General features: G+C 70.6%; 108 protein-coding genes, 2 tRNA genes and 3 pseudogenes (2 of these 113 running past the window's edge). 62 read left to right on the top strand and 51 right to left on the bottom strand.

The genetic code is table 11. The annotated features are described in order from the left end of the window. Positions 1-803, bottom strand: the 5' portion of a protein-coding gene (locus tag ACQ0O7_RS07190; RefSeq protein WP_430781001.1) for an SIS domain-containing protein. Its footprint begins 232 nt before the window's first position; only the first 803 of its 1,035 coding nucleotides appear in the window; its start codon is at positions 801-803; its stop codon lies off the left edge, out of view. A gap of 162 nt (positions 804-965) precedes the next feature. Between ACQ0O7_RS07190 and ACQ0O7_RS07185 the strand changes: the two genes are divergently transcribed. Further along, positions 966-2,504, top strand: coding sequence for a tetratricopeptide repeat protein (locus ACQ0O7_RS07185; RefSeq protein ID WP_430780954.1), 1,539 nt, complete (start codon positions 966-968; stop codon positions 2,502-2,504). 3 nt (positions 2,505-2,507) lie between these two features. Here the strand turns inward: ACQ0O7_RS07185 and ACQ0O7_RS07180 are convergent, their stop codons facing one another. After that, positions 2,508-2,726 (bottom strand): biotin/lipoyl-binding carrier protein, encoded by a 219-nt coding sequence (locus ACQ0O7_RS07180; protein WP_430780953.1) that lies wholly within the window; start codon positions 2,724-2,726, stop codon positions 2,508-2,510. A gap of 134 nt (positions 2,727-2,860) precedes the next feature. Here ACQ0O7_RS07180 and ACQ0O7_RS07175 point away from each other — a divergent pair, with 134 nt between their 5' ends. Then, entirely contained in the window at positions 2,861-2,935 is a 75-nt protein-coding gene (locus ACQ0O7_RS07175; protein WP_369700219.1) for a 50S ribosomal protein bL37, read from the top strand. Positions 2,936-2,974: 39 nt separating this feature from the next. Here the strand turns inward: ACQ0O7_RS07175 and rsrA are convergent, their stop codons facing one another. From rsrA to ACQ0O7_RS07150, 5 genes are all read right to left on the bottom strand, one after another. After that, complete coding sequence (rsrA, locus tag ACQ0O7_RS07170) at positions 2,975-3,229, bottom strand: mycothiol system anti-sigma-R factor (RefSeq protein WP_430780952.1); 255 nt, start codon at positions 3,227-3,229, stop codon at positions 2,975-2,977. Positions 3,230-3,233: 4 nt separating this feature from the next. Beyond that, positions 3,234-4,037, bottom strand: a complete 804-nt coding sequence (locus ACQ0O7_RS07165) for a sigma-70 family RNA polymerase sigma factor (protein ID WP_430780951.1) — start codon at positions 4,035-4,037, stop codon at positions 3,234-3,236. Between the two features lie 85 nt (positions 4,038-4,122). Continuing rightward, entirely contained in the window at positions 4,123-4,731 is a 609-nt protein-coding gene (locus ACQ0O7_RS07160) for an alpha/beta hydrolase family protein (RefSeq protein ID WP_430780950.1), read from the bottom strand. A 31-nt stretch (positions 4,732-4,762) separates the two neighbouring features. After that, the gene (locus tag ACQ0O7_RS07155; protein ID WP_430780949.1) at positions 4,763-5,158 is read right to left on the bottom strand and encodes a WhiB family transcriptional regulator; all 396 of its coding nucleotides are present in this window, start codon (positions 5,156-5,158) and stop codon (positions 4,763-4,765) included. A 192-nt stretch (positions 5,159-5,350) separates the two neighbouring features. After that, entirely contained in the window at positions 5,351-6,028 is a 678-nt protein-coding gene (locus tag ACQ0O7_RS07150; RefSeq protein WP_430780948.1) for an SOS response-associated peptidase, read from the bottom strand. Positions 6,029-6,458: 430 nt separating this feature from the next. Here ACQ0O7_RS07150 and aroA point away from each other — a divergent pair, with 430 nt between their 5' ends. The 6 genes from aroA (at position 6,459) to ACQ0O7_RS07120 (ending at position 11,852) form a co-directional block, all read left to right on the top strand. Further along, positions 6,459-7,745: a 3-phosphoshikimate 1-carboxyvinyltransferase gene (gene aroA, locus ACQ0O7_RS07145; RefSeq protein ID WP_430780947.1), complete on the top strand. Its 1,287-nt coding sequence runs from the start codon at positions 6,459-6,461 to the stop codon at positions 7,743-7,745. Between the two features lie 2 nt (positions 7,746-7,747). Next, complete coding sequence (rsgA, locus tag ACQ0O7_RS07140; protein WP_430781000.1) at positions 7,748-8,818, top strand: ribosome small subunit-dependent GTPase A; 1,071 nt, start codon at positions 7,748-7,750, stop codon at positions 8,816-8,818. 73 nt (positions 8,819-8,891) lie between these two features. Then, positions 8,892-9,692 (top strand): histidinol-phosphatase, encoded by an 801-nt coding sequence (gene hisN, locus ACQ0O7_RS07135; protein ID WP_430780946.1) that lies wholly within the window; start codon positions 8,892-8,894, stop codon positions 9,690-9,692. A gap of 80 nt (positions 9,693-9,772) precedes the next feature. Further along, the gene (locus ACQ0O7_RS07130) at positions 9,773-10,492 is read left to right on the top strand and encodes an ATP-binding protein (RefSeq protein ID WP_430780945.1); all 720 of its coding nucleotides are present in this window, start codon (positions 9,773-9,775) and stop codon (positions 10,490-10,492) included. Between the two features lie 28 nt (positions 10,493-10,520). After that, positions 10,521-11,075 carry a DUF5709 domain-containing protein gene (locus ACQ0O7_RS07125; RefSeq protein ID WP_430780944.1) on the top strand — a complete coding sequence of 185 codons (555 nt, stop codon included), beginning with the start codon at positions 10,521-10,523 and terminating at the stop codon, positions 11,073-11,075. Positions 11,076-11,144: 69 nt separating this feature from the next. Further along, positions 11,145-11,852 (top strand): family 16 glycosylhydrolase, encoded by a 708-nt coding sequence (locus ACQ0O7_RS07120; RefSeq protein WP_430780943.1) that lies wholly within the window; start codon positions 11,145-11,147, stop codon positions 11,850-11,852. Here the strand turns inward: ACQ0O7_RS07120 and ACQ0O7_RS07115 are convergent. Next, positions 11,849-13,075 carry a chitosanase gene (locus ACQ0O7_RS07115; protein WP_430780942.1) on the bottom strand — a complete coding sequence of 409 codons (1,227 nt, stop codon included), beginning with the start codon at positions 13,073-13,075 and terminating at the stop codon, positions 11,849-11,851. The genes ACQ0O7_RS07120 and ACQ0O7_RS07115 overlap by 4 nt on opposite strands. A 10-nt stretch (positions 13,076-13,085) precedes the next feature. Further along, complete coding sequence (locus ACQ0O7_RS07110) at positions 13,086-13,319, bottom strand: hypothetical protein (RefSeq protein WP_430780941.1); 234 nt, start codon at positions 13,317-13,319, stop codon at positions 13,086-13,088. 64 nt (positions 13,320-13,383) lie between these two features. Here ACQ0O7_RS07110 and malQ point away from each other — a divergent pair, with 64 nt between their 5' ends. Then, positions 13,384-15,345, top strand: a complete 1,962-nt coding sequence (malQ, locus tag ACQ0O7_RS07105; protein WP_430780940.1) for a 4-alpha-glucanotransferase — start codon at positions 13,384-13,386, stop codon at positions 15,343-15,345. On the opposite strand, the gene ACQ0O7_RS07100 is transcribed toward malQ, so the two are convergent. From ACQ0O7_RS07100 to ACQ0O7_RS07090, 3 genes are all read right to left on the bottom strand, one after another. Then, positions 15,300-15,638 (bottom strand): hypothetical protein, encoded by a 339-nt coding sequence (locus ACQ0O7_RS07100; protein WP_430780939.1) that lies wholly within the window; start codon positions 15,636-15,638, stop codon positions 15,300-15,302. The genes malQ and ACQ0O7_RS07100 overlap by 46 nt on opposite strands. Positions 15,639-15,699: 61 nt before the next feature. Next, positions 15,700-16,953, bottom strand: coding sequence for a DUF1501 domain-containing protein (locus tag ACQ0O7_RS07095; RefSeq protein WP_430780938.1), 1,254 nt, complete (start codon positions 16,951-16,953; stop codon positions 15,700-15,702). Between the two features lie 3 nt (positions 16,954-16,956). Next, positions 16,957-18,480 carry a DUF1800 domain-containing protein gene (locus ACQ0O7_RS07090; protein WP_430780937.1) on the bottom strand — a complete coding sequence of 508 codons (1,524 nt, stop codon included), beginning with the start codon at positions 18,478-18,480 and terminating at the stop codon, positions 16,957-16,959. Positions 18,481-18,571: 91 nt separating this feature from the next. Between ACQ0O7_RS07090 and ACQ0O7_RS07085 the strand changes: the two genes are divergently transcribed. Further along, positions 18,572-19,423 carry a spermidine synthase gene (locus tag ACQ0O7_RS07085; protein ID WP_430780936.1) on the top strand — a complete coding sequence of 284 codons (852 nt, stop codon included), beginning with the start codon at positions 18,572-18,574 and terminating at the stop codon, positions 19,421-19,423. Between the two features lie 159 nt (positions 19,424-19,582). Then, positions 19,583-20,401 carry a translation initiation factor 2 gene (locus ACQ0O7_RS07080; protein ID WP_430780935.1) on the top strand — a complete coding sequence of 273 codons (819 nt, stop codon included), beginning with the start codon at positions 19,583-19,585 and terminating at the stop codon, positions 20,399-20,401. A gap of 230 nt (positions 20,402-20,631) precedes the next feature. Here the strand turns inward: ACQ0O7_RS07080 and ACQ0O7_RS07075 are convergent. Continuing rightward, positions 20,632-21,615: pseudogene (locus ACQ0O7_RS07075) on the bottom strand (TerC family protein); the annotation flags it as partial. An 18-nt stretch (positions 21,616-21,633) separates the two neighbouring features. Next, positions 21,634-22,389, bottom strand: coding sequence for a pentapeptide repeat-containing protein (locus tag ACQ0O7_RS07070; RefSeq protein ID WP_430780934.1), 756 nt, complete (start codon positions 22,387-22,389; stop codon positions 21,634-21,636). 260 nt (positions 22,390-22,649) lie between these two features. On the opposite strand from ACQ0O7_RS07070, the gene ACQ0O7_RS07065 reads away from it, so the two are divergent. Together ACQ0O7_RS07065 and ACQ0O7_RS07060 are read left to right on the top strand one after the other, a co-directional pair. Then, entirely contained in the window at positions 22,650-23,945 is a 1,296-nt protein-coding gene (locus ACQ0O7_RS07065) for a lamin tail domain-containing protein (protein ID WP_430780933.1), read from the top strand. A 239-nt stretch (positions 23,946-24,184) separates the two neighbouring features. Then, a tRNA-Met gene (locus tag ACQ0O7_RS07060) sits at positions 24,185-24,258 on the top strand. A gap of 1,450 nt (positions 24,259-25,708) precedes the next feature. On the opposite strand, the gene ACQ0O7_RS07055 is transcribed toward ACQ0O7_RS07060, so the two are convergent. The 3 genes from ACQ0O7_RS07055 to ACQ0O7_RS07045 all read right to left on the bottom strand — a co-directional run bounded on the left by ACQ0O7_RS07055 (position 25,709) and on the right by ACQ0O7_RS07045 (position 29,968). Then, positions 25,709-25,782: transfer RNA gene (locus ACQ0O7_RS07055), tRNA-Met, on the bottom strand. 64 nt (positions 25,783-25,846) lie between these two features. After that, on the bottom strand, positions 25,847-28,810 hold the full coding sequence (locus ACQ0O7_RS07050; protein ID WP_430780932.1) for a UPF0182 family protein: 2,964 nt from the start codon (positions 28,808-28,810) through the stop codon (positions 25,847-25,849). Between the two features lie 129 nt (positions 28,811-28,939). Next, positions 28,940-29,968: a YlbL family protein gene (locus ACQ0O7_RS07045; RefSeq protein WP_430780931.1), complete on the bottom strand. Its 1,029-nt coding sequence runs from the start codon at positions 29,966-29,968 to the stop codon at positions 28,940-28,942. Positions 29,969-30,057: 89 nt separating this feature from the next. Here ACQ0O7_RS07045 and ACQ0O7_RS07040 point away from each other — a divergent pair, with 89 nt between their 5' ends. Then, the gene (locus ACQ0O7_RS07040) at positions 30,058-31,293 is read left to right on the top strand and encodes a zinc-dependent metalloprotease (protein ID WP_430780930.1); all 1,236 of its coding nucleotides are present in this window, start codon (positions 30,058-30,060) and stop codon (positions 31,291-31,293) included. A gap of 197 nt (positions 31,294-31,490) precedes the next feature. Here ACQ0O7_RS07040 and ACQ0O7_RS07035 read toward each other — a convergent pair whose 3' ends face one another. Further along, a complete protein-coding gene (locus tag ACQ0O7_RS07035; protein WP_430780999.1) occupies positions 31,491-32,063 on the bottom strand; it encodes a hypothetical protein in 573 nt (190 codons plus the stop codon). 168 nt (positions 32,064-32,231) lie between these two features. Next, positions 32,232-32,762: a M48 metallopeptidase family protein gene (locus tag ACQ0O7_RS07030; protein ID WP_430780929.1), complete on the bottom strand. Its 531-nt coding sequence runs from the start codon at positions 32,760-32,762 to the stop codon at positions 32,232-32,234. A gap of 446 nt (positions 32,763-33,208) precedes the next feature. Between ACQ0O7_RS07030 and ACQ0O7_RS07025 the strand changes: the two genes are divergently transcribed. From ACQ0O7_RS07025 to ACQ0O7_RS07000, 6 genes are all read left to right on the top strand, one after another. Further along, positions 33,209-33,370 carry a DUF5679 domain-containing protein gene (locus ACQ0O7_RS07025; RefSeq protein WP_170153756.1) on the top strand — a complete coding sequence of 54 codons (162 nt, stop codon included), beginning with the start codon at positions 33,209-33,211 and terminating at the stop codon, positions 33,368-33,370. Between the two features lie 194 nt (positions 33,371-33,564). Beyond that, complete coding sequence (locus ACQ0O7_RS07020) at positions 33,565-34,671, top strand: hypothetical protein (RefSeq protein WP_430780928.1); 1,107 nt, start codon at positions 33,565-33,567, stop codon at positions 34,669-34,671. Positions 34,672-34,698: 27 nt separating this feature from the next. Further along, positions 34,699-36,045, top strand: a complete 1,347-nt coding sequence (locus tag ACQ0O7_RS07015) for an ABC1 kinase family protein (protein WP_430780927.1) — start codon at positions 34,699-34,701, stop codon at positions 36,043-36,045. 79 nt (positions 36,046-36,124) lie between these two features. Continuing rightward, positions 36,125-36,529, top strand: a complete 405-nt coding sequence (locus ACQ0O7_RS07010; protein ID WP_430780926.1) for a hypothetical protein — start codon at positions 36,125-36,127, stop codon at positions 36,527-36,529. Next, positions 36,526-37,488 (top strand): hypothetical protein, encoded by a 963-nt coding sequence (locus tag ACQ0O7_RS07005; protein ID WP_430780925.1) that lies wholly within the window; start codon positions 36,526-36,528, stop codon positions 37,486-37,488. Before ACQ0O7_RS07010 ends, ACQ0O7_RS07005 begins: the two co-directional genes overlap by 4 nt. Before the next feature lie 26 nt (positions 37,489-37,514). Further along, positions 37,515-38,339, top strand: a complete 825-nt coding sequence (locus ACQ0O7_RS07000; protein ID WP_430780924.1) for a hypothetical protein — start codon at positions 37,515-37,517, stop codon at positions 38,337-38,339. A gap of 295 nt (positions 38,340-38,634) precedes the next feature. Here the strand turns inward: ACQ0O7_RS07000 and ACQ0O7_RS06995 are convergent, their stop codons facing one another. The 3 genes from ACQ0O7_RS06995 to ACQ0O7_RS06985 form a co-directional block, all read right to left on the bottom strand. Next, complete coding sequence (locus tag ACQ0O7_RS06995) at positions 38,635-38,997, bottom strand: WhiB family transcriptional regulator (protein WP_430780923.1); 363 nt, start codon at positions 38,995-38,997, stop codon at positions 38,635-38,637. Positions 38,998-39,140: 143 nt separating this feature from the next. Next, positions 39,141-39,419, bottom strand: coding sequence for a hypothetical protein (locus tag ACQ0O7_RS06990; RefSeq protein ID WP_430780922.1), 279 nt, complete (start codon positions 39,417-39,419; stop codon positions 39,141-39,143). A gap of 121 nt (positions 39,420-39,540) precedes the next feature. Then, complete coding sequence (locus tag ACQ0O7_RS06985; RefSeq protein WP_430780921.1) at positions 39,541-41,685, bottom strand: ATP-dependent DNA helicase UvrD2; 2,145 nt, start codon at positions 41,683-41,685, stop codon at positions 39,541-39,543. A gap of 83 nt (positions 41,686-41,768) precedes the next feature. Here ACQ0O7_RS06985 and ACQ0O7_RS06980 point away from each other — a divergent pair, with 83 nt between their 5' ends. Beyond that, positions 41,769-42,011 carry a mycoredoxin gene (locus tag ACQ0O7_RS06980; protein WP_430780920.1) on the top strand — a complete coding sequence of 81 codons (243 nt, stop codon included), beginning with the start codon at positions 41,769-41,771 and terminating at the stop codon, positions 42,009-42,011. A gap of 44 nt (positions 42,012-42,055) precedes the next feature. On the opposite strand, the gene ACQ0O7_RS06975 is transcribed toward ACQ0O7_RS06980, so the two are convergent. The 4 genes from ACQ0O7_RS06975 to ACQ0O7_RS06960 are packed head-to-tail and all read right to left on the bottom strand — an operon-like array spanning position 42,056 to position 46,541. Then, entirely contained in the window at positions 42,056-42,937 is an 882-nt protein-coding gene (locus tag ACQ0O7_RS06975) for a phytanoyl-CoA dioxygenase family protein (protein WP_430780919.1), read from the bottom strand. Positions 42,938-42,994: 57 nt separating this feature from the next. Then, positions 42,995-43,921, bottom strand: a complete 927-nt coding sequence (gene nudC / locus ACQ0O7_RS06970; RefSeq protein WP_430780918.1) for an NAD(+) diphosphatase — start codon at positions 43,919-43,921, stop codon at positions 42,995-42,997. Next, a complete protein-coding gene (locus ACQ0O7_RS06965) occupies positions 43,918-45,237 on the bottom strand; it encodes a M16 family metallopeptidase (RefSeq protein ID WP_430780917.1) in 1,320 nt (439 codons plus the stop codon). The genes nudC and ACQ0O7_RS06965 overlap by 4 nt, the downstream gene beginning before the upstream one ends. Beyond that, positions 45,234-46,541: a M16 family metallopeptidase gene (locus ACQ0O7_RS06960; protein WP_430780916.1), complete on the bottom strand. Its 1,308-nt coding sequence runs from the start codon at positions 46,539-46,541 to the stop codon at positions 45,234-45,236. Before ACQ0O7_RS06960 ends, ACQ0O7_RS06965 begins: the two co-directional genes overlap by 4 nt. A gap of 244 nt (positions 46,542-46,785) precedes the next feature. Here ACQ0O7_RS06960 and ACQ0O7_RS06955 point away from each other — a divergent pair. The 4 genes and pseudogenes from ACQ0O7_RS06955 to ACQ0O7_RS06940 all read left to right on the top strand — a co-directional run. Further along, positions 46,786-47,196, top strand: a pseudogene (locus ACQ0O7_RS06955) (RrF2 family transcriptional regulator); the annotation flags it as partial. Positions 47,197-47,209: 13 nt separating this feature from the next. Beyond that, the gene (locus ACQ0O7_RS06950) at positions 47,210-48,286 is read left to right on the top strand and encodes an ABC transporter substrate-binding protein (RefSeq protein ID WP_430780915.1); all 1,077 of its coding nucleotides are present in this window, start codon (positions 47,210-47,212) and stop codon (positions 48,284-48,286) included. Between the two features lie 27 nt (positions 48,287-48,313). Beyond that, positions 48,314-49,063 carry an ABC transporter ATP-binding protein gene (locus tag ACQ0O7_RS06945; RefSeq protein WP_430780914.1) on the top strand — a complete coding sequence of 250 codons (750 nt, stop codon included), beginning with the start codon at positions 48,314-48,316 and terminating at the stop codon, positions 49,061-49,063. Continuing rightward, positions 49,053-49,925 (top strand): ABC transporter permease, encoded by an 873-nt coding sequence (locus ACQ0O7_RS06940; protein ID WP_430780912.1) that lies wholly within the window; start codon positions 49,053-49,055, stop codon positions 49,923-49,925. The genes ACQ0O7_RS06945 and ACQ0O7_RS06940 overlap by 11 nt, the downstream gene beginning before the upstream one ends. 1 nt (position 49,926) lies before the next feature. On the opposite strand, the gene ACQ0O7_RS06935 is transcribed toward ACQ0O7_RS06940, so the two are convergent. Continuing rightward, positions 49,927-50,814 carry a hypothetical protein gene (locus ACQ0O7_RS06935; RefSeq protein WP_430780911.1) on the bottom strand — a complete coding sequence of 296 codons (888 nt, stop codon included), beginning with the start codon at positions 50,812-50,814 and terminating at the stop codon, positions 49,927-49,929. Between the two features lie 96 nt (positions 50,815-50,910). Here ACQ0O7_RS06935 and ACQ0O7_RS06930 point away from each other — a divergent pair, with 96 nt between their 5' ends. Beyond that, positions 50,911-51,633, top strand: coding sequence for a lysophospholipid acyltransferase family protein (locus tag ACQ0O7_RS06930; protein ID WP_430780910.1), 723 nt, complete (start codon positions 50,911-50,913; stop codon positions 51,631-51,633). Positions 51,634-51,759: 126 nt separating this feature from the next. Here ACQ0O7_RS06930 and cspE read toward each other — a convergent pair whose 3' ends face one another. Further along, positions 51,760-51,963 (bottom strand): transcription antiterminator/RNA stability regulator CspE, encoded by a 204-nt coding sequence (gene cspE / locus ACQ0O7_RS06925; protein WP_043533476.1) that lies wholly within the window; start codon positions 51,961-51,963, stop codon positions 51,760-51,762. 224 nt (positions 51,964-52,187) lie between these two features. Here cspE and ACQ0O7_RS06920 point away from each other — a divergent pair, with 224 nt between their 5' ends. Beyond that, entirely contained in the window at positions 52,188-52,592 is a 405-nt protein-coding gene (locus ACQ0O7_RS06920; protein WP_430780909.1) for a pilus assembly protein CpaE, read from the top strand. Positions 52,593-52,670: 78 nt separating this feature from the next. On the opposite strand, the gene ACQ0O7_RS06915 is transcribed toward ACQ0O7_RS06920, so the two are convergent. The 4 genes from ACQ0O7_RS06915 to ACQ0O7_RS06900 form a co-directional block, all read right to left on the bottom strand. Then, a complete protein-coding gene (locus tag ACQ0O7_RS06915; protein WP_430780908.1) occupies positions 52,671-56,198 on the bottom strand; it encodes an ATP-dependent helicase in 3,528 nt (1,175 codons plus the stop codon). Beyond that, complete coding sequence (locus ACQ0O7_RS06910) at positions 56,195-60,715, bottom strand: PD-(D/E)XK nuclease family protein (RefSeq protein WP_430780998.1); 4,521 nt, start codon at positions 60,713-60,715, stop codon at positions 56,195-56,197. Before ACQ0O7_RS06910 ends, ACQ0O7_RS06915 begins: the two co-directional genes overlap by 4 nt. Positions 60,716-61,103: 388 nt before the next feature. Continuing rightward, the gene (locus tag ACQ0O7_RS06905; RefSeq protein ID WP_430780907.1) at positions 61,104-61,706 is read right to left on the bottom strand and encodes a TIGR00730 family Rossman fold protein; all 603 of its coding nucleotides are present in this window, start codon (positions 61,704-61,706) and stop codon (positions 61,104-61,106) included. Position 61,707: 1 nt separating this feature from the next. Further along, complete coding sequence (locus ACQ0O7_RS06900) at positions 61,708-62,466, bottom strand: TIGR00730 family Rossman fold protein (RefSeq protein ID WP_430780906.1); 759 nt, start codon at positions 62,464-62,466, stop codon at positions 61,708-61,710. Between the two features lie 173 nt (positions 62,467-62,639). On the opposite strand from ACQ0O7_RS06900, the gene ACQ0O7_RS06895 reads away from it, so the two are divergent. After that, positions 62,640-62,810 (top strand): hypothetical protein, encoded by a 171-nt coding sequence (locus ACQ0O7_RS06895; RefSeq protein ID WP_430780905.1) that lies wholly within the window; start codon positions 62,640-62,642, stop codon positions 62,808-62,810. Between the two features lie 5 nt (positions 62,811-62,815). On the opposite strand, the gene dapE is transcribed toward ACQ0O7_RS06895, so the two are convergent. Further along, positions 62,816-63,886: a succinyl-diaminopimelate desuccinylase gene (gene dapE, locus ACQ0O7_RS06890; RefSeq protein ID WP_430780904.1), complete on the bottom strand. Its 1,071-nt coding sequence runs from the start codon at positions 63,884-63,886 to the stop codon at positions 62,816-62,818. 67 nt (positions 63,887-63,953) lie between these two features. Between dapE and dapD the strand changes: the two genes are divergently transcribed. Then, positions 63,954-64,901: a 2,3,4,5-tetrahydropyridine-2,6-dicarboxylate N-succinyltransferase gene (dapD, locus tag ACQ0O7_RS06885; protein ID WP_430780903.1), complete on the top strand. Its 948-nt coding sequence runs from the start codon at positions 63,954-63,956 to the stop codon at positions 64,899-64,901. On the opposite strand, the gene ACQ0O7_RS06880 is transcribed toward dapD, so the two are convergent. Continuing rightward, entirely contained in the window at positions 64,898-65,710 is an 813-nt protein-coding gene (locus ACQ0O7_RS06880; RefSeq protein ID WP_430780902.1) for a LysR family transcriptional regulator ArgP, read from the bottom strand. The genes dapD and ACQ0O7_RS06880 overlap by 4 nt on opposite strands. Before the next feature lie 70 nt (positions 65,711-65,780). Between ACQ0O7_RS06880 and ACQ0O7_RS06875 the strand changes: the two genes are divergently transcribed. The 7 genes from ACQ0O7_RS06875 (at position 65,781) to ACQ0O7_RS06845 (ending at position 71,477) form a co-directional block, all read left to right on the top strand. Then, positions 65,781-66,380: a LysE/ArgO family amino acid transporter gene (locus ACQ0O7_RS06875; RefSeq protein WP_430780901.1), complete on the top strand. Its 600-nt coding sequence runs from the start codon at positions 65,781-65,783 to the stop codon at positions 66,378-66,380. A gap of 47 nt (positions 66,381-66,427) precedes the next feature. Then, positions 66,428-67,453 (top strand): MerR family transcriptional regulator, encoded by a 1,026-nt coding sequence (locus tag ACQ0O7_RS06870; protein WP_430780997.1) that lies wholly within the window; start codon positions 66,428-66,430, stop codon positions 67,451-67,453. Between the two features lie 94 nt (positions 67,454-67,547). Next, positions 67,548-68,303 (top strand): class I SAM-dependent methyltransferase, encoded by a 756-nt coding sequence (locus ACQ0O7_RS06865; RefSeq protein ID WP_430780900.1) that lies wholly within the window; start codon positions 67,548-67,550, stop codon positions 68,301-68,303. A 494-nt stretch (positions 68,304-68,797) separates the two neighbouring features. Continuing rightward, complete coding sequence (locus tag ACQ0O7_RS06860) at positions 68,798-69,277, top strand: hypothetical protein (protein WP_430780898.1); 480 nt, start codon at positions 68,798-68,800, stop codon at positions 69,275-69,277. Positions 69,278-69,344: 67 nt separating this feature from the next. Next, on the top strand, positions 69,345-69,824 hold the full coding sequence (locus ACQ0O7_RS06855) for a hypothetical protein (RefSeq protein WP_430780897.1): 480 nt from the start codon (positions 69,345-69,347) through the stop codon (positions 69,822-69,824). Beyond that, positions 69,821-70,510, top strand: a complete 690-nt coding sequence (locus ACQ0O7_RS06850; RefSeq protein ID WP_430780896.1) for a hypothetical protein — start codon at positions 69,821-69,823, stop codon at positions 70,508-70,510. The genes ACQ0O7_RS06855 and ACQ0O7_RS06850 overlap by 4 nt, the downstream gene beginning before the upstream one ends. A gap of 388 nt (positions 70,511-70,898) precedes the next feature. After that, positions 70,899-71,477 (top strand): hypothetical protein, encoded by a 579-nt coding sequence (locus ACQ0O7_RS06845; protein WP_430780895.1) that lies wholly within the window; start codon positions 70,899-70,901, stop codon positions 71,475-71,477. Positions 71,478-71,482: 5 nt separating this feature from the next. On the opposite strand, the gene ACQ0O7_RS06840 is transcribed toward ACQ0O7_RS06845, so the two are convergent. From ACQ0O7_RS06840 to fdxA, 4 genes are read right to left on the bottom strand one after another with little or no spacing between them, the layout of a single operon-like run. Beyond that, entirely contained in the window at positions 71,483-72,730 is a 1,248-nt protein-coding gene (locus ACQ0O7_RS06840; protein ID WP_430780894.1) for a DUF4407 domain-containing protein, read from the bottom strand. A 48-nt stretch (positions 72,731-72,778) separates the two neighbouring features. Then, positions 72,779-73,438 (bottom strand): SIMPL domain-containing protein, encoded by a 660-nt coding sequence (locus tag ACQ0O7_RS06835; RefSeq protein WP_430780893.1) that lies wholly within the window; start codon positions 73,436-73,438, stop codon positions 72,779-72,781. 13 nt (positions 73,439-73,451) lie between these two features. After that, positions 73,452-74,549 (bottom strand): succinyldiaminopimelate transaminase, encoded by a 1,098-nt coding sequence (gene dapC, locus ACQ0O7_RS06830; protein ID WP_430780996.1) that lies wholly within the window; start codon positions 74,547-74,549, stop codon positions 73,452-73,454. Next, entirely contained in the window at positions 74,546-74,872 is a 327-nt protein-coding gene (fdxA, locus tag ACQ0O7_RS06825) for a ferredoxin (RefSeq protein ID WP_092552691.1), read from the bottom strand. The genes dapC and fdxA overlap by 4 nt, the downstream gene beginning before the upstream one ends. 83 nt (positions 74,873-74,955) lie before the next feature. Here fdxA and ACQ0O7_RS06820 point away from each other — a divergent pair, with 83 nt between their 5' ends. Then, positions 74,956-75,915, top strand: coding sequence for a GNAT family N-acetyltransferase (locus ACQ0O7_RS06820; RefSeq protein WP_430780892.1), 960 nt, complete (start codon positions 74,956-74,958; stop codon positions 75,913-75,915). Between the two features lie 169 nt (positions 75,916-76,084). Here the strand turns inward: ACQ0O7_RS06820 and ACQ0O7_RS06815 are convergent, their stop codons facing one another. The 3 genes from ACQ0O7_RS06815 to mshB all read right to left on the bottom strand — a co-directional run bounded on the left by ACQ0O7_RS06815 (position 76,085) and on the right by mshB (position 78,048). Continuing rightward, positions 76,085-76,558, bottom strand: a complete 474-nt coding sequence (locus ACQ0O7_RS06815) for a hypothetical protein (protein ID WP_430780891.1) — start codon at positions 76,556-76,558, stop codon at positions 76,085-76,087. 111 nt (positions 76,559-76,669) lie between these two features. Next, positions 76,670-77,173 (bottom strand): hypothetical protein, encoded by a 504-nt coding sequence (locus ACQ0O7_RS06810; protein ID WP_430780890.1) that lies wholly within the window; start codon positions 77,171-77,173, stop codon positions 76,670-76,672. Further along, a complete protein-coding gene (mshB, locus tag ACQ0O7_RS06805; protein WP_430780889.1) occupies positions 77,170-78,048 on the bottom strand; it encodes an N-acetyl-1-D-myo-inositol-2-amino-2-deoxy-alpha-D-glucopyranoside deacetylase in 879 nt (292 codons plus the stop codon). The genes ACQ0O7_RS06810 and mshB overlap by 4 nt, the downstream gene beginning before the upstream one ends. 92 nt (positions 78,049-78,140) lie before the next feature. Here mshB and ACQ0O7_RS06800 point away from each other — a divergent pair, with 92 nt between their 5' ends. The 8 genes and pseudogenes from ACQ0O7_RS06800 to ACQ0O7_RS06765 all read left to right on the top strand — a co-directional run bounded on the left by ACQ0O7_RS06800 (position 78,141) and on the right by ACQ0O7_RS06765 (position 88,480). After that, positions 78,141-79,898, top strand: coding sequence for a prolyl oligopeptidase family serine peptidase (locus ACQ0O7_RS06800; RefSeq protein ID WP_430780888.1), 1,758 nt, complete (start codon positions 78,141-78,143; stop codon positions 79,896-79,898). Between the two features lie 75 nt (positions 79,899-79,973). Beyond that, complete coding sequence (locus ACQ0O7_RS06795; RefSeq protein WP_430780887.1) at positions 79,974-80,528, top strand: Uma2 family endonuclease; 555 nt, start codon at positions 79,974-79,976, stop codon at positions 80,526-80,528. A gap of 30 nt (positions 80,529-80,558) precedes the next feature. Continuing rightward, positions 80,559-81,995 (top strand): TldD/PmbA family protein, encoded by a 1,437-nt coding sequence (locus tag ACQ0O7_RS06790; protein ID WP_430780886.1) that lies wholly within the window; start codon positions 80,559-80,561, stop codon positions 81,993-81,995. Then, positions 81,992-83,440 carry a TldD/PmbA family protein gene (locus ACQ0O7_RS06785; protein WP_430780885.1) on the top strand — a complete coding sequence of 483 codons (1,449 nt, stop codon included), beginning with the start codon at positions 81,992-81,994 and terminating at the stop codon, positions 83,438-83,440. Before ACQ0O7_RS06790 ends, ACQ0O7_RS06785 begins: the two co-directional genes overlap by 4 nt. A gap of 177 nt (positions 83,441-83,617) precedes the next feature. Then, positions 83,618-84,409, top strand: a complete 792-nt coding sequence (locus ACQ0O7_RS06780) for a hypothetical protein (RefSeq protein WP_430780884.1) — start codon at positions 83,618-83,620, stop codon at positions 84,407-84,409. A gap of 11 nt (positions 84,410-84,420) precedes the next feature. Next, positions 84,421-86,316 (top strand): fumarate reductase/succinate dehydrogenase flavoprotein subunit, encoded by a 1,896-nt coding sequence (locus ACQ0O7_RS06775; RefSeq protein ID WP_430780883.1) that lies wholly within the window; start codon positions 84,421-84,423, stop codon positions 86,314-86,316. After that, positions 86,313-87,128: pseudogene (locus ACQ0O7_RS06770) on the top strand (succinate dehydrogenase/fumarate reductase iron-sulfur subunit); the annotation flags it as partial. The gene ACQ0O7_RS06775 and the pseudogene ACQ0O7_RS06770, both read left to right, overlap by 4 nt. A gap of 782 nt (positions 87,129-87,910) precedes the next feature. Beyond that, positions 87,911-88,480, top strand: coding sequence for a GNAT family N-acetyltransferase (locus ACQ0O7_RS06765; protein ID WP_430780882.1), 570 nt, complete (start codon positions 87,911-87,913; stop codon positions 88,478-88,480). A 141-nt stretch (positions 88,481-88,621) separates the two neighbouring features. Here ACQ0O7_RS06765 and ACQ0O7_RS06760 read toward each other — a convergent pair whose 3' ends face one another. Then, positions 88,622-89,365, bottom strand: coding sequence for a TetR/AcrR family transcriptional regulator (locus ACQ0O7_RS06760; RefSeq protein ID WP_430780881.1), 744 nt, complete (start codon positions 89,363-89,365; stop codon positions 88,622-88,624). An 89-nt stretch (positions 89,366-89,454) separates the two neighbouring features. Between ACQ0O7_RS06760 and ACQ0O7_RS06755 the strand changes: the two genes are divergently transcribed. From ACQ0O7_RS06755 to ACQ0O7_RS06700, 12 genes are all read left to right on the top strand, one after another. Beyond that, positions 89,455-91,020 (top strand): MFS transporter, encoded by a 1,566-nt coding sequence (locus ACQ0O7_RS06755; RefSeq protein WP_430780880.1) that lies wholly within the window; start codon positions 89,455-89,457, stop codon positions 91,018-91,020. Between the two features lie 9 nt (positions 91,021-91,029). Beyond that, the gene (locus tag ACQ0O7_RS06750; RefSeq protein WP_430780879.1) at positions 91,030-91,737 is read left to right on the top strand and encodes an alpha-ketoglutarate-dependent dioxygenase AlkB; all 708 of its coding nucleotides are present in this window, start codon (positions 91,030-91,032) and stop codon (positions 91,735-91,737) included. A 126-nt stretch (positions 91,738-91,863) separates the two neighbouring features. Beyond that, the gene (locus ACQ0O7_RS06745) at positions 91,864-92,571 is read left to right on the top strand and encodes an ABC transporter ATP-binding protein (RefSeq protein WP_430780878.1); all 708 of its coding nucleotides are present in this window, start codon (positions 91,864-91,866) and stop codon (positions 92,569-92,571) included. A 543-nt stretch (positions 92,572-93,114) separates the two neighbouring features. Beyond that, positions 93,115-93,834: an ABC transporter ATP-binding protein gene (locus ACQ0O7_RS06740; protein ID WP_430780877.1), complete on the top strand. Its 720-nt coding sequence runs from the start codon at positions 93,115-93,117 to the stop codon at positions 93,832-93,834. Then, entirely contained in the window at positions 93,834-94,712 is an 879-nt protein-coding gene (locus ACQ0O7_RS06735; protein ID WP_430780876.1) for a branched-chain amino acid ABC transporter permease, read from the top strand. Before ACQ0O7_RS06740 ends, ACQ0O7_RS06735 begins: the two co-directional genes overlap by 1 nt. After that, positions 94,709-95,734, top strand: coding sequence for a branched-chain amino acid ABC transporter permease (locus ACQ0O7_RS06730; protein WP_430780875.1), 1,026 nt, complete (start codon positions 94,709-94,711; stop codon positions 95,732-95,734). The genes ACQ0O7_RS06735 and ACQ0O7_RS06730 overlap by 4 nt, the downstream gene beginning before the upstream one ends. After that, complete coding sequence (locus tag ACQ0O7_RS06725; protein WP_430780874.1) at positions 95,731-96,993, top strand: ABC transporter substrate-binding protein; 1,263 nt, start codon at positions 95,731-95,733, stop codon at positions 96,991-96,993. Before ACQ0O7_RS06730 ends, ACQ0O7_RS06725 begins: the two co-directional genes overlap by 4 nt. 45 nt (positions 96,994-97,038) lie before the next feature. Continuing rightward, complete coding sequence (locus tag ACQ0O7_RS06720) at positions 97,039-97,785, top strand: SDR family oxidoreductase (protein ID WP_430780873.1); 747 nt, start codon at positions 97,039-97,041, stop codon at positions 97,783-97,785. A gap of 106 nt (positions 97,786-97,891) precedes the next feature. Then, on the top strand, positions 97,892-98,662 hold the full coding sequence (locus ACQ0O7_RS06715; RefSeq protein WP_430780872.1) for an SDR family oxidoreductase: 771 nt from the start codon (positions 97,892-97,894) through the stop codon (positions 98,660-98,662). Next, entirely contained in the window at positions 98,659-99,639 is a 981-nt protein-coding gene (locus ACQ0O7_RS06710) for a phosphotransferase family protein (RefSeq protein WP_430780871.1), read from the top strand. Before ACQ0O7_RS06715 ends, ACQ0O7_RS06710 begins: the two co-directional genes overlap by 4 nt. Next, positions 99,639-100,844 (top strand): acyl-CoA dehydrogenase family protein, encoded by a 1,206-nt coding sequence (locus ACQ0O7_RS06705; protein WP_430780870.1) that lies wholly within the window; start codon positions 99,639-99,641, stop codon positions 100,842-100,844. Before ACQ0O7_RS06710 ends, ACQ0O7_RS06705 begins: the two co-directional genes overlap by 1 nt. Beyond that, complete coding sequence (locus ACQ0O7_RS06700) at positions 100,841-101,449, top strand: TetR/AcrR family transcriptional regulator (protein WP_430780869.1); 609 nt, start codon at positions 100,841-100,843, stop codon at positions 101,447-101,449. The genes ACQ0O7_RS06705 and ACQ0O7_RS06700 overlap by 4 nt, the downstream gene beginning before the upstream one ends. On the opposite strand, the gene ACQ0O7_RS06695 is transcribed toward ACQ0O7_RS06700, so the two are convergent. Then, on the bottom strand, positions 101,397-101,957 hold the full coding sequence (locus tag ACQ0O7_RS06695) for a DUF6886 family protein (RefSeq protein WP_430780868.1): 561 nt from the start codon (positions 101,955-101,957) through the stop codon (positions 101,397-101,399). The genes ACQ0O7_RS06700 and ACQ0O7_RS06695 overlap by 53 nt on opposite strands. Before the next feature lie 36 nt (positions 101,958-101,993). On the opposite strand from ACQ0O7_RS06695, the gene ACQ0O7_RS06690 reads away from it, so the two are divergent. Beyond that, positions 101,994-103,166 carry an FxsB family cyclophane-forming radical SAM/SPASM peptide maturase gene (locus tag ACQ0O7_RS06690; RefSeq protein WP_430780867.1) on the top strand — a complete coding sequence of 391 codons (1,173 nt, stop codon included), beginning with the start codon at positions 101,994-101,996 and terminating at the stop codon, positions 103,164-103,166. Between the two features lie 37 nt (positions 103,167-103,203). On the opposite strand, the gene ACQ0O7_RS06685 is transcribed toward ACQ0O7_RS06690, so the two are convergent. Next, positions 103,204-103,368 (bottom strand): hypothetical protein, encoded by a 165-nt coding sequence (locus ACQ0O7_RS06685; protein ID WP_430780866.1) that lies wholly within the window; start codon positions 103,366-103,368, stop codon positions 103,204-103,206. A gap of 57 nt (positions 103,369-103,425) precedes the next feature. Between ACQ0O7_RS06685 and ACQ0O7_RS06680 the strand changes: the two genes are divergently transcribed. Beyond that, positions 103,426-103,767 (top strand): helix-turn-helix domain-containing protein, encoded by a 342-nt coding sequence (locus ACQ0O7_RS06680; RefSeq protein ID WP_430780865.1) that lies wholly within the window; start codon positions 103,426-103,428, stop codon positions 103,765-103,767. 42 nt (positions 103,768-103,809) lie between these two features. On the opposite strand, the gene ACQ0O7_RS06675 is transcribed toward ACQ0O7_RS06680, so the two are convergent. The 3 genes from ACQ0O7_RS06675 to ACQ0O7_RS06665 are packed head-to-tail and all read right to left on the bottom strand — an operon-like array spanning position 103,810 to position 106,930. Further along, complete coding sequence (locus ACQ0O7_RS06675; protein ID WP_430780864.1) at positions 103,810-104,898, bottom strand: alcohol dehydrogenase catalytic domain-containing protein; 1,089 nt, start codon at positions 104,896-104,898, stop codon at positions 103,810-103,812. Continuing rightward, positions 104,895-106,304, bottom strand: coding sequence for an aldehyde dehydrogenase family protein (locus ACQ0O7_RS06670; RefSeq protein ID WP_430780863.1), 1,410 nt, complete (start codon positions 106,302-106,304; stop codon positions 104,895-104,897). The genes ACQ0O7_RS06675 and ACQ0O7_RS06670 overlap by 4 nt, the downstream gene beginning before the upstream one ends. Beyond that, positions 106,301-106,930: a TetR/AcrR family transcriptional regulator gene (locus ACQ0O7_RS06665; protein WP_430780862.1), complete on the bottom strand. Its 630-nt coding sequence runs from the start codon at positions 106,928-106,930 to the stop codon at positions 106,301-106,303. The genes ACQ0O7_RS06670 and ACQ0O7_RS06665 overlap by 4 nt, the downstream gene beginning before the upstream one ends. A gap of 101 nt (positions 106,931-107,031) precedes the next feature. Between ACQ0O7_RS06665 and ACQ0O7_RS06660 the strand changes: the two genes are divergently transcribed. Next, the gene (locus ACQ0O7_RS06660; protein WP_430780861.1) at positions 107,032-108,567 is read left to right on the top strand and encodes a long-chain-fatty-acid--CoA ligase; all 1,536 of its coding nucleotides are present in this window, start codon (positions 107,032-107,034) and stop codon (positions 108,565-108,567) included. On the opposite strand, the gene ACQ0O7_RS06655 is transcribed toward ACQ0O7_RS06660, so the two are convergent. Next, positions 108,564-108,983 carry a (deoxy)nucleoside triphosphate pyrophosphohydrolase gene (locus ACQ0O7_RS06655; RefSeq protein WP_430780860.1) on the bottom strand — a complete coding sequence of 140 codons (420 nt, stop codon included), beginning with the start codon at positions 108,981-108,983 and terminating at the stop codon, positions 108,564-108,566. The two genes, ACQ0O7_RS06660 and ACQ0O7_RS06655, sit on opposite strands and share 4 nt — an antisense overlap. A 183-nt stretch (positions 108,984-109,166) precedes the next feature. On the opposite strand from ACQ0O7_RS06655, the gene ACQ0O7_RS06650 reads away from it, so the two are divergent. Both ACQ0O7_RS06650 and ACQ0O7_RS06645 read left to right on the top strand, forming a co-directional pair. After that, positions 109,167-109,478 carry a 4a-hydroxytetrahydrobiopterin dehydratase gene (locus ACQ0O7_RS06650; protein WP_430780859.1) on the top strand — a complete coding sequence of 104 codons (312 nt, stop codon included), beginning with the start codon at positions 109,167-109,169 and terminating at the stop codon, positions 109,476-109,478. Between the two features lie 25 nt (positions 109,479-109,503). Then, the gene (locus ACQ0O7_RS06645; RefSeq protein ID WP_430780858.1) at positions 109,504-109,866 is read left to right on the top strand and encodes a PH domain-containing protein; all 363 of its coding nucleotides are present in this window, start codon (positions 109,504-109,506) and stop codon (positions 109,864-109,866) included. Positions 109,867-109,870: 4 nt separating this feature from the next. Here ACQ0O7_RS06645 and ACQ0O7_RS06640 read toward each other — a convergent pair whose 3' ends face one another. The 3 genes in view from ACQ0O7_RS06640 to ACQ0O7_RS06630 are tightly spaced (at most 37 nt apart) and all read right to left on the bottom strand, a layout consistent with a single transcriptional unit that may run on beyond the window. Then, complete coding sequence (locus ACQ0O7_RS06640) at positions 109,871-110,608, bottom strand: Type 1 glutamine amidotransferase-like domain-containing protein (RefSeq protein WP_430780857.1); 738 nt, start codon at positions 110,606-110,608, stop codon at positions 109,871-109,873. Continuing rightward, positions 110,605-111,438, bottom strand: a complete 834-nt coding sequence (locus tag ACQ0O7_RS06635; RefSeq protein WP_430780856.1) for a nucleotidyltransferase domain-containing protein — start codon at positions 111,436-111,438, stop codon at positions 110,605-110,607. Before ACQ0O7_RS06635 ends, ACQ0O7_RS06640 begins: the two co-directional genes overlap by 4 nt. 37 nt (positions 111,439-111,475) lie before the next feature. After that, on the bottom strand, positions 111,476-111,622 hold the final stretch of the coding sequence (locus ACQ0O7_RS06630) for a G5 domain-containing protein (RefSeq protein WP_430780855.1). Its footprint extends 876 nt past the window's final position; 147 of the gene's 1,023 nt are visible here — the last part of the coding sequence; its start codon lies off the right edge, out of view; its stop codon occupies positions 111,476-111,478.

The raw sequence follows: 111,622 nt of genomic DNA, 5'->3' as shown, positions 1-111,622 counted from the left end.
GCGTTGCCGCCGGGGCCCTCGCCGACCACGGCGAGCACCGGGATGTCCGGGTCGGCCATGGCGAGCGGGCCGTGCAGCAGGTCGGCGCCGGAGAAGGCGAGCGCCGGCAGGTAGGACGTCTCCATCAGTTTGAGCGCGGTCTCCCGGGCGGTCGGGTACGCGTATCCCCGCCCGGTGGCGACCAGGCTGGAGGCGAAGCGGTAGCGCTGGGCCAGCTCGGTGGCGGCGGTGCCGGCCAGGGTCTGCTCGGCGAGCCGGGGCAGCCGCTCCAGCGCGGCGCGCTCCTCGGCGGGCAGCCGGCCGTCACCGGCCCGGACGCCCTCGATCAGCATCAGCAGGGCGAGCAGCTCGGCGGTGTAGGTCTTGGTGGCGGCGACCGCCCGCTCGTGCCCGGCGACCACGTCGATGGACAGCTCGGCGGCCTTGGCCAGCGTCGAGTCGGGGTTGTTGGTGACGGCCAGGGTGGTGGCCCCGGTCTCCCGGGCGACCTCGAGCACGCCGGTGAGGTCGGGTGAGCCGCCACTCTGGCTGACCCCGATCACCAGCGTGCCGGTGAGGTCGGGGCGGGCGCCGTAGAGCGTGATCGCGCTCGGCGAGGCGCTGGCCACCGGCAGCCCGAGACGGATCTCGGCCAGGTAGGCGCCGTAGAGCGCGGCGTGATCGGAGGTGCCGCGGCCGACGAAGAGGATGCTGCGCGGCGCGCGGCGGGCCACCTCGGCGGCCACCTCGGCGATCGCGCCGGACGGCTCCTCCTCCAGCAGCCGCGCGAAACCGGCGGGTTGTTCCGCGATGTCCGCCGCCATCCCCAGGCCTCGCTGTGTCACGTGATCCTCCCCATCTGGCGCGATCCTTGCGCTGTCCATGCTCAGTCTTGCAAGAAGCTGCTCATTGAGTCAAGGTTTCGTGCACTAATGAGCAAACGTGAGGACTGACAACTGGCGGCTGTTCCCCTAGGGTCTTCACTCGTGGATTCCCCCTCGGCCCGCCGTGATGTCGCGCGCGCTCGCGACGCCCTCGAACGCGGCGAAACCACGCCCCTCGCCACCCATCTCGCCGCGGCTCTGGCCCATTCCCCGGCCCTGCCCGAGATCCACGAACTGCTCGGCCGCCTGGCCGCCCGCGCCGGTGGCGGCCTGGACCTCTTCCCGCTGGAGGCGCACGCCCCGGCCGGCCGGCTCGCCGCCCGCGCCCACCTGCTCGCCGCCGCCGGCCGCCCCGAGGAGGGCCTGCCGCTGCTCGCCGCGGCCAGCGGGCTCGCACCGGCGCACGACTGGGCCGGCGTGCCGTGGGTCGCCGACCCGGCCCTCGGCACCCGGATCGCCCCGGGGCTGCTGGCCCGGACGGTGATGCGGCTCTGCACCGCGGTCGGCGACCCCGCGCCGCCCACGACCGTGACACCGCTGCGGCCCTACCTGAGTGTGGTCCGGTTCGCGGTGGCCGCGCACGGCGAGCACGCGATGCTGCTCGGTGCCGGCTCGGCGCTGGCGCGCCGGCTCGGCGAGGTCCGTCTGGCGGTGGAATGGGCCGGCCGCGGCGCTCGCGCTCAGCCGTCCAAGCTGGCCGAGATCTGGCTGGGGTACGCGTACCGCAGCGCCGGACGGATGCCCGAAGCCCTGGCCGCACTGCGCCGGGCCGTCGCCTACGACCCGGACGACCTCTCGGTCTACGCCGACGTGGCCGCCACCCTGGCCGACCTGGGCCGGCTGGACGAGGCGCTGCGCTGGACCGAGCTGGCCCTGGAGCGCGACCCGCACTTCGACTGCGTGGTGCACACCGCGCACCGGCTGCGCCACCGGGCCGACGGCGACGTCGAGCACCTGGTCGGGCTGGCCGACTTCGTCCGCGACCACCCGGACGACGCGCACGAGCACACCGATCTGGAGGAGTGCTGCCGCAACACGCCGTGGCTGGGCGGTCTGCCGTCCGGGGCGCCACTGCCGGCCGGCCGCGCCCCGGTGAACGCCCGGCCGTCGGCTGACGCCCTGCACCGGCTGCAGCGGGTGGCCGGGGCGTCCTGGCCGCACCCGCCCGGCGCCTACGACCGCGCGCTGGGCCTGGTGCTGGTGGAGCCGTGGGAGCTGCTGGCGCTGCTGGCGCATCCGGAGACGGCACGGGCCGACCAGCAGAGTGGTCTGGAGGTGTGGGCCTGTCTCGGGCTGCTGCACCACGGCGCCGAGGAGCCGTGGCTGGAGTCGAGCCGCCGGCGCCTGCTGCTCGGGCTGCTCGACGGTGACGTGGACCGGGTGACCCAGGCGGCGCTCTTCGCCCTGATCGCCTACGCCTGGGTGGACCCGGAGGCCCGGCCGGACGTGGCCGCCGTGGTGGCCGGCCGGCTCACCGAGACCGCGTCCGGGCCGAACGCCCGGGCGGTCGCCGAGCTGGCTCTCGCCGCGCCGGGTCTGGACCGGCCGACCCGGGAGCTGGCCGCGGCCACCATCCGGGTTCCGGCCGTGCCCCGGCCGCGTGGCCGGGGCCGGTCGCTGCTGCGCTGGCGGCGGGAGTGACGGTCAGCTGTTGATGACCGCGATCAGGTCGCCCTCCTGGACGACGTCACCCTCGTTGACCTTGAGTTCGGTGACCGTGCCGTCGTGCTCGGCCAGCACCGGGATCTCCATCTTCATCGACTCGAGGATCACCAGCGTGTCCCCTTCGGCGACGGTGGCGCCGGGCGCCGTCACGACCTTCCACACGTTGGCCACCATCTCGGCCCGGATCTCGTCCGTCATGGATCGACCACCTCCCTCGTCAACTGCCGGTGAGGTCATCAAACCACGGATCAGGCGCGGGTAGGTCCGGCCCGCGGCGACGCGCCCACTACGATCGGCAGGCGAGTTACCGCACCAGGGAAGGGAGTGCCGAGATGGCGAAGAAGGCCCGCAAGAAGAAGGCCCGGAAGAAGAGCGGCGCGAACCACGGCAAGCGCCCCAACAGCTGAGAACGAGAAAGGCCCGGCGGATGCCGGGCCTTTTCGTGATCAGTGTGGGGTCTCCAGCTGGCCCAGTTTCAGGCGCAGCCGCTCGCGCAACTCCGCGGGCGCCCGCTCGTCCCCGCAGCAGCGGCCGACCAGCGCCTTCACCTCGTTCTCGATGCCGAACTCGCGCACGCACTTCGAGCACTCGGCGAGGTGCTTCTGGATCAGGCTGCGGCGCTCCTCCGAGCACTCCAGATCCAGGTAGAGGTAGACCTCGCCGAGCACGGCACTGCAATCGGTCTCTTCGTTGGCAGCCATGTCGTCAGGCCTCCTGCGGCTCGGACGTGGCGGTGCGGGTGATGCCCCGGTCCGCGGCGTACCCCTCGAGGAGCTTGCGCAGGTTGCGCCGGCCGCGGTGCAGCCGGGACATGACCGTGCCGATCGGCGTGCCCATGATGTCGGCGATCTCCTTGTACGAGAAACCCTCGACATCGGCGAGGTAGACGGCGAGCCGGAAGTCCTCCGGCAGGGACTGGAGCGCTTCCTTGATGTCGCTGTCCGGCAACCGGTCCAGCGCCTCGGTCTCGGCCGACCGCAGACCCTGCGACGTGTGCGACTCGCTGGACGCGAGCTGCCAGTCGGTGATCTCCTCGGTCGGCGCCTGCACCGGCTGCCGCTGCTTGCGCCGGTACGAGTTGATGTAGGTGTTGGTGAGGATCCGGTACAGCCAGGCCTTCAGGTTCGTGCCCTGCTCGAACTGGTGGAACGCGGAGAACGCCTTGAGGAACGTCTCCTGCACCAGGTCCTCGGCGTCGGCCGGATTGCGGGTCATCCGCAGGCCGGCGGCATACAACTGGTCGACGAACGGCAACGCGTCACGCTCGAAGCGCTCCCGGCGCTCATCGGTCCGTTCCTTCTGGGCCACCCTGGACTCTCCCCTCGACCGCCCCGCCGAGGATACGGGTATCACCCGTGTAAGGCTCTTGAAACCCGCGGGTGTGCTCACGCTCACCGACGGCTGCACGGATGGCGTCACGGTGGCGGGCCACTCGGGCGAGCCGAGCAGGCTCCGCACCCGGTCCGCCTCCCGGCCGCCACGCTCGGCGCTTTCGGTACCGGCACGCACTAGAAACCCCTTCCCGCCGACATGTTTCCAGCTCGGATAACGCCGGCGGCGGGGCCGGACATTCCCTTGTGATCTTTCCCCGGGGTCACCGCGCCCAGGAATAGCGGCGCAGCCACTCCAGCACGATCGTCACCGTCGCGGGCAGATCCTTTCGCAGATCGTGGACCGCGCCGGGACGAATCGCGACCTCCACCGGCCCGGCCGGCGACGGCACCCCGAACGGATCGCGGTCCCCGTTGACCACCAGCGTGGGCGTCGTCTCCGGCAGCTCGCCGGCCCGGCTCTTCTCCGGCTTGCCCGGTGGGTGCAGCGGGAAGGCCAGGGCGAGAACCCCCGCGGCGCCCAGGGTGGCCGCGGTCCGGCACGCGACCCGCGCACCGCTGGACCGGCCGCCCACGATCAACGGCAGCGGGGGTACGTGTAACGCCCGCACCACCGCCAGCCACGCCTCGTCCAGATGCCCGGCGGGTGCGGGCGCGCGCCGGCCGGCGACCCGGTACGGCTGGGTCACCAGGGCCACCCGCACCCCCGCGGCCACCGCCGCGTCGTGCACCGCCACCAGGTCCGGGGCGTCGACTCCACCCCCGGCGCCGTGGCCGAGGACGAGCAGTCCGCGCACCGGCCCGGCCGGCTCGGTGACGATCGCGGCGGCGGGGCCGCGCGGGGTCTCTACGGTGATCTCGGAGCGGGGCACGCGCTCCGTTCTACCAGGTGTTTCCCGCCGGTCAGCGGCTGACCGGGAGGAGTGTCAGAAGCCTGCGGTCCTCGGCGTCCGGCACGTCGTCGACCTCGTCGCCGTTGGCCTGGATCCGCTCCCGCCAGGCGACCAGCATGGCCCGCCGCTCGCGTGGTGTGGTGCCGCCCCAGACGCCGTGGCAGTCGCCGACCTGCAACGCCCAGGCCAGGCACGGGCCCTGCACGTCGCAACCGCCGCAGAGGGCGACGGCTCCGCCGGATGGCTCGTTCGGGGCGGGGAAGAACGTCTCCGGATCAACCGTCCGGCAGGCGCCCCGCGTGCGCCAGGCCTCATCGGTGCTGCGTTGCGCGATCGCTTCGAGCAGCCGCGGGTCGCGTCGCGCGATGGCCACTTCGTGCGGACGCGGCATGCGTGCTCGTGTCATCAGCCCACCTCCCCCGTGGGACCGGAACTGCATGTGGCGGCCGGGCCGCACCTTACGGTCCAGCACCACTCCGGCGCTGGTTTGTACCGCAGGCAACAAGATCAGAACAAGGGGGTTATCTATCTTTACGCAAAGTTTCCGGTTCGGAATTACTACATATCGCGACAAAGAATCTCGTTGATCTTTGAGAGTTCAAAAAAGCGTAACTTTGGCCGTCGCCTCGATCAGCTCCGGTCCGTTGTTTCGCACATTGCCGACCCCGGCACCGACCGGACGGATCTCGATGCCGTTCAGATCGGTCTCGGACAGCGGCCGCAGCAACTCCGCCGCGTCGCCACCACCGGCCAGCCAGTCCGCCCAGCGATCGGCCGGCAGGATCAGCGGCATCCGCTCGTGCACCTTCGCCAGCCCACCGAGCGCCGCCGTGGTGATCACACTGCAGGTGCGCACCGACTCCGGGCCCCACGCCGACCAGATCCCGGCGAAGGCCAGCGTCGAACCGTCCGCCGGAGTCATGTAGAACGCCTGCTTGCTCTTGCCGTCCCGGACCCACTCGAACCAGCCGTCGGCCGGGACCAGGCAGCGGCGCTTGGCGAACGACGAGGCGAACGACCGCAGCTCGGTGACCGTCTCGGCACGCGCGTTGATCATGCGGGCGCCGGCCTTCAGATCCTTGGCCCAGTGCGGGACCAGGCCCCAGAGCGCGGAGTCCAGCACCCGGCCGTCGTGCTCCTTCGACATCCGGATCAGCGGCACCGCGCTGGTGGGCGCGACGTTCCAGCTGGCCCGCAGCGGCTCGGCCACGTCGACGGCCTCGAACAGCTGGCTCAGGTCGGCGTTGCTCTTGGTGGTCGCGTATCGGCCGCACATAAGCGGCAGGTTACGCCCCGCGCGAACGCACGTCCGCCCCGAAACCCCGTCCGTGGAGACTCTCCCACCCGCCGGGACCCACCAACAGCCGCGTGGCCACCCGCGGCACGATCCGAACCACAAATCACCACACGAGCACCAGACAACAGCCGCGTGGCCACCCGCGGCACGATCCGAACCACACGGCACCACACGAGCACCAGACAACAGCCGCGTGGCCACCCGCGGCACGATCCGAACCACACGGCACCACACGGGCACCAGACGACGGGCGCGTGGCCACCCGCGGCGCGATCCGAACCACACGGCACCACGCGGGCACCGGACGACGGGCGTGTGGCCACCCGCGGTGCGATCCGGACCGTTTCTCGGCACGTGGGAGCGGTGGAGGGTGCACGGCTGGAAAGGGTCACGGCGGCAGAATGAGGGCGTGACTGCTGAATCGCGCCCCTGGTCCGCACCGCCCGCCACCGGCCCGGTCACCGCGACCGTGCGACTGCCCGGCTCCAAGTCGATGACCGCCCGCGCCCTGATCCTCGCCGCCCTCGCCGACGGCCCCTCGGTGATCGAGGCGCCGCTGCGCGCCCGCGACACCGAGCTGATGGCGGCCGGCCTGCGGGCGATCGGCGTCGGCGTGGACACCACCGACCCGGCCCGCTGGGTGGTGACGCCCGGCCCGTTCCGCGGCCCGGCCCGGATCGACGTCGGCCTGGCCGGCACGATCACCCGGTTCCTGCCGCCGGCGGTCGCGCTGGCCGACGGCCCAATCGAGTTCGACGGCGACCCGCACATGCGGAAACGGCCGCTGCGCCCGATCGTGGCGGCGCTGCGCACGCTCGGCGTGACGGTCGACGCCTCGCCGATCGACGGCCTGCCGCTGACCGTGCACGGCACCGGCCCGGTCGAGGGCGGCGAGGTGGTGATCGACGCGTCCGGGTCCAGCCAGTTCGTGTCGGGGCTGCTGCTCTCCGCGCCGCGCTTCGCCAAGGGGCTGACGGTGCGGCACGAGGGCCCGCCGGTGCCGAGCGCCCCGCACCTGCGGATGACCACGCACATGCTGCGGGCGGCCGGCGCGGTGGTGGACGACAGCGTGGCCGACGTGTGGGTGGTCGAGCCGGGCACCCTGCGCGGGCGGACCTGGACGATCGAGCCGGACCTGTCCGGGGCGGCGCCGTTCTTCGCCGCCGCCGCGGTGACCGGCGGCGCGGTCACCCTGGCCGGCTGGCCGGCCGACAGCTGGCAGCCGGTGGAGCAGGCGATCGGGATCTTCCGGGCGCTGGGCGCCGAGGTCACCCGGTCGGCTGACGGCCTGACCGTGCGGGGCACCGGCACGCTGCGCGGCGTCACCGCCGACCTGTCCGAGGTGGGCGAGCTGACCCCGGTGGTGTCGGCCCTGGCCGCGCTCGCCGAGGGCCCGTCCGAGCTGCGCGGGGTGGAGCACATCCGGGGTCACGAGACGGACCGGATCACCGCGCTCGCCACCGAGCTGGGCCGGGTGGGCGCGACGGTGAGCGAGTTCCCGGACGGGTTGCGGATCGAGCCGGGGCCGCTGCACGGGGCGGTCTTCGAGACGTACGCCGATCACCGGATGGCGCACGCGGCGGCCGTGATCGGACTCTCCGTGCCGGGCGTCGAGCTGGCCGACGTAGGTTGTACGTCGAAGACGTTGCCCGAGTTCCCGGAACTCTGGGCGGGACTCGTGGCCCAGAGGAGTTAGACCTGCCACCACGTAAGCGCGAGTACGACGAGGACGACGTCCGGATCCGGCCGGGCAAGTCGTCCCGTCCGCGTACCCGGACGCGCCCGAAACACGACGACGCCGTCGACGCCCTGGTCATCACGGTGGACCGCGGCCGCTACGGCTGCGTCCGCGAGGACGGCTCCGGCGATGAGGTGATCACCGCGATGCGGGCCCGCGAGCTGGGCCGCAAGTCGGTGGTGGTGGGTGACCGGGTGGCCCTGGTCGGGGACGTCTCCGGCGCGGCCGGGGCGCTGGCCCGCATCGTCCGGATCACCGAGCGGACCTCGGTGCTGCGCCGGACCGCTGACGACGACGACACCACGCCCGAGGGCCGGCTGGAGCGGGTGGTGGTCGCGAACGCCGACCAGCTGGTCATCGTCAGCGCGCTGTCCGATCCGCCACCCCGGACCGGTTTCATCGACAGGTGCCTGGTGGCGGCGTACGACGCCGATGTGGAACCGCTCCTCTGCCTGACCAAGGCCGATCTGGCCGGGCCGGAGCAGGTGCTCGGCTACTACGCCGAGCTGGACCTGCCGCACGTGCTGGTCCGTCCGGGCAGTGATCTGGCCGAGTTGCGCGCCCGGCTGGCCGGCCGGATCTCGGTCCTGGTCGGCCATTCCGGGGTGGGCAAGTCGACGCTGGTGAACCGGCTGGTGCCGGACGCGCTGCGGGCGGTCGGTGTGGTCAGCGCGATCGGCAAGGGCCGGCACACGTCGACCAGCGCGGTGGCGTTGCGGCTGCCGGTGGTGGGCCGCTCGCGCAAGGATCCGGGCTGGATCATCGACACGCCGGGGATCCGCAGCTTCGGGCTGGCCCACGTGAGCGCGGAGAGCCTGCTGCACGGCTTCCCGGACCTGGTCGAGGGCACCTTGGACGACCAGCCGAACTGTGGGCACACCGCCGCCGACCTGGGCTGTGCGCTGGACGCCTGGGTGGCCGAGGGGAAGGCGGACGAGCGCCGGCTGGCCTCGTACCGAAGGCTTCTCGCCTCCCGTGCCGGTGAGGGTGACGCGCGGGATCAACCGGTGGAGAGCGGGCCCGGCGTCTGAGAACGCCGGAAGTCGATCTCAAAAAGGCGAACTCGACGGGACCGGCGACGGGTTGATGGGCTAACTTTCCGGCATGGCCGGATATGCCGACGATCTCGCGCTCGCCCACGTTCTCGCCGATTCGGCCGATGCCATCTCGATGGCGCGGTTCCGGTCCCTGGATCTGAGGGTCGAGTCGAAACCCGACCTGACCCCGGTGTCCGACGCGGACACCGCGGTGGAGAAGGCGATCCGCGCCACCCTGGCCCGGGCCCGGCCTCGTGACGGGGTGCTCGGTGAGGAGTTCGGCCGGACCGACGCGACCGCCGGGCCGGGCAACCGGTACTGGGTGATCGACCCGATCGACGGCACCAAGAACTTCGTCCGCGGGGTGCCGATCTGGGCCACCCTGATCGCCCTGATGGAGGGTGACACCCCGGTGGCCGGGCTGGTGTCCGCGCCGGCGCTGGGCCGTCGCTGGTGGGCCGGGCGCGGGCTGGGCGCCTTCGCCGGGCGCAACCAGCACTCGGCGAGCCGGATCAGCGTGTCGTCGGTGCGCAAGATGACCGACGCCAGCTTCTGTTACGCGAGCCTGAACGGCTGGGCCGACAACGGCCGGCTCGACCAGATGATGGACATCCTGCTCGGGGTGTGGCGCAGCCGGGCCTACGGCGACTTCTACGGCTACATGCTGCTGGCCGAGGGCGCGCTGGACGCGATGGCCGAGCCGGAGCTGTCGCTGTGGGACATGGCGGCGCTGATCCCGATCGTGACCGAGGCGGGCGGCAAGATCACCGACTTGGACGGCCGACCGACCGCCGACAAGAGCTCGGTGATCGGCACGAACGGATTGCTGCACGAGAGCGTGCTGACCGCGCTGGCCCGCCGGAGTTGATCCGCCCACCGGCATGACCTCCCGGCCCCGGGGTATCCCGCACGTGCCCCGCAGCCGACTTCTTCCACACTGGAGCGATCATGCCGAGCGAGGTTCGTCACCTGGTGGACCGCGGCCGGGCCTATCCGCTGGTCCGGCTGACCGGGGTGCTCGACGACGACACCACCGCGACGATCCGGTCCACGCTGCTGGCCGAGCTGGCCGGGCAGCCGGAGGCGGTGGTCGTCGACGTGGCCGAGCTGCGGGTGGCCCGGGCCGAGGCGCTCACCATCCTGGGCGAGGTGTTCGACGAGACCCGGGACTGGCCGGGCAGCCGGCTCGCGCTGTGCGGCCCGGGTGGGCTGCCGGACTGGCGGGTCACCGGCTGGACCCGGTGGCCGGACCAGGCGGGCGCCTTCGCCGGGATGGGCGAGCCGGGGCCGGCGGATCACCGGGTCGTCGCCGAACTGGACCCGGTGCCCGGTGCGGCCCGGCGGGCCCGGGAGCTGATCACCGAGGCGTGCCGGCGGTGGGACCGGCCCGGTCTGGCCGACAGCGCGTGCATCGTGGCCACCGAGATGGTCAACAACGTGGTGGCGCACGCGCACACCCCGATGCGGGTGCTGCTGGCCCGGCACGGCGACACGATGAGCGTGGCGGTCCGGGACGGGTCGGCGACACCACCGCGGCTGAAGGGGCCGGCGCCGGTCACGGCGTACGGCGGCCGGGGTCTTCTCCTGATCGACGCGATCGCGGCCCGGTGGGGTCATCTGGTGCTCGGCGACGGCAAGGTGGTGTGGGCACGTTTCGGGACGGCATGATCGACGCTCACGGGGGTAGTTTGCGGGCATGCGAGACAACGACTACCCGGCCGAGGTCAGCGATCCCGAGGCGTCCGGTCTGCCGGACACCGCCGACGACGACTCGACGGCCTATGACGAGGTGAACAGCTCGCGGTGGGCGGACGGGTCGGACCCGGCGGCGCTCGCCGGGGTGGGCCCGGGCGGCGCCAACCGCTTCGGGGAGACGCCCGAGGAGGCGCGCCAGGGCGAGTCCCTGGACCGGCGGCTGCGGCAGGAGGAGCCGGATTTCGGCGCCGAGTCCCGGGAGCAGCCGCGGGAGCCGTTCGACGAGACGGTGGACAGTTCCGAGCAGCGTGAGTTCGACCGGGACGTGTGGAGCCCCAGCCCCACCTCCGACCCGGACTCGCAGGTCTCGCTCTACGACGACGGCCAGCTCGACGAGGACTCGCCGCGGCAGGTGGGCCGTCTGGTCGCGCCGGACGGCGGTTCCGGCTGGGACGACGAGGCGGAGAGTGTCGCCTGGGACGCCGGGGCGGCCGGTGGCGGCGCCAGCGCCGAGGAGCTGGCCATGCACGAGACCCGCGCGCCCGACTACAAGTAGGTCACAGGGCTTGCGGGAAGCGCTCCCAGTTCCGCACAGTGCCCACTGGTCATCTACGGGGGGACGGTCATGAACTGGGGGCGACTGGCGGCGGCGGTGCTGCTCGGCACCGCGCTGCTGGCCGGCGAGCCCGCCGCGGCGGCCGACACGGTCAGCCGGGTGGTGCTCGACGACGACTTCTCCGGCGCGCGCGGCGACGCGCCCGGCACGGGCACCTGGACGGTCGACGGCGGGGCGGAGCGGGCCTGGCAGGACGGCTCCGGCCGGCTCGTCCTCGGTTCGCCGATGCGCACCGCGAAAACCTTCCGGCAGGCGTACGGGCGGGCCGAGGCCCGGGTGTGGATGAACCGTGCCGACGAGGCGTGGCGCGCGCTCGGGGTGCTGGACGCCTCGGGGCGGACCCCGGCCGGTGAGGTGGAGATCCTGGACTCGTCGCCGGTCGGCGGGGACTTCCACACCTACGCGATCGACTGGACCCCGACCACGATCACCTGGTCGATCGACGGCCGGGCGGTGCAGCGGTTCACTCCGGCGGAGAAGGTGCCGTACGCGGTGGTCCTCGGTCTGGGGTCGGGCGACCGCCGCTCGTCCGGGATGCTGGTGGACCGGGTGACGGTCTCGGTCCGGGTGAAGGTGGTGCCGTGGCGCGCCTTCACCGGCTATCGGGCCGGTCAGCACGTCGAGTACGACGAGGAGGTCTACCGGGTCCGGGAGCCGCACACCTCGCTCCCCGGCTGGCAGCCCACCCTGGTCCCGGCGTTGTTCACCAGGATCTAGGCGATCGTGTACGGGTCGCCGTAGACGCTCCAGCTCAGTGGGGTGTTCAGGTCGAGGTTGCCGGCCGCCAGGAAGGCCCGCTGGGCGGTGTCCACCCGGCTGGTGTCCTGGTGCGCCTCCTCGGTGCGCATCTCGGCGACCCGCGCGTCCAGGAACGCCGACAGGTAGTCGATCTCGTCGCCGCCCCGGGCCGGGGTGTGCCGCCGGGCGGTGGCCCGTTCCCGGATGTCGCGCAGGCCGGACATCCCGTGCATGACGGCGGCGTCGTAGTAGGCGAACTGGCCCAGGCCGCGTAGTCCGTCGCCGGCTGCCAGGCGTACCGCCGGGTCGAGGTACCGCCGGTCCCGGGCCTCCTCCTGGACGGCCCGGAAGACCGGATCGGCGGCGGCCGTGCGCCAGGCCGCCGGGAACCCCGGGTCGAGTCCCTCGTGCGAGTCGGTGCCGTCCACCGCCCGCAGCGCCGGAAGGTACCCGGCCAGGCCGTTGCCGGGGACCCGCCGGCTGTACTCGGTGACCACGCCGAGCATGTCCGAGGTGCCGGAGCAGAAGCCGATGATGCCGCCGGTGTAGCCGCGCCCGTCGCCGATGTCCTCCAGGTAGCCGAACTCGGCCCGCCAGTCGAGTGTCGAGTTCTCCGCGCTGGAGACCAGCCGGAACGCGGTCTCCCGGTTCGCCGCGACGGTCAGCCCGGCGGCGATCGGCGGCACCTCGGCGGTGGCCGCGGACTCGGCCGGCGGCGCCGCGTGCCCGGGACCGTAGGCCCGCAGGCCACCGATCGCGAAGCCGTCCGGGGTGGCCCGCCGGGTGGCCAGCACCCGCAGGTAGCGGCCGGTTCCGGTGTGCCCGGTCAGGTCGTCGGTGCCGCCGTCGCCGGAGGTGGTCCGGTACAGGTCGGTCCAGGAGGCGCCGTCCGGGGAGAGCTGGATCCGGTACGCCGTGGCGAAGGCCGCACCCCACCGCACCCGCACCCGGCGGACCTCCTGGGGCGCGCCGAGGTCGACCCGGACCCACTGGGTGCCCGGTCCCGAGCTGGCCCAGCGGGTCCCGTCGTCGGTGTCGGTGACCGCCGCGGCGGCCCGGTCCACGCCGGCCGTGGACGAGGCCAGCGCCGGGCGGTCCAGGGTCAGCGGCACGTCGGGTGACGCGCCGTCGGCCACCGTGATGACCAGTGGCACGCAGAGCAGCGCCGCGATCCCACCGGCCAGCCCCACCGTGCCGCTCATGAACTCCAACTTAGCGGCGCTTACGGCCCCGTGAGATCAACACGACCGCGAGCACCACACCGGCCACCACGAAGAGGCAGCACAGCGCCGCGAAGCCGAAGAACCCGAAGCCCCGGCCGCTTCTGCGGGCCGCCTCCAGCACCGGCTCGGACGCCCAGGCCTGCGCCGGCACCAGCAATCCCAGAGTCAGACCGGCCATCGCCGCGGCGAACCACTTTCTGATCTTTCCCACCATCTCACTCATGTGCCCCATGCTGGCGAATGTACGCAACGGGTAAGTAACCGTGTACCGAGGAGAGGGAGTTTGGATGGACGCGGACCTGGTCGCTCTGGCCGACGCACACGGTGTGGCCACTCGATACGAGAACTGGCAGCGTAAGGACACCGAGGTGGCCGCCGAGTCGGTGATCGGCGTGCTCGGCATGCTCGGCGTCGACGCGAGCACCCCGGCGGCGGTGCGGACGGCGCTGGCCGAGGCCCGGCGGCGGGCGGGTGGTGACCGGCTGCCGGACACCATCGTGCTGCGCGCCGGTGCGGGCCGGGAACTGCCGGCCGCCGCCGAGCTGACCCTGGAGGACGGCGGCACCCGGCGGGTGGACCGGCTGACCGGTGATCTGCCGCTGGGCTGGCACCGGCTGCGCTGCCGCGATCAGGAGGTCACCCTGGTGGTGGTGCCGGCCGAGCTGCCCGAGCCGCCGGACACCTGGGGCTGGATGCTCCAGCTCTACACCCTGCATTCGGCCGGTTCCTGGGGCATCGGCGATCTCGGCGACCTGCGGGACTTCGTGGCCGGGTCGGCCGGTGCCGGGCTGGTGGTGCTGAACCCGCTGCACGCGATCACCCCGGTGGCGCCGGTGCCGGCATCGCCGTACTCGCCGTCCAGCCGCCGGTTCGCCAATCTGCTCTACCTGCGGATCGCCGACATCCCCGAGTACGGCCGGGCCGGCGCTGAACTGCGGGAGCGGGTGGACGCGCTGCGGCCGCCGGCGGACCGGGAGCTGATCGACTATCCGGGGGTTTTCGCCGCCAAGCTGGCCGCGCTGGAGCTGCTCTGGCCGCTGGCCGCGCCGGTGGATCTGGAGCGGGATCCGGGCCTGACCGACTTCGCCCGGTTCTGTGTGCTGGCCGAGGAGCACGGCGCCGACTGGCGGCAGTGGCCGGCCGGGTTGCGGCGACCGGACGCCCCGGCGGTCCGCGCCCTGGCCGGCGACCGGGTGGCCTTCCACGTCTGGATCCAGGACCTGCTGGAGGCGCAGTTCGACGGGGCCGGGGCCGCCGCCCGGGAGCGGGACATGCCGGTCGGCATCGTGTACGACCTGGCGGTGGCGGTCGAGCCGGCCGGCGCCGACGGGTGGCTGCTGCAGGACGTGCTGGCGATGGACGCCCGGACCGGTGCGCCGCCGGACGCCTTCAACCAGCTCGGGCAGGAGTGGGGCGGGGTGGCCTGGCGGCCGGACCGGCTGGCCGAGACCGGGTACGCGGCGTACCGCGACATGCTGCGGCGGATCTTCAAGTACGCCCGGGGCCTGCGGGTCGACCACGTGGCCGGGCTGTGGCGGCTGTGGTGGGTGCCGGCCGGGCTGGGGCCGGCGAACGGCACCTACGTGCACTACGACCCGGAGGCGATGCTGGGCATCCTGGCGCTGGAGGCGTACCGGGCCGGCGCGGTGGTGATCGGTGAGGATCTGGGCACGGTGATGCCGGTGGTGACCGAGGGGCTGCAGCGCACCAACATGCTGGGCTCGGCGGTGCTCTGGTTCACCCGGGACGACGACGGCGGCTACCGCCCGTCGGCCGGCTATCCGCGGAACGCGCTGGCCAGCGTCTCCACCCACGATCTGCCGACCGCGGCCGGGTTCCTGGCCGGGGAGCAGGTCGAGGTCCGGGCCGCGCTGGGCCAGCTGGCCGGGCCGGTGGAGCAGGAGCGGGAGTCCTGGACGCGGGACCGGGCGCTGCTGCTGGACCGGCTGCGGGCCGAGGGCCTGCTGACCGGTGCGGAGACGGCGGCCGAGGACGTGGTGGTGGCGATGCACGAGTTCCTGGCCCGGACGCCGTGCCGGCTGGTCACCGCGTCGCTGCACGACGTCCTGCTGGAGGTGCGCCAGCCGAACCTACCGGGCACTTTCGAGGAGTACCCGAACTGGCGCATCCCGCTGGGCCGGGATCTGACCGAGGTGGTGTCCGATCCGCTGTTCCGCCGGGTGGCGAAGATCCTGACCGCGCGTCAGAGCGCCAGCGGCGGGGGCGGCGGGTCGTCGTCCAGCGCGTAGAGCATCGGATGCAGCGGCAGGTAGGTGTGCGGCCGGCGGCAGCGGGCCGGCGGCAGCAGTGAGGAGCGGTGATCCGGGTGCTCGTGGCAGTGCCGCAGGCCCCGGGTCAGCGCGTCCTCGTGGTGGCGCCCGCCGCCGTACTCGCCGCAGCCGGTGCAGTCCCAGCGCCAGAACGGGGCGCCCTCGTCGGAGGGGTGCCGGCGGATCCGCAGTGGCGGCCGCGCCGGTGTGGGAACCGGGAGGGGCGGCCGCCGCCGGGCGTCGATGAGTTCGGCAAGCAGGTTGCTCGACATGGTTTCAGTGTGTAACGACCACGGTGCGACGGGATAGCCGTTTTGCGGAATATAGCCGTTTTCAGCGAGCGGTGACGATCCCCAGCTTCGCCGCGGCCACCCCCGGGAACACCGCCGCCGTGTCGGACACCCCGCACCGGGCCCGCAGGATCTCCCCGATCACCGCCCGGTAGTCGGTGGTCACCGCCAGGTCGCCGTCCCTCAGCTGGGCGGTGGCCAGGCCGGGCCAGGTGCCGTACACCTTGCCGCCCTTGACGTTGCCGCCCAGGACGAACATCGCGTTGCCGTACCCGTGGTCCAGACCGCCCGACCCGTTCTGCGCCACCCGGCGGCCGAACTCGCTGATGGTGATCAGGGTGACCCGGCGCAGGTGCTCGGCGCCGAGGTCGGCGGCGAACGCGGCGAGCCCGGTGGCGAGCGCCCGGAGCTGGTCGAACATCCGGCGCCCGGCGACCGCGGTGCCGAGGTTCTCGTGCATGTCCCAGTCACCGGAGTCGACCGTCGCGGTCATCAGCCCGGCCCGCGTCTTGATCAGCCGGGCCACGTCCTTGAGCGCCGCGCCCAGGTCGGTGTTCGGGTAGGCCGCCCCGTTCGCCGGCGTGTAGCCCTTCGCGCGCAGCTGGGCGGCGTACTCCAGGGCGCCGGTGAGCTGCCCGGCGGTCCGTTTCAGCGCGGCCGGCGCGGACTCGTACAGCCGGGTCATCGTCGCCGAGATCGGCCGGCCGTCCTGCTCGCCGTTGAGCACCGTCTTGTCGATCGAGGTCACGCCCAGGTAGGGCGCCGGGCCGCCGAGCACCCGGGCCGGCATCGCGGTGCCCATCGCGACCGCCTGGAACACCTCCCGCGAGCCGTTCGTGCCGAGCATCCGGTTCAGCCAGCCGGTCCGGATCGAGGTGCCCGGCGCGGCCCGCTCCAGGTCCTCCATGGCGGCGAAGTGCGACCGGTTCGGCGCCGGCTGCCCGACCGCCTGGATCGCGGCGAGCTGCCCGCCGGTCCAGAGCGGCAGCAGCGGCGACAGCGCCGGGTTCAGGCCGAAGAAGGCGTCACCCCCGATCAACTGCGACTTGGGTACGCCGATCGAGGGCCGCGCCGTGTAGTACGCCGGATCCCCGGCCGGGACCACGGCGGACAGCCCGTCGAACCCGCCGCGCAGGGAGAGCAGCACCAGCACGTCCCCGGAGTAGCCCGGCTCGGCCGCGAACGCCAGGCTGGTGTCCAGCGTCGCCCCGGCCAGCCCGGCTCCGGTGGCGGCCAGCAGCCCTCGCCGGGTCACCGCGGCCCGCTGGTTCTCCTCGCAACCACACTCTGGAGTCAAAGATCACCTCAATGCGAAGGACGGGGCGTTCAAGAGCATCCCCATCAGGTACGGGTACATCCAGCCGGCCGCCGGATCGTTCGCCTTCAACGGCGACGCCGGGGTCTTGCCGTAGAAATCGGCCAGTGCGGCGATCTGCTTCGCGTCCGGCGCGATTCCGAGCAGCCGTGTGGCGGTCGTCTCGATCAGCGCGCCGTAGGTGGCGGGCAGCGTCCCCACCATGCCGGTGGCCAGGTTCGCCGGCCGGACCAGCGTGTCCGGCCACCAGCCGGCCGCGATGGAGAGGTGGAAGTTCCAGCGGACCAGCAGCCCGGACGGTGAGCCCCAGGCCTCGGCCACGTCCGGGTAGCCGTTCGGCGGCCCCCAGCCCAGCGGGGCCTGCCCGGCGTCGCGGGCCATCCAGTAGAGGCTCTCCAGGAACTTGACGCCGCTCCTGGCCGGGCCGTAGCCGAGCGTCCGCACGGTCGCCGCCAGGTCCTCCAGCGGGGTCCGGGTCTTGGCCCCGGCGGACGCCGCGAACTCGGCCGAGGTGAACAGCGCCCGCAGCACCGGCCCGATCGCCGACCTGTTGTCCAGGTAGACCTTGACCAGGCTGGTGATCAGCGAAGCGGGCGGGGTGTCGGCGACGAACCGGACGCACAGCTTGGTGACGATCCGGCGGGCGGTGACCGGGTGCAGGGCCAGGTAGTCGAGCAGGGCCAGGGCGGCCTTCTCACCACCGGCCGCGGTGCTGTTGGCGTTCTGGAAGGACAGCACCCGGACGGCGCCGGTGGCGTGGATCGTCCCGTCGTACCGGTACCGCCCGGTCCCGGAGTCCACGGTCAGCCCGGTGAGCAGGCGCGCGGCGTTCTTCACGTCCGCCTCGGTGTACGCCAGCCCGACGGTGTGCAGTTCCAGCAGCTCCCGGCCGTAGTTCTCGTTCGGGGCGGCCTTGCTGGAGAACCGGTTGTCCAGATAGGTGAGCATCGCCGGGTGCCGGGCCGAGGCCTTCAGCAGGTCGGAGAACCTCCCCAGGGCGTGCTTGCGGATCGTGGTGTCGTAGTCGATCCGGCTGTCCCAGACGTCACCCTGCGGGCAGGTCACGTTGAGGTGGTTGCTCCAGAAGTCGACCATCACCTCGAAGAGCTGGCGCTCGCTCCAGATCGACCGGGCCACCGCCGCGAAGCCGAGCTGCCACATCGGGTCCCAGCTGTACTGCTTCAGCGAGCCGGCGGACACCCGGGCCCGTACCTCGGCGGTGGACAGCCGGGCCAGCGGCAGGCGGGCGACCACCTCGTCGGCCACCGGGTCCTTGATCGACGACGGGTCGAGTTGCCGGTCCAGCCATTTGGCGGCGCCCAGCTCCCGGATCGCGGCGATGGACGACGGGCTCGGCCCGTACGTGGCCCGGCGCAGCAGATGCAGCAGCGGGTCGGCGGGCAGGAACGCGGCGGGCGCCGAAGCGGAGGCGGGGGCGGAGGCGGCGACCCCCAGGGCGGTAGCGGCGCCCGTGGCGGCGATCCCGCCCAGCGCCGTCCGTCGCGTCATCGTCATCACGCCGGCAAAGGTCGGGTGTTTCCGCTGATACTTGTGGGTTCCCCGGCGAGGGCAACCCGATCGCTACCGGGATACTGGCCGGATGGCACAGCGCAGGTCGGCGAGGCGGACGGTGGAGACGGTCGCCTCCGGGGTGGCGGAGCTGGTGCCCGACCCGGACCGGGACACCGCGTGGACGCTTCTGCTGGACGGGGCGCCGCAGTCGCACGTCGATCTGGCCGACCCCACCCACCTGGAATTCGAGTACGTACGCCGGATGGCCGCCGCGATCGACCTGGCCGCCCCGGCCGGGCGCCCGCTGCGGGTGCTGCATCTGGGCGGCGGCGCGCTGACCCTGCCGCGTTACGTGGCGGCCACCCGGCCCGGTTCGGCGCAGCGGGTGGTGGAGATCGACGGCCCGCTGGTCGAGCTGGTCCGCCGGGCGCTGCCGCTGCCGGACCGGGCCGGCATCCGGGTGCGGGTCGCCGACGCCCGGGCCGCGGTGGAGGGGATGCGCGACGCCGGGTACGACGTGGTGGTCCTGGACGTGTTCGCCGGCTCCCGTACCCCCGCCCACCTGGCCTCGGCCGAGTTCACCGAGCAGGTGGCCCGGGTGCTGGCCCCGGACGGCCGGCTGATCGCGAACGTGGCCGACGGCCCGCCGCTGCGGTACGCCCGCACCCAGGTCGCCACGATCCGGGCCGCGCTGCCGGAGGCGTGCCTGGTGGCCGACGCGGGGGTGCTGCGCGGCCGGCGGTTCGGCAACGTCGTGGTGGTGGCCGGGCGGACTCCGCCGCCGGTGGCCGAGCTGTCCCGCCGGGCGGCCGGCGACTGGTTCCCGGGCCGGGTGGAGACCGATCTGGACCGGTTCACCGCCGGAGCGTCTCCCGTTCCGGACGTCTCGGCGGTACCCTCTCCACTACCGCCCGACGGCCTGTTTGGTAACCGAAAGTAATCATTGAATAGGCCGAAGGTGCAACCTTGATTACCGTCATGTGTCGTTTTCCCGAGTTGGGGTGTGATCCACGCCCGGTCACTGGCGACACCGCCGGTAGCCGGTTGTAATCAGTGCGGCCGCGAGTTTCCGTTCGCGGCGAGCACGGGGAAGGCATCCATGTTCCACCAGCACTTCCTGTCCCCCGCGGGCACGGACCTCGGACCGCTGGACGGCGGTGAGCGCGTCCTGTGGCGCGGGCACTGCGCGGTGGCCGAGTATGCGTTCGACGAGGCGTCCTCGCTGCCGCGCTGGACCCTGCCCGAGGAGACCGAGGTCACCGTCACGGACCGCCGCGTACGGTATTCGTACGACGACGGCGGAACGCAGAGTAGTGGCGAGCTGTTCTGGCTCTGGCCACAGCACCTGCGGGTGCAGCCGGGCAACCGGGAGACCGGGCGCAACGCCACGGTCACCCAGATCCAGCTGGTCTGCAACGGCCCGGACGGCACCTTCCCGGCCCTGGTGTTCGCCGGTGGCGAGCTGGCCAAGGTCAGCGCCGCGGATCACCTGGCCAACACGCTGCGGCAGGCGATCGCCCGGTTCCGGGTGGAGAACGCCGACCTGATCGGGGTGCCGGCGATCCAGGCCCGGATGCTGTCCCGCCTGGTGATCGGCCCGGAGTTCAGCAACTACCAGGGCGGCGAGGGGCAGACGGTGTCACTGCTCGGCGCGGTCCCGGTGCCCGCCCCGGAGCCCTCGTACGACGAATCAGCGGCTCCGGTCTCCAGCTCCCGGGCGTACGGCGACCGGCCCGGCATGGAGGCCGACGCGATCCGCGCCGAGCAGGCCATGCAGGCCGAGCAGGCCCTGCACGAGGAACCGGACCTGGCGTCCCGGGCGGCGAGCCTGGCCTCCCGGATAGCGAGCCTGGTCTCCCAGGAGCCGGACAACGGCCGCGGCACCAACCTCTCCCGGTTCCTCGACCAGGAACGCTGAGGCGCCTACGTCGCCGTCGGCACCGCGAAACAGTGGCCGGCGGCGACCCGCTCGTCGTGCACCCGGTGCGCCCGCTGGAGCAACTCCATCAGCTCCTCCTGCTGCCGGACCCGCCGCTTGTACTTCTCCGGCAGCCCGGCGATGTTCCGCTCCTCCTCCAGCAGCCGGTGGTAGATCTCGTCGCAGTAGGCCGGATCGGTCTCCACGTCGAGGAACTCGTTGGCGTGCCGGCGCGCGGCGGTCATCGCGGTCTGCGCCCGGCCCTTGGGGCTGAGCAGTGAGGCGATCACCGTGACGACCAGGACGCCGATGATGAAGCCGAGCGACGCCGCGGTCGGGATCTCGGTGACGTTCACGTGCTCGCCGTCGTTGATGAACGGCACGTTGTTCTCGTGCAGGGCGTGCAGGATCAGTTTCACCCCGATCAGCGCCAGGATCGCGGCCAGCCCGTAGGACAGGAACACCAGCCGGTCCAGCAGGCCGTCGATCAGGAAGTACAGCTGCCGCAGCCCCAGCAGGGAGAACGCGGTCGCGGTGAAGACCAGATAGACGTTCTGGGTGAGGCCGTAGATGGCCGGGATCGAATCCAGCGCGAACAGGATGTCGGTGCCGCCGATCGCCACCATCACCAGCAGCATCGGGGTCAGCACCCGCTTGCCGTCCTGCACGGTGAAGAGCTTGTCCCCGTCGTACGTGTCGGAGGTGTGCAGGAAACGCCGGGCCACCCGGACGATGATGTTGTCCGGCGGCGTCTCCCCGTCGTCCTTCTTCTCCTTCAGCAGGTTGCCCGCGGTGACCAGCAGGATCAGCCCGAACAGGTAGAAGACCCAGGCGAACCGGTTGATCAGGGCGGCGCCGAGCAGGATGAACCCGGTCCGGGCCAGCAGCGAGAAGACGATCCCGAAGAGCAGCACCTTCTGCTGGTCGGCGCGGGGCACCTTGAAACTGCTCATCAGGATCAGGAAGACGAACAGGTTGTCGACCGACAGCGCCTTCTCGGTGACGTACCCCGCGAAATACTCGGCGCCCATCGTGGAACCGCCGAACACCCACACGCCGACTCCGAAGAGGATCGCCGCCGCGATGTAGATCGCCGACCAGCGGGCCGCCTCACGCAGCGACGGGACATGGGCCTTACGGACGTGGAAGAAGAAGTCGAAGAGCAGAAGGGCGACGATCGCCGCGATGGTCAGGACCCACACCACACCGGACACGGGCTGCATCCGTACATCCTAGGGCTGATCGCCGTCGGTCACTGCCGCGCGCAACTGTGACGAGGTAAGGAACAGCGCGCCGTTTAAGTTCGCGCCGCGCAGATCCGTGCCACGCATGTCCGCCCCGGTGAAGTCGGCCCGCCGCAGATCCGCCTCGCGCAGGTCCGCTCCGATCAGCAGCGCGCCACGGAAACTGGCCCCGCGCAGGTCCGCGCCGCGCATCCGGCGGCCGATCAGCCGGGCTCCGCTGTGGTCCGGGCCGCGGCGCCGGCTGCGGGCCGCTTCGCTCGCGCGGCGCAGGAGAGGCACAACCCCCATCCGGTACGTGTCCAGATCCAGCTCGCGGAGTTCCCCCGGCGGGCTCGCGGCCAGTGCGTCGGTCTCGTCCAGGGCGGCCCGCAGCAACGGATGCAACCGTCGCGTCTCGTCCAGCCTCAGCGCCTCGGTCAGGTACCACATCAGCTCGTGCAACTGCCGCACCACCGGGAGCACCGCGAACATGTCACCGGACAGCTCCGGCGCCGACCGCCAGTCCCGCCCGCCGAACGTCTCCTGGGTGATCCGCTGGCCCGCACCGAAACAGTCGAACACCACACAGCCGGGAAAGCCCAGCGGCACCAGCCTCTCGTGCACGGTGCACCGGAAGTCGTCACCCAGATTCCGGCAGGGCCGCCCGGCCGGTTTGTCGACGGCGAAATCGGAGGACTTGGCGAAAGCGGGCGCCACACAGCAGAGGGCGGCACACCGGGCACAATCAGCAGCCAGTTCGGTCATTTATCCGTTCCGTACATTTAAAGTATCGACTCCGACCCGGATGATACCGGTGACCGAATTCGCCGAAATCATCGCGCTGCAATCTTCATCACGCCCTCCCGAGACCGCTTCCACGCCTCTCACCAGCAGGTATGGTGCGCAGGCGGTCGATTCTTCAAAGCGTCGACATTCAAGAATGCCGGGAGCGGGCGCTCCTCGTCACGGAGGATTCGGACCTCATGAACAAACGATCGACAACGATATTCGGCGCGAGTGCCACCATGGGCGTACTCCTCGCCGGGATCACCGTCGCCCTGGCCGGGCCCGCCTCGGCAGCCACCGCACCGACGTTCGACAAGGCGCCGATCGCGAACGGCTTCAACACGTCCGACCCGGTGGTCTTCACCGGTACCGCCACCCCCGGGGCGACGGTCCAGCTCTACGAGGACGCCTACCAGTGGGCCTCCGGCTACAGCAAGGCGGAGCTGTCCCGGACCCCCGCCAAGGACTACAGCAACAATGAGGGCCCGGTCACCGCGACAGCCGACGGCAACGGCCGCTGGACCATCCGGCGCCCGATGGACTCCGGTCACATCCTGATGGTCGGCATCGGCACCGACTACTCCAACCGCCGGTACGCGGCCGTCCGGGTGCAGCAGGTCTTCACCGCCACCGCGGCCGGCGGCGGCACCGTCAACTTCTCGGTCGGCGTCAACCCCGGCCAGCCCGGCCTCCCGGTGGCCATCCAGCGGTACACCGCGGGCGGCTGGAGCCAGATCGCCTCCGGCTTCACCTCGGCGACCGGCGCCGACGGCGGTGTCACCGGCTACAGCGCGACGGTCGGCGGCCAGCCCACCGGCACACCCACCTACCGGGCCCTGGTCGGCAACGCCACCAGCGGCATCGCCGACAGCGACAACCTGCTGATCTCCAGCTACTCGGTCAACCTGCAGGTCGCGGTCACCGGCGGCAGCGACGGCGCCACCCCGGCCCCGTCCGGCGCCAACCCGGTCTTCACCCCGGCCATCACCGACCCGGACCCGGACCCGACCACCACGCCGGTCTCGCCGTCGCCGTCGCGATCCACGCCGGTCTCGCCGTCGCCCTCGCGATCCGTCCCGGCCTCGCCGTCACCGTCCAAGCCGTCGACCAGCCCGACGCCGAAGCCGACCACCCCGAAACCGACGACGCCGCCCGCCCCCGCGGTGGGCTCGGTCCAGTTCACCCGAATCCAGTACAACGCACCCGGCGTGGACCGCAAGACCAACAAGAGCATCAACGGCGAGTACTTCCGCCTCACCAACAAAACCAAGAAGTCCCTCGACCTCAAAGGCTGGACGGTCCGGGACGCCGCGGGCAACCTCTACCGCTTCACCACCAGCTACACCCTCAAAGCCGGCAAGAACGTGATCGTCCGCACCGGCAAGGGCACCAACACCACAGCCACCCGCTACTGGGGCAAGAAACACCACGTCTGGAACAACGGCGGCGACAGCGCCCTGCTGCGCACCAACGCCAACAAGACCATCGACACCTGCAAGTGGACGAAGCCCGGTAAGGGCTACACCAACTGCTGACATGGCGATCCCACGGAGAGAAGGCCCCGGCGCTGGGTAGCGCCGGGGCCTTCTCTCCGCCATCCCCCACCCGGCGAAGTCGCCGCCGACACCCCCGCACCCTGGCCACAGCCGGCGGTCCCCACCCCGGGAGACGGCGGCAACCCATGGTTCACCATCCGCTTGACCAGCAGAAACCCACCTATAAGCACCCGCCTGAAAGTCCTCCGGAACGGTGCGCTAGGCTTTACCCATACCGACGCGGGGTGGAGCAGCTCGGTAGCTCGCTGGGCTCATAACCCAGAGGTCGCAGGTTCAAATCCTGTCCCCGCTACGAGTGCAGGGGGTCCTTGTCCGCGGATTGCGCGGACCGGGGCCCTCTTCGCGTTTCTCCTGGGGGCCGAGCCCCCAGACCCCGCGTGACGAACTCACCGTCCGCGCTCCGGTCACCGTCCGCGCCGAGCCCGAACTCACTGCTCGCAGCATGGTCACCACTCACCCGAACCCACCGCTGGCAGCGCTGTCACCACCCACCCCGAACCCACGCTCGCGGCACGGTCACCATCCACCCTTAATCACCGACCTGCCCTCGCGGTTCGGCACTTCTTCTTGGCTTCGTGCCGCGTTCCGGTCAATCCCTCGCTGAGCGACCGTCTGGCCGCGATCTTGATGGGTCCACGACTGAATGAGCCTTCTTCCCGTGGTCGGCGATCGGCCCGCGATCAATTCCCCGCCCGAGCGTCCACCTCCGGCCCTTGCCTTGGTGGACCTTGGAGAACCTTCTGCCGGAAAGATCCTTCTTCTCGGCTGCCTGATCACTCGCGGCCAAGCCCTCGCGAGGGCGACCCGTCCAGCCGAGACCTTGGAGGATTTACCACCGGAAGGAGTCTTGTTCTCGGCTGCCTGATCACTCGCGGCCAAGCCCTCGCGCGGGCGACCCGCTCAGCCGAGATCTTGGTGGATTTACCACCGTTTCCGGTGGTAAATCCACCAAGATCGGCCAGGGAGGAAGCTGGACAGCGGACACTCGCGCGAGGATTGACCGCGAGCGGGCCAGTAGCTGAGCAGAGGGCTCGAAAGAGTCATCTACTTGGCGGGGGTGGGTCTGACGGGGCAATCCCACATTTGAGTGACGGACTGTGGTCGGGGCGGGCTGGCGACTCCATCCTGAGCCGTCAGCCGTCAGCCGTCAGCCGTCAGCCGTCAGCCGCCGGCCGCCCGCCCGCAGCCCTCAGCCGCCGGCCGTCAGCCGCTGGCGGCCGGCCTGGGGCCGACACCGGTGCACACGTTCACGGTTCGTATGCGCTCGTCAGGCCGAGGACTACGGCGCGGTAACGCGACCAATTGGACCGTGACGCCCCACCGGGCTCGGGGCGTCTGCGCCCGCGTACGACCGGCCACGGTGTGCCCCTACCGGGAGGGAGCCGAGCCACCCGGCCGAGAACTTGCACAACACCCCGCCCTCCACCAAGGAAAAGGCTCGAAACGGTGGCAAATCCGAACGGCGACCGGAACCAGCAGTGAGATCGTCACGCGGGGTCTGGGACTCGGCTCGGACGACCGGAACACGAACGGCGAGATTGTCATGCGGGGTCTGAGAGCTCGGCGCGGACAATGACCGAAGCACGAACGGTGACCGAAGCACGAACGGCGACCAAAGCACGAACGGTGACCGGAGCGCGGACGGTGAGTTCGTCACGCGGGGTCTGGGGGCCCGGCTCCCAGGAGAAACGCGAAGAGGGCCCAGGTCCGCGCAATCCGCGGACAAGGACCCCCTGCACTCGTAGCGGGGACAGGATTTGAACCTGCGACCTCTGGGTTATGAGCCCAGCGAGCTACCGAGCTGCTCCACCCCGCGTCGGTATGGGTAAAGCCTAGCGCACCGCCTCCGGGGGCCGCAAAACGGCCCCCGGAGACGAGCGTCACCCGCTTGGAGTCGGGGCCGGGCTGGCCGGTGCCGACGGGCTGGCGTTGTTCTGCTGTGCGGCCTGGAAGCGGTTGATGGCGTCTTCCAGGGCCTTCAGCGCCTCGCCTTCCTTGGCGAAGTCGCCGGACTGCTTGGCGGCCCGCAGGTCGGCGATGGCCTTGTCCACGGCGGCGGCCGCGGCGCCCAGCTCGGTGCTGATGTCACCGGGCGGGACGTTGGCCGGCGGCGTGGTCGGGGTGGCGGGTGGTGTGGTGCCGGGGGTCTCGGTGCCGGGGGTGGTGGGTGTCCCGGTGGTGGGTGCCCCGGTCTTGCCGAGTTCGGCGAGTGCTTTCAGGCCCTCTTCGAGGTTGTCTTCGAGGACGACGTAGGTGCCGCCGTCGCCGTACGACATGAGGACCTTCTGCAGCAGTGGCGCCGCTCCGGCCTGGCTGCTCCGCACGTAGACGGGCTCGACGTACAGGATGTCGTCGGCCAGTGGCAGTGAGATCAGGTTGCCGTAGAGGACGGTGGCCTGACCGCCTCGGGTGAGCAGGGCCAGCTGTTGGGAGATGCCGTAGTTGTTGACCATCCGCTGGTGTACCTGGACGGGTCCGGGTACGACCGTGTTGTCGGGCAGCTCGAGGATTTCGAGTCGTGGTTGCCCGGCGACGTACGAGGCGGAGATCAGTGCCGCCATGTTCTCCCGGTTGAGCGGTGTCACGCCGGCGGTGAGCTGGAAGCGGCTCTCGTCCTGCTCGGGCAGCTTGACGTTGAGGTAGTACGGCGGCTGGTACCCGTCCGACGGGGAGTCGGGTGCGTTGGGGACCTGCCAGAAGTCGTCGCCGGAGAAGAACGTCCGCGGGTCGGTGACGTGGAACTTGGTGAGCAGGTTGCGCTGCACCTTGAACAGGTCGGCCGGGTAGCGGAAGTGGTCGGCGAGCGCGGTCGGGATCTGGTCCTTCGGGACGAGCAGGTCGCCGCCGAACGCCTTGTTCCAGGCTTTGAGGACCGGGTCCTGATCGTCGAACTCGTACAGGGTGACGGTGCCGTCGTACGCGTCGACGGTCGCCTTGACCGAGTTGCGCATGTAGTTGACGTCGTCACGGGCGAGGGCGAAGGAGCCGGTGCCGGTGAGTTCGTCGCGCGTCTCGGTGGCCAGGTTGATCTTCTGCGCGTACGGGTAGGTCTTCGCCGTCGTGTAGCCGTCGAGGATCCAGGTGATCCGCCCGTTGACGACTGCCGGGTACGGGTCGCCGTCGATGGTGAGGAACGGCGCGACCTTGGCCACCCGCTCGCGCGGCTCCCGCGTATACATCAGTTTGGAGTTGCTGTTGACCGCGTCGGAGAGCAGGAAGTTGCTCTCGGTGTTGTGGATCGCGAAGACCATCCGCCGGAAGAACGACCCGATCTCCACCCCACCTTCACCGGTGTACGTGTAGAGCACCTCGCCACTGTTGGTACTGGCGTCCTGCGGGCGGTCGAACTCGACGTTCCGGCCGTCCTCGACCTGGCCGACGATGGCGTACTCGGTGGACTGCTCGCCGTAGTAGATCCGCGGCTGCTCGGCCTCCAGGGCCTGGGTCGGGGTGATGCAGGCGCCGGCTCCGGCGTCTTCGCCGCCACCGATCAGGCCGGAGGCGAAGTACGGCAGACCGGTTCCGCAGACCTTGTTGGCGGGTGCCGCCACCAGGCCGTAGCCGTGGGTGTAGACGGTGTGCCGGTTGATCCAGTTGCGCTGCTGGGCGGTCAGCTTGTCGTCGTCGATCTCCCGGGCGCCGACCACGTAGTCCTGGGTCTTGCCGTCGATCGTGTAACGGTCGACGTCGAGCTTCTCACCGAAGTCGTAGAAGCCACGGGACTGCTGGGACTGGGTGAACCCCTGCGAGACGAGCTGCGGGTCGATGATCCGCACGTTCTGCGCGCTGGGGTCGTTCGGCAGCGATTCACTGGGCCGGCCGGTGTTGGCCTGGTATTTGGAGACTTCGGTGCCTTCCAGGTCGAACGCGGCCCGGGTGGCTTGGATGGACCGTTCGATGTATGGCCGTTCCTTCTCCGCCAGGCTCGGTTTCACCTGGAAGTTCTGCACGGCCAGCGGGTAGATGCCGCCGATCGCGACGGCGGAGATGGCCAGCAGGGCCAGCGAGACGCCGGGCCAGACCAGGTTCCGCATCACCGCGTTGGAGAAGACGATGATCGCGATGGCCACGACCACCGAGATGTACGCCAGGATCTCCTTGGCCGGCAACAGCGCGTTGACATCGGTGTAGCCGGCACCGTAGAGCCCCGGCGACACGTGCTGCTCCAGCAGGAGAGCACGGCGGTCCAGGACGTACGCCACCGCCTTGAGCAGCACGAACACCGCGACCAGTGTGGTCAGGTGGGCGCGGGCGGCGGCGGTCATCCGGTCACCGACGCCCTGCAGGCGCACACCGCCGAAGATGTAGTGCACGGCGAGCGCCCCGAGGACCGACAGCACCACCGCGGTGAAGCCGAGGCCCAGCAGGTAGCGCCAGATCGGGTACTCGAACACGTAGAAGGAGACGTCGACCTTGAACTCGGGGTCCACGGTGCCGAAGTCTCCGCCGTTGCGGAACAACATCCAGTCGCTCCACCGGCCCATCGCGGAGAGTCCCGCGAAGAAGCCGATGACCAGACCGGTGACGGTGATCCAGGTGCCCAGGCGGGGCGCCAGGATCATTCGGTAACGCTCCAGGGTGGCCTGCTCGGCCGAATGCGGGCGCAGCAGCGGCCGCAGACGGTACGCCAGGTAGAGGTTGCCGGCGACGACAAGCGTCATCGCCGCACCGACGACCAGGAACAGGACGAGCTGCGTGAGCAGTACGCCGGAGAAGACATTCGTCTTCTTGACCTCGTCGAACCACAGGTAATCGGTGTATGCGTCGATTCCCCAACCGAGGAGCGTGAATAGAACGAATACCCCGACCAGGACGCCGACGGTGACGCGACCGCGCCGGCTCATCCTCGGTAGAGGATTGTTACGCATGACCAACGTTGGCTCCACACTTCGTCTGGCCGGTGTTTCACCTTAACGATGTCGCATCCGACTGCTATACGCGGCAGAACTGTCTCGTCACTACCGGCATGGGCATCACGACGCCGTGCACGGCTTGGGTGTGCCGCCCGCGGCGTAGGTCTCGAGTGCGGTGAGCGCGTCGTCCACCGTGGCCACCTCGGCCATGGTCAGGCCGGTGACGGTGTTGCGCAGCGCCTCCGCGCAGTTGTCCTTCGGGACCAGGAAGAGGGTGGCGCCGTCCCGCTTGGCGCCGTTGAGCTTCTGCGGGATGCCGCCGATCGCGCCGACGTTGCCGTCGTCGTCGATGGTGCCGGTGCCCGCGATCACCTTGCCGCCGGTCATGTCCTCGGGGCGCATCTTGTCGATGATGCCCAGGGCGAACATCAGGCCGGCGCTCGGCCCGCCGATCTTGTCGAGGTCGATGTTGATCTCGAAGGGGTGTGGCTGCTTGGTGTCGATCTCGATGCCGATCCGGGGCGTACCGTCCTTCTCGTCCGCCTTCGCGGCGATGCGGGCGGTCCCCGCGGTGCCGCCCCGGTCGTACGACACGGTCAGCTCGGTCCCCACGGGTTTGGCCCGGACCAGCTCGGTGACCTGGCCCGGCCTGGTGATCGGCGTCCCGTCGACCGCGGTGATCACGTCCTCCGCTTTCAGCGAACCCTCAGCCGCTCCGCCCGTGGTGACATTACGCACGTAAACCTGCACCGGATAGCCCAGCTCGCGCAGGGCGACCGTCTCCGCGCTGGTCTGCGACGCCTTCCACTCCTGCGCGTTCTGCTCCTGGACCTGTTTCTCGCTCTGGTCCGGCGGATAGATCAGCTCGCGGGGCACCACCGCGTCGGAGTCGCTCAGCCAGCCCCGGATCGCCCACACCAGCTCGACCTGCGACTGCACGTTGACCGTGGTGAGACGCAGCTGGCCCTGCGACGACGAGGTCTCGCCCTTGGTGACCTGGATGACCTCGGTCCCGTCGGACCTGCCGAGCGTGTCGACGGTCGGGCCCGGCTTGAGCACCACGTAGGGCATCGGGGCGACCATGACACCGGCAGCCAGCAGAGCGGTGATCAGGGCGCCGAGGATGACGGTGACACCGCGACGTCTCATGCGCGTGAGAGTACCCACCCTGTCTGAGTTCTCTCTGAGCTGATACCTCCCTCCGTCCGCTACGGGCTTTTCGCGCGTACCGTTGGGACGTGCCTGATATCCCGTTCGGCTTCTCCCTGCCGGGCGCTCAGCCGCCCGACCCCTCCGACCCGCAGCAGATGCAGCAGTTCATGGCGCAGCTGCAGCAGATGTTCGCCGCGCCCGGCAGTGGCCCGGTCAACTGGGACCTGGCCCGGCAGGTGGCCGCGAGCCAGCTCTCGGCCACCGGTGACCCGGCGGTGAACATCCTCGAGCGCCACCAGGTCGAGGAGGCCCTGCGCCTCGCCGACCTGTGGCTCGATCCGGTGTGCTCGCTCCCGAGCGGCATCCGCAAGTCCGTCGCCTGGAACCGCAACGAGTGGATCTACAACACACTCGACGTGTGGAAGAAGCTGTGTGAGCCGATCGCCGGCCGCATGGTCGGGGCGATGGGCGACCTGGTGCCCGAGGAGGCCCGTGCCCAGCTCGGCCCGATGCAGTCGATGGTCGCCACACTCGGCGGCGCGCTGTTCGGCGGTCAGCTCGGCCAGGCCTTCGGCCAGCTCGCCGCCGAGGTGCTCTCGGCCGGTGACATCGGCCTTCCGCTCGGCCCGGCCGGCACCGCCGCCCTGGTCCCGTCCAACATCAAGGCCTACGGTTCCGGTCTCGAACTACCCGAGGACCAGGTCCGGCTGTACGTCGCCTTGCGCGAGGCCGCACATCAGCGCCTGTTCGGGCACGTGCCGTGGTTGCGCGCGCACGTGCTGAGCGCCGTCGAGACCTACGCCAACGGCATCACGGTGAACCGGGAGGCGATCGAGGAGGCGATGAGCCGCGTCGACCCGACCGACCCGGAGTCGATGCAGGCGATGGCGCTGGAGGGCATCTTCACGCCCGAGGACACCCCGCAGCAGAAAGCTGGCCTGGCCCGGCTGGAGACGGCGCTCGCGCTGGTCGAGGGCTGGGTGGGGCACGTGGTCGACGAGGCCGCCGGGGATCGCCTGCCGTCGGTCGCCGCGCTCGGTGAGGCGTTCCGCCGTCGCCGGGCCGCCGGTGGCCCGGCCGAGCAGACGTTCGCCGCCCTGGTCGGCCTGGAGTTGCGGCCCCGCCGGCTGCGTGAGGCCGGGGCGCTGTGGACCGCCGTCGCGCAGCAGCGTGGCACCGCCGGCCGCGACGCGCTGTGGGACCACCCGGACCTGCTGCCCACCGACGAGGACTTCGCCGACCCGGAGGCGTTCGCCCGCGGCCGTTCCGACTGGGACATCAGCGAGCTGGACAACCTGGGCGAGGGTCCCAAGGAGGACTGATCCGCGGGCCGGCGCCCATGGATCCCGCGCCGCCGCGACGTTCGAGTCGCGGCGGCGAGTCCGTCGTGCCGAAGGCCAACGCTGGGCCCGTCATGCCGAAAGGCAACGCTGGGGCCCGTCATGCCTGGAACCGGTTGGGGCCCGTCATGCCGTGAGCTGGTGGTGGGCCGTTCCGTTCCGGAGCCGTCGGACCGGAATCAGCCGCCCAGCAGGGTTCGGGTGTTCTCCCAGCCCTCCAGGGCGATGTCCAGCCCGGCCAGGTCGGCCGGGCCGCGCAGCCGGCGCCACTGCGGGGTCGAGGTGACATCGCCGGGCGCCGGCGCCGTCCTGCGCAGCATCGGGGCCGACGCCGTGTCCAGGTCGTGGTCGACCAGCCAGTCCGGCGCCGGCAACCGGGCCGCGACACCGAAGAGCCCGCCGGTGGGCCCGGCCGGCGACACCGCCACCGGTTTGCCGTCCAACGGGCGCAAGAGCTTTCCGAGCGTCATTCCCGGTACGTCGGGGGCGTCCCCGGCGATCACCGCCGCCTCGTCGAAACCGTCCTTCGCGGCCGCGGTCAGCACCGGCAGCACGGTCGGGGTGGGCACCTGGTAGATCCGGGTGCCCGGCCAGGCGATCTCCTCGGCCAGGGGCAGGTCGTCCGGGGTGGCCGCGATCGCCGCCTCGGCGGTCGCCAGCCGGGCCAGCAGGTCCACCACGTCCTCGGCCATGGCGGCGCGCCAGGCCCCCGGGTCGATCCCGGGCGGGCTCCACGGCACCGGGACCAGCATCACCACTACGACACGCCGGATCACGGGGCAACCCTACTCAGCCGGTGTACCCCGTACCGCAATCCCCGCCGGAGGCGCCGGGACCGCCGCGACCGGATCGCCGACCCGGTGGCACGCATGGTCTGAATCGGTCATCGCCGCCGGATCGGAACGGATCATCAGCTGGGCCTACTCGGCCATCACCAGACTGCCCGCCGCCGAGACGCCCTCCAGGTAGCCGCGGGCGCGCTCGGCCTTGGGGAAGCGGTTCACCAGGTCCCAGAAGCGGGCGTTGTGGCTGGGTACGACCAGGTGGGCCAGCTCGTGCAGGAGCACGTAGTCGATGACCCAGTCGGGCATCTCCTGGATCCGGTGCGAGATCCGGATCGTCGCGTCGTCGGGGGTGCAGGACCCCCAGCGCCCGTTCTGGTTGGTGACCCACCGCACACTGGCCGGCGCCACCTCGGCGGCGTGGTCGGCGAGGTACCGGGTCGTCAGCCGACGGGCACGGGCCAGCAGCTCGGCGTCGGTGCACCGCAGCCGTTCCTCGCGAGCTTCCAGGCGGGCGAGCATGCGCTCCACCCACTCCGTCTCCTCCGCGCGGGAGAAGCGGTCCGGGATGAGCACCACGACTCGTTCGCCGTCGCGATAGGCGGACACCGTCCGTCGCCGGCGCTGGCTGCGCCGCACTTCCACGACAGGCTTGCGCACGCGGGCCATTACCGGCTCGCGCGGCCCAGATTCGGGTTCACGTTGAGACGCTAATCCGCCGGACCCCTGTTACCGCAAGAGTACGGACAATGACGGTCGCGGAATATGAGCACTTCGACCGCATATACCCGAAAAAATTTTCCACACCGGCAACATCGGTGGCATCCGTCAACCTAGACCATCGTCGACTCAACCCTCCCGCCGCCCTGCATGTCCGTTTTATGCCTTTACGATGGGAATCGTCGGCGTGTCTGGGCAAAACTGGCCATAAAGGGAACTTCGGACCGGCACACTCACGACGTCGGCGACACCGCCGACGCTGCGCTGACATGGAACCGGCCTGACCTGGGTAAGTGACCGCCCCGGACGGGTGGCCACATCCGCGTGGCACGTCCGCGCCCGCTGCCGTCAGTCAGGCACGAGCCGGACGGCCGAAGATTCGACGAGGAGGAACCGTGGCCGACAACACGTACAACGGCTACTGCGTCAAGTGCAAGGAGAAGCGTGACTTCCAGGGTGAGGTCGCGGTCTCGAAGACCGGCATGAACATGGCCAAGGGCAAGTGCCCGGTCTGCGGCACCACGATGAACCGCATCCTGGGCAAGGCCAAGGCGTGACCGCGTCCCGGGGAGGGCGGGTCGCGTGCCCGCTCTCCCCGGCGGCTCGCCCGTAACCGTGTCCCCGCAGGCACGTTGAGTCAACTAGGGCCTGTGGATAACTCACCCAAAGCTGTGGACAAGTCTCGGCGGGGTCAATGCGCCCTGTGGATAACATCATCGCTCCGCATCGTCGCGATGACACCCTGTCATCCATGAACCGGACACCACTGCCCAGGCCCACCCTGATCCCCGGCCTGGCCCGCTTCTGGCGCGATCCCGGCGAGCTCCAGCTCGGGCTGAGCCCCGAGCGGGCCGTGCTGCTGGATCTGCCGGACCCACGGGCGGCCGGCGTCCTCGATCTGCTCGACGGGCGCAGCCCCGAGCGGCTGGTGCTGATGCGCGCCGCTGAGCGGGGCATCCCGCCCGACCAGGCCCGCGCCCTGATCGACCTGCTGCGCCGCGCCGGGCTGGTGCTGCCCGCGGCGGCCCTGCTCCCGCCCGCTCTGCCGGCCGGCGTCCGCCAGCGGCTCACCTGTGAGGCCGCCGCGCTGGCCCTCGGCTCGGCCCGACTCACCCCGTCACCGGCCCACGTGCTCCGGCGGCGTGCGGCGGCCCGGGTCGTGGTCAGCGGCCGGGGCCGGCTCGGCGCCACCATCGCGGTGGCCCTGGCCGAGTCCGGGGTCGGCCACGTCCACGCCGATCTCTCCGGCGTCGTCGGGCCGGCCGAGATCACCGGTTCACCACTCGGCCCGGATGACGTCGGATCACCCCGGCGGCTGGCGGTGGAGGCGGCCGTCCTGCGTGCCGCGCCGGGCACCGCGGTGCATCCGGTCCGGCGCGGTCCGGCCTCGCTGGTGGTCCAGCTGACCCACGACGAGCCACCGGCCCTGGTGGCCGCCGGGCACGCCGCTCGCCGGCAGCCGCACCTCGCCGCCACGCTGCGGGACGGGGCCGCGGTGGTCGGCCCGCTGGTCCCGGCCTCCGGCGCACCCTGTCTGAACTGCCTGGACCTGTTCCGCCGGGAGCGGGACACGAGCTGGACGGGTGCCGCCGGTCCGCTCTCCGACGCCGCCGAGCCGGGTGCGGTGGCCACCGTGCTGGCCGCCACCGCCTATGCCACGGCCCAGGTCCTGGCGTTCCTGGACGGCGCCACGCCGGAGACCCTCGGGGCCGCGGTGGAGATCTCCGCACCCGGCCGGTTCCGCCGCCGGAGCTGGCCACCACACCCGGATTGCGCCTGCCGGAGGCGTCGGCACGGGCCAACCTTCACCGGACCTTCACCGCATAAGCACCAAAGCACCGCGCGACGGGCCGGGTGAGGGCCGGATGTCGGTCACAATGATCTGGTGACGGACATACCGCGCCGTGCCGCGTCCCGGACGGCAAAGCTCGCCGCACTCCCGCTCGGTTTCGCCGGGCGCGCCGCGATGGGCCTCGGCAAACGCGCTGTCGGCATCGCCTCCGACGTGATCTCCGCCGATATCCAGCAACGCACCGCCGAGCAACTGTTCAGCGTGCTGGGCCAGCTCAAGGGCGGAGCGATGAAATTCGGTCAGGCGCTCTCGGTCTTCGAGGCCGCCATGCCCGAGGAGATGGCCGGCCCCTACCGGCAGGCGCTGACAAAACTCCAGGAGGCGGCGCCACCGATGCCGGTGGCCAACGTGCACAAGGCCCTGGCCGAGCAGCTGGGCCCGGACTGGCGGGACCGATTCGCCGAGTTCGACGACAGCCCGGCCGCCGCGGCCAGCATCGGGCAGGTGCACCGGGCCGTGTGGAAACTGCCGCCCGCCCGGCGCAACGGCAAACCGAAACTGCTGCCGGTGGCCGTCAAGGTGCAGTACCCAGGGGCCGGCGAGGCCCTGGTGGCCGACCTGAAACAGTTGTCCCGGCTGGCCGGCATGTTCAAGATCATTCAGCCCGGCATCGACGTGAAACCGCTGATCGCCGAGCTGCGCGAGCGTGTCGTCGAGGAACTCGACTACGAGATGGAGGCGGAGACCCAGCGAGCCTTCGCCACGGCGTACCAGGACGATCCGGAGATCTTCGTGCCCCGGGTGGTCGCCTCAGCGCCGCAGATCCTGGTCACCGAATGGGTGGACGGCACCCCGCTGGCCAAGGTGATCGCCGACGGCACCCAGGAGGAACGCGACGAGGCCGGCCGGCTGATGGCGATCCTGCACTTCTCCGCGCCGTCCCGGGCCGGGCTGCTGCACGCCGACCCGCACCCCGGCAACTTCCGGATCCTGCCCGACGGCCGGCTCGGCGTCATCGACTTCGGCGCGGTCGCCCGGCTCCCCGGCGGCCACCCCGAGCCGATCGGCCGCCTGGTCCGGCTGGCCCTGGCCGGCGAGGCGAAAGCGGTGGTCGAGGGCCTCCGCGAGGAGGGTTTCGTCAAGGCCACCGACGACATCGACGCCGAGGCGCTGCTGGAGTTCCTGCTCCCGATGATCGAACCGGTCGCGGCCGACCGTTTCCGCTTCACCAGGGACTGGATCCGCACCGAGGCCACCCGTCTGGCCAATCCGCGGGGCCCGGCCTACGCCCTCAGCCGCAAACTCAACCTCCCCCCGTCCTACCTGCTGATCCACCGGGTGACGCTGGGCTCCATCGGGGTGCTTTCCCAGTTGGAGGCCGAGGCCGCCTACCGGGAGATCCTGGAGAAGTGGTTGCCGGGCTTCGCCCCGGTCCCCTGACCTCCACGCGGCTGAACCCGTCCGCCCTGATCGGTGTACTCCCCGGGGAGGGGAATCGACAGCGATCAGGAGGACGGGGATGGCCGGGGATCAGAACGAACTCGTCGTCAACTACGTGGATCTCTGGCAAGCTGGGGAACTCCAGCTCAAGCCCCTGGCCGAGCACTACCGGGCGGTTGCCGGCATGCTCTTCGCGGCCGAGGCCGGCATCGATCTGCTGTGGCGTCCCGCGGTGTTCGGCGGGCCGTACGGTCCGGTCCGGGGCGCCTGGCAGTTCCTCGCCGACACCACGGTGACCCTGCTACAGGAGACCGCTGAGAATTTCGCCGCCACCGGTGAGGTCCTGGTCATGGCTTCCCGGGAGTACGCCGAGGCCGATCGGGTCAACGCGGACTCCCTCGATGCCGAGATCGACAAACGGATCACGGTGGAGAACCGGGACCGGCAGGCGAGGCCGGGACAGACCGGGAACGATTCCCGATGAGTTATCCCGAACTGCGTCATCATGCCTTGCGGATCGAGGAACTGGTTCTCCAGAGAACACTCGATCAGTTGGGTATCGCCTTGCTTGCGGACGGGCGCGCCGTCGACAAGACGACCATGGCTGCCATCCCCGCCGATGCGGTGGCCGGCATCCGCGGGAAATGTGCCGGGATCGCGGAGATGTTCGAGCCCTTCCTCGACATCCCCGACCCGCAAGCCCTGGAGGCGATGCACCAGAAGCTCGTCACGACTACGAGCCGGCTCGCTACCGCGAGCAACTCGACCGATCCGATTCATGGCCTCAAGTACCTGGTCGATCCGGACATGAACCGGGCCAGAATGGTCGACGAGACGCTGACGCACTGGCGCGGCCTCGCGGGACAGGAGTTCAAGAGGACTCTCCAGGAGGACTGGCCCGCCGTCATCCAGAACCAGTTCAGTCTCCTCTCGGTGCTGGCGGGCACGATCGGGGCCACGAAGGCGCTGTGGGAGCAGTGCCGGACGAATGTGGACAGCATCGCTCACCAGGCGATCACCGCGCTGCAGCGGATGGGCGAAGACACCTCCGTGGACGCCGAAGTGATCATTCTTACCGTCGCCTCGTCAGTGCTGGCGGTCGGTGCCACCCTGACCGGCGGTGCCGGTGCCGTCGCCCTGACCGCTGCGGGCGCCGCGGCGCAGGTGGGTGCCACTGTCGTGGACAAGTCCGCGCCGGAGGTGAACGAGGAGATCCATTTCGATGCGGTGAGTCCTATGGCCCTCGTGGAACAGCTCCAGCAGGCCCTGTTCAAGCTGCAGTTCATCGTTCTTCGCAAAGAGGAGCAGATAGCCACCGCGCTGATCGGATCAGGTGAGACGGTCACGGCTCTCCGGTCCAGCTTCGTCACTCCTCGACCGCTGCTCGCAGACCAGACGAACCGGACGATCATGACGGATCAAGGGCTTGGTGACTTTCTGTGAATCGCAAATGGATAGGGCTCTCCGTCGTGCTGGCCGCCGTTCTGATCGGCACCGGTTTCCTCTACTACCGTTCGAGTTCCGCCGATCCGTCACAGGCCGGGCCCACATGCCGGTTGACCACGCCCGGATCAGCAGGGGCAGGTGACACCGTTCCCACCGGCGCCCAGGTCGTCGAGACCGGATACTCGAAGGTCGGCCCGGTGGTGAGCATGGGATCGATGATCCGCAACGAGACCGGCAAGGTCGCCTACCGGACACTCGTCACGTTCGAAGCCGTCGACTCGGCCGGCCGTGCCGTCGTCGATCCGGACACCCGGGACTGGCTCACTCAGGTCGTCCCCGTCCTCCGGCCGGGCGACACCGCAGCTGTGGGCACATCCGCTCTGATCGGCCGGAACGCCGATCAGAGCCTGAAGACCATCGATTCCATCAAGGTGACGCTCACCGTGGACCGGTGGCTGGACCCCGGTGACGGAAACACCGGCCTGGGTCCGGTGACGGCCGCGGTGATCGTCGGCAGCGGGCAGCGCAACGACGACGCCGGCGGTTCTCTGCGATTTGCCTCCGAGTCGGCGAACTGCGCGTCAGTCCGGAACAACGTGCGGACCGGAATGACCTCGCGGGGCGTATCGCTGGTCTTCCGTGACGAATCCGGAAGGATCGTCGGAGGAAATCTGGACACCGGCCGCCAAGACGAGAGCTGCCTGCCCGGCAGACAGGAGAACAGACTGCTCACCGTGTATCAGCCGGCCATTCCCCCCTGGGCCGACCTGGACAGGACGTCGATCAGCGTCTACTGCGACTTCGATCGGCCGCCGGCCTCTAAGGTCCCGGGAACGCCGATCAACTGAAGCGAACGGCCCGTCCGTGGCGGCGGACGGGCCGTTTCTCATGGGGTCAGAAGTGGTTGTCGGGGGTTAGAGCCCGGCGCCGAGATCACGGGAAGCCCGGGAGCGGGCTTCCATGCTGATACGGCGGGCGGAGCGGAAAGCCTCAGGTGCACGGTCACTCTGAGGCCGACGCATTCGTGCTCGGGACAACGCTTCTTGGATGAGTCTCACCTTGGGAGCTCCGTTCGGGATCATTTCGATGCTCGGCTCTCGTACTGCGATCTGGGCCACGGGGGCTACGGGGAGGGTGTGCATCTCAGGCCGCCAGCCGGACCGAGTTGCGGGTGTCGAGACCGTTCGCGGCGAGCCGCTCCTCGACTTCGACGGCCAGTTCGGCGTCGCGGGCGACGTCGACCTTCCGCGGCCGGCCACGGGGCCGCTTGCGGGCGACCACGGCACCCCGCTCGAAGATCTCGCCACCCCAGACGCCCCAGGGCTCGGCGCGGTCGACCGCACCGGACAGGCACTCGGCGCGCAGCGGGCAGTCCCCGCAGAGCGACTTGGCCAGCTCCAGCTGGGCCGGGGTGTCGGAGAACCACAGGTCCGGGTCGAACTTCCGACAGGGCAGGTTTGCCTCGAGGTCGACGGTGATGTCGATCGGGGCCAGCGCCAGACTCATAAAGCCCGGTCACCTCTCTCTTCTTCTCGATCTTCTGGATCGTTTTTGGGGCTATCGACCGGCCTGGTTAGGCCGGAAAAACATTTGAGGCCGCGGATCCCTTTACGGGTTCCGCGGCCTCGAGGTGAGCCGGTGGTCTGTGGTCAGACCGGCCTTCCTCGAGGCGGGGCGCCGCTGGCACCGTCCGTGTAACGCTTGCTGGAGGCGCTGCCATTGAGCCCAGTGGTGCCCTTGTTTCCGTCGAACATCAGGACCGCTTTGCCCAGCTCGGCCTGGATCTGGACCTGGTGCTCCCGGGAAACCGGGGCCTGCTCCACAGCCAGCACAGCCACGGGTGCGGCGGTGATGGGCAGCGAGACAGCCAGAGGCCAGGCAGCAGTCGGTAGCGTCGACGGTCGCGCCATCATGATGTTGAGCTCCATGTCTGCCACCTCCTCCAAAACCTGCACTCGTAGTTCTCCGGAACCCGGGCGAACTGCTGCTCGCCAAGGTGTGTCCTGAGGCTATGCCTGCCCTACAGGAGAGGGCAAACGAATTAACGGACTAGTTTTCAAAGTTTTTCTCTACAAGATCATCAGGGCTCGCTCCGGCCACCAGAGCGAACACCGCGTCCCCGTACTGCCCCAGCTTGCGGGACCCGATCCCGGCTATCGCGAGCAGTTGCGCCGGGTCACTCGGACGGCGTTCCGCCATCGCCACCAGGGTCGCGTCGGTGAACACGACGAATGCAGGCACTTTGAGACCGGCCGCGACGTTCGCCCGCCACACCTGCAGACGCTCGTAGAGGTCCTCGTCGAGGTCCGAGGGACAGGTCGGGCAGCGGCCCAGTTTGCGGTCCGCGCCGGCCAGCAGAGTGGCGCCGCAGATCCGGCAGAGCGACACCTGGACACGGCGACGGTCGGGTTTCCGACTGCGATCGGCGACCGCGGGCGATGATGACGACGCGGACGATCCCTGCAGCTGTGGCAGAAAACGGCACGGCCGACGGGCCCGTCCTCCCGAGGAGCGGGATTGCCCGTACGAAAGCCAGAGCAGTTGACGTGCTCTCGTCACCCCGACATAGAGCAGCCGTCGCTCCTCCTCGAGCTGCTCGGCGGTCTTGGCGTAGGTCGTCGGCAGGGTGCCGTCGGCCAGCCCGACCAGGAAGACCGCGTCCCACTCCAGCCCCTTGGCCGAGTGCAGGGAGGCCAGAGTGACCCCGGCCACCGTCGGCGCGTGCTGCTGCTCGGCACGGCGGGCGAGTTCGTCGTTGAAGGCGGACAGGGTGATCTCCCGTTGCACCTGCCCGGCCTCGCCGATGGGCAGGATCTCGGGGCTGGCGGCGTACTCCTCGGCCAGCGTGACCAGGGCGGCCAGCGCCTCCCACTGCTCCCGGGCGGCACCGCCGGGCGGGGGCTGATGCCGGTTCCAGCCGCGGGCGGCGAGCGCCTCCACCACCGCCTCGGGCAGGGGCGTCTCGCCGGGGATGGAGCGGACCGCGGCCCGGAGCGCGACCATCGCCTGCCGCACCTCGGCACGCTCGAAGAATCGCTCGCCCCCGCGGACCACGTAGGGCACCTCGGCCTCGGCCAGGGCCTCCTCGTACGTCTCGGACTGCGCGTTGGTCCGGAACAGCACCGCGATCTCGTTGGCCGGGGTGCCCGCCGCGATCAGCTCACGGCACCGCCGGGCCACCGCCGACGCCTCACCCAGCTCGTCCGGGAAGATCTTCAGTTCCGGTTCCGGCCCGGGGTCCCGCTGGCCGACCAGCTCCAGGCGGAGTTTGGCCTCGGTGCCGCGGGCCTGCTTGATCACCGCGTTGGCGAGCCCGACCACCTGCGGCGTCGAGCGGTAGTCGCGGACCAGCCGGACCACCACGGCGCCACGCCGCTGGCGCGGGAAGTCGATCAGGTACGCCGACGTCGCGCCGGTGAACGAGTAGATCGTCTGGCTGGCGTCACCGACCACGGTGATGTCGTCCCGGCCGCCCAGCCAGGAGTCCAGCAGCCGCTGCTGGAGCGGGTTGACGTCCTGGTACTCGTCGACGACGAAGTGCCGGTACTGGGCGCGGATCTGGTCGGCGACGTCCGGATGCTCCTCGATGCCCCAGACCGCGGCACGCAGCAGATCCTCGAAGTCGATCACGCCCTGCCGGCGTTTCAGCGACTCGTAGGCGGCGAACACCTCGGCGACCCGGGCCGGCTCGTACGGCGGCTCGCGCAGTGCCTTGGCCGCGGCCACCACGTACTCCCCCGGTTCGACAAGCGACGACTTGGCCCACTCGATCTCACCGGCGAGGTCACGGGCGGCGGCCCGGTCGGTACGGACCCCGGCGCGGGCGGCGGCCAGCCCGACCACCCGGATCTTGCTCTCCATCAGCTCCGGCATCTGCCGGCCCTGCAGCAGCCGGGGCGCGAAGTAGCGCACCTGCCGCAGCGCGGCGGCGTGGAAGGTCCGGGCCTGCACGGCGCCGGTGCCGAGGGCGGTGAGCCGGGCCCGCATCTCGGCGGCGGCCCGCGCGGTGAACGTCACCGCGAGCACGTGCCGGGGGCTGATCTCGCCGGACAGCGTCCGGTAGGCGATCCGGTGCGTGACCGCCCGGGTCTTTCCCGTCCCGGCGCCGGCCAGGACGCACACCGGCCCGGCCGGCGCGGTCACCGCCGTCCGCTGCTCCGGGTCGAGTCCGGCCAGCACCCCTTCAGTCCGCACGGTAGGGAATCATGACACCCCCGGAGGGCGTTGTGCTTGTCAGCCGCACCACCGTGTGACCTGTATCGAAGGAGCCCTGACCGATGCTGACCATGTTCTCGACGACCTGGTGTGGGTACTGTCACCGCCTGAAGTCGCAACTCGACCGCGAGGGCATCGCCTACGAGGTCGTCGACATCGAGCAGGACGAGACCTCGGCCGAATTCGTCCGGAGCGTCAACGGTGGCAACCAGACCGTGCCGACCCTGAAGTTCTCGGACGGCTCGGCGCTGACGAACCCGTCGATCGTCCAGGTCAAGGAGCACCTCGCCGCCATCGCGGCCTGATGCCTGAAAAGGGCGGCCCGTGACGGGCCGCCCTTTTTCATGACTTACGGGATCAGCGCCGGGATGCTCGAGTCGAGCAGGCCGCGCTCCTTGAGAGCGCCGTACAACGGCGTGGTCTCCGGGTAGTGACCCCACTGGTGGTCACCGTCGCCCTTGCCGAAGCCGCCGAGCAGCTGCTTCTGGACCTCGCTGAAACCGTCCCACTCGGGCCGGTTCGGCAGGTCGGCCACCTCGTCGCGGATGGCGATCCAGCGCGGGGTGTAGCCGAAGAAGGCGCCGACACGGGTGATGTCGGAGAAGTTGTCCGACCGCGCGTGCCAGATGCGGCGGTCGAAGACCACCAGGTCACCGGGGTTCGCGGTGATCTGGGTCGCGCCCTCCGGCTGCGGCCACGGGACGCCGCGGCTCGGCGGGCCGGGCAGCCAGTTGGTCTTGTGGCTGCCGGGGAGGACGGTGAAGTTGCCGCGCCCGGTCTCGCTCACGTCGGAGAACCAGTAGGCCAGCTTGACCGACATCATCGGCCGCGGGTCGGTCTCGATCTCCCGGTTCTGCCGGCCACCGTCCTGGTGCCAGTGCCACCAGTCCTTCGGCTTCTCGTGGATCTTCGGGTGCACGTCGATGTGCGAGTGGTAGACGTGGATGTTCCAGCCCAGCAGCGACCAGATGTATTTGAACGCCTTCGGGTGGTCCAGCAGGAACGCCAGCTCCGGCACCCCGGCGATCGGGGAGAGTTGGTGCAGAGCCCCCGTGGCTCCGAGCTTTCCGTCTCGTTTGCCCTTCTCGTACGCCCCGAGAATCGCGGCCCGGCCGACCTCGATCTCGCTCTCACTCAGCACCGACGGCACGACGATGTAGCCGTCGCGGTCGAACGCCTCCCGCTCCTGTGCGGACATGGGCGTCCACGCCGGCGCCTCCACCTGGGTCATCGGGTCCCCTCTCGTCTTTGAAGTGAAGACGCGACGACCCCTCGGATCGGTTGCTCCCTAACCGGAAAAATTTTCTGGATCTTCGAGGAGCCACTTCTCGATCAGGTACGAAGCGATCGAGGAACCCATCGGAAGAGTCCGCGGATCCTCCCCTGAGATCATCTTGGCGACGGTCTCGCGGGAGAACCAGTGCGCCTCGTCGATCTCCTCGGGTTCCAGCCGCAGCGGCTGCTCCGGGTCGGCGACACCGAAGAAACCCAACATCAACGAGCCTGGGTACGGCCATGACTGGCTGCCCTCGTACCGGATCGCGGAGAGGTGGACGCCCACCTCCTCGTGGACCTCCCGGGCGACCGCGGCCTCCGCCGACTCGCCGGCCTCGACGAAGCCGGCCAGGCAGGAGAACCGCCGATTGCCGTCCGGGGTGGCCGGCCAGGCGGCGTTGTGCCCGAGCAGGCAGCGGCCGGCCGGCCCGGACACCCCGTCGTGCACCAGGATGATCATCGCCGGGTCGGTCCGGGGCCACATCATGACGCCGTCCTCGTCGACCCGCGCCCAGCCGGCCTCGACGGGCAGGGTCGGCTTGCCGGTCCGCGGCGAGAACCGGTGCGACAGGTGCCAGTTGCCCAGGGCCACCGCCGTGGTCAGCACGCCGGTGTCCCGGGCGTCGAGCAGGTGCCCGACCTCGCGCAGCGCCGACCCGCCGTCGAGCCGGGCGTCGACCGCCCAGATCGGGGTGCCGTCCGGGTCGACGCCGAGGAACCAGCGGTCACCGTCCGGCGCGTCGGCCGGCGGCACCAGGACCAGTGCGGCGCCGCCGTCCGGACGGTCGGTGACCAGGGCGCGGCCGCCGCGGGCCAGGTCCACGAGCAGGACCCGGCCGCGGTCCCAGGCGGCGGCGAGCCAGACCTCGTCCTTGCGGTGTTCGGCCGCGCGGTCGAGGGTGGTGCGGGCGAGCGGCGGGGCGCTCGGGTGGTTCGTCACGCTGAGTCGCGCTCCACGGCTGTCAGGGCGGTGAGGGAGTCCGCGATCTTCTCGGCGTCGCCGAGGACCACGGTCACCGCACGGGATGGGGCGAGGTGTTTCGCGGCGGCCGCGGCGACCTGCTCACGGGTGGCCGCGGCGAGGGCCGCCGAGTGCTCCCGCAGATGGTCGAGGCGGAGGCCGAAACCGGCGTACATGCTGGCCAGGCCGGCCAGCCCGGCCTGCGTGGACATGCCCAGCCGGAGGGTGCCGAGGGCGTACCGCCGGGCCTGTTCCAGCTCGTCCTCGCCGGGCGGGAGGCTGGCGATCCGGCCCAGCTCGTACTGCGTCTCCAGCAGTGACGGGCCGGTCACCTCGGTGGCCACCTCGGTGGCGGCGACCAGGGCCGAACCGGCCACGTAGTGGTCGATCGACGAGTACGACCCGTAGGTGTAGCCCTTGTCCTCGCGGATGTTCTCCGTCCAGCGGGACGAGAAGTAGCCGCCGAAGACCAGGTTGGCCAGGCTGAGCGCGGCGTAGTCGGGGTCGGTGCGGACCACCGCGGGCAGCGCGATCCGCAGCGACGACTGCACCGAGCCGGGCCGGTCGACGAGCAGCAGCGGGCCGGGCTCCAGCGCCGGGGTGGGCGGGAGGCTGCCGTCCGGTCCGCTGCCGGTCCAGCCGCCGAGGGCCTTCTCCGCGGTGTCGATGGCCTGGTCCGGGTCGATGTCGCCGACCAGCACCAGGACCGCTCCGCGCGGCCGGACCCGGGCGGCGTGCAACTCGCGCAGCGCCTCCGGCTCGATGTCGCGGACCTGATCGGGGGCGGGGGTCTGCACCGCGTAGGGGTGCGGCCCGTACATCCGCTTGAGCAGTGCCACCCGGGCCAGGTGGGCCGGCTGGCTCAGGGCGACCTGGATGTGGTCGGTCAGCCGTTCCCGCTCGACCGACACCTCCTCGCCCGGGTAGGTGGCGCCGGTGAGCACCGCGGCGAGCAGTTCGAGTGTCCGGTCCAGGCCGTCGGCGAGCGCGTTGCCGCTGATCAGCAGGCGGTCCGGGTCGAGGCCGGCGCCCAGGCTGCCGCCGACCGCCTGCAGCTCGGCGGCGATGTCGATGCTGGTCATGCCGTCGGTGCCGGTGAACAGGGCCTGGGAGAGCAGGGTGGCCGGGGCGAGCGGGGCCCGGCCGAACGGGATCCGCAGCCGGACCTCGACCAGCGGCACCGCGGACCGGCGGATGGCGATCACGGTGAGCCCGGTGGAGAGGGTGCGCTCGCGCTCCACCGGCAGGTTCAGCTCGGTGGCCGGCACCAGGTCCGGGAGGGTCTTGACGGTCACGCTGCTCCTCCGGGGATGACTTCGACGCTGGCGCGGCTCTCCGGCCGCAGGGTGGCCGCGGCGGCGGCGATCTGCTCGCCGGTGACCTCGCTGATCAGGCGCGGCAGGTCGTTGAGCAGTCCGGGCCGGCCGCGCTGGAGTTCCAGGACGGCCATCGGCTGGGCCCGGCCGAGCACCCCGTCGGTCTCCTGCAGCAGGTTGGTGGCCATCCGGGCCTGGGTGCGGTCCAGCTCGCCGGGCTTGACCCCGCCGGTGGCCAGCCGGTCCAGTTCCTCGTCGATGGTGCGCAGCACCTTGTCGGCGTCGCCGCCGGGCGGCAGGTGGGCCTGGAGCAGGAACGCGGTCGGGTTGCGGACCTGGAACTCGTCGCCCATGAAGCCGAGGTAGCCGCCGATCGTGGTGGCCGCGCGGTCCCGCTGGACCAGGCGTTCCACCAGCCGGGAGGCGTCGCCGTCGGTGAGCACCTCGGCGAGCACGGCGAAGGGCAGGTAGGCCTCGAACGCGCCGATCGGGTCCGGCACCCGCCAGGCGGCGGCGATCGCCGGCAGCGGGGCGATGCGATCGGTGTACGACTCCCGGCGCTCGCCGGTCAGTCCCGGCTCGTCGAAGTCGGGCAGCACCGGGGCGGGCCGGGCCGGGACGTCGCCGAAGTGCCGCTCGATCATGGCGGTGGCCTCGGCCACGTCGAAGTCGCCGGTGACCGAGAGCACGGCGTTGCCACAGGCGTAGTACCTGTCGAAGAACTCCTGCGCGTCCTGGACGGTGGCGCTCTCCAGGTCGGCGAAGGAGCCGTAGCCGTCGTGCGCGTTGGCGAACGTCTCGAACATCACCGGCGGGAGCTTGAGCCAGGGGAACCCGCCGTACGGCCGGTTCAGCACGTTGACCCGGATCTCCTCCTTGACCACGTCGACCTGGTTGCGCAGGTTCTCCTCGGTCAGGCGGGGGCCGCGCATCCGGTCGGCCTCGAGGAAGAGGGCGCGCTCCAGTCCACCGGAGGGCAGCACCTCGTAGTAGTCGGTGTAGTCCAGGTGGGTGGAGCCGTTGAAGCTGCCACCGGCGCCCTGCACATGCCGGAAGTGCGCGAGCTTCTCCAGGTTCGCCGAGCCCTGGAACATCAGGTGCTCGAAGAGGTGGGCGAAGCCGGTCCGGCCTTCCGGTTCGCTGCGGATGCCGACGTCGTAGACGACGGCCACACCGACGACCGGGGCGCTGCGATCCGGGGACAGGACCACACGCAGACCGTTGCCGAGAGTCAGCCGCTCGACCGGGTATTTCGTCGCGGGGATCTTGATTTTGGGCGCCACGGTACGAATCTAGCCGACGCGATTGCGTAGTCGAGTGGCGACGGCGAGTAAATACGTCGATATCTGCCGCGAGTGTCATCCCGGTCACCCGGGGGACTGATCCAGCGATCGATACGCCCCGAATGATGTCCGATGCCGGAATCCCGCCCGACGACCAGGGTTGACGCACCAAACCCATATGGTCCAGTATTCCCATCCAACAGATAGGGAAAGCGAAGAATCGGGGAAGGGGTAGCGCGTCGAGTACGTCTCGGCTCGCACGGACTTCGCCGTACGCGCGATGCTCGCGGTCACCGCGGAGCATCCCCGCCTGGTCAAGGCCGCCGGGCTGGCGGCCGCCCAGGAGATCCCGCTGAGCTTTCTGCAGGGGATCCTGCTCGATCTGCGCCGCGCCGGGCTGCTGCACAGCCATCGCGGTGTGGACGGCGGGTACGCCCTGGCCCGCCCGGCCGAGGAGATCACCGTCGGCGATGTCGTCCGCGCCGTCGGGGGCGCCCTCACCACCGTCCGCGGGCTGCCCACGTCCACGGCGACCTATCACGGTGCGGCGACGGCGCTGCACGACGTGTGGGTGGCCGTCGAGGCGGCCATCGAGGGCGTGGTCGACCACCAGACCCTGGCCGAACTCTCCCAACACTCGATTCGAAGAAATTGATCTAGGAGTGAGCATGAGCTCCCGCACCCTCCGTGCGCTCGCCCTTGCCTCGGCCGCCGTGGTGGCCACTACCGCCCTGGCCGCTTGCGGATCCGACGACGAGACCACCACCGCCGCCGCGGGTGGTGGCACCGCCGAGGCCACCGCCCTCAAGCTCGGCTACTTCCCCAACATCACCCACGCGCCCGCGCTGGTCGGCGTACACAACAAGATCTTCGAAGAGAAGCTGGGCACCGGCACCAAGCTGGAGGCGACCACCTTCAACGCCGGCCCGGCCGCGATCGAGGCGCTGCTCTCCGGCGCGATCGACGCCACCTACATCGGCCCGAACCCGGCGATCAACGGCTGGTCCAAGTCCAAGGGCGAGGCGCTGAAGATCATCGCCGGCAGCACCTCGGGCGGCGCCGGCCTGGTCGTCAAGGAGGGCATCAACTCCCCGGCCGACCTCAAGGGCAAGAAGATCGCCACCCCGCAGCTGGGCAACACCCAGGACGTCGCGCTGCGCGCCTGGCTGAAGGAGAACGGCCTGAACGCCGACACCTCCGGCGGCGGCGACGTCTCGATCCTGCCGCAGGACAACGCGACCGCGGTGCAGGCCTTCACCCAGGGCAGCATCGACGGCGCGTGGGTGCCGGAGCCCAACTACAGCAAGCTGATCCTGGAGTCGAAGGCCAAGGTGCTCGTCGACGAGAAGACGCTGTGGCCGAACCAGGAGTTCGTCACCACCCACCTGATCGTCAGCCAGAAGTTCCTCAAGGAGTACCCGGGCACGGTCAAGAAGCTGCTCGAAGGCCACATCGCGTCGGTCGAGTACATCGCCGGCAACAACGCCGAGGCGCAGACCGCGGCGAACGCGCAGATCGAGTCGCTGTCCGGCAAGCCGCTGAACGGCGAGATCCTCAAGGCCGCCTTCGCGAACCTGAAGTTCACCTACGACCCGATCGCCTCCTCGCTCTTCACCAGCGCGAAGAACGCCGAGACGGTCGGCCTGCTGGACCCGGTCGACCTCAAGGGCATCTACGACCTCTCGCTGCTGAACGAGCTGCTGAAGGCGAACGGTCAGCCCGAGGTCAGCGACGGCGCCGCCTGATACGCACGGATCGATAGGAGGGCGAGCATGAGCACCGCTGTGGTCCGGATCGACGACGTCAGCAAGCAGTACGGTTCGGGGAGCAACGCTCTGCTCGCCCTGGACCACATCTCCCTGGAGGTCGGCAAGGGCGAGTTCGTCTGCCTCCTGGGCGCCTCCGGCTGCGGCAAGAGCACCCTGCTCTCGCTGGTGGCCGGCCTCGACAAGATCTCCAGCGGCACCCTGGACATCGGCGGACGGCACGTCGCGCTGATGTTCCAGGAGGCCGCGCTCTTCCCCTGGCTCTCGGTGGCGGCCAACGTCGAGCTGCCGCTGAAACTGCAGGGGGTGGGCCGCGCCGAGCGCAAGAAGCGGGCCCAGGAGCTGCTGGAGATCGTCCGGCTGGGCGGTTTCGGCGGCAAGCGGCCGCACGAGCTGTCCGGCGGCATGCGGCAGCGGGTCGCGCTGGCCCGGGCCCTGGCCCAGAACGCCGACGTGCTGCTGATGGACGAGCCGTTCGGCGCGCTCGACGCGATGACCCGCGACATCCTGCACGACGAGCTGGAGCGGATCTGGCGCGAGCAGGAGCTCACCGTCCTCTTCGTGACCCACAACGTCCGCGAGGCGGTCCGGCTCGGCGACCGGGTGGTCCTGCTGAGCAGCCGCCCCGGCCGGGTCATCGAGGACTTCAAGATCGACCACGCGCGTCCCCGGCGCATCGACTCCCCCGAGGTCTCCGGCCAGGCCGCCGAGATCACCGACCGGCTCCGCGCGGAGGTCGCCCGTCATGCCCACTGAAGTCGCCGCCGACAACCGCGCGGCCAGCGAGGTCAGCGGCCTCGACGCGCTCGAACTCGGCCCCAAGAAGGAGAAGGGCCGGATCGGCCGGCGGATCTGGGCCGCCACCTGGCCGAAACTGCTCGCCATCGCCATCGTCGTCGGGATCTGGCAGCTGGTCTTCCTCTCCGAGTGGCGGCCGGTCTACGTCCTCCCGCCACCCGCCGACGTCTTCGCCGAACTCGGCACGCTGATCACCGAGCCGAGGTTCTGGGACGGCGTCCGCCTGACCATGACCCGGGCCATCACCGGGTTCGCCCTGGCGGTGGCGATCGGCACCCTGATCGGCGCGCTGGTCTCCCAGTTCAAGCCGCTGCGCGCGGCCATCGGCTCACTGATCACCGGCCTGCAGACGATGCCGTCGATCATGTGGTTCCCGCTGGCCATCCTGCTCTTCCAGCTCGGTGAGGAGGCGATCCTCTTCGTGGTCGTCCTCGGCGCCGCGCCGTCGGTGGCCAACGGCCTGATCAGCGGCATCGACTACGTGCCGCGGACCTGGCTGCGGGTGGGCCAGGTGATGGGCATGACCGGCATCGCGAAATACCGGCACCTGATCCTGCCGGCCTCGCTGCCGTCCTTCGTCTCCGGTCTCAAACAGGGCTGGGCGTTCTCCTGGCGCAGCCTGATGGCCGGCGAGCTGCTGGTGATCGTGCCGGGCACGGTGTCGATCGGCGTCCGGATGCAGACCGCCCGCGACCTGAACGACGCGGTGTCGGTGCTCGCCTACATCATCGTGGTGCTGGTCATCGGCATCCTGGTCGACCAGCTGTTCAACGGCGCCGACCGGGCGCTGCGCAAGCGCTGGGGCCTGACCGCGAGCTGACTCACAGCGGCCGGACCGACTCCAGGACCTCGTGCACCACGTCGTCGTACTGCCGATGGGTGCCGGGGATGGACACGTACAACACGGCCGCCGTGGGTCTTCCGACGTCGACGACCGCCACTCCGGAGAACTCCGAGGTGGCGGTCAGCCCCGGCTCGTCGAAGCTGAGCCGGAACTCGCTCACCCAGGCCGGCCGCCCACCCAGCGTGGTCACCTCGTCGCGCAGCACCTCCAGCTGGTTGGGCTGCGGGTAGTACTCGGCGCGCACGTCCGCCGACACCTGCCGGCCGATGCACTCCAGATCGAGGGTGAACGCGTCGTTGTCGGCCGCCGGGACCGCCGCCGACAGGATCGAGGCGTGATAGGTGCCGCCCGCGTACACCTCGGTCACGAAATGCTGGCCGACCCGGTAGGGGACCTGCAGGGTGCCCGCGTTCCACACCGTGGTCCACGGCTCCCAGGGCGCGCCGTACTCCCGGTAGGAGATGCCCGCGGCCTCGTCCACCGTGCGCTCCCCGGTCGCCGGCGCCGGCACACTCGGCGACGGGGCCGGGACGTCGCCCGGCGGGACACTCGGCGCCGGGCAGGCCTGCGCCAGCGGGGGCCGCAGATCGGCCGGGCCGGCCGCCTTCTCCCCGAACGGGTCGCCGTCCCCACCGAGGATCACGATCAGCAGCACGGTCAGCCCGGCCGCCACGATCCCCCCGGCGATCCCACCGAAGATCTTCAACTGCCGCCGGCGTCGCTCCGGTCCATCCGGGCGGGGCGGATCCGGGTCCGGCGGCGGATCCGGCGATTGCTGCGGTACGCCGAACGAGCCGACCATCCCCGACGACCAGTCGCCACCCGGTCGCTCCCAGGACGAGGTGTACGGGTTCGGTACGGACATGCCACCCAGTGAACACCACCGGCACCGCCACCGCTGTCACGCCCGTCTCGTCCGGTGACCCGCGCTGTTCCCAGGAAGTCCGGCTATCGTGCTGCCATGGAACTGGTGTATCCCCCGGTAGTCGCCTTGGCCAAGACGGTGATGTTCCGAGTTCTCGACAACAAGGTCACGGTCGAGGGCGCGGAGCACATCCCGGCGAGCGGCGGGGCGGTGCTGGCCAGCAACCACGCGAGCTACCTCGACTTCATCTACTGCGGCTTCGGCGCCCAGCCGGCCAGACGGCTGGTCCGCTTCATGGCGAAGAAGCAGGTCTTCGACCACCGGATCAGTGGTCCGCTGATGCGGGGCATGCGGCACATCCCGGTGGACCGCAAGGCCGGCACCGCCGCGTTCCGGCACGCCATCGACTCGCTGCGGGCCGGCGAGATCGTCGGCGTCTTCCCGGAGGCGACGATCAGCGAGTCGTTCACGGTGAAGGGTCTCAAGTCGGGCGCCGCCCGGATGGCCCTGGAGGCGGGCGTCCCGCTGATCCCGATGGCGGTCTGGGGCCCGCACCGGCTGTGGACCAAGGGCCGGAAGAAGGAGCTGACCAAGCGGCACGTGCCGGTCATCATCAAGATCGGTGCGCCGGTCGCGGTCGCGCCGGACGCCACCCCGGAGACGGTCACCGCCACCCTGAAGGAGCGGCTGACCGTGCTGCTCGACGAGGTTCAGCGGGCCTACCCGGACAAACCCTCCGGCCCGGACGACACCTGGTGGCTGCCCGCGCACCTGGGTGGCACGGCCCCGCTGCCGCCCAGCCCCGCCAGCACCATCTGACCGTTACCAATCATCTTTTGAACGGCCTCGGCTTCTGAACGGCATCGGCGCCGCACCCCGAAGGGGTACGGCGCCGAGCTTTCACACACTGCCGGCCGCACAGGACGGCCGAAGATCAGATGTGAATCAGATGACCTGGATGTTGGCGGCCTGCGGGCCCTTCTGGCCCTGGGTCACCTCGAACTCCACCCGCTGGTTCTCCTCCAGGGCCCGGTAGCCGGACATCTGGATCGCGGAGAAGTGGGCGAAGACGTCGGCGCCGCCGTCGTCCGGGGTGATGAACCCGAAGCCCTTGTCAGCGTTGAACCACTTCACAACACCGGTAACCATGCTCGTCTCCTCGACGATCGATCATTCCCGACCATTATGGACGGGAACGAGGTAATAAGACCCGCGTTCTGTGGGTCTCGTGCTGCCGTACTGATCGCCCGCACCGGACAAGCCCGGGTTACGACAAAGAGCGCCTGGGGCAGACTTCCCCACAGGCGCTCCTGAGTACTTGGGAACCAAACTGACAACGCTGGGAAGCCTAGCACGGTAAAGGAGGCCGCGAAGTGCTCGGAGTACAAGTGGCGCAGCAGCTCAAAGACGCCGGACTGGACTGGAAGCCCCAGGTGGGCGACCGTTTCGCCATCCCGGACCGGGACCTGGACGACGAGATGTTCGTACTCAGCGACATGACGATCCAGGTGCACGATCTCCCGGAAGGCCTGATCATCGGCTTCAACGGCACCACCGAGTGGGCTCTCGACGACGTCGATCTCGCCGAGGCGCTGTGGCTGCCCCGCGAGGACCAGCTGCGGGAGCTGCTCGGCGGCACGTTCCGGTCACTGCGACCGCACGACGACGACTATTCGGTACGCACGGAGCTGCTCGGTCACGAGCACGAGTTCACCGCGCGGTCCGCCGAGGACGCGTACGCCGCCGCCCTCCTGCACCTGCTCGCCGCCACCCGCTGACCGCCGCGGCCCCTCGCCCGGCCCGGCCGCAGCGGCCTCTCATCCGCCACCACCCCCTCCTCCGGCCCAGCCCGGTCGTCACAGCTCCTCGGCCGGGATCTCCTCGATCAGGGCCGCCAGCCCGGCCGCGTCCAGCAGATCGGCCGGGCGGACGGTCACCTGCTCCCGCACGTAGTGGAAACCGGCCCGCACCTTCCGCACCGGCACCCCGGCCAGCGAGGCCCAGGCGATCCGGTACGCCGCCAACTGCACCGCCGCCGCCTCCGCCTCGGCACCCGACGGCCGCCGCCCGGTCTTCCAGTCGATCACGTCGAAACGGCCGTCCGGATCCGCGAACACCGCGTCCATCCGGCCCCGCACCACCACCCCCGCCACCGTCGTCGCGAACGGGACCTCCACCTCCACCGGCGTCCGATCCGCCCACTCGCCGGTCAGGAACGCCTCCTGCAGCGCCGCCAGCTCCTCGTCCTCGGCCGCGCCGTCGTCGGCCGCACCCGGCAGCTCGTCGATGTCGATCAGCCGGACCGCCCCGAACCGCTGTTCCAGCCAGGCGTGGAAGGCCGTACCCCGGCGGGCCTGCGGCGCCGGGCGCTGCGGCAGCGGGCGGCGCAGCGAACGGGCCAGCGCCTGCGGATCCTTCCGCAACACCACCAGCTGGGACACCGACAGATGCGCCGGCACCACCACCTCGATCGGGCCGTCCCTGCGGGACCGTTCCGCCCGCTCGGCCAGCAGCAGCTTCGCCTCACGACGCCAGCGGCCGATGTCCGGGTCCCGGTCCGCCGCCGCCCGGTCCGCCGCCAACGCCGCGGCCAGCAACACCCCCCGATCCAGCACAGCCTCGCCCGCGTGGTCACCTCCGGCACGCTCCGCACCCGAACTCACCACACCACCCGCCACACCGCCCGCCACGCCACCCGTGTGGTCACTTCCGGCGCGCTCCGCACCGGAAGTGACCACGTTGCCGGGGGTGGGAGGCTCGGCCAGACCGACCAGATCGGCGGCCAGGCCCGCCTTGGCCGCCACCTCCGGATCGGCCGCGGCCAGATCGGCGAACGCCTCCGCCGCGGACGCCTCCGGGTTCTCGATCATGCGGCGGATCAGATCGGCCGCCGCCGCCATCGCCGGCCGGCGCAGACCCAGCGGATCGGCCGGCCACTCCGCGGTCGCCACCACCTGATCACTCGGGTTGGTGTCACCCGGCGCCGGCTCCGGCGTCCACGCCGCCACCACCCCCGCCCCGTCCGCACAGGCCGCCCGGATCTCGTCCAGGAACACCGACGGGCCACGCGGGCGCTTCACCCCGTCCCCCCACCAGTAGCCGGAACAGATCAGCAGCCGCCGCGGCCGGGTCACCGCCACGTAGGCCAGCCGCCGCTCCTCCCGCTCGTCGTGCTCCCGCCAGGACCGGGCGAAAGCGGTCACCGCCCCGGCCACGTCCTTCTGGTCCATCGCGTCCGACAGATCCAGCACCGGCAGCCCCGCCGCGTCACCCCGCAACGGGAACGGCAGCACCCCGATCCCGCCCAGGAAGTGGTCCGACGACCGGGCCAGACCCGGCCAGACCCCCTTGCACAGGCCGGCCACCGACACCACGTCCCACTCCAGGCCCTTCGCGGCGTGCGCGGTCAGGATCTGCACCGCGCCCTCCACCACGTCGACCTGGCCCGGCTCCAGGCCGCGCTCCTCCTCCTCGGCGGCGGCCAGGAAGGCCAGGAACCCGGCGACCGTGCCGTTCTCGTTCTCGGCGACATACCTGGTGGCGGCGTCCCCCAGGGCGTCCAGGTGGCCCCGGGCCAGGCCGGCGTCCCCGGCCGCCCAGCCGCGCACCGCCACCTCGACGTCCAGGCCGATGGTCCGTTCGATGTCGGCCAGCAGGTCGGGCAGCTGCTGATCCAGGCGGCGGCGCAGGGCGGCCAGCTCCCGGCCGTACTCCAGCAGGCGGCGGTGACCCTCCGGCGAGTACCGGTCCGGCGGGCCCAGATCGGCCATCGCCTCCACCAGGGTCGCGTCGTCCAGCCGGTCGGTGACCACCGGTTCCTCGTCGCCGGCCGCCGTCGCCCGGGCCGCCGCGATCTGCCGGGCCCGCCGGTGCAGAGCCACCAGATCACGTGGGCCGATCCGCCAGCGGGCCCCGGTGAGCAGCCGCAACAGCGACGCCCCGTCGGTCGGGTCGGCCAGCACCCGCAGCGTGCAGATCACATCCCGCACCTCCGGGGTGTCCAGCAGCCCACCCAGGCCGACCACCTCCACCGGCAGGCCACGAGCCCGCAACGCCTCCTCGATCACCGGGATCTGACTGCGCACCCGGACCAGGACCGCGCTCGTCGGGCGCCGCTCCAGCGGAATCTCCCCCGGCTGCGCCGACGGCATCCCGGCCACCAGACGCCAGGCGGTCAGCATGGTGTCGGCGATCCACCCGGCCTCTTCGGCGTACGTCGGGAGCAGCGCACACGTCACCGTCCGCCCGCCCACCGCGCCGGCCGCCCGCGGTGACGCCGTCAACTCGACCACCTGGGCCCGGGAGCGCAGCGAGGCCGAGACGGTGTTCGCCACCCGCAGGATCTCCGGGCGGTTACGCCAGCTTCGGCTCAGCGTCCGTACCCACGCCGGATGCCCCTGGCCGTCCCGGAACTCCTCCGGGAACCGCTCCAGCGTGCCCGCCGACGCACCCCGCCAGCCGTAGATCGACTGGCACGGGTCACCCACCGCGGTCACCGGATGGCCCCCGCCGAACAGGTTGTTCAGCATCGTCACCTGAGCGTGGCTGGTGTCCTGGTACTCGTCGAGCAGCACGATCCGGAACCGGCCCCGCTCGATCGCGCCGACCTCCGGATGATCCCGCGCCACCAGTGCCGCCCGCGCCATCTGATCGCCGAAATCCATCGCCTCCAGGTCGAGTTTGCGCTGCTCGTAAAGGCGGACCAGGGGCAGCAGGGTGAGCCGGCCCTGCTGGCGGCGCAGCACCTCGGAGACGTCCTTGTAGACCCGGCCCGGGAACTCCTGCACATCGGCGAAGAACCGGCCGGTCCAGGCCGCCAGATCGTCCGCGCCGACCAGGTGCTCGGCCAGCTCCGCGGAGAGCGCCAGCACGTCGTCGGTCACCGTGCCCGGCGCGCGGTTCAACCCGGTCATCTCGCCGGTGTACGTCCGGACCAGCGAATCCACGATCTGCCAGCGGGCCGCCTCGGTCAGCAGGCGCGCCGACGGCTCGAACCCGGCCCGCAGCCCGTGCTCGGTGACCACCCGGGCCGCGTACGCGTGATAGGTCGACACCGTCGCCTCCCCGGCCAGCGCGTCGTCCCGGCCCAGCCGCCGGGCCAACTGGCCGAGACGGGTCCGGACCCGGTGCGACAGCTCACCCGCCGCCTTCCGGGTGAACGTCAGGCCCAGGATCTCGCCCGGGTGGGCGTACCCGTTGGCCACCAGCCAGACCACCCGCGACGCCATCGTCTCGGTCTTGCCCGAACCGGCACCCGCCACCACCAGCAGCGGCTGCACCGGCGCCGCGATGATCGCCTCCTGCTCGGCCGTCGGCTCCGGCAGCCGCAACATCCCGGCCAGCTCACGCGGAGTGAACCGGGGACCCGAACGCACCCTCGTCATGACGGCTCCACCACCTGCCGGCCCTTACCGGAGATCGGGCAGCTCGTCCGGACCGGGCACACCCGGCAGCGGCTGTTCGCCACCGCCGAGAACGTGGACGCCGCCATCGCCGCCGCCGTCCGCCGCACCATCCCGTCCGCCCACTGCGGATCGGTGGCCTCGGTCAACGGCAGCTGCATCTGCTCCCGGGCATCCTTGCCCGGCCCCAGCTGCACCAGCGCGGCACCCCCGGTCTCCCGGCCCCAGTCGTCGAACGCGCCCGCGTCGACAGCCGCCTGATAGCCGCCCAGCTGGGCGTTCTCCGCCACGTCAGCCGCCGACACAGCGGTCGTCCTCCCCGTCTTCAAGTCGATCACCACGAGCCGGCCCTCCTCGTCCACCTCCAGCCGGTCCACCCGGCCGGTCAACTGGATCGGATTCCGCTCGTCCTCCAACATCACGGTGAACTCGTGCTCGATCGCCAGCAGCCGCCGCGGGTTCACCGCCAGCCAGCGCAACAACTTGTCCACCATCGACTGGGCCCGCTCCTGCTCCGGGCCGGCCAGCCACTGCGCGGCCAGCTCGATCGAATCGAACCGGGCCGACACGTACTCCACCAGCTTCTCCCGGTCCGCGTTGGCGTCCTCGGCCAGCATCGCCGCCGCGTGCACCAGGTTGCCGATGCCCTGCGCCGGGCCGGCCGGGGCCGCACCGCCGTGCCGTTCCAGCAGCCAGCGCAGACTGCACCGCAGCGCGCTCTCCATCGACGACGGCGTCACCTTCACCGGACGTCCCTCGTCCACCAGCGGCCGGTCGTCGGAGAGCGGCCGCAGCCCCCACCACTCGTCCGGATGCGCCCCCGGCACCCCCGCGGCGGCCAGCCGGGCCAGCTCAGCGGCCGCGGCCCGCCGCCGGCTGGGCGTCTCCGCCCCACCGATCACGACGGTACGCAACTCAGCCACCAGCGAAGCCAGCGTCAACGCCCGCGGCGGCCGCCCGACCGGCAGTTCGGTCTCGCCGTCCAGCAGCCCGTCCGCGGCCTCCTCAGCCCGCCCGCCGTCATCCTCCGGGCCGCCTCCGGCCTCCCGCCCGCCATCACCTTCCGGACCGCCCTCAGGCTCCCGCCCGCCATCAGCTTCCGGAGCGTTTCCGGGGTACCGCCCGTCGGCGCCGTCCGAACCACTCCCGGAGTCCCGCTCGCCGTCACCCTCCAGGACAATCCCGGCATTCAGCCCAGCATCGGATCCCGGGCCGTTCTCGAACCTCGGCCCACCGTCGCCCTCAAACGCGGCCCTGCCCTCAAACGCGGCCCCGCCCACCGGCGCGGCCCCGCCCACCGGAGTGTCCCCTGCCTTGCGCTCGTCCTCACTTGCCGGCGCACCGTCGCCTTCCCATGCGGGGTCCACCGCCCGTGCGCTCGCCCCCTCCCCGGCAGCCGCGTTCGCCGCGGCGTCACCGAGTGCGGCTTCCGGGGAGCGTGGCTCATCCCTGCCAGGGCGCAATTCGGATGAAGATCCCGAAACCGGACGTGGGCCGTATGAACCCTTCTCGTTCGAATGCGCGGCGAACGAAACCTCCGAGTTCCGGCCGGAACCATGGGGGCCGTCTGGGCGCGGGACGGCATGGGGGAAGCCGTCGAGGCCTGGATCGAAGCCGGGGGAACCCTCTGGGCCTGGGCCGGGGAGACCGTCCGGGACCGTGCCGGGGGGAACGCCCGGGCCCGCGCCGGGGCCGAGGCCGTCCGGACCAGCACCCGGGCCGAGGCCATCCGGATCAGCACCCGGGCCGAGGCCATCCGGACCAGCACCCGGGCCAAGGCCATCCGGACCAGCACCCGGATCGGGGCCGTCCGGGCCCGCGCCGGGACCGGGGGGACCGTTCGAAGCCGGGCCGGGGCCGGGTGGGCCGGTGTCCCACGGGTCGGGGCCCGGCGGCAGACCTCCCGGGCCGTCGCCGGGGCGGCGGGTCGGGGTGGCCAGTTCGGTCAGGAAGCGACTGGGCTGTTCCTCGCCCAGCTGGCCGCCCACGCCACCCGACGAGACCGCGGTGGCGACCAGGCGGCGGCGGGCGCGGGTGACCGCCACGTAGAAGAGGCGGCGTTCCTCGTCCAGGAGCGCGGAGGTCTCGGCGATGATCGCTTCCGGACCGGAGGCGGGACGGCCGGCCAGCACGTCGACCAGGCGTTCGGACCCCAGCAGGCTGCCCCGGAGACGGAGATCGGGCCAGATTCCCTCCTGTACGCCGGCCAGCACCACCACATCCCACTCCAGGCCCTTCGACGCGTGGGCCGTCAGCAGCCGGACCGCCTCGCCCCGGTCAGCGCTCGGGGCGATCGAGTCGGCGGGCAGCTCCTGACCCAGCACGTGGTCGAGGAACACGCCGACTCCCGCGCCGGGCAGCCGGTCGGTGAAGCGGGCCGCCGCGTCGAACAGGACCACCATCGCGTCCAGGTCACGGTCGGCCGCCTCGGAACGCCACTCCCGGGCCCGGCCCGAATCCCGCTGGTCGGGCATCGGCACGTTGCCAGTGCTCATCGCGAACCAGCGATCGTGCAGGCCGCTCTCCCGCCAGACGGTCCACAACACCTGCTCGGCGGAGGCACCCGGCTGGGCCGCCGCCTCCCGGGCCACGGTGATCAGCCGGGCGATCGTCTGCGCGGGACGGGCCCAGCGACGCTCGACCAGATCCAGCCCGGCCGGGTCACGAACCGCGTCGACCAGCAACGCACCGGAGTGCCGCCGATCCCCGGCTGCGACCGCGAGCGCCCGCAGCCCCTGCCGGAGCCGCCGCTCGGACAGCGGATCGGCACCACCGAGCGGCGAGTGCAGCAGTGCCACGGCGGCTTCCTCGGTGAGCGCCGCCGGGTCGATCGCACATCGCAACAACAGCAGGAACGGAGCCACCGCCGGCTGCAGATGCAACGGCAGATCCTCGGGGTGGATCACGGTCGGCACCCCGGCGGCGGTCAGCGCCCGCAACACCGAGGGCTGCTGGAGCGTGGCGGACCGCATCAGCACCGCCATCCGCGACCAGGGCACCCCGTGCAGCAGGTGAGCCTCCCGCAGAACGTGCGCGATATAGGCGGACTCCGCAGCTGTCGACCTGAATGTCCGCACCACCGCCTCGGGAACCGGCCCGAACTGCTCATCCCGCTCACCGTTACTCACCACGGACCCCGCCGCGGCCTCCCCCACCACGGAGCCCGGCACGGTGCCGGGTGTGACGGCATGCGGTGTGGACGCGACGGGGTGTGCGGTGGCGGCCTCCGCCTCGGACGACCGCGAGGGCTCGGGAGTGACCGGCCGGGGAGCCTCGGGGACGGGCGGCTGCGGAGACTCAGGCCTGAGCGGGTCGGCCCCCTCCGAGACGGGCGGCTGCGAAAACTCAGGCCTGAGCGGGCCGGGCCCCTCCGAGAGGGGCGGCTGCGAAAACTCAGGCGTAAGCAGGCCGGCCCCCTCCGAGACGGCCAGCTGCGGGGGCTCGGGGGTGGGCGGATACATGATTCGGTTGGTGATCGGGCCCCGCATCCGGCGGGACACCCTGGCGGTGGCGGTGAGCAGGGGGGTGGCGGCCCGGTAGTTGGTGTGCAGGACCACGGTGTCGGCGGGGGATCCGGACGCCTTGCGGAACGTCGCCGGGAACTGGGCGACGGCTGCCGGGTCGGCGCCGCGGAAGCCGTAGATCGAGGAGTCCGGGTCGGCGAACGCGACAAGCGGTTTGCCGCCGCCGGCCACCAGTGCGAGCAGTTCGATCTGGGCCGGGTCGGTCTCGGCCAGCTCGTCGATGTAGACGTGGTCCAGGCGGCGGCGCTCGGACTCCAGCAGCGCCGGGTCGTCGGCGAGCAGGCCGGCGGCGGCCCGGACCAGCTCGGCCGGGTCGTAGGCGGTGGAGCCCCGGGTGGTCACGTCGCGGAGGGCGAGCACCGCGACATACTCCCGGAGGAAGCGGGCGGCGGCCGGCCAGTCGTCGCGGCCCAGGCGCTCGCCGTGCCGGGCCAGCTCGACCGGGCCGACGCCCCGCTCGGCGGCGCGCTGCATCAGGTCGCGCAACTGCTGGGCGAAGGCCCGGGTGGGCAGGGCCGGGCGCAGGGCGTCCGGCCAGCCGATCCGGTCGGGGGTCTCCGGGTCGCCGATCGCGGACAGCAGCTCACGGATGATCAGGTCCTGTTCGGGGCCGGTGAGCAGGCGCGGTGACGGTTCGCCCCGCTCGGCGGCGGCCCGGCGGAGGAGACCGAACGCATATGCGTGGAAGGTCCGCACCAGGGGCTCGTGGACGATCCGGCCGGGCTCGCCGGCGACCCGGGCCTCGATCCGGTCGCGCAGCGCGGCGGCACTGCGACGGCCGAAGGTGAGCACCAGCACACGCTCCGGGTCTGCGCCCTCGGCGATGCGGGCGGCGACCGACTCGACGAGCACCGAGGTCTTGCCGCTGCCGGGGCCGCCGAGCACCAGCAGCGGGCCGCTGGTGTGGCCGGTCACGCGGCGCTGGACCGGGTCGGCCGGCAGCGCGGGCAGGACCGGGCGGGGGCGCCGGACCAGGCGGTAATTCGCCGGCCGGCGCACCGGGGGAAGGGGAACCGGCGTGCTCACGGCATCTATGAGAGCACGCCGGTATGACGTTATTTCCGGGCAGCGGCCGCCGCGGCCCCGGATTCACACCCGGCCGGCCGGTTCCGTGTGGTTGTGCGACCCCACCGGGCACAATCGTGTGCCGACTTCCGGCGCGATCCGGACCGCTGCTCGGCACACACCGCGACGACCGCGTACCCGTGGACACCTGCGGCGCGATCCGGACCGCTGGTCGGCACACGGGTTTGCCTTGTGGGCCGCATTCGCCCGGCGGTCGCCGGGCGGTCCGGTGGGGACGCCTACGTGGCGCGGACGAGACTGGAGGTGTGGATCGGCGGGGAGGTGCCGGGCGTACCCATCAATGGTCTGCGGGGCTCGCCGTGCCCTGCGCCGCTCCGGAAGGGGGCCGCGGACCTGTCGCCAGGGTCTTCTCGATGAGGGTGACGGCTTCCGGGACGGTGCGGGCGACCAGCAGCAGCTCCATCGCGGCGGGGCGGACGAATTTCCGGTCGACGAGGGTGCCCAGCCAGTCGACCAGGCCGGTGTAGAAGCCGTCGGGGTCGAGAAGGATCAAGGGCTTGCGGTGTACGTCGAGGGTCGCCGTGGTCCACACCTCGAACAGCTCGTCGAGGGTGCCGAGGCCGCCGGGGAGGGTGATGAAGGCGTCCGAGCGATCGATCATCACGTTCTTGCGGGACGCCATGTCCTCGGTGACGACCAGCTCGCCGGAGGCCTCGTCGGCGACCTCCAGGTCGACCAGGCACTGCGGGATGATGCCCAGGGTGTGGCCGCCGGCGGCGCGGGCGCCCTCGGTGACGGTGCCCATCATGCCGACCCGGCCGCCGCCGGAGACCAGGGTGTGGCCGCGTTCGGCGAGGACCCGGCCGGTCTCGGCGGCGAGGTCGAGCCAGCGCTGTTCGAGCGTGGTGGACGAGGCGCAGAAGACGCAGATCGCCGCCATGTCAGTGCTGCCCGTGGGACTGGTCGGCGTCCATGATGATCCGGACGGCCTCGGCCACGTCGTCGGTGACCTGGATCAGGTCGAGATCCGCGGCACTGATCTTGCCGTCGTCGAGCATCCGGCGTTTCATCCAGTCGAGGAGCCCTCCCCAGTACTCGGTGCCCATCAGGATGACCGGGAAGCGGGTCACCTTCTTGGTCTGGACCAGGGTGATCGCCTCGAACAGCTCGTCCAGGGTGCCGAAGCCGCCGGGGAGGACCACGAAGGCCTGCGCGTACTTGACGAACATGGTCTTGCGGACGAAGAAGTAGCGGAAATCGATGCCGACGTCGACCCAGTCGTTGAGGCCCTGCTCGAACGGCAGCTCGATGCCGAGGCCGACGGAGAGCCCACCGGCCTCGGTGACGCCGCGGTTGGCCGCCTCCATCACGCCGGGGCCGCCGCCGGTGATCACCGCGTAGCCCTGTTCGGCGAGGGCGGCGCCGAGGCTCTCGGCCAGCTCGCACTCGTAGCTGTCGGGGGCGCTGCGGGCCGAGCCGAAGACACTGACCGCGGGCGGCAGGTCGGCGAGGGTGTCGAAGCCCTCGACGAACTCGGAGAGTATGCGCAAGGCCCGCCAGGCGTCCTTGGTCTTCCACTCCTCCCGGTTCTGGGAATCGAGCAGTTTCTGGTCGGCCGTGCTCGGCGGGATCGAGTCACGACGCAGCGTGACCGCTCCGCGGTGGCGCTCCCGGGGTCGCCCGTTGGTGCTGTCCGTCATGCCACAAAGGTAGTGCGGACGGTCGGTACCCGGTGAACAACCGGCTGCGATTCGGTAAGAGGATTGCGACGCGCAGACCTTTTTGCCAGATTGAAGCAACCGACCGTAGATCTGACGCGTATCTACAGTTACCGGCCTGGTATCACCCGGCTCCCGCAGAAGGAGCGACCACCGTGACGAAACGACATCAGCGCCTCAGGATGCAGCACCGGATCCGCCTGGTGCTGGAGGAACGGCGTGCGGCCTTCGCGGCTCGCGACGCCGAACCGGCAGTGGATCTCGAGGCGACGATGGAACTCCCGCCACCGCAGCGTGCGGTGGGCAGGGTCACCATCCGTTATTAGCTTCTCTAGGGCGCCAGCCATCGGTAGAGGGTGGCGGCGCCGTCACGGATCTTGCCGATCTCGACGTGCTCGTCCGGCGCGTGTGCCAGCGACGGGTCGCCGGGGCCGTAGTTCAGCGCCGGGATGCCGAGGGCGGCGAACCGGGACACGTCGGTCCAGCCCAGCTTGCCGGCCGGTTCGATGCCGACGGCGGCCAGGAACTCCCGGGCCGGTGCCGCGTCCAGGCCCGGCAGGGCGCCGGGGGCCGAGTCGGTGACCTCCAGCTCGAAGCCCTCGAAGACCTCGTGCAGGTGCTCCAGCGCCTGCTTCTCCGACCGGTCCGGGGCGAACCGCAGGTTGACCTCGACCACACACTCGTCGGGCACCACGTTGCCGGCCACGCCACCGGAGATGCTGACCGCGCTCAGGCCCTCCCGGTAGGTGCAGCCGTCGATGGTGACGGTCCGCGGGTGGTAGCTCTCCAGCCGGCGCAGCACCTCACCGGCGGCGTGGATGGCATTGACGCCGCGCCACGAGCGGGCGGTGTGCGCCCGGCGGCCCCGGGTGCGGACGCTGACCCGCATGGTGCCCTGGCAGCCGGCCTCGACCGTGCCGTACGTCGGCTCCAGCAGCACGGCGAAGTCGCCGCGCAGCCACTTCGGGTGCTCCTTGGCGACCAGGTTGAGCCCGTTGAACTCGGACTCGATCTCCTCGGCCTCGTAGAACAGGTAGGTCACGTCGTAGCTGGGGTCGGGCAGGGTGACCGCGAGGTGCAGGGCGAGCGCGACGCCACCCTTCATGTCCGAGGTGCCGCACCCGAAGATCAGGTCGTCCACGACGGTGGACGGCAGGTTGCCGTTGATCGGCACGGTGTCGAGATGCCCGGCGAGGATCACCCGCTGCTCACGGCCCAGCTTGGTGCGGGCCATCACGGTGTTGCCGAGGCGGCGCACGCTCAGGTGGCCGGCCTCGCGGAGGACGCCCTCGACGAAGTCGGCGATCACCTTCTCGTCGCGGGACACGGACTCGACGTCGACCAGGGCACGGGTCAGCATGACCGGGTCGACCAGCACGTCCGGGGTAAGCGGGTTGGCCATGAGCGCACCATACCGGGGTGCCGCGACGCCGCTGAGGTGTCATCGAGGCTCCGGTAGGGTTCGGGTCGTGGAAACCGCGATCTCGACTTCGCCCGCCTGGGGCATCGGCCTCGCCACCGTCACCGCCGAGGGTCAGGTGCTGGACACCTGGTTCCCCGCGGGGCACCTGGGGCTGGGTGAGGAGCCGGCCGACGTGCCGGTGCTGCCGGCCGGGCTGACCGGCCCGAAGCTGCTGCCCGGACTGAGCACCGTCGAGGTCCGGACGGTGATCAAGTCGCTGGCCGATCCGATCACCGACGCGTCCGACGCGTACCTGCGCCTGCACCTGCTGTCGCACCGCCTGGTCCAGCCGAACGCGCTGAACCTGGACGGCGTCTTCGGCAAGCTGGCCAACGTGGCCTGGACCTCGGCCGGCCCGGTGCCGCCGGAGCGGGTCGACGAGCTGCGCTTCCTGGAGCGGGCCGCGGGCCGTCAGCTGAGCGTCTTCGGGGTGGACAAGTTCCCGCGGATGACCGACTACGTGGTGCCGTCCGGTGTCCGGATCGCCGACGCCGACCGGGTCCGCCTCGGCGCCCACCTGGCCTCCGGCACCACTGTCATGCAGGAGGGATTCGTCAACTTCAACGCCGGGACGCTCGGCACCTCGATGGTCGAGGGCCGGATCGTGCAGGGCGTGGTGGTCGGCGACGGCTCGGACATCGGCGGCGGTTCGTCGATCATGGGCACGCTGTCCGGCGGCGGCAAGACCAAGATCCGGATCGGTGAGCGCAGCCTGCTCGGCGCGAACGCGGGTGTCGGCATCTCGCTCGGTGACGACTGCGTGGTGGAGGCGGGTGTCTACGTGACCGCCGCGTCGAAGGTGTCGCTGCCCGACGGCCGTGTGGTGAAGGCCATCGAGCTGTCCGGTGTGAACAATCTCCTGTTCTGGCGGAACTCGGTGTCCGGGGCGCTGGAGGCGAAGCCGCGCAAGGGCACGGGTATCGAGCTGAACAGCGCGCTGCACGCGAACGACTAGGGTCTGAGCGCTTCGACGGCCGCCGCTCGTACGGCGGCCGTCAGTGTTTCCAGGGTTTGCGACTGGATCCGCCAGCATTGCCAGTAGAGCGGGACGTCGAGATGACCGTTCCGGATTTGTACGATTTTTCCGGAGTTAAGGTCGTCGAACGCCTCCTTCTCGTAGAGCATCCCCCACCCCAGCCCCATCCGGATCGCCCGATTGAACGGCGCGGTCGCCGGAATGCAGTGCACCGGAGGGTCGTACCGGGCGGTCATGAACCGGTGTTGCAGCCGGTCCTTGCGGTTGTAGACGAGCACCGGCGCGGTGTGCAGATCACTGGCGTCGAAGCCGGGCGCGGCCACCGCGAGATACCGCATCACCCCCAGCCGCTCCACCCGGCAGCCCTGCACCGGGACGTGCTCGGAGGTGACCGCGGCCATCACCGTGCCGGTCCGCAGCAGGTCGGCGGTGTGCTCCTGGTCGTCGGTGTGCAGATCGAAGAGCACTCCCGGGACCCGGCTCAGCACCGGCAGGAACCAGCTGTCCAGCGAGTCGGCGTTGACCACCACGGACAGCCGGTGGGTGTCGGCGCCGAGGGCCTCGCGCTCCAGCAGCGCCACCTGGCTGGCGAACCGGACCAGGGCCTCGCCCGCGGTGGTCGCCACACACGGTTTGGCCCGGCGCACCAGCACCTGGCCGACGGTCTGCTCCAGCGCCTTGATCCGCTGACTGACCGCGGACGGGGTGACGTGCAGCACCCGCGCCGCCGCCTCGAAACTACCCTGCTCGACGACGGCCTGGAAAGTCGCCAACTGCGTCTGGTCCACGTTAGGAACGCTAATCCATCGTCAGAATGATTAGCTTCCGTTACTCGAGGACGAACCCTAGCGTCGAGGCATGCTCTCCTCCGCAATCGCCGGATTTGTCGCGTCAGCCGTGCTGATCATCGCGATCGGGGCCCAGAACGCGTTCGTCCTGCGTCAAGGCCTGCGCCGGGAATACGTCCTCCCGGTGGTGCTGACCTGCGCCCTCTCCGATCTCGTCCTGATCTCCGCGGGCATCGCCGGGCTCGGCGCCGTCCTCACCGCGCATCCCGGCCTGATCAGCGCGATCCGGTGGGCGGGGGCGGCGTTCCTGCTCGGGTACGCGGCCCTGGCCGCCCGCCGCGCCCTGCGCCCACAGTCACTGGAGGTGACCGCCAAGGCACCCGCCACCCTCGGGGCCACCCTGCTCACCTGCCTGGCGCTGACCTATCTCAACCCGCACGTCTACCTGGACACGGTGCTGCTGCTCGGCTCGGTGGCGCAGCAGCACGCGGACCGCTGGTCGTTCGGATCGGGCGCCGCCCTGGCCAGCCTGACCTGGTTCTTCGCACTCGGCCTGGGCGCCCGCCGGCTGGCCCCGCTACTGGCCCGGCCGTCCGCGTGGCGGGTGCTGGACGGCTCGATCGCAGCCGTGATGACGATCCTCGGGGTGACCCTGATCGTGCAAGCTTGACTCTCGACGAGGTCGAGAGTTCAGGATGCGGTGACGTGGAGAGCGACATGCGAGGCATCGGGGCGGCGGCCCGGGCCAGTGGGCTGAGCGTCAGCGCGCTGCGGTTCTACGACGGCGCGGGCGTGCTGGTCCCGGCGGTCGTCGACCCGGCGACCGGATACCGCCGCTACACCGCCGAGCAGATCCGGGCGGCCCGGTTGATCGCTGGGCTGCGGCGGGTGGGCATGCCGGTCGCCGAGATCGCCCAGGCGGTTAAGGACCTTTCCCACCCTTCTTCGGTACGGGTGAGGCTGGACGCCCACCTGACCCGCCTCGAATCCGGCCTCGCCGACGCCAAGCGTGAGCTCCTCCGGCTGCACACCCTGCTCGACCTGGAGGAGAACCTGATGACCCGGGTCACGGTGAACGCCGCCGACCTGTCCGCAGCCCTCCACGCGGTGATGTTCGCCGGGGCGGGCGCCACCGACCCGATCCCGGCCGGGGTGCTCGTCGAGACCGGCGACGACACCGTCACGTTCGTCGCCACCGATCGCTACCGGATGGCCGTGGCCAGCGCCCCGGCCGTCGTCGAGGGCTCGCCGGCCCGGCTGTTCCTGCCGTTGGCGCTGGCCGGGGAACTGGCCGGCCCACGATCCGGCACGATCGCCCTGGACCTGACCACCGGCCTGGTCACCGCCCGCGCCGGCGACCGGGTGATCGAGGGCCGGCCGATCGACATGGAGTTCCCGGACTACCAGCGCCTGATCAAACCCGGCCCGCGGGTACGCCGCATCACCGTCGCCGTGGACGAACTGCGCGACCTGATCACCTCGGCTCCGGTGATCGACCGGGACGGCCCGCTCTCGGTGCTCAGCCTCGACCCGTCCCGCGCGCTGCGGGCCGTCGGCGCGGGCGAGTGGGCCGCCGACACCGACGGGCACATCGCGCTGAACCGGGAGTTCCTGCTGCAGGCCCTGGACGCCGGCGGCCCCGGTCAGCTGGTCCTGGAACTCGACGGACCGTTCCTTCCGCTGACCATCCGCCCGGTGGGCGCGGAGTCCCATTTCTCGCTACTCATGCCGGTCCGCCGCTGAGTCTGGTAACCGTTCAGCCACAGTCCGGCACCGGTCCTGGAAAGGCCGCGGGATCGAGTCGCTGCATCCGACATCGGACGGCTACTTTCGGTCCGTGCGCAGCAACCGGCAGGGGGAAGAACTCAACGCCGCGGCTACCGGCGCCTCCATGACCGGGTGGGAGTTCGCCTGGCTGGACGGCCTGGCCGTGGCGTCCGAGCCGTCGTGGTCGTACCTCGAGCTGGCCCGGATCCTGGTGCGCCGCTCCGTCAGCGTCCTCGACCTGGACACCGGCGGCGGCGAACTCCTCGCCGAGCTGGCCCCACTGCCGTCGCACACGGTCGCGGTCGAGACGTGGGCCCGCAACACCCCCGCCGCCCGGGAGCGGCTGGCCCCGTTCGGTGTTCCGGTGCTCACCGAGCTGCCGTCCGAGGAGAACGAGTTCGATCTCGTCCTGAGCCGGCACGGCCGCCTGCCCGCCGCCGACATCGCCCGCCTCCTCAAACCCGGCGGCATCCTGCTCACCCAGCAGGTCGGCAGCGACGACCTGGCCGAGCTGAACACCGCGCTCGGCGCCCCACCACCACATCCGCGCCGCTGGGACGCCGAGGTGGCGGTCACCGCGTTGCAGGCGGCCGGCCTGCGGGTCACCGACGTGCGCGAGGAGCACCCGCTGCTGAGCTTCCGCGACATCACCGCGGTCGTCCACCATCTGCGCACGGTGCCCTGGCAGATCAGAGACTTCACCCCCGTGCGGTACGAGCGGGAGCTGGCCCGCCTGACCGCGGTGATCCGGGCCCGGGGCGAATTCACCGTGCGAGCACACAGATTCCTGATCCAGGCCGACCGCCCAACAGAGGCGTCCCTCTGAAGCCTCTTTCAGGGGACCGTTCCTGCCAGCGGACTAATCCATTCGGGTACCCGACCCGGAAATTGTTCCGAACCCTTTTCCGGTTTCACGTCGAAACGGTGCCGTAGCTTCACGTTTCCGGGCCCGTTTCCGCCCGCCCCGCCGATCCGAGCCGAACTCGGGCTTGCCAGGCACCACGCTTCCTGCCATCCGGCGTCACCGCTGCTGGAACCGCATTCCGTCGATCTTCCCCAGCGATGCGGGAGATCGACGCATCAGCGCCCACCACTCCCCCGGGTTAACCGGGACGGGCCGCTTCCAGCGCCATCCGGCAGTCGACGGGTCAGCGATAAGGCCGATCGCCGACGTTCGCCGTCTCCGCCATCTTTGTCGCAGCGCCGGGTGGCCTCACGGCCCCGGCCACATCCGAACTAACGACGTGCACCCCGATTCAGTCGCTCCCCGACCCATCCGGGTGTCGCACTCGCTTACCCCGTTCCAGGAGGAACATTTCCATGGCTAAGTTCACCAAGCGCACCGTTGTCGTCGCCGGCGTCACCGCTCTCGCCCTCAGCGGCGGCGCGGCCTGGGCCGCCATCACCGGCTGGAACATCAACGGCACGGGCGAGGCCAACGGCAAGGCGGCGGAGATCAAGGAGCTGACCGCGTCGACGACCTTCAGCGACAGCCTGTTCCCTGGCGCGAAGTCGCCGCTGGTGACGAACATGACGAACCCGAACGAGTTCCCCGTCAAGCTCACCGGACAGATCCAGGTGGACAACGCCACGGTGACCCCGGAGAACAATGACTGCAAGACCGCCCTTCTTCAGGCCGGCATGTTCAACACCACATTTCCCGGCACGCCGGAGATCGGTGCCGGACTGACGAAGAGCGTTCCGGGCAACGTGACAATCGGCAACATCCCCCAGGCCTGCGCCAGCAAGACGATCAAGATCGACTACTCGTTCAAGGCCGAGAGCCTGCCCGAGTCCTGATCGTTTCCGCCTCCGGGTGGGACGAGTCATTCCCGCCCCACCCGGCCGATGAGGTTCAGGACATTTCATGGTCAAGAACTGGCGGATTGCGGCTGCAGTGACAGCCGTTCTGGCCGGCGGGCTCCTCGCAGCCACTTCCTTCTCGCCCCACGCTCCGGACGAGGCTCTGCTCCTGGTCAGCAGAGGGAGTGAACCGCCGGGTGGACCGCTTCATTTCACGCTTGAAGGCAAATCGGTGCGTGGCCTCCACCCTGGCGCGACCAGACAGATGAGGATCGCGGTGCGCAATCCGCTAGGAGTCCGGATCAGCCTCCAGCACCTGACCGCCAAGGTGTCCTCAACATCACGACGGGGCTGCCCCGCGACCGAAGCCAACCTTCAGGTCCGCCGATACAGCGGCCATCTGCCCGTGACAGTGGCAGCAACCGGGCGCACCGACCTCGCCGGCTCCTTCCCCGTCGTCATGCCGCTCGGAGCATCCGAGAAGTGCGCGGGCGCCGACTTCGTGATCACTCTTACCGGGGTCGGCCATCGGATGACCAAATGAGGCGCACGAGCAGGTCACTGCTGATCATCGGAGTGGTGGCGGCCATGGCGGTGGCCGGAACCGTGTTCGCCTACGCGGGCGGATGGGCACTCGCTGACAACACGACATCCCTGACCGCCAAGGTGGCCAAGATGCCGCGCGGGGTGGAGCCGAGCGTGGCGAAACAAGGTGGGCAGGCGGTGGTCTCGTGGAGTGCTCAGGAGATCGCTCCGGGGTCGTTCATGGACCACTACCTGGTTATCGCGCATCCGGTCGGCGCGCCCGCCAAGCCGGAGATCACCCGGACCGTGGCGGCCTCCGGGGGTGTCGCCGAGTCGGTCGCCTTCAGTGGTGCCGAGTTGGCCGGTGGGACCTGGAACTGGACGATCACGCCCCGGTTCCGGGACTGGACCGGGGAGGCCGGGCGGAAAAGCCGCAACCTCCGGTTCGCGGCAGTCGCCCCCGCCCGGGAAGCGGCTCCGAGCGCTTCGCCGTCCACCGCACCGAGCGGCAGTCCGAGCCCGGCGGTGTCCAGTTCGGCGCCGAAGGTGACGGCGTCGCCCGTACCGAAGCAGTCGTCGAAGGAACCGGCGCAGGAGCCGGAACGGGAATCGGAGACGTCAGCGCCGGCCGAGTCCGCGGGACCGCCGCCGTCACCGGTCGAATCCACCAGCGGCGAGGTGAAGCCCCCGCCCACTGATCAGTAGCCCGGACTTCGGTCGAGCCCTCGGCGCCCATCGCTGAGGGCTCGACCGATCGCCGGTCGGAGATGAGGTTCACGGATCTTGGGAATGGCGCGCCGTCGTCACACGGGTGTCGCCGCTGGGCTGAGTGGCTGATCGCGTTTTCCGATCTTCGGGGGAGGACCGCCGTCCGGTCCATGCAGTCCCCCCGCAGGGGTAAGCCGTATGGGCAGACCTGTCCGATTTATGCGCTGGAAGGGCGTACGGAAAACCGATCACATCGGACATCTCTATCGGGGAACGTTGTATGAGCGCCGAACCCGGCATCATTCCCAACCGGCCTTCGAGGAGGAACGAGCCGCATGCCCGAACTGAGCGAGCCCCGCGCGGCTGCCACCACCGAGGTTGTTTCGTGAATCCCGGCTATGCGCACAGCATCGAGCTTGATCCGGCCGACCACGAGGAACCGACGTGGGATCTGCGGCAACCGGGGGCGCGGCGGCGCTTCGACCGGCGGGCCCGGATGATCCTGACCGTGGCGGCGGTGGCCGCGCTGCTCGCGAACGCGGGCGCGGCCTGGGCGTACTGGCATTTCAACGGGCCGGACCGGGGGCGTCTGGCGGCCGCCGCCGGTGTGGAGATCGCGTTGACCGCCACCTCGGATCCGGGGCGGACGCTGGCGCCGGGTGAGGTGGGGAACCTGACGGTGACGGTGACCAACCAGCATCCGGTGCCGGTGCACATCACCTCGATCCTGCCGGCTGACGGCCCGGTCGTCGCGGACGATCTGCGGCGGGAGGCCGGATGTTCCGATCCGCGGGTGGTGTTGACCGAGGCCGAGTTCCCGGTGTCGTGGGAGGTGCCGCGGAACACGATCGGGGCGTTCATCCTGCCCAAGGCCCTGACCATGCGGGCCGGCGGGCAGGCGGCGTGCCAGGGCGCGACGTTCACGGTTCCGGTCCGGGCGCAGGCGGTCAGCCCGGAGCAATAGGGCGGTCACACGTTGAGGCGGTGTCTCGGGATCGGGTGCTCGATGTGGGCCGGGTCGACGACCACCGCCTCGTGCAGCACATGCCGGGCCCGGTCGGTGGCGGCACTGGTGAGCCGGCTGTCGTGGCTGGCCGCCTCGATACCGTCGGCGATCACCTTGGCGGTGGCGTCGCCGTACGTCCTCGCGTCGTGGATCTCCCGCTCGTGCAGCAGGGACGCCTCGTGTTCGCGGAGCCGGGCGGCGCGGGCCTCGGAGCGTTCGTAGGCGTTGCCCCGGGACACCAGTTTGAGCCCGATCGCCGCACAGTCCAGGGCGACCAGCAGCAGCGCGATCCCGAGGTAGAAGACGCCGACTCCCCAGACGTCACTGCGGATCAAGAACCACATCGCGGCGGTACGGGCCCCGAAGCCGGAGTCGCCCCGGACGACCTCGGCGTTCTCGGCCCGCTGGGTGGTGATCACCTCGGCGAGGCGGGCCTGTTCGGCGGCCCGGGCGGCGCGCGCCTCCCGCTGGTCGCGTTGCAGGTCGGCGGCCTGCTGGTCGAGTGCGGCGGCCTGGTCGCCGAGGGAGCGGGACTGGCGGACCAGGTTGTGGCAGTATCCGCCGCTGGGGCATCCGGGGCTGCGGGTGACGCCGTTGCCGGCCGAGTCGTCGAGGGCCTGCCGGTACATCAGCCGGGCGTCCTCGCGCTTCTCGGCGGCCCGGTCGCTGATCCGGCGTACGGCCGCGTCGTCGGCGGTGTTCTCCCGGCGTAGTTCGGCGAGCCGGGCGGTGTAGCCGGCGACGGCTCCGGACGCGTCCAGGTCACTGATCTGGGCACTGTGCACCCGGGCCAGGTGGGCGTCGATCTCGCCGCGGTACCGGGACAGCATCAACGGCTCGGTGATCACGATGGCGAAGAGCAGGGCCAGGCCGAGCCGGCCCAGGTAGAGCCCGGCGGTGGGCTTGCGCAGCAGGTGCCGGGGGTCGGCGGACTCCAGCCGCTCGTAGCTGACGGTGACCCGGCCGACGACGGCCCGGTCGTAGGCGACCACGCCGGTGGCGACCAGCGGCCCGACCAGCCACTGGTACCAGGGATGGGTGTAGCCGGAGCTGGCGTCGATGAAGGCGGCGCCACCGACCGTGGCGTAGACGAAGTACAGCAGGATGAACATGCCGATGGACCGGTACAGGACCCGGTCGGAGTGGGTGTTCACACTTCGGGGATTCACGTTCGCCACTCGCAGCAGCAGGTTCCCGAGGCCCTTGCGCATGCTGCGAGTCTTGCCGACCCACCACCCGTTCGGTGGGGAAACGCCGGATCAGCCCCGCAGCACGGTCGGCTCGGTCACAGCCACCCGCAGCAGCACCCGGGCCTCCACGGTCTGCTCCTGGGGGTGCAGGTCGAACGCGGCAGCGGACTCCTCGGCCCCACCGGCGTCGAACGCCATGGCCCGCATCATCGGATGGCCGCCGCCACCGCCGGCCTCCGGGTCGGCGATCTCGATGATCCGGTCCAGCTCGGAGCCGACCGCCGCGGCGTACACCCGGGCTCGGTCCAGGGCGTCGGTGACGGCGTCGCGCCGCACGTCCGCGCCGGCCCGGCTGCCCGGCCGCAGCTGCCACCACGGGCCGGAGATCGAGGTCAGTTCGCCGGACGCCAGCTGGGCCAGCAGGTCGCCGAGCGGCTCGAAGTCGGTGACGGTGACAGTGGTGGTGACCGATCCTGAATAGGACGCCGCCTTCTCGCCGCCGCGCCGTCTGAACTCCGGGTAGACCTGGACTCCACTGGTCTCGCGCCGTTCGACGGCCGTACCGAATCGGTCCAGGATCTGATCGACCTCGGCCGCGCGGCGGGTGAGCCGCGCGACCACCGCGGTCTTCTCCCGGTCCCGGGCGCTCACCGAGACCGAGAAGACGGCCTGCTCCGGGGGCACCTCACGGCGTGCCTCGCCGTGGACGCTGATGACGGTCTGGTCCACGGCGGACACCCTTCTAGAAGGTGGCGAGGCGGTCGGCCGCGGCCGCCACCCGCTCGTCGGTGGCGGTCATGGCGATCCGCACGTGTTTCGCGGCGGCCGGGCCGTAGAACGCGCCCGGCGCGGCCAGGATGCCGTGCCGGGCGAGCCGGTCCACGGTGACCCAGCAGTCCTCGTCGCGGGTCGCCCACAGGTAGAGGCCGGCCTCCGAGCAGCTGATCTCGAAACCAGCCTTGACCAGGGCGGACCGCAGCGTGTCCCGACGGGCGGCGTAGCGGGCGCGCTGCTCGGCCACGTGCGCCTCGTCGGTCAGCGCGGCGACCATGGCCGCCTGCACCGGGGCCGGCACGATCATGCCGGCGTGTTTGCGGACGGCGAGCAGCTCGGCGACGATCGCCGGGTCGCCGCCGACGAACCCGGCCCGGTAACCGGCCAGATTGGAGCGCTTGGAGAGCGAGTGCACGGCCAGCACACCGGTGTAGTCGCCGCCGGTGACCTCGTCGGAGAGCACCGAGACGGGCGTGGTGTCCCAGCCGAGTGAGACGTAACACTCGTCGCTGACCACCGTGACGCCGCGCTCGCGGCCCCAAGCGACCACCTTGCGCAGGTGCTCGGCCGGCAGCACCCGGCCGGTCGGGTTGGACGGCGAGTTGATCCAGATCAGCTTGACCCGGCGGTCCGGGCCGATCGCGGTGAGCGAGTCGCTGCGGATCACCTCGGCGCCGGCCAGCTTGGCGCCCACCTCATACGTCGGGTAGCAGACCTGCGGGATGACCACCACGTCGCCGGGCCCGACCCCGAGCAGTGTGGGCAGCCACGCGACCAGCTCCTTGGAGCCGATCGTGGGCAGCACCCCCAGCTCACCGGAGGCGCCGCACTCCCGGGCCAGCCAGCCCGCGATCGCGGCCCGCAACGCCGGGGTGCCGGCGGTCAGCGGATAGCCGGGCGAGTCGTCCGCCGCGCCCAGGGCCCGCCGGACGGTCTCCGGAACCGAGTCGACAGGGGTGCCGACCGACAGGTCCACGATGCCGTCCGGATGGGCCCGGGCGATGGCCTTGGCCGGCTCCAGCAGGTCCCAGGGGAAGTCCGGCAGGGCCGACGACAGGGCGCTCAGTGTGCGTCCCCGCGCGGCGGCTGGGCGATGATGAAGGTCGCGTCCTTGTCGATCTTGCCGACCTTGGAGGCGCCACCGGGCGACCCGAGGTCCTCGAAGAACTCGTAGTTCGCGTTGGTGTAGTCCTTCCACTGCTCCGGGACGTCGTCCTCGTAGAAGATCGCCTCCACCGGGCAGACCGGCTCGCAGGCCCCGCAGTCGACGCACTCATCGGGGTGGATGTAGAGCATCCGGTTGCCCTCGTAGATGCAGTCGACCGGGCACTCCTCGATGCATGCCTTGTCGAGAACATCGAGGCAGGGCTCAGCGATGATGTAGGTCACTGGTCTTTCCCTTCAAAGCCACGCCGCGGGAACCGCCGACGACAAATTGCAGAGCCTAGTATTCCCGCCTAGGGAGGTATTACGTGCTCCGACAGCAGGATGTGGGACACCGGGTGGTGGTACGGCGAATTGTAGGCGTAACCGGGGACCGCACGCTCTTCACGGATGCGCTGGGTGAGCTAGTCGACCTCTCCGAGACCGAACTCACCATCGCCACCGCCAAGGGCACGCTGCGGGTTCCGCTCAGCGAGGTGCACCGGGCCAAACGGGTGCCACCGGCCCGCCGCCCGCACGCCGCCGCGGTGATCGCCCTGGAACACGCCGCCGACGACGCGTGGCCGGCCCCGGTGCGGGCCCGGCTCGGCGGGTGGATCCTGCGGGCCGCGGACAACTGGACCGGCCGGGCCAACTCGGCGCTGGCCGTCGGCGATCCGGACCGCCCGCTGGAGGCGGCCATCGACGCGGTGGCGAAGTGGTACCGCGAGCGCGGGCAGCAGCCGCTGGTCAACGCGCCGATGCCGCTGGCCGCACCGGTCAACGCGGCCCTCGATCAGCGCGGCTGGGGCACCCGGCCGCTGACCCTGGTGCAGACCGCGGTGCTGGCCCCGATGCTGGCCACCCCGGCCCGGCCCGATCTGCCGCCGGTCGATCTGGCCGACTCGCCGGGTGACGACTGGTACGCGATGGTGGCCGAACACAAGGGCACCCTGCCGGCCTCCGCGATCAGCGTGCTGACCGGCGTACCGGAAAGGGTCTTCGCGCATGTCCGTGACGCGGACGGTGACCTGCTCGCCGTGGCCCGGGGTGCGGTGACCGGAACTGATCGCTGGCTCGGCGTGTCGCTGCTGCAGACCGCCCCGGCCGCGCGCCGCCGGGGCCTCGGCCGGCATGTGGTGCGGGCGCTGGCGCAGTGGGCCGCCCAGCATGGTGCCGCCCGCGCCTATCTGCAGGTGGAGGAGCGGAATACACCGGCCGTGGCGCTCTACGGCCGGCTCGGGTTCAGCACCCACCACACCTACCTGACGCGGGAGGCGCCGCGCTAGCGCGTGCCGCCTACCGGCGCAATCCGCACCACAACTGACCACACGGTTGACCGACCGCCCCCACGTGCCGCCTACCGGCGCAAACCGCACCACAACTGACCACACGGTTTGCTGATCGGGCCTGCGTGGTGACTTTCGGGGCGGAGCGGGGCGGAAGCCGGCACGCGGGTCAGCGGCGGCCGACGACCCGGCGCGGGCGGTCGGAGCGGGCCTGGGTGAACGCCTTCAGCGCGCGGGAGCGGTAGTCGCGGCCCAGCATCACGGCCACCCAGTAACCGATCAGGCCGCCGGCGCCCGCGCAGCCGATGAAGAGCCAGATCTGCGCGAAGAAGTTGCCGGCCCCACCCTCGAACGGGCCGTCCCCGCTGACGAACGGTCCCACCAGGACGATCAGGGCCATCCCGGCGAGCGCGCCGAACCCGACGTCGGGCAGCCACGCACTCGGCTTGACCCGCTGCGAGCGGAGGAAGGTCAGAACCCCCAGGATCAGCGCGATCACCGTGAACATGGCGATCGAGGCGAGGCCCGAGGCGCCGCCGTCGGCACTGTCGTCACTGAAACGGATCACCAGCCGGGCGATCACATTGACCGCGAACAGGGCGACCGCCAGCGCCGTGATCCGGAACCAGCGCTGCTGCCTCATCTCGTCCTCCAGGAAGAAGTGCTCACCGCGAATATCGTGGCCGGGATCGTAACGCCCGCCACACCGGCGGTGCTCGATCTCCCGGTCATCTTCGCGGATGGTGCGCGGGGATTACTCGACGCCGCCTGAGAGTCGGCTGACAGTCGGCGGTTTGAGGAGCAGTTTGTACGAGTAACCGGCGAACGTGACGCTCCCGGCCAGGATCACCACCAGGGCCACCCAGTTGTCCCCGGACAGCATGTAGTCGCCCTCGGCGCTGCGGGAGCCGGCCGCCATCAGCATGATCAGCGTCCACAGCGCCCACGGCGGACCCATCGCCCAGTTCTTGCCGGTGGTGGTCACCGCGAACCAGGCGATCACCAGGTTGGCCACGATCGCCAGCGGGACGGACACCGGCACCGCGGCGCCGGAGCCGGTGAACGGCGAGTCCCCGTTCAGCACCGCGGTCAGCGCGCCGGTCCGCAGCGTGGTCAGCGCCAGCTCGATGTAGGCGGTGACCACGGTGGCCAGGATCGACACCACGATCCCAGCGCCGGAGATGACCCCGTCCCACCCGGCCCACGGCTCGCGGCGGGCCACCTCCGGCTCCGGCGGGACGGTCTCCAGGCCGGTCATCCGCCGGCCACGTCCAGCCCGCTGAACAGGTCGGACTCCCAGCCGAACGGTCCCGAGCCGGGGCCGCGCTCGCCCTTGACGAGCGTGAAGTACTCCACGCCCATGAATTCGCCGCCGAAGTCGCCGGCGATCCCGTACAGCCAGGAGTTGTCCGGGATCTGGGTGGCGTGCGCGCGCATCGCCGCGGTCTTCTTCGCGTAGTGGTCGGTGCCGTCCATCCGGGCCGCGATCTCCTCGTCCGGCGTGCCGAACGGCAGATCCTCCACCTTCTCCACCTCGGCGAACGGGTTGTCGCCGGACTCCCGGAAGGCCTCCATGCCGTCGCGCAGCACGCTCACCGGCATCGCGGTCCAGTAGATCTTCTCCGGGCCGTCCTCGCCGGCCAGCTCGGCGGCCCGCATCGCGACCCGGTGCGCCTGGATGTGGTCGGGGTGACCGTAGAACCCGTTCTCGTCGTAGGTGATCATCACCTGTGGGCGGACCTCACGGATGATCTCGACCAGGTGGGCGGCCGCCTCGTCCAGGTCGGCGCCCCAGAACGCCCGGGGGTGCTCGTTGGTCGGCAGGCCCATCATCCCGGAGTCCCGGTAGCGGCCCACCCCGCCGAGCATCCGGTGGTCGGTGACACCCAGGGCGGCGCACGCCCGCTCCCACTCGACCAGGCGGTAACCGCCGAGCTGGTCGGAGTGCGCGGCACCGAGCCGCTCCAGCGCCGGGACGTGGATCTCACCCTCCTCGCCCAGCGTGCAGGTGACCAGAGTCACGTGGGCGCCGTCGGAGACGTAGTGCGCCATCGTCGCCCCGGTGCCGATGACCTCGTCGTCGGGGTGGGCGTGGACCAGCAGGAGGCGGCGGGCGGGCAGCTTCTCAGTCACGGCCGATACTGTACGCGCGACCACCGACGATCTCCCCTCACCAGCCCGCGGTTTACCCGGCGCGAGTCGCCCCGGTCGGCGATGCTGGGAGCGTGGAGTACCCGTACGCCGTGACCGCCGGCGCCGACAGTGCCCGTGTCGTCTTCCTCCGCTCGTCGGAGCTCTGGCTGCTCGACCTCGCCGATGCGGTGGAGCGCCGGGTCGACGGTGGACCGGTCGACGCGTACGCCGTCGATCGGGACGCCCGGGTCGCCGCCCTGGTCCGTGGTGGCGAGCTGTTCCGCGCCGACCTGCGGGACGGCGGTGTCACCCGGGTGCCGACGTCCGGCCCGGTCCACGACGCCCGGCCCGACCCGCGAGGGCTGTCGATCGGCTACCTCACCGACCCGGGTGGGGCCGCGTCCCTGCACGTCACCGGCCCGGCCGGGGAGCAGCTGCTGGCCGGCGAACCGGGCAACGCCTGGCGCGAGCACGGCGGGACGATCGCCTGGGGGGTGCCGGGGGCCGGGGCGGAGGAGTTCGGGCGTACCCGCGGCTGGTGGTGGTCCCCGGACGGCCGCCAGATCCTCGCGGTCCGCAGCGCCCGGACGGTCAGCCTGCACCTGCTCGACCTCGACGGGGGCTGGGTCGACGTGCACTGGGACCGGGAGACCTATCCGCATCTGGCCCAGGTGCGCTGGATCGGCGGCGGCCCGCTGATCACCGTGCTGCGCCGGATGCAGCAGCACGGCCTGGTCCTGTCCATCGACCCGCGCACCGGGGAGACGCAGGTGCACGCCGAACTCGCCGACGCCCGCTGGGTGGAGCCGATCCCGGGCACCCCACGGCATCTGCCGGACGGCCGGGTCCTGGTCGGCGGCGAGCTGGCCCACGACGGATTCGACGCCCGCTGCCTGTTCGCCGACGGGTCACTGCTCACCCCGCCCGGGTTGTACGTGCGACGGGTCGCCGGGACACTGCCGCGCGCCGACGGGACGGCCGGATCACCCGACCTGATCGTCGAGGGCAGCATGGGCGACCCGTCGGTGCGACAGGTGTTCCGGGTCCGCTCGTCGCTGAGCGGTGGCGGTCCGGAGGTGCAGCAGATCACGGTGCTGACCGGGAACGATCAGGTGCAGGTCGGCGGGGACGTGCTCGTCGTGGGCAACCGGGTGTGGCACGGGTCGCGGGAGTTCACCCTGCGCGCCCCGGCGCCGGCGCCGGTCCTCTCCCCCGGGCCGATCCTGGAACGGGTCACCGACCGGCGGCTTCCCACCGGAGTCCTCTACCCCGCCGGGCACGTCCCGGGCACCCCGCTTCCGGTGCTGGTCACCATGGGTTCCGGGCCCGGCTGGCAGCAGGTCCTGGCGGACCCGTCGGCGTGGGCGTCGCGGCGGCGGTGGGCCGACTCCGGCTTCGCCGTCGTCAGCATCGATTCCCGCGGTACGCCGGGAGTGGCGCCCAGCTTCGAGAAGGCGGTGCACCGGCGGCTCGCCGACGTGGTGCTCGCCGACCAGGTGGACGCGTTGCGCACGTTGCGTGGTAAGCACCCGGATCTGGATCTGGGCCGGGTCTCGGTCCACGGGGAGGGGCTGGGCGGGTGGCTGGCGGCGATGGCCGTACTCAAGCGTCCGGAGGTCTTTCGTCGGGCCGTCGCGCATCAGCCGGTGGTGGACTGGGCGGAGGTGCCGGCCGCCGTGGCCGAGCGTTACCTGGGCGACCGGTCCGACGCGTCCGACGTCTACGCCCATCACGGGCTGGCCGAGGCGGGGGTGTCCGAGGACGTCCTCCTGGTCGGTGCCGAACTGCCCGGATTCCCGTCACGGCGTGCCCTCACCTTCGAGGAGGAGTTAACCTTCCTGAATGGGTGAGTAGTCTCGTGAGGGGTTGATATGCGACCAGATGATGCACGACCGTCTGACCGCGACAACACGGGAGACGACGCCATGACGACAACCCTTCATCTCGACAACCATCACTGGACCGAGGCGGAGTTCCTGGCCATCGTCGAAACGCCCGAGCGCATCGAGCTTTTCGACGGGAGCCTGCACGTGAGCCCCTGTCCTCTGCCGATCCATCAGCACATCTCCACGAGGCTGACCGGCATCCTGCAACCCACGGCCGAACCGAAGGATCTCCATGTCCTCGCGGCGGTCAACGTCCGGGTCGGCACGGATCGGATCCCCATTCCCGACATCGTGATCACCGATCGGATCGACCTCTGGGAGCTGGTCATCGACTCGTCCGATGTGCTCCTGGTGTGCGAGATCCTCTCCCCGTCGAACGCGGCCACCGACCGGGTCCTCAAGATGCACTACTACGCGGAGGCCGGCATTCCCTGGTACCTGCTGATCGAGCCGAGGACCGCGACGTTCGGCCTCCACCGCCTGGACGGCGACAGATACCGGGAACACGCGACAGCTTTCCCCGGCCGGCCACTGGTGCTCACCGAACCGGTCGTCGTGACCATCGATCCGGCGGATCTGGTGCCGCCCCGGTAAAGGGCGGGTTCGGCGCATAGGGTCGGGTGCATGAGCCACTTCGAGGAGGCGGGGGCGGCTGTGCGGGCCGCGCTCGACGCGGGCGCGAGATATGCCGACGCCCGGGTGATGGTGCGGCGCAGCGAGACCATGTCAGCGCGGGACGGCGACGTCGAGGATCTCGGGTTCGACGAGAGCGCCGGGCTGGGTGTCCGGGCGCTGGTCGGTTCGAGCTGGGGTTTCTACGCCGTACCGGAGCTGGATGAAAGGTCCGCCGGGGCGGCCGGGAGGCGCGCCGCGAAGATCGCCGCCGCCAGTGCCGCGGTCCCGGGTCCGCCGGCCGAGCTGGTGCCGGCCCGGGCGGTGACGGCGAGCTGGGCCTCCGACTGCGTGATCGATCCGCTCGGGGTGCCGCTCTCCGACAAGGGTGACCTGCTGGTCAGGGCGACCCGGGCGGCGAAGGACGCGGGCGCCGACACGGCCGAGGCCAACTACGCGGCGTGGGACACCCGCAAGTGGTTCGTCTCCAGTGAGGGCCACCGCATCGACCAGCACATCCGGGAGTGCGGCGCGGGTGTCACCGCGATCGCGATCGGCGACGGCGAGGTGCAGCGGCGGTCCTGGCCGTCGCATCGGGGCCAGTTCGGCACCCGGGGCTGGGAGCTGATCGACGAGATCGACCTGGTGGGCAACGCGCCGCGGATGGCCGAGGAGGCGCGGGCGCTGCTGACCGCGCCGCTCTGCCCGTCCACCGAGACGAACCTGGTGCTCGGCGGTGAGCAGCTGGCCCTGCAGATCCACGAGTCGGTGGGCCACGCGATCGAACTGGACCGGATCCTCGGGTGGGAGGCCGCGTTCGCCGGGACGAGCTGGCTGGATCTGAGCAGGCTCGGATCCCTGCGGTACGGGTCGGACCTGATGAACATCAGCATCGATCCGACGTTCCCGGGCGCGCTGGGCAGCTTCGGTTTCGACGACGAGGGCACGGCGGCGGCAAAACGGTTCGCGGTCCGGGACGGGCTCTGGGTGGGGGTGCTGGCCGGGCGGGACTCGGCGGCGGTCGCCGGGCTGGACTACGCGGGCAGTGTCCGGTCGGACGGCTGGTCGCGACTGCCGATGGTCCGGATGACGAACGTCGGGCTGGAACCGGGGCCGCACACCCTCGACGAGATCATCGCGGCCACCGACGACGGGGTGTTCATGGACATCAACCGGTCCTGGTCGATCGACGACCGGCGGCTGAACTTCCAGTTCGGGTGCGAGATCGGGTACGAGATCAAGAACGGCCGGCTGGGCCGGATGCTGCGCAATCCCACGTACACCGGGATCGGTCCGCGGTTCTGGCAGTCGATGGACATGCTCTCCGGCGAGACGGTCGCGTGGGGGACGCCGAACTGCGGCAAGGGCCAGCCCGGCCAGATCGGGCACACCGGGCATCCCGCGGCTCCGGCCCGGTTCAGCGACGTGCGGGTGGGGGTGCGGGGATGAGCGGCCGGGCGGGCAGCGAGCTGGAACTCGCCGCCAGGGTGATCGAGCTGGTCCGGGAGGTGGCCGGGCGGTCGGCCGAGGCCGAGGTCAACGTGCGGCACGAGGCGCTGGCCCTGACCCGGTTCGCCAACTCGGCGATCCACCAGAACGTGGCCGACGCGACCACCGGCGTACGGCTGCGGTTGCATGTGGACGGCCGGACGGTGGGCGGCTCCACCACCGTGATCGGCGCGGACGGGCTGCGCGCCCTGGTCGAGCGGACCGTGGCGGCGGCCCGGGTGAGCCCGGCCGACCGGTCGTGGCCGGGGCTGGCGCCACCCGCGCCGCTGCGGCTGTCCGCCGGGCATCCGGGGTCGGGTGAGCGGTCCGGGCTGGCGTTCGGGTTCGACGAGGCGACCGCGCGGGCCGATCCGGCCGAGCGGGCGGAGCGGGTGCGGGACTTCGTCCGGGCGGCCGGCGGGCTGGAGACGGCCGGGTACTGCCGTACCGTCTATGTATCCGCGGCGTTCGCCAACAGCGCCGGTCAGGCGGTGGAGGGCCGGGCCGCGGAGGCGGCGATGGACGGGGTGGCCCGGACCGGCGAGGCGGACGGGGTGGCCCGGCTGGCGGCCGCCCGGCTGGCCGATCTGGACGGCGGGGTGCTCGGCGCGCGGGCGGCGGCGAAGGCGCGGGCGGCCGGCGCTCCGGCCGAGCTGCCGCCGGGACACTACGAGGTGGTGCTGGAGCCGGACGCGGTCTCCGACATCCTGCAGAACTTCGCGTATTTCGGCTTCGACGGCCGGGCCCACCACCAGCAGCAGAGTTTCGCCGAGCTGGGGGCGGAGCAGTTCGACCCGTCGGTGACCATCGTGGACGACCCGCTGGGCAGCCGCGACGAACCGGCCGGTGACCTGGCCTTCGACGAGGAGGGCACGCCACGCCGTCCGCTGGTGCTGGTCTGTGATGGGGTGACGAGAGCGGTCACGCACGACCGGACGTCGGCGGGGCAGGCCGGCACCGAGTCGACCGGGCACGGTTCGGCGGTGTCCCGGTCGTGGGGCCCGCACGCGAGCCATCTGCGGCTGGAGGCGGCGGCGGTGCCGGGTGCGGCACCGGGCTCCGGCGGGACCGGTGCGATCGCCGAGTCGGCCCGGCCGCTTGTCGCCACGATGCGGCGCGGGCTGCTGATCACCGATCTGTGGTACACCCGGGTGCTCGACCCGAAAGCGCTCGTCATCACCGGCCTGACCCGCAACGGGGTGTGGCTGGTGGAGGACGGCGAGGTGGTCTCGGCGGTGAGCAACCTGCGGTTCACCCAGTCCTATCCGCGGGCGCTGGGCCCGGGGCGGGTGCTCGGGATCGGCGCCGAGACGGTGCTGTTGCCGGAGTCGTGGGGGCGTGCCCGGTACGCCGCACCGGCCCTGCATCTGGCCGAGTGGAACATCACCGGCAACGCCTCCGGATGATCCTTTACCTCATTGGTGATCGCCTTTGAAACTCGGGATGGTCTTTTTGTGACTCATCCCGCCCTTCGGCGTAACGTGTGCCCCACATCACTGTCGCGACGCGACGGTGGGTGGGGCACCACTGTGTCCTGACCCCGCCGTGCCGCGACCCTGCACACGGCACTGTCAGGAGATGGAATGACGACGGCAACGAGGCCGGGCGGCGGCGGCCGGGCGCGGGCGGCGATCACCGCGCGGACGCTGCGCACCGACCGATGGTGGCTCGCCCCGCTGGTGACCTTTGTCGGACTGGGCGCGTGGGTCACCTACGCGACCGTCCGGGTGTTCATGCACCAGTGGTTCTTCGTGGAGGAGTACCTCTATCTGACGCCGTTCTACTCGCCCTGCCTGACCGACATCTGCGGTCCGGCGGCCGAGTTCGGCACTCCCCTACCGAGCTTCCCCCTCATCCCGGAAGCGGCGTTCACCCTGCCGTTCCTGCTGCTCTTCCGGTTGACCTGCTACTACTACCGGAAGGCGTACTACCGGGCGTTCTGGCTCTCGCCGCCGGCCTGCGCGGTGCCGGACGGGCACAAGACCTACTCCGGCGAGACCCGCTTCCCGCTGATCTTCCAGAACGCGCACCGGTGGGCCTTCTACGCCGCCGTCGTCATCTCGGTGATCAACACCTGGGACGCGGTCCACGCGCAGACCACCGGACTCGGACTGGGCAACCTGATCCTCTGGGCCAACGTGCTCATGCTCTGGGCGTACACCGTTTCCTGCCACTCCTGCCGGCACATCATCGGCGGCCGGATGAAGCACTTCTCCCGGCACCCGGTGCGCTACCGGCTCTGGACGTTCGTCTCCATGCTCAACGCCCGCCACATGCAGCTCGCCTGGATCACCCTCGGCACCCTGGCACTGACCGACTTCTACATCATGGGTCTCGCCGCCGAATGGTTCACCGACCTGCGATTCGTCAACTGAGAGGCGGCGGCATGAACACCCAGATCGAGCGCCACCTGTACGACGTCGTCGTCATCGGAGCCGGTGGGGCCGGACTACGCGCGGCCATCGAGGCCCGGCTCGCCGGAAAACGCACCGCGATCATCTCGAAATCCCTGTTCGGCAAGGCCCACACGGTGATGGCCGAAGGTGGCGCGGCGGCCGCGATGGGCAACGTCAACTCGCGCGACAACTGGATGGTCCACTTCCGGGACACCATGCGCGGCGGCAAGTTCCTGAACAACTTCCGGATGGCCGAACTGCACGCCAAAGAGGCGCCCGAGCGGATCTGGGAACTGGAGACGTACGGGGCCCTGTTCGACCGTACGAAAGACGGAAAGATCTCCCAACGGAACTTCGGTGGCCACGAATATCCACGGCTCGCCCACGTCGGCGACCGGACCGGACTCGAACTGATCCGCACCCTGCAACAGAAGATCGTCTCGTTGCAGCAGGAGGACTGGGCCGAGACCGGATCGTACGAATCACGGATCCGGGTCTTTCAGGAAACCACCATCACCGAGCTGATGCTCAACGGCGACCGGGTGGCCGGGGCGTTCGGCTACTACCGGGAATCCGGCGACTTCCTGCTCCTCGAAGCCCCCGCCGTGGTGCTCGCCACCGGCGGGGTCGGGCGCAGCTACAAGGTCACCTCGAACTCCTGGGAGTACACCGGCGACGGCCACGCGCTCGCCCTGCGCGCCGGAGCCACCCTGATCAACATGGAGTTCCTCCAGTTCCACCCGACCGGCATGGTGTGGCCGCCCAGCGTCAAAGGCATCCTGGTCACCGAATCGGTCCGCGGCGACGGCGGGGTGCTGCGCAACTCCGACAACAAGCGGTTCATGTTCGACTACGTGCCGGACGTCTTCCGCAAGCAGTACGCGGAGACCGAAGAGGAAGCCGACCGCTGGTACACCGATCCCGACAACAACCGGCGCCCACCCGAACTACTGCCCCGCGACGAGGTGGCCCGGGCCATCAACAGCGAGGTCAAAGCCGGCCGGGGCAGCCCCGCCGGCGGTGTCTTCCTGGACGTGTCGACACGCATGCCGGCCGAGCAGATCATCCGGCGGCTGCCGTCCATGCACCACCAGTTCAAGGAACTCGCCGACGTCGACATCACCAAGGAACCGATGGAGGTCGGGCCCACCTGCCACTACGTGATGGGCGGCGTCGAAGTCGAACCGGACACCGGCGCGGCCCTCGGGCGGGTGCAGGGCCTGTTCGCCGCCGGTGAGGTCTCCGGCGGCATGCACGGCTCCAACCGGCTCGGCGGCAACTCCCTCTCCGACCTGCTCGTCTTCGGCAAACGAGCCGGCGAACACGCCTCCGCCTATGTGGACAGCCTCCCGGAACGACCCAAACCCGTGAAGGTCGACGTCGCCGCGGCGGTCGAGGTCGCCCTCGCACCCCTCGTCCGTACGGCCGGGGAGAACCCCTACACCCTTCAGCAGGACCTGCAGACGGTGATGGGTGACCTGGTCGGGATCATCCGGCGGGAAGGCGAACTGTCCGACGCGCTCAAACGGCTCCACGAACTGCGCGCCCGGGTCGCCAACGTCGGCGCGGACGGCGGACGGCGGTACAACCCCGGCTGGCACCTGGCCCTCGACCTGCGCAACATGCTGGTCGTCTCGGAGTGCACGGCCCGCGCCGCACTCGAACGTGAGGAGTCCCGCGGCGGCCACACCCGGGAGGACTTCCCGGCGATGGACCCGGCCTGGCGCCGGATCAACCTGGTCTGCTCACTCGACGGATCCGACACCGTCCACCTGGAACGCAAACCCGTCCCGGCCATGCGTGCCGAACTGCTCGATCTCTTCGAACGCGGTGAACTGGCCAAATACCTGACCGACGAGGAACTGGCCGAGATGGAGGAAGAGTGAGACGCCACTTCCGTGTCTGGCGCGGCGACGCGTCCGGCGGCGACCTGCGCGACTTCGACGTCGAGGTGAACGAGGGCGAGGTGGTCCTCGACATCATCCACCGGTTGCAGGCCACCCAGGCGCCCGATCTGGCCTGCCGGTGGAACTGCAAAGCCGGCAAGTGCGGCTCCTGCTCGATGGAGATCAACGGCAAGCCGCGTCTCGGCTGCATGACCCGGATGTCGACCTTCGCCTCCGACGAGACGATCACCATCACCCCGATCCGCACCTTCCCCGTCATCCGTGACCTGGTCACCGACGTGTCCTTCAACTACCAGAAGGCCCGGGAGACCCCGGCGTTCGCGCCGCCGGCCGGTGTCGCGCCCGGCGAGTACCGGATGCAGCAGGTCGATGTGGAACGCAGCCAGGAGTTCCGCAAGTGCATCGAGTGCTTCCTCTGCCAGAACACCTGCCACGTGATCCGCGACCATGACGACAACAAGCCGGCGTTCTCCGGCCCGCGCTCCTTCATCCGGGCCGCGGAACTGGACATGCACCCACTCGACGCCCGCGACGACCGCAAGGAGTACGCCCAGGCCGGCCAGGGTCTCGGCTATTGCAACATCACCAAGTGCTGCACCGAGGTCTGCCCCGAACACATCAAAATCACCGACAACGCGATCATCCCGATGAAGGAGCGCGTCGTCGACAGACGCTACGACCCGCTCGTCTGGCTGGGCCGCAAGATCTTCCGCCGCGATCAGCTGGAGTCCTCCTCCGTCCCCGGCCTCACCCCTTCCACCTCCTCCACCTCGCCTCCCGGCACCGCGTCCTCCGTTCCGCACGGAACGTCCGCCATCTCCGGTGCCGCGCCCGCCGTTTCCCGCGGCACGTCCTCGGTTTCCGGCCCCGGTTCCGCTGTTTCCCGCGGCGCGTCCACGGCTTCCGGTCCCGGCTCCTCCGTTTCCAGGTTCGGTTCCTCCGCGCCCGGTTCCTCCGCTTCCGTGCCCGTCGTCAATCCACCGATGTCCAGCGCCCGCCTCCCCGAAGGCGCACCCGTCGGCCCCGACGGCCACATGGACATCGCGGAGCTGCTGGCACCGACGCAGGGTGGCCTCTCACCGTTCGGCGAAGACCTGAGCTTCCCGCTCCCGCCGGAACACATCGCTTACCACCACCCGGAGAAGGACAAATCCGTCGACCCCTGAAGCACCCTCCCCGGCGCCTTCGCCGCCCGTCCTCTCCTCCCCTCGGCCTCGTCCCGTTCCCTTCACTCCTCGCCCTGACCCGCTGTCTCTCGCCGCTCGCCCGCCGCCGCTTGTCCTCACCTCTCGCCCTCGCTCCGTGCCCCGCTGCCGCTCGCCCTCGCCCCGCGCCCGGCCGCCGCTCGCCCTCGCCCCGCGCCCGGCCGCCGCTCGCCCTCGCCCCGCGCCCGGCCGCCGCTCGCCCTCGCCCTTCGTGTTTGCTGCCGCCCTGCTTTGCGCGGGCCGCTGCTCGCATGAGGCTCTGCTCGCGTGAGGCACTCTGCTTCCGTGAGGCTCTGCTTCCGTGAGGCTCTGCTTCCGTGAGGCTCTGCTTCCGTGAGGCTCTGCTTGCGTGGGCCTAGAGTCGCAGGATGCCTCTGTTGACGACGGCCGCGCTGGCGGCGGGTTCGATGTCCGGCCGGGCTCAGCCGGAGATCACTGGAGACGGCGTGGCGCTGCGGCCGTGGGCGTCCACGGACCGGGCAGCCGTCGTCAGCGGTTTCGCCGACCCGGCTATCCAGCGATGGCACTGCGTGAGCATGAACGACACCGAGGCCACCGCATGGATCGCCCGCTGGGCCGATCGCTGGCAGTCGGAAACCGCGGCCAGCTGGGCGATCCTGCACGACGGCCGGGTCGCCGGTCAGATCGGCCTCCGCCGGATCGATCTGTACGAGGGCATCGCCTCGATCTCCTACTGGGTACTTCCGTCCGCCCGCGGCCGGCGACTCGCCCCACACGCGCTGACCGCACTGGCCGGCTGGTCCTTCACCACACTCGGCCTGCACCGCCTCGAACTGAGCCACTCGACCGCCAACCCCGCCTCCTGCCGGGTCGCCGAACGCTCCGGATTCCCCGCCGAGGGAACCAAACGCAGTGAGGCCCGGCACATGGACGGCTGGCACGACATGCACCTACACGCCCGCCTGTCCACCGACTGATCTCGGTCTTTCAGCCCACGCGGCAATCGCCGCTCCCGGCCAGCTCAGTCCTGCCGCTCCCGGCCAGCTCAGTCCTGCCGCTCCCGGCCCGCGCGGTTCTGCAACTCCCGGCCCTCCCAGCCCTCTCCGCCATCGCCGCTCTCAGCCCTTTCGGTCCTCCTCTCGCTGCGCGGCCAACCAGAGATCGAGGCCGTCGAGGATCCGCTCCAGGCCGAACTCGAAGCTCTGCGCGAACACCTCATCCGGGCGCATCTCGGCGACACCGTCCTCCTGTCGCCAACTGTCGTACTCAGGGTGCTCCCGGGCGACCTTCTCCATATAGGGCTGCAGGCTGGCCCGCAGATCGGCCGCCGGCTGCCCGGAGCGCCGGACCGCCGAGGCGACGGCCGCCTCGGTGGTGGCCGAGCCGATCACATGCGCGGTGATAAGCGAACTCGCGTGGGACAGATCCGGACCACGGAAGCCCGCCGCGGAGAACAGCGCGACGGTCCGATTGCTCATCCTCAGCACGTTCGGCCCGATGGTGGGCCGGACTCCGAGCAGGCCGATCACCCAGGGATGCCGCAGCAGCATCGACCGGATGCCGTTGGCCATCACCGAGATGCCGACCCGCCAGGGCGCGTCACCGGCCTCGGGCACATAAACCTCGCCCATCACCTCGTCGACGGCCAGTTCGAGCAGGTCGTCCTTGGTGGCGACGTGCCAGTAGAGCGAGGTGGCACCGGAGCCGAGCCGGGCGCCGAGTCGTCGCATGCTCAGGCCGGTCGCACCCTCGGCGTCGAGCAGTTCGATCGCGGAGCGGACGATCTGCTCCCGGCTGAGGGTGGGCTGCCCGGTGCGGGTACGAGCGGGTCGGGTCCACACCGAGTCGGTGAAATCGGGCATGACGCCATCCTAAAGGGGATCGCACACCGTTCGAGTCCACTGGTACGGTGTTCGAGCTCTGTCGAACGCCGTACGAGAGAGGAATCTCAATGGCCGAACGTCATCCGCGACGCTGGCTGATCCTTGGTGTGCTCTGTTTGAGCCTGCTGGTCGTGGTCGTGGACAACATGGTGCTGAACATCGCCATCCCGGCGCTCATCCGGGATCTGGGCGCGAGCACCGCCGACATCCAGTGGATCATCGACGCCTACATCCTGGTCTTCGCCGGTGTGCTGCTCACCGCCGGCAGCCTGTCCGATCGGCACGGCCGGCGTCTCGGCCTGGTCGTCGGCCTGGTCATCTTCGGTGGCGCCTCCGCGCTCGCCACCGTCTGCGAGACCCCCGGGCAGCTGATCGCGGTCCGCGGGCTGATGGGTCTCGGAGCCGCCTTCCTGATGCCGGGCACCCTGGCCATCCTCACCACGGTCTTCGACGACGAGGAGCGCAAGAAGGCCATCGCGATCTGGAGCTCAGTGCTCATGCTCGGCGCCCTCGGCGGACCGACGCTGGGCGGCCTGCTCCTGGAGCACTTCTGGTGGGGTTCGGTCTTCCTGCTCAACCTCCCGATCGCCGCCTTGGGCCTGCTGGCCGCCCTGATCTTCATCCCCGAGTCGAAGGGCCCGGCCACACGCCCCGACACGGTGGGCGCGCTGCTCTCCACGATCGGCATGACCGCTCTGGTCTGGGGCGTGATCTCGGCTCCCGAACACGGCTGGGAGTCGCTTCGGACCGGCGGCGGATTTGTCATCGCGCTGACCGCCATCACAGCTTTCGTCCTGTGGGAGCGCAAGACCCCCGAGCCGATGCTGCCACTACAGCTTTTCGGCAACCGCGACTTCCGGGGCGCCAGCCTGTCGCTCGTGCTGCTGTCCTTCTCGGCCGGTGGAGTGATGCTGGCGATCACGCAATACCTCCAGTTCGTTCTCGGCTACGAGCCGATCAAGGCGGGTGCGGCCTTCATTCCGATGATCGTGACAACGATGATCTTCAACGGTGTTGGCGTGGTGGTCGACAAACGATTCGGCGCCCGGGTCGCGCTGTCGGCCGGCTTGCTACTGGTCGCGGGCGGGTTCGGGATCCTCGCGTCGCTCGATCCGCGGGACGGCTATCTGAAGCTCGCCGCCGCATTGGTGATCATCGGCATGGGCAGCGGCACGGCCGCGCCGGCTGCGGTCGGGACCCTGCTCGGAGCGCTGCCCCCGGAACGAGCCGGAGTCGGATCAGCGGTCAACGACACGGTGCAGCAGGTGGGGACGGCACTCAGCGTGGCGATCCTGGGCAGTGTGCTGACCACCGCGTATCGCGCCGCGATGCCGGACGGCACGACCGGGCCGGCACGGGACTCCCTCGGCGAGGCACTGGGGGTCGCCACGGCGACCGGGGACGGCGGGCTGGCGGACGCGGCGCGGGCCGCTTTCGTCGATGCCATCGCGGTCACCTCTCTCGTGGGCGTGGTGGGTGGGATCGCGGCGGCGGTGCTGGCCGCCGCGGTGTTGCGTCCGAAGCCTGCCACGAATCCGGAGGCGGCCGACCCGTTGTCCACAGGGGCGCAGACGCCGGAAAAGTTATCCACAGACCCGGAATCGGCGCCCGCCGAAATCGAACGCCAGTACTAACATGGCGGCATGACCAGCGCTTACCAGCCTTCCCTGCTAGACCAGCCCTTCCTGCTGGACCAACCCGCACCGTCGGGTGCGGCAGCCGGACCGGTTGCTGTCGCCGGACCAGGTATGGCGACCGGGCCGGGTGCGGCGCTCGCTTCACTGAGCGGCCGCCTCACCCGGCACCAGCTCACCGCGGGCGCCTGGGTCGACGTGCTCCCCGGGTGGCTGCACGGATCCGACGCGGTCTTCGAGACCCTGCTCGGCATCGACTGGCGTGCCGAGCGGCGACGGATGTATGACGACGTCGTCGACGTCCCACGGCTGCTGCGATGGTTCGGTGCTCCAGAGCCGTTGCCGCACCCGGCGCTGACCGCGGCGAGAGCCGAGCTGAACCGTCATTACGCTGCCGAGCTCGGCGAGGAGTTCACGACCGCGGGCATGTGCCTCTATCGCGACGGTCGCGACAGCGTGGCCTGGCACGGTGACACCATCGGCCGCTCCGCCACCGAGGACACCATGGTCGCGATCGTCTCGTTCGGCTCACCACGCAACCTGTTGCTGCGACCACGCGCCGGCGGGCACCACACCCTGCGATTCCCGCTCGGGCACGGCGACCTGATCGTGATGGGCGGCTCCTGTCAGCGCACCTGGGAGCACGCCGTTCCGAAGACCGCACGCGCGGTCGGGCCACGGGTCAGCGTGCAGTTCCGGCCGGCCGGAGTGGCTTGAGAAAACCGGCCCGCAACAGGGACATCGCAAGTGGTTGACGAGTCCGTCGAGAAAGTTACACTCCAAGTGTAAATAGTTGAGGCTCCATCTCCCACACAGGACTTCCACCGGTCCGGCGAGGCAGCCATGTCAACAGAACCCCCGCTCACACAGTTGGCACTCCACGACATCACCGTCCGCTTCGGCGGCCTGACCGCACTCGACACCGTCTCGCTGGATGTGGCGCCGGGCCGGATCGTGGGCGTCATCGGCCCGAACGGCGCGGGCAAGACCACCCTTTTCAACGTCATCTGCGGATTCGTCCAGCCGACCACCGGCTCGCTGACACTCGACGGCAAGCCATGGCGCCCCCGGCCGCACCATCTCAACCGGCTCGGGATCTCGCGGACCCTTCAGGGTGTCGGTCAGTTCGGCGGCATGACCGTCCTGGAGAACGTGATGGTCGCCGCCCGGCATCGGCATGCCGAGCGGGAGGCGCGTATCGCCCTGGAGCGCTGCGGCGTCGACCACTACGCGACAGCTCGCCCCGGCGCGCTGCCATATGCGATCCGCAAGCGGATCGAGCTGGCCCGTGCCCTGGTGGCGAAACCACGCATCCTGATGCTCGACGAACCGGCCGGCGGGCTGGACGCCGACGAGATCCGCTGGCTCGGCACCCTGATCACCGAGGTCGGCACCACCGTTCTGCTGGTCGAGCATCACATGGATCTGGTGATGTCGGTCTGCGACGAGGTCCTGGTGCTCGATTTCGGCAAGCCGATCGCGCTCGGCAGCCCACGCGAGATCAGTGACAACCCCAAGGTCACCGAGGCCTATCTCGGCGTAGCGGCCTGACCAGGCTTCTCCACCGCTCTCAGCGATAGGGGCCACACGGCCTCGCCTTCTCACATCCGGAGCGAACCGCGTCCGGAGAGAAGTCCATCCGAACGAAACCGGGTCCGGCGAGAGGCTCATCCGGAGGAACCGCGTCCCAACTGGACCAGAACTGGAAGGAATCGCGTCCGGGCGGAGCCAGGACTGGAGGGAACCGCGTCCGGGTCGAGCCTGGACTCGACGGAACCGCGTCCGGACCGGATCACGCCCGGCCGGGGCCGCTTCCGGGAGACACCGCGTCACCGCAGACGGAGTCACGAGCCAACAGCGTCACGAGCTAACAGCGCCACGAGCCAACAGCGCCACGAGCCAACAGCGTCACGGATGGAACACGTCCGGGAAGTCCCACGCCCCGGACCGGGCTATTTGTCCGCAAAGTTTCGATTTAGGAATTCCCATATCCGGAAAGCCGGTCATCACCGGCTTCCTCGGCACAGCCGGGAAGGGCCCCGAAGGAGGATCACCGATGATCACCCGCACTCCCGTTCGGCCGGGAGAACCGCGATGAGCGGCGCGCTTCTGGAGGTCGAGGGCCTGACCGCCGGGTATGGCGCCGCACCGGTTCTGCACGATGTGGATCTCACTGTCCGGCCGGGCGAGATCGTGGCCGTTCTCGGGGCGAACGGGGCCGGCAAGACCACCCTTCTGCGTACGCTGTCCGGCCTGGTCCGGTCGTCCCGGGGCCGGGTCGCCCTGGACGGCGCCGACCTGACCGGCACCAGAGTGGAGCATCTGGTGCGCCGCGGTATCGCCCACGTCCCCGAGGGCCGTGGCGTGGTCACCGAACTGACCGTGGAGGAGAACCTACGGCTCGGTGGCCTGTGGCGACGCGACCGGGCGGACACGCGTAAGGCACTCGGTGAGGTGTACGAGCTGTTCCCGCCGCTGGCGCAGCGCCGTTCGTTCGCCGGGCATCAGCTCTCCGGCGGCGAGCGGCAGATGCTCGCGCTGGGCCGGGCGCTGATCGCCCGGCCACGGCTGTTGCTGCTCGACGAGCCGTCCCTGGGGCTCGCACCGAAAGTGACCGCCCAGATCATGGCCCTGCTGCGGGACCTGCGGGATCGCACCGGACTGGCGGTGCTGCTGGTCGAGCAGAACGTGCGCAGCGCGCTCTCCGTCGCCGACGAGGGTGTGGTGCTGGCGCTGGGCCGGGTGGTCACCCGCAACCGGGCGGCGGCGCTGCGCGACGACACCGATCTCCGTCACGCGTACTTGGGGTTCTGATGGGTCAATTCATCTATCTGACCTTCGACGGGCTGAGCCGCGGGCTGGTGTACGCGGCGTTCGCGCTGGCACTCGTGCTGATCTGGCGGGCGGCACGGATCGTCAACTTCGCGCAGGGGGCGATGGCGGTGGCGGCCGTCTACGTCGCCTGGTCGGTGACGAACGCGACCGGGTCGTACTGGCTCGGGTTCGGCGTGGCCCTGCTGACCGGGCTGGTGCTGGGCGTCACCGTCGAGCGGGTGGTGATGCGGTTCGTGGACCACTCGTCGCCGCTCAACGGGGTGGTGGTGGCGCTCGGCCTGGTGCTGATCATCCAGGGTGTGCTGGGCATCGCCTACGGCAACGAGTACCAGCCGGTGCGGACCCCGTTCAGCCGGGACGCGTTCGAGGTGGGCGGGGTCGCGCTGCTGTCCCGCTACGACCTGTTCGTGTTCGCCGCGGTGGGTGCGGTGGTGGTGGCTTTGACGCTGCTCTTCACGCGTACGGCGGTGGGGTTGCGGATGCGGGCGGCGGCCTTCGCCCCGGACGTGTCCCGGCTGCTCGGTGTCTCGGTCGGCGGCATGCTGACGCTGGGCTGGGCGCTGGCCGCGGCGGTGGGCTCGCTGGCCGGGATGCTCGTCGTCCCCACCGAGCTGGGTGTGCACCCGACGGCCATGGACGTGGTGTTCGTGTCGGCGTTCACGGCGGCCGTCGTGGGTGGACTGGACAGTCCGATCGGGGCCGTGGCCGGTGGGCTCGTGGTGGGGCTGCTGCTGTCGTACGTCAGCGGTTATGTCGACGCCACCGTCGCTCCGATGGCCGTTCTCACCCTGCTGGTCGTGGTGCTGCTCGGTCGGCCCGGTGGCCTCTTCTCCAGTTCGAAGGCGAGGGTGGCATGACCGACGTGCGAACCGCGAAGACGACGACCGTGACCGGGCTGGGGCTGCTCGCGCCGAAGCGCCGGCGCCCGCATCCGGTGCTCGTGGTCGCGGGTGCCGCGGTGCTGGTGATCGTGCTGACCTATCTGTTGCCGCCGTTCCGCAACTACCAGCTGGCCACGGTCGGCGCCTACCTCTGCGTGACCGCTGGCCTGACCGTCCTGACCGGGCTCAACGGGCAGCTCTCGCTCGGGCACGGCGCCCTGATGGCGACCGGCGCCTACACGCTCGCGCTGACCCAGAACAGGTTCCTGAACCTGCCGCTGAGCTTCGTGGTCGCGGTGCTGGCGACGACCGCGGCGGGGGCGGTGATCGGCCTGGCCGCGGCCCGGTTGCGCGGGCCCTATCTGGCCGGCCTGACGCTGGCCGTCGCAACCGTGGTGCCGTCGGTGACCAGCACGTTCGACGAGACGTTCAACAGCGACCAGGGGTTGTCGGTGGCGCTGGACCCGCCGCCGGAGACGGTGCCGATGGAGCAGTGGCAGGCGTGGCTGTGCTGGGGTGCGGCCCTGATCGTGGTGCTGCTGCTGGCGTTGCTGGTACGCGGCCGGTTCGGGCGGGACCTGCGTGCGGTCCGGGACGACGAGACCGCCGCACGGCTCGCCGGGGTCGACGTGGCGCGTACCCAGGTGCTGGCGTTCGTGGTGAGCGCCGCCTGCGCCGGCGTCGCCGGCAGCCTGTTCGCGGTGCTGGCGCAGAGTGTGTCGCCCGGCGCGTTCCCGCTGACGCTCTCGCTCTTCCTGCTGATGGCCATCGTGATCGGCGGCCTGGGCAGCCTGTTCGGGGCGTTGTGGGGCGCGGTCCTGCTGGTGGCGCTGCCGGCCCTGTCCCAGTCGGTCGGCGAGTCGACCGGTTCGCAGCGGCTGGAGGGCAACCTCGCGCTCGTGGTGTTCGGCGTGGTGCTCGTCGTCGTCATGCTCGCCGCCCCGGGCGGCCTCGCATCGATCCGTATCACAAATAGATTGTTCGGGAGGAATCGATGAAACGTACCGTGACAGCTGCTCTGGCCGTCGTGCTGCTCGCCTCCGCGGGCTGTAGTGACGGCGGGGGCGGCGGGGCGAGCGGCGCCGACGTGCCGGGCGTGACCGACACCGAGGTGGCGGTCGGCACCCACATGCCGCTGACCGGGCCGGCCGCGGCCGGATATTCGAAGATCGCGCCGGCCACCAAGGCCTACTTCGACTTCGTCAACGCGAACGGCGGCGTCCACGGCCGCACGATCACGTACAAGATCAAGGATGACGGGTACAACCCGGCGAACACCCAGACCGTGGTCCGTGAGCTGGTGTTGCAGGACAAGGTGTTCGCGATCATCAACGGCCTCGGCACGCCCACCCACACCGGCGTGCTCGACTTCCTCAAGACCAACCGGGTGCCCGACCTGTTCGTGGCCAGCGGCAGCCGGAGCTGGAACCAGCCGGACAAGTATCCGGGGACCTTCGGCTTCAACCCGGACTACACCGTCGAGGGCAAGATCCTCGGGACGTACGTGAAGGAGAACCTGGCCGGGAAGAAGTCCTGCTTCCTCGGCCAGGACGACGACTTCGGCCGGGACAGCCTGGCCGGCATCGAGAAGGTCCTCGGCCAGGTCACGGCCAAGGAGAGCTACGTGACCAGCAATCCGAACGTCGGCCCGCAGATGGGCGCGCTGAAGGCGGCCGGGTGCGAGGTGGTCCTGCTGGCGACTGTGCCCGGTTTCACTGCCCTATCGATCGGTACCGCTGCGAAGATTGCCTTCAAACCACAGTTCGTCGTCAGTAACGTCGGCGCCGACCCGACCACCGTCGGGAAGACGCTGGGTGCCGCCGCGCCCCTGATGGAGGGTCTGGTGGCGGCCAACTACCTGCCGCTGAACACCGACGAGGCCAACCCCTGGATCCAGCTGTTCCGGAAGGTCAACGCGGAGCACAACGGCAACGCCGAATTCGACAACAACGTCGTCTACGGCATGTCGGTCGGCTATCTCTTCACGCAAGCGCTCCAGGCCGCGGGTAAGGACCTGACCCGCGACAAGATCATCGAAGCGGTGCGGGCGAACGGTTTCCAGGGCCCGGGTCTGGTGCCGCTGCGATTCTCCGCGCAGGATCACTCGGGGTACGCGGGACAGCAGCTCACCAGGGTGGAGGACGGCAAGGCCGTGTATTTCGGCACTCCCTACACCACCGACGACAACGACGGGCCGGTCACGCCGTATCAGGGCCAGCCCGTGACACCACCGGCGAACGGCGTGCCGGCCGCGTAATATCTGCACTTAGACTGCAAAAACATGACTCCAGGAGGTTGGGCGATGGCTGACCAGGTAGCAATCGTGACCGGAGCGAGCCGGGGAATCGGGTTCGCCATCGCGCAACGCTTCGTCGCCCAGGGCGTCCGGGTCGCCATCACCGGCCGGGACGCCGACGCTCTCGAGGCCGCGGTGAAGGAACTCGGCGGCCCCGAGGTGGCCCTCGGCGTGGCCGGCAAGGGCGACGACGCCGGGCACCGGAGCACGGTGATCGACACGGTCCGGGAGCGGTTCGGGCCGGTCACCACCCTGGTCAACAACATCGGGATCAATCCGGCGTACGGGCCGCTGGCCAGCATCGACCTCAACGCCGCCCGCAAGATGGCCGAGGTCAACCTGATCGGCACGCTCGGCTGGGTCCAGGAGGCCCTGCGCGGGGGCCTGGCCGAAACCGGCGGCTCGATCGTCAACATCTCCTCGGTCTCCGGGGTCCGGCCCGCGCCGGGGATCGCGTTCTACGGCACCACCAAAGCCGCGCTGATCCACCTCACCGAGGAGCTCGCGGTCGAACTGGCCCCGAAGATCCGGGTCAACGCGGTCGCCCCGGCGGTGGTGAAGACCCGGTTCGCCACCGCGCTCTTCGAGGGGCGGGAGGCGGAGGTGGCGGCCACCTATCCGCTCCAGAGGCTGGGAGACACCGGTGACGTCGCCGGGGCGGTGGCGTTCCTCTGCTCCCCCGACGCCGCCTGGATCACCGGGCAGACGATCGTGATCGACGGCGGCCTGACACTGACCGGGGCCGTCCAGTGAGGAATCGACCGCAACCTGACGCGAGCGCGGGCCCGGGCCTCCCGGCGAGGGCCGGCCGGAGCTGCCCGGCGAGAGGGCGACGGTGGACGACGGCCGGAGGTCGGCGATGAAGCGGGTCGTGGTCACCGGGGCGGGCAGTGGGATCGGGGCCGCTCTGGCTCGGCGGTTCGCCGCGGACGGCGCCCGGGTCGTGGTCAACGATCTGAGCGCCGAGGCGGCCCGGACCGTCGCCGGGGAGATCGGCGGGATCGCGATTCCCGGCGACGCGGGCCGTGAGCAGGACGTGGCACACCTGGTCGACAGCGCGTGGGCCGAGCTGGGCGGGATCGATCTGTTCTGCTCGAACGCCGGAGTGCTGTCGGCCGGGGACCAGACGACACCCGACGACCAGTGGCAGCGTGACTTCGGGGTCAACGTGATGTCACACGTCTACGTGAGCCGGGCGCTGCTGCCCCGCTGGCTGGACGGCGGGGAACCGAAACGGTTGCTGATCACGGTCAGCGCGGCCGGGCTGCTGACCCTGCTGGGCAGTGCGACCTACTCGGTGACGAAGCACGCGGCTCTGGCGTACGCCGAGTGGCTGCGGGCCACGTACGCGCATCGGGGTCTGATCGTCCAGGCTCTGTGCCCGCAGGGTGTCCGCACCGACATGCTGACCCGGGGCGACAACCGGGACAGCGGGGCGGCCGCACTGCTGTCCGAGGGCGCCCTGGAGCCGGCGGCGGTCGCCGAGGTGGTCGCCGGGGCTTTGGAGGGCACCGGCTTCCTGATCCTTCCGCACCCGGAAGTCGAGGGGTACTACCGCTTGCGCGCGAGCGATCCGGACCGTTGGCTGGGTGGCATGAACAAACTCCAGCGCGGATTCGAGCAGAAGTGAAGGGCCTCGACCTGGAACGGCTCCAGGCCTATCTGGACAGTCCGCCGTTGACCGGGACGATGTTCGCGGGCGGCCGGTCGAACCTGACCTACGCGGTCACCGACGGCACCCACCGCTGGGTGCTGCGCCGGCCCCCGCTGGGGCACGTACTGCCCACCGCCCACGACATGGCCCGTGAGCACAAGGTCCTCGCCGCGCTGTCGGCGGCCGGCTTCCCGGTGCCACGGCCGGTGCGGCTGTGCACCGACATCGAGGTGATCGGGACGCCGTTCTACCTGATGGAGCACGTCGACGGCACGATCTTCCGGGATGCCGCGATGATCGAGAAGGTCGATTTCCGGGCGCTGACACTGACCCTGGTGGACACGCTCGCCGACCTGCACGCGCTGGATCCGGCGGCGATCGGGCTGGGTGACTTCGGCCGCCCCGAGGGGTTCAACGCGCGGCAGGTCCGGCGCTGGAAGCAGCAGCTCGACGCGTCCCGCAGCCGGGAGTTGTCCGGCATCGAGGAGTTGCACGCCCGGCTGGCCATCGACATCCCGGCCGGCGGGTCGGGCACCGTCGTGCACGGCGACTTCCGGCTGGACAACGTGCTGATCAGCGACGATCTGCGGGTCAACGCGGTGCTCGACTGGGAGATGTCCACCCTGGGTGATCCGCTCAGCGACCTGGCGCTGATGCTGGTCTACGCGGGCCGTCCGCTGCTGGAGCACGACGGCCGGCCGATCGCCCCGATCGACATCCCCGGGCATCCGTCGCTGGACGAGATGGTCACCCGCTACGCCGCCCGGAGCGGGCGCGACGTCCGTGACCTGCACTGGTACGTGGCGTTCGCCGCGTTCAAACTCGCCGTCATCCTCGAGGGCGTGCATTACCGGTACACCAAGGGCCAGACGGTCGGCTCCGGCTTCGACACGGTGGGCGCGATGGTGCCCGCCCTGGTCGAGCAGGGCCATCGAGCGCTGGAAGGACACTGATGGACTTCGAGTACGACGCGAAGACCGAGGACTACCGCAAACGGCTGCTCGCCTTCATGGACGAGCACGTCTATCCGGCCGAGGCCGAGTTCCACGCGGGTGGGGACGGCTGGGAGCCGCCGGCCGCGCTGGCCCCGCTGAAGACGGCGGCGAAGGAGGCCGGCCTGTGGAATCTCTTCCTGCCCGGTGAGCACGGCGCCGGGCTGACCAATCTCCAGTACGCCCCGCTCGCCGAGATCACCGGGCGCAGCCCGGCGGTGGCCCCGCCCGCACTCAACTGCGCCGCCCCGGACACCGGGAACATGGAGGTGCTCGCCGAATTCGGTACGCCGGAACAGCGGGAGAGGTGGCTCAAGCCGCTGCTGGCGGGTGAGATCCGGTCGGCGTTCGCGATGACCGAGCCGCAGGTGGCCTCGTCGGACGCCACCAACATCGGCACCCGGATCGAACGGGACGGCGACGACTACGTCATCAACGGGCACAAGTTCTACATCACCGGCGCGATGAACCCGAACTGCCGGATCTTCATCGTGATGGGCAAGACCGATCCGGACGCCGCCCGGCACGTGCAGCAGAGCCAGGTCCTGGTGCCCCGCGACACCCCCGGGCTGACGGTCAAGCGCGGCATGACGGTGATGGGCTACACCGACGGCGACCACGGCGGGCACGCCGAGCTGATCTTCGAGAACGTGCGGGTGCCGGCGGCCAACCTGATCGGCACCGAGGGCGGCGGGTTCGCGATCTCCCAGGCCCGGCTCGGTCCGGGCCGGATCCACCACTGCATGCGGCTGATCGGCATGGCCGAGCGGGCGCTCGAGTTGATGTGCACGCGGGCGCTGGCTCGCACCACGTTCGGCAAGACCCTGGCCGAGCAGGGCGTCATCCAGGACTGGATCGCCGAGTCCCGGGTCCGGATCGAACAGTCCCGGCTGCTGGTGCTCAAGGCGGCCTGGCTGATGGACACGGTCGGCAACAAGGGCGCGCACACCGAGATCCAGGCCATCAAGATCGCGGTGCCGTCCACGGTGGAGTGGATTCTCGACAAGGCGATCCAGACCCACGGGGCGGCCGGGCTCAGTCAGGACACCCCGCTCGCCGGGATCTGGGCCAGCGCCCGGATGCTGCGGCTGGCCGACGGGCCGGACGAGGTGCACAAGCGGTCGCTGGCGCATCGGGAGCTCAAGCGGTACCGGAGTGGTTCGTGACCACACCACCACGCGTCGACGGTCGTACCGCACGGTCCGAACGGACCCGCAACGCGATCATCGACGCCCACCTCCAGCTGATCTCCGAGGGTGACCTGCGCCCGACCGCCGACCGGGTGGCCAAGCTGGCCGGGGTCTCGCTGCGGGCGCTGTGGAGTCACTTCGCCGACATGGAGGCGCTGATGACGGCCAGTGGGCAGCGTGTCCTGGAGCAGCGGGACGCGTCCTACCGGCCGATCCCGGCGGATCTGCCACTGGCCGGCCGGATCGAGGAGTTCTGCCGTCAGCGGGCGCGGCTGCTGGAGGAGATCGGGCCGGCGGCGCGGGCCTCGTCGCTGAAGGAGCCGTTCTCGGTCGGCCTGATGCACTATCGACGGCTGCACGTGGCCCGGGTCCGGGACGAGTTGACCACCACCTTCGCGCCCGAGATCGGCGACGACGAGAACCTGCTGGACGCGCTGACCGCGGCCAGCCTCTGGCCGACCTGGTCGACCTGGCGGGATGCGATGGACCTGCCGGTGGAGGCGGCCCAGGCGGCCCTGACCCGGGTGGTCACCGCACTTCTGCAGGAGGAGCGGGGCGCGGGCGGGCGTTCCGGAGCCTGATCCCACTGAACCCGGCCGAGCTCTCGATCACCCGGTCCCAGAACGGCCACAGGTTGTCGACCAGCCGCAGTTGGATACCGGCGGCGGCGTGACATCCGATCAGGTCACCGGCGGGTTCGGGCGGGCCGAGCGGCTCGACCGGCTCGGTGGCGACGTGCGCGTGCGGTTCCGGCTCCCCGAACGGGCGGAACGGCTCGGCGGGGAGGCGGTACGCGTACAGCCGCGTGGTCCGCATCGCCTCCCACCAGGCGAACTCGATCACGTGGACCCGGTCGCCGCAGCCCACCCCGATGATCCGGTCCCGGTCGGCGTCGGTGGTGGCGCCGGGCCGCACCCAGGCCATCGCGCGCGGGCACTGCCGGGGGAACCAGTAGTCGGGGGCCCGATCGTGGTCGACGGCCCAGACGTATGCCCCGGGCTGCTGGGCGGTGGCCGCGACGTGCGGGACGAACCTCGTGATCGACGGGTCTTCGGAGAAATGCAGCAGCTGGCCTGGTTCGGGACGCATCAGGATGTTGTAGCGCAGTCCGGCGACAATGGGCCGATGTGGCCGCTGACCGATCTCGACGTGCCGGCTCTGCGGACCGGCGGATGGCGGCCGACACCGATCCGCGAGGTGGTTCTCAAGGTCCATCAGCGGTGCAATCTGGCCTGCGACTACTGCTACGTCTACACGATGGCGGACCAGAGCTGGCGGGACCGGCCGCGGGTGATCGACCGCGGCACCTGGCTGGCCGCCGCCGAACGGATGGCCGAGCACGCCCGCGCCCATGATCTGCCGTGGATGCGGCTGGTGCTGCACGGTGGGGAGCCGCTGCTGATGGGGGCGGCCGGGCTGGGCACGCTGATCGGCGACTTCCGGGCCGCGCTCGGCGACGTCCGGCTGGACGTGCGGATGCAGACCAACGGGGTGTTGCTCGACGAGGCCGTTCTGGACGTGTTGCGGGTGCACGAGGTCGGGATCGGCGTGAGTCTGGACGGGACGGCCGCGGACAACGACAGGCATCGGCGGCTGCCCGGCGGGCGGGGCAGTTTCCGCGCCGTCGATCGGGCGTTGCGGCTGCTCAGTGGCGATCCGTCGTTCGCCGGGATCCTGTGTACGGTGGATCCGTCGACTGATCCGGTGGCGTGTTACGAGACGCTGGTGTCGTATCGGCCGCCGATGATCGATCTGTTGCTTCCGCATGCCAACTGGGTTGATCCGCCGGGGCGGGAGGCGGGGCCGACCCCGTACGCCAATTGGTTGATCTCGATTTTTGACCGTTGGTATGACGCCCCGCGGCAACCGACCGCCATCCGGCTCTTCGACGATCTGATCGCGCTGGCTCTGGGCGGGGCGGGGAGTTCCGAGCAGGCCGGGCTGAGTCCGGTCGCGGTGCTGGTGGTGGAGACCGACGGTGCGATCGAGCAGGCCGATTCGCTGAAGTCGGCGTTTCCCGGGGCGTGTGACACCGGTTTGTCGGTGATGTCCGACCCGTTCGACGCGGCCCTGGAGCATCCGGGGGTGGTGGCGCGTCAGATCGGGTTGCGGGCGCTGGCCGCGACCTGCCGCACCTGCCCGGTCCGGGCGATCTGCGGCGGCGGCCATTACGCCCACCGTTTCCACCCGGAGACGGGTTTCCGCAGCCCATCGGTCTACTGCCCGGACATGCTGCACCTGATCAACCACATCACCGGCAGGGTCGGCGCCGACTTGCGCGCTCACTCGATCGGCTGATCACGCACTGTGTCCGCCAGACCGGGTATAGCATTGACTAATCCTCCTCGCCGTGAAGGAATGGAAGATCTTCGTTACGAGTGAGTTCCGCGCCTGGCAACGAGGTCTGGATGGGCTCACTCGCGCACAGATAGTCGTTGCCATCGATCAGCTGGCCGATTTCGGTCCGGCCCTCGGGCGGCCGCTGGTCGACCGGGTTCACGGCTCGGCGGTGCACAACATGAAGGAGTTGCGAGGCGGACCGAGAGGAGGACGACCGATGAGCAGATTTCACGACTGGACCGATGTCCGCGCCGAGATCGTCGCCGAGTTGGGCGGTGAGGAGAAGATCGCCGAGGCCCGGCGCCAGACGCAGGCCTACATCGACGGCTACCGCCTCGCCGAGCGGCGCAAGACGATCGGCATGTCGCAGGCGCAGGTCGCTGAGCGGATGGGTGTCACCAAGGGCCGGGTCTCGCAGATCGAGGGCGGTGATGTGTCGACCGTGGAGGTTCTGGCCCGTTACGTGCAGGCCCTCGGCGGCCACCTTCAGATCTCCGCGGTCTTCGGTGACGACATGCACATACTGCGCAGCGCCGACCCGGAGCCCGAGGCAGCCTGAGGAACGCGGTGGGCCCTGACCGAAAAGGCCCACCGCGCACTCTCAGAGGACGGCGACCGAGCGGGCGCCCTCGCCCCGGGCCATCCGGGTGAAGGCGTCCGGGATGTCGGCCAGGGTGATCCGGTCGGTGATCAGGTGGTCGAGGTTGAGCCGGCCGTCCAGGACGTCGCGCGCCAGGGCCGGGACCTCCAGGTCGGTGTCGGCCTGACCATAAACGGACGCTTTCAAGGTGCGCGCCGAGCTGAAGATGTCCAGCGCGGCCAGCTGGACCATGTCGTCGGCGGCGCCCATGCCGACCACGGTGACCTGGCCGCCGCGGCGGGTTGCGCGCCAGGCGGCGCGGATGGTGGACGCCCGGCCGACACATTCGATGGCATGGTCGGCACCCCGCTTTTCGGTCAGCGCCCGGACCTCCTTGGAGAGGGCGTCGGAGGAGACCAGGAAGTCGGTGGCGCCGGCCGCCTCGGCCAGGCCCTTCTTGGCCTCGCTGACGTCGACGGCGATCACCGGGCCGGCTCCGGCGGCGCGGGCCGCGGCGACCGCCGACAGGCCGACCCCGCCGAGGCCGATGACCAGGACGGATTCGCCGGGGCGGACGCCTGCGGTGTTGCGGACGGCGCCGCTGCCGGTGAGGACGGAGCAACCGAGCAGGGCGGCCAGATCAAAACCCAGTTGCGGGGGTACGGCCACCACCGCGTTCTCCGGGGCCACCACCTGTTCGGCGAACGCTCCGAGGCCGAGTGTCACGTGCACCGGGGCGCCGTCCAGGGTCATTCCGTTCTCCAGCGCGGCCACCCCGGACGAGGTGCTGCACAGCCATGGCTGGCCGTGCTCGCAGAACCAGCAGTTCCGGCAGGCCGGCTGCCAGTTGAGCACCACGTGATCGCCGACCCGGACCCGGCTGACCCGGTCGCCGATCTCGACGACCTGACCGGCCGCCTCGTGGCCGAGGACGAGCGGGTGCGGTGGCCGCAACGTACCGTTGATCATGGAAAGGTCGGAGTGGCAGACACCCGCGGCGCGGATCTCGACCCGCACCTGACCGGGACCGATCACGGGCAGCCGGAGTTCTTCGATGGTGGCCGGGACTCCGGGGTCGCGGACGACCAGCCCGCGCGCGTAGTGGGTCATCGCTGAATAGCCTTCACCTGCGAGAACTCGGCGAGCCCGTAGGCGCCCAGCTCACGACCGATCCCGGACTGCTTGTAACCGCCGAACGGGGCGAACGGGTTGAACGAGCCGCCGTTGACGTCGACGGCGCCGGTGCGCAGCCGCCGGGCCACCGCGAGGGCCCGCTCGCTGGAGCCCCAGACCGCGCCGGCCAGCCCGTACTTCGAGTTGTTGGCGATCGCCACCGCCTCGTCGTCGTCACCGAACGGGATGATCGACAGCACCGGGCCGAAGATCTCCTCCTGGGCGATCTCGCTGTCCGGGTCGACGTCGGCGAAGACGGTCGGCGCGACGAAGTGCCCGGTGGACGGCACCGGAGCGTCCAGGCCGCCGGCCACCAGCCGGGCCGAGGCGCGCTCGATGAAGCCGCGGACCCGGGCGCGCTGGCCGGCCGAGGCGAGCGGGCCGAGCCGGGTGGCCGGGTCGAACGGGTCACCGAGGGGGTAGCCGGCGGCCGTCTTGGCGGCGAGTTCGACGGCGTCGTCGTAGTGGGAGCGGTGCACCAGCATGCGGGTCCACGCGGTGCAGGTCTGGCCGGAGTTGAGGAACGCGTTGCCGACCCCGACCTTGACCGCCTTGACCAGGTCGGCGTCGTCCAGGATCAGGTTGGCGGACTTGCCGCCCAGCTCCAGCGACACCTTGGCGATCCGGTCGGCGGCGGCGTGGCTGATCGCCCGGCCGGTCGCGGTGGAGCCGGTGAACGAGACCATGTCGACGTCCGGGTGCCCGGCGATGGCCGAGCCGACCACCGGGCCGGTCCCGGCGACCAGGTTGAACACCCCGGGCGGCAACCCGGCCTCGGCGACCGCGTCGGCCAGCAGGTAAGCGGTCAGCGGGGTCAGCTCGCTGGGTTTGAGCACCACCGTGTTGCCGGCCGCCAGGGCCGCGCCGACCTTGGCGACGACCTGGTGCAACGGGTAGTTCCACGGGGTGATCGCGCCGACCACGCCGACCGGTTCGCGCACCACCAGCGAGTTGCCGATCACCTCGTCGGCGGGTGGATGGGCGGCGAGTTCGGCATACCCGGCGAGGACGGTGAGGGGCAGGCCGGCCTGGACCACTTTGGCGATCTTGAGAGGGGTGCCCAGTTCGAGTCCGACGATCCGGGCGATCTCGTCCGCCCGGGCCAGCAGCGCCCGGTGCAGCCGGTCCAGTGCGGTGCCGCGCTCGGCCGGGGTCAGCGCCGCCCAGCCGGCCAGGGCCTGGTGGGCGGCGGAGACCGCGAGGTTCACGTCTTCGGCCGTGCCGGCCGGCACATGCCCGAACACCTCCTCGGTGTACGGGTTCTCCACCTCGATCCGGTCGCCGGAGTCGGGCGGCACGAAGGCGCCCCCGATCCAGTGCTCGTCGCGGAAGACCGACGTCATCGGCGTACCCCCTGGTCGTAGCGGTCGGAGAGGCTGTCGATCAGCAGATCCAGCCCGAGTTCGAAGGCGCCCTCGTCGACCGCGTCACGGTGTGCGGCGAGTTCGTGGGCGCGGTGCAGGTGCGGATAGCGGCCGTACAGGCCCGGGTCGTCCTCGAACCCGAGCGCGAACGAGCCGAGCGCGGAGCCGGTGATCAGATAGCGCATCAGCGCGCCGATGTGGGTGGCCCGGGCCCGGGACCAGCCGGCGTCGACGAGCGCGCCGAAGACCGCCTCGGCCATGGCCAGACCGGCCGGACGGCGGCCCGGCCCGGTGGCCAGGACCGGCACGATGTTCGGATGCGCGGAGAGGACCGCGTGGTACGACTTCGCCCACAGCCGCAGCCCCTCCCGCCAGTCGGTGTCCTGGAAGCCCGAGATGTCGACCTGTGCGACCACCGCCTCGGCGACCGCGTCGACGATCTCCGCCTTGGTGGCGAAGTGGTTGTAGAGCGACGGCCCCTGCACCCCCAGCTCGGTGGCGAGGCGCCGCATCGAGCACGCGTCGATGCCCTCGGCGTCGATCAGGCCGGCCGCCGCTTCGACGATGCGCTCCCTGGTGAGCAGTGCCTGCCGAGGCCGAGCCATGAGAACTCCCGGACGAGACACGAATCAACACTGGACGTGTAAAAACTTACGCCGCTAGTTTAGGCACAGCTGCGACGTACATCACTAAAGAGGAGTACGAGATGACGACGCTATCCCTCGCCACCGTTCTCGCCGAGGCCGCGCGCCGGTACCCCGAAAAGGTAGCGATCGTCGACGAAGCGGGCGGCCGAATCAGCTATCGCGACCTCTGGGCGCAGACCCGGTCGTACGCCGCCGGGTTGTCGGATCTCGGGGTCGGCCCCGGCAGCACGGTCGCCGTGATGATTCCGAACGTCGCCGACTTCCCGCGTGTCTACTACGCGGCGCTGGCCGTCGGCGCCCGGATCGTGCCGGTCTCGCTGCTGCTCAACGCCGAGGAGGTCGGCTACGTCCTCAGCGACAGCGGCGCCGACCTGCTGGTCACCCACTCCGCGTTCCTGCAGGTCGGGGCGGGTGCGGCGGCCGCGACCGGCACCCGCCTGGTCAACGTCGGGCCGCTCCCGGCCGATCTGCCGCAGTACCCGCCGCGGCTGGAGGAGATCGCGGACGGCAAGCAACCCCTGCGGACGTACGTGACCCGCGAGGCCGAGGACGTCGCGGTGATCCTCTACACCAGTGGCACCACCGGCAAACCGAAGGGCGCCCTGCTCACCCACCTCAACCTGGTGATGAACGCGGCCGTCAACGTCTTCGACGTGCACCCGCTGAACGCCGACGACGTGGTGATGGGCTGCCTGCCGCTGTTCCACACGTTCGGCCAGACGGTCGGCATGAACGCCACGTTCCGGCTGGGCGGGACGCTGGTGCTGCTGCCCCGGTTCACCGGCGAGGCGGCGATCGAGCTGATGATCCGGGAGCGGGTGACGATCTTCCACGGTGTGCCGACGATGTACATCGGCCTGCTGGAGGCGGCGGCGAAGGCCGAGCGGCTGCCACAGCTGCGGCTCTGCGTCTCCGGTGGGGCGTCGCTGCCGGTGGCGGTGCTGGAGAAGTTCGCCGCGGCGTTCGGTTCGACCGTCTGGGAGGGTTACGGGCTCAGCGAGACGTCCCCGACGGCCACCACCAACCAGCCCGCCTTCGGCGCGAAACCGGGCACCGTCGGCCACCCGGTCTGGGGTGTCGAGGTGGAGATCGCCCGCCCGGAGGTGCCGGAGCGCATCGAGTTCCTGCCCGACGGCGAACTGGGCGAGATCGTGATCCGCGGGCACAACGTCTTCGCCGGCTACCTGAACCGGCCGGAGGCCACCGCCGAGGCGATCGTCGACGGCTGGTTCCGCACCGGTGACCTGGGCGTTCGCGACGAGAAGGGCTTCATCAGCATCGTCGACCGGACCAAGGACCTGATCATCCGGGGCGGCTTCAACGTCTACCCGCGGGAGGTGGAGGAGGTGCTGGCCCGGCACCCCGGCATCCAGCAGGTGGCGGTGATCGGGGTGGCCGACGAGACGCTCGGTGAGGAGATCTGCGCGGTGGTGGTCCCGGCCGACACCTCACTCACCGAGCCGGACCTGATCGAGTGGTCGAAGCAGCACCTGGGCAAGCTCAAGTACCCGCGTCAGGTGCGCTTCGCCGAGTCGCTGCCGCTCGGGCCGAGCATGAAGGTGCTGAAGCGGGAGCTGCGCAAGCAGTACCCCTAGAGCAGTCTCGGCAGCTCCGCCACGATCGGCACGTCGGCGGGCAGCCACGGCACGCTGTCCAGCTGGTCCACGGTCAGCCAGCGCATGGAGCGGTGCTCCAGCGCCTCCGGGACGTCCCCGCCGAGCAACTCGACGGCGTACACCCGGAGCACGGCCCGGCCGTGGGCCAGTGGCACGTCGGGGCCGACCCGGTCACCCACCGCCACCCGGACGCCCAGCTCCTCCACGCACTCGCGGGCCAGCGCCGCCTGCTCGCTCTCCCCCGGCTCGACCTTGCCGCCCGGGAACTCCCAGCGCCCGGCCGCCTCGGGCGGCGCGCTGCGCTCACACGCCAGCACGCGTCCAGCGGTGATGATCACAGCCGCAACGATCACCCTGGGTGATGTCGAAGGCTTGACGTATTGTTCGGGCCGCATGTGGTCAAAGATCTCACGAAACTTCATCGTTCAGGTTGCCCGATGGTGCCCTGATCGTCACGCAAACACGGATATGTGGGCGTGGACAGAGATGTCCGAAGCGACGAAACTGTGGGACACCGACCATGACGACTCGGCGACAGTTCGGCCACAAGCCGGCAACGACGCTAAGGGGGTGCGGCAGTGCGGGCCAGAAAACGCCGGGACTCCGACTCGGATTATCTCAGCGACGCTCTAGCTCTGTTGGGCGGATGGACCCGTGACGGCGTCCAGCTCCGCCGTGAACTGGCATGCGACGACAGTCAGCACGCCGCCTTGACCGAACGTATCAAGGTGGCCGCCGACACGTTGCACATCCGGCCGACGATCAAGCGATCCGACGGTCACACACAGATCTGTCTGGGCCCGCCGGACGGTATGACCATCACCGACGGTGAGGTCACCCTGGCCGCCCGGATCGAGGACTTCTATCGCACGGTCGTCGAGACCCCATAGATCATCGACGGTTACGCTGCCCGGCATGACTGACGTGGTTTACGACAACAAGGGTCAGCTCGAGCAGATCCAGGACGGCCTGCTGGACGGCGAGACGATCATCGCCGTCTACGACGCGATCGGCGCCGGGACCGGTTTCATCGGCCTGACCAACCGGCGCATCATCATCCAGGACAAGTCCTACGTGGGTAAGCGTTTCGCCATCACCAGCATCCCGTACTCCAAGGTGAGCAGCGTCAGCGTGGTCAGCAACAAGAGCTGGGCCGGCCAGTTCTTCTCCTCCGGCACCATCGCCATCGCGGTCGGCACCCACACGTACGAGGTGGAGTTCCGCGGCTCGGAGAAGACCCACCACGTACACAACGTGATCCTGAACTACGCCTCCTGAGCAGTCAGGAGGTGAGCAGGCGTGTCGGCAGCGGAGTCTCGGTCACCGTCCCGTCGGCGGCACGCCTCACCTCGTACGCAAGCTTGCCCTCCTGATCGGTGACCGCCTCGGACAGTGACGTGCCGCGATAGATCAGCCCCGCGCCGTCGTCGGTGGCGTAGCCATCGCCCAGCGTGCCGTCCCCGACCAGCCGGTGCATCGTCGGCCGGCGCCGCGCCTCGTTGTCGTAGTGCACCCCGTTGCTGAACGGCAGGAAACCCAGCCCGTCGGTGAACCCGCGCAGCTCCAGGCCGAAACTGTCGGTGCTGCCACCCTGATGCCAGCAGATCGAGCCGGCCGAGACACCGCTCAGCACCACACCCTTCTGCCACGCCTCGTGCAGGATCTCGTCCAGGCCGTGCACCCGCCAGACCGCGCACAGGTTCGCCACACTGCCGCCGTCCACCCAGATGATGTCCTGGGCGAGCAGGTGGGCGCGCATGTCCTCGATGTTCGGCATCGGGAAGAGCTGCAGGTGGGACATGGTGAACTCGGTCCCGGCGAAGGCCGCGTAGTGGAACCCGATCCGCGCCTCCGGATCGCCGGTGGCCTGGGTCAGCACGCAGATCTTCGGATTCCTCGTGTTGTTCGCCAGCTCGGCGGCCAGGTGGTGGATCGCGCCGGGCCGCATCGCCAACGGACTGACCTGGCTGCGGCGGAAGAAGGCGCTGGTGGCGAGAATGGTGGGAGCGTCTGCGGTCACCGCATCATGATCGCGCACGCGTCGGTGGTCTCCAGCACCAGATCAGCGGCCAGGTCGATCGCCGCGGTCAGGTGGGACGGATCGGCGTCGAGCGCGGCGAAGATCGCGTCCACCCGGGACCGGAACGCGCCCGGCGCTCCCGGCAGCACGGCGGTCGCGGCCACCGCGCCCTTCTCGTTGATCAGCCAGCGCCCGGCCGCGCCGTGCAGCGCGTGGGTGAGCACCCCGACCAGCCGGAACAGACACCCGGCGACATAGGCGCTGTCCCCCCTGGTCACCGCCTTGCGCGCCACCCCGGCCAGGAAGTCCGCCTCCCACAGCCCGGCCACCAGAGCCTCCGCAAGCGGCCGGGGAAAGACCCGCACGCGACGTTGCAGGGTGGCCAGGTCGCCGGTCGGGTCGGCGAGGATCCGGGCCAGAGCCAATTCGCCTGGGTACGCGTGATCGGGCACTCCGAGCGGGTGACCGCCCTGCGTGTGGAAGCCGTATCGGCCCCGCTCGGCCTCGGCCCAGCATCGCTCCACCCGGTCGACGTCGCGATAGAGCCAGTCCACCGCGGCGCCGTCGATCCGCAGCCAGCCGCCGCCGTCCACCCACGGGCCCCACTCGCCGACCGCGGTCACCCCGGAACCCGGGCCGGCCACCTCCACGGCCAGCTCACCGAGCCGTTTCGTGTCGAGCGGTGATCGGTAGTAGAGGCCCAGGTCGTAGTCGGAGTCCTCGGTGTGGGTGCCGCGGGCCCGGCTGCCGCCGAGGACCACCCCGACGACTCCGGGCACGTCGAGCAGACGGTGGGCGATCGTGGTCAGTCTCTCGTCGGTCAGTGCCATGGTTCGATCTTCGCCCTTTGTGGACTTTTCGGCGCGCCTATTCGCTCGTCTCGCCGGCCTGTGTGTGCGTCTTGGTGTCGGCTTGCGCGTTCGCCCTGGTCTCGGCCTGTGTCTCCGTCTTGGTCTCGGCCCGTGTGTGCGCCTTGGTCTCGGCCCGTGTGTGCGCCTTGGTCTCGGCCTGTGT

Origin of the sequence: Actinoplanes sp. G11-F43 (genome assembly GCF_050589265.1) — a bacterium.
Lineage (GTDB): Bacteria > Actinomycetota > Actinomycetes > Mycobacteriales > Micromonosporaceae > Actinoplanes.
This window is presented reverse-complemented; position numbering and strand designations above follow the sequence as displayed.

Coding starts and splice junctions, on each gene's coding strand:
- ACQ0O7_RS07180 (WP_430780953.1), bottom strand. CDS start 2,726: ATGACGGACGAGATCCGGGCCGAGATGGTGGCCAACGTGTGGAAGGTC.
- rsrA (WP_430780952.1), bottom strand. CDS start 3,229: ATGGCTGCCAACGAAGAGACCGATTGCAGTGCCGTGCTCGGCGAGGTC.
- ACQ0O7_RS07155 (WP_430780949.1), bottom strand. CDS start 5,158: ATGACACGAGCACGCATGCCGCGTCCGCACGAAGTGGCCATCGCGCGA.
- ACQ0O7_RS07150 (WP_430780948.1), bottom strand. CDS start 6,028: ATGTGCGGCCGATACGCGACCACCAAGAGCAACGCCGACCTGAGCCAG.
- hisN (WP_430780946.1), top strand. CDS start 8,892: ATGGCCGGATATGCCGACGATCTCGCGCTCGCCCACGTTCTCGCCGAT.
- ACQ0O7_RS07130 (WP_430780945.1), top strand. CDS start 9,773: ATGCCGAGCGAGGTTCGTCACCTGGTGGACCGCGGCCGGGCCTATCCG.
- ACQ0O7_RS07125 (WP_430780944.1), top strand. CDS start 10,521: ATGCGAGACAACGACTACCCGGCCGAGGTCAGCGATCCCGAGGCGTCC.
- ACQ0O7_RS07120 (WP_430780943.1), top strand. CDS start 11,145: ATGAACTGGGGGCGACTGGCGGCGGCGGTGCTGCTCGGCACCGCGCTG.
- ACQ0O7_RS07115 (WP_430780942.1), bottom strand. CDS start 13,075: ATGAGCGGCACGGTGGGGCTGGCCGGTGGGATCGCGGCGCTGCTCTGC.
- ACQ0O7_RS07110 (WP_430780941.1), bottom strand. CDS start 13,319: ATGAGTGAGATGGTGGGAAAGATCAGAAAGTGGTTCGCCGCGGCGATG.
- malQ (WP_430780940.1), top strand. CDS start 13,384: ATGGACGCGGACCTGGTCGCTCTGGCCGACGCACACGGTGTGGCCACT.
- ACQ0O7_RS07100 (WP_430780939.1), bottom strand. CDS start 15,638: ATGTCGAGCAACCTGCTTGCCGAACTCATCGACGCCCGGCGGCGGCCG.
- ACQ0O7_RS07090 (WP_430780937.1), bottom strand. CDS start 18,480: ATGACGCGACGGACGGCGCTGGGCGGGATCGCCGCCACGGGCGCCGCT.
- ACQ0O7_RS07085 (WP_430780936.1), top strand. CDS start 18,572: ATGGCACAGCGCAGGTCGGCGAGGCGGACGGTGGAGACGGTCGCCTCC.
- ACQ0O7_RS07080 (WP_430780935.1), top strand. CDS start 19,583: ATGTTCCACCAGCACTTCCTGTCCCCCGCGGGCACGGACCTCGGACCG.
- ACQ0O7_RS07070 (WP_430780934.1), bottom strand. CDS start 22,389: ATGACCGAACTGGCTGCTGATTGTGCCCGGTGTGCCGCCCTCTGCTGT.
- ACQ0O7_RS07065 (WP_430780933.1), top strand. CDS start 22,650: ATGGGCGTACTCCTCGCCGGGATCACCGTCGCCCTGGCCGGGCCCGCC.
- ACQ0O7_RS07050 (WP_430780932.1), bottom strand. CDS start 28,810: ATGAGCCGGCGCGGTCGCGTCACCGTCGGCGTCCTGGTCGGGGTATTC.
- ACQ0O7_RS07045 (WP_430780931.1), bottom strand. CDS start 29,968: ATGAGACGTCGCGGTGTCACCGTCATCCTCGGCGCCCTGATCACCGCT.
- ACQ0O7_RS07035 (WP_430780999.1), bottom strand. CDS start 32,063: ATGCTGGTCCCGGTGCCGTGGAGCCCGCCCGGGATCGACCCGGGGGCC.
- ACQ0O7_RS07030 (WP_430780929.1), bottom strand. CDS start 32,762: ATGGCCCGCGTGCGCAAGCCTGTCGTGGAAGTGCGGCGCAGCCAGCGC.
- ACQ0O7_RS07020 (WP_430780928.1), top strand. CDS start 33,565: ATGAACCGGACACCACTGCCCAGGCCCACCCTGATCCCCGGCCTGGCC.
- ACQ0O7_RS07010 (WP_430780926.1), top strand. CDS start 36,125: ATGGCCGGGGATCAGAACGAACTCGTCGTCAACTACGTGGATCTCTGG.
- ACQ0O7_RS07005 (WP_430780925.1), top strand. CDS start 36,526: ATGAGTTATCCCGAACTGCGTCATCATGCCTTGCGGATCGAGGAACTG.
- ACQ0O7_RS06995 (WP_430780923.1), bottom strand. CDS start 38,997: ATGAGTCTGGCGCTGGCCCCGATCGACATCACCGTCGACCTCGAGGCA.
- ACQ0O7_RS06990 (WP_430780922.1), bottom strand. CDS start 39,419: ATGGAGCTCAACATCATGATGGCGCGACCGTCGACGCTACCGACTGCT.
- ACQ0O7_RS06980 (WP_430780920.1), top strand. CDS start 41,769: ATGCTGACCATGTTCTCGACGACCTGGTGTGGGTACTGTCACCGCCTG.
- ACQ0O7_RS06975 (WP_430780919.1), bottom strand. CDS start 42,937: ATGACCCAGGTGGAGGCGCCGGCGTGGACGCCCATGTCCGCACAGGAG.
- ACQ0O7_RS06950 (WP_430780915.1), top strand. CDS start 47,210: ATGAGCTCCCGCACCCTCCGTGCGCTCGCCCTTGCCTCGGCCGCCGTG.
- ACQ0O7_RS06945 (WP_430780914.1), top strand. CDS start 48,314: ATGAGCACCGCTGTGGTCCGGATCGACGACGTCAGCAAGCAGTACGGT.
- ACQ0O7_RS06940 (WP_430780912.1), top strand. CDS start 49,053: ATGCCCACTGAAGTCGCCGCCGACAACCGCGCGGCCAGCGAGGTCAGC.
- ACQ0O7_RS06935 (WP_430780911.1), bottom strand. CDS start 50,814: ATGTCCGTACCGAACCCGTACACCTCGTCCTGGGAGCGACCGGGTGGC.
- ACQ0O7_RS06930 (WP_430780910.1), top strand. CDS start 50,911: ATGGAACTGGTGTATCCCCCGGTAGTCGCCTTGGCCAAGACGGTGATG.
- cspE (WP_043533476.1), bottom strand. CDS start 51,963: ATGGTTACCGGTGTTGTGAAGTGGTTCAACGCTGACAAGGGCTTCGGG.
- ACQ0O7_RS06915 (WP_430780908.1), bottom strand. CDS start 56,198: ATGACGAGGGTGCGTTCGGGTCCCCGGTTCACTCCGCGTGAGCTGGCC.
- ACQ0O7_RS06905 (WP_430780907.1), bottom strand. CDS start 61,706: ATGGCGGCGATCTGCGTCTTCTGCGCCTCGTCCACCACGCTCGAACAG.
- ACQ0O7_RS06900 (WP_430780906.1), bottom strand. CDS start 62,466: ATGACGGACAGCACCAACGGGCGACCCCGGGAGCGCCACCGCGGAGCG.
- dapE (WP_430780904.1), bottom strand. CDS start 63,886: ATGGCCAACCCGCTTACCCCGGACGTGCTGGTCGACCCGGTCATGCTG.
- ACQ0O7_RS06875 (WP_430780901.1), top strand. CDS start 65,781: ATGCTCTCCTCCGCAATCGCCGGATTTGTCGCGTCAGCCGTGCTGATC.
- ACQ0O7_RS06870 (WP_430780997.1), top strand. CDS start 66,428: ATGCGAGGCATCGGGGCGGCGGCCCGGGCCAGTGGGCTGAGCGTCAGC.
- ACQ0O7_RS06860 (WP_430780898.1), top strand. CDS start 68,798: ATGGCTAAGTTCACCAAGCGCACCGTTGTCGTCGCCGGCGTCACCGCT.
- ACQ0O7_RS06855 (WP_430780897.1), top strand. CDS start 69,345: ATGGTCAAGAACTGGCGGATTGCGGCTGCAGTGACAGCCGTTCTGGCC.
- ACQ0O7_RS06850 (WP_430780896.1), top strand. CDS start 69,821: ATGAGGCGCACGAGCAGGTCACTGCTGATCATCGGAGTGGTGGCGGCC.
- ACQ0O7_RS06840 (WP_430780894.1), bottom strand. CDS start 72,730: ATGCGCAAGGGCCTCGGGAACCTGCTGCTGCGAGTGGCGAACGTGAAT.
- ACQ0O7_RS06815 (WP_430780891.1), bottom strand. CDS start 76,558: ATGAGGCAGCAGCGCTGGTTCCGGATCACGGCGCTGGCGGTCGCCCTG.
- ACQ0O7_RS06810 (WP_430780890.1), bottom strand. CDS start 77,173: ATGACCGGCCTGGAGACCGTCCCGCCGGAGCCGGAGGTGGCCCGCCGC.
- ACQ0O7_RS06795 (WP_430780887.1), top strand. CDS start 79,974: ATGACGACAACCCTTCATCTCGACAACCATCACTGGACCGAGGCGGAG.
- ACQ0O7_RS06790 (WP_430780886.1), top strand. CDS start 80,559: ATGAGCCACTTCGAGGAGGCGGGGGCGGCTGTGCGGGCCGCGCTCGAC.
- ACQ0O7_RS06785 (WP_430780885.1), top strand. CDS start 81,992: ATGAGCGGCCGGGCGGGCAGCGAGCTGGAACTCGCCGCCAGGGTGATC.
- ACQ0O7_RS06780 (WP_430780884.1), top strand. CDS start 83,618: ATGACGACGGCAACGAGGCCGGGCGGCGGCGGCCGGGCGCGGGCGGCG.
- ACQ0O7_RS06775 (WP_430780883.1), top strand. CDS start 84,421: ATGAACACCCAGATCGAGCGCCACCTGTACGACGTCGTCGTCATCGGA.
- ACQ0O7_RS06765 (WP_430780882.1), top strand. CDS start 87,911: ATGCCTCTGTTGACGACGGCCGCGCTGGCGGCGGGTTCGATGTCCGGC.
- ACQ0O7_RS06760 (WP_430780881.1), bottom strand. CDS start 89,365: ATGCCCGATTTCACCGACTCGGTGTGGACCCGACCCGCTCGTACCCGC.
- ACQ0O7_RS06755 (WP_430780880.1), top strand. CDS start 89,455: ATGGCCGAACGTCATCCGCGACGCTGGCTGATCCTTGGTGTGCTCTGT.
- ACQ0O7_RS06750 (WP_430780879.1), top strand. CDS start 91,030: ATGACCAGCGCTTACCAGCCTTCCCTGCTAGACCAGCCCTTCCTGCTG.
- ACQ0O7_RS06745 (WP_430780878.1), top strand. CDS start 91,864: ATGTCAACAGAACCCCCGCTCACACAGTTGGCACTCCACGACATCACC.
- ACQ0O7_RS06740 (WP_430780877.1), top strand. CDS start 93,115: ATGAGCGGCGCGCTTCTGGAGGTCGAGGGCCTGACCGCCGGGTATGGC.
- ACQ0O7_RS06735 (WP_430780876.1), top strand. CDS start 93,834: ATGGGTCAATTCATCTATCTGACCTTCGACGGGCTGAGCCGCGGGCTG.
- ACQ0O7_RS06730 (WP_430780875.1), top strand. CDS start 94,709: ATGACCGACGTGCGAACCGCGAAGACGACGACCGTGACCGGGCTGGGG.
- ACQ0O7_RS06725 (WP_430780874.1), top strand. CDS start 95,731: ATGAAACGTACCGTGACAGCTGCTCTGGCCGTCGTGCTGCTCGCCTCC.
- ACQ0O7_RS06720 (WP_430780873.1), top strand. CDS start 97,039: ATGGCTGACCAGGTAGCAATCGTGACCGGAGCGAGCCGGGGAATCGGG.
- ACQ0O7_RS06715 (WP_430780872.1), top strand. CDS start 97,892: ATGAAGCGGGTCGTGGTCACCGGGGCGGGCAGTGGGATCGGGGCCGCT.
- ACQ0O7_RS06705 (WP_430780870.1), top strand. CDS start 99,639: ATGGACTTCGAGTACGACGCGAAGACCGAGGACTACCGCAAACGGCTG.
- ACQ0O7_RS06695 (WP_430780868.1), bottom strand. CDS start 101,957: ATGCGTCCCGAACCAGGCCAGCTGCTGCATTTCTCCGAAGACCCGTCG.
- ACQ0O7_RS06690 (WP_430780867.1), top strand. CDS start 101,994: ATGTGGCCGCTGACCGATCTCGACGTGCCGGCTCTGCGGACCGGCGGA.
- ACQ0O7_RS06680 (WP_430780865.1), top strand. CDS start 103,426: ATGAGCAGATTTCACGACTGGACCGATGTCCGCGCCGAGATCGTCGCC.
- ACQ0O7_RS06675 (WP_430780864.1), bottom strand. CDS start 104,898: ATGACCCACTACGCGCGCGGGCTGGTCGTCCGCGACCCCGGAGTCCCG.
- ACQ0O7_RS06670 (WP_430780863.1), bottom strand. CDS start 106,304: ATGACGTCGGTCTTCCGCGACGAGCACTGGATCGGGGGCGCCTTCGTG.
- ACQ0O7_RS06665 (WP_430780862.1), bottom strand. CDS start 106,930: ATGGCTCGGCCTCGGCAGGCACTGCTCACCAGGGAGCGCATCGTCGAA.
- ACQ0O7_RS06660 (WP_430780861.1), top strand. CDS start 107,032: ATGACGACGCTATCCCTCGCCACCGTTCTCGCCGAGGCCGCGCGCCGG.
- ACQ0O7_RS06655 (WP_430780860.1), bottom strand. CDS start 108,983: ATGCGGCCCGAACAATACGTCAAGCCTTCGACATCACCCAGGGTGATC.
- ACQ0O7_RS06645 (WP_430780858.1), top strand. CDS start 109,504: ATGACTGACGTGGTTTACGACAACAAGGGTCAGCTCGAGCAGATCCAG.
- ACQ0O7_RS06635 (WP_430780856.1), bottom strand. CDS start 111,438: ATGGCACTGACCGACGAGAGACTGACCACGATCGCCCACCGTCTGCTC.